Source organism: Macrococcus lamae, from assembly GCF_004359545.1.
Taxonomy (GTDB): Bacteria; Bacillota; Bacilli; order Staphylococcales; family Staphylococcaceae; genus Macrococcus; species Macrococcus lamae.
Window position 1 is genome coordinate 1 of sequence record NZ_SCWB01000007.1, and the last position, 102,971, is coordinate 102,971.

The following is a 102,971-nucleotide window of genomic DNA, read 5'->3' on the forward strand; positions in this document are numbered from 1 at the left end:
CCTTTGTATTGGATTTGGATGTGTATTACTACCTCCAACCATTATAAAGGACTTTTTTTGTACAGAAAATAAATTTTTAGAATATTCCATTTAAAACCGTAGGTTGAAATATTTTTATGCAACACTAGTGATCTCAAATATTTTTATGATTTTGTCACATATCCCTTATTTACAGATATATTTTTTTTATTTTAGTTGCTTTTTTATTAGTATATTTTATTTTATTTTTCGATCTGATGACTGTTGCTTGCAATTGAATTGATGTTAATAAAAAAACCTTAATCAGCATGGATCGATTATTGTTCACGCTTCCGTTCAACAATAATATAGATACCGCCGATTAAGGTAATGAGTAGAGCCGCTGCTACTGCATTGACGTCTAGCTTGCTGTCACTTGAACTAAGCGACAACAGATGTTTATTGTAGCTTACTTCTCGCGCGAAGCTGTACTGAGAGTCAAGCAGTAAGGTAATGGGTATGAAATAACAGCATGTCCATATGATTTTTTTCAGCAATGACTCACCTTCCAATTCTGAATTTTCTGATATTTAATTATATCATACTCTTATTATTTTTAATATACAATAGAAAAACACTTATCTGATAAAGGATAAGTGTTTAAACAAGCGATGATTTTCTTTAGTGATATGAGGAGATTTGAATGACTTGATTGTGTTTCTGACTCATATAAGCGTTGTCTTATGGGTCAGATAAGTGGCACGCAGTGCAAAGATTATACATAGCAAACAATTTTATTTTTGATGACAGGTCAGCTAATCTTCAGACATATTTTATTTTTTAAAATTAAATATTAAACGATATTTATATTCTGTCAGGTATTCTATCGTTACTTTTTAAACTGATAGATTTTAATGAACGGATGCAAATAGGCCGGATAATGTGCTTTAATGTCCTCTGCTGTTTGAGTTGTTATACCGACGATGCGGAAGTCGGGTTTGATATTGAATGTCGCATGAGTACATCCGATTGTTGCGGGTTGGTTGTTATGCTGGAACGGCAGATGGACGGTCTTTCCTATCACTGCACCTAGCAATGGTTTCAAGGCAGCCGGGTCAAGCTGGTCGATGTCATCAATAATGAGTGTATTATCATCTAGATGTTTGGTCAGCACTCCTGGATGAAACTTGATCTGTTCGTCTTCGACATACTGTCCGTAAAGCGTGCCTGCTGTCCATGTCTTATCAGCTATGTAGTAAGGTGTATCATGCTCTAGATTTAAATAGTTTTTAACGACTTCATATGGCTGAGTCATCTGTCCTGCCATGAAGAGATGAATGACTTTCGGCTGAGCTGGTTGTGTCTGTTCTTTTTGCTGTTGTTTCGGCTGCTCTTCATACTTCCTGCCGCTTGGTGTGACGAATGTCTTCTTTGAGGTGACGACGGGTTTTACGGGTCTGTTCGCCTGCTTGATCAGTTCGTGAAGATACGGTGTTGTCTTCAGTGGTTCTACACGTTCTTTGTCTTCCCCTGGTTCGAGCATCACTTCATACTGCACTTTCGTCAGCTCCGTCACTGATTCATTCCAGTTCTCAGTAAGGAAATACTGGGCGCGGAGCATGGGTTCACGGTCAAGGTCATAGATTGTCTTCATCGGAATGTCTCCTAAATACTTGATGGATACAGCGGTTGAATCCGTCCGTCCCTGGATGACCGGCAGTTTCCGCATGCCGGACGTCACTTCTGCGACGCCGTATATTCCGCGTTCTGGTGCGGTTCTATAGATGATGACACGGTCGCCTTGCTGCATTTCTTTATAATGTTTGAAGCCGTTTCGTTCGATGCCGTTCACTGTCCTGACGAAGATGGTATACTCCGTTCCTTTGACGAAGTTCTCCATCTCTTTCATCATGAAGTAGCGATTGATCTTTTCTTCTCCTCGGCCGACTGCTAATATTTGCGCGTAGTCGTCTTCACTGAGTGGATTGAGCAGCTGCTCCTTCATGCGGTACAGTGCCGTCTTCAGCTGTTCGCTCCGTTCCAGGTATTCTTTTTTGAACGGCTGAAGTTTCTCTTCCAGCTTGAAGTGGATGATGATTTTGCCGCGTCTCGGCTCCTCATATTTGACGACTGTTCCTGCGCCGAGCAGTCCGACTTTGTTCTGCACCTGATAGAAGATGACTTTGTCACCAAGGCGTGCTCTTTTGAATGCAGTGTAGCCTTCCGACGGGTTGAAATGAACAGATGAATCGAAGACAGAAATCTGACCGGTTAAATCTTCTAGATGGTTGAAGCGGTTATAGCCGCAGTTCAACCAAAAGTAATGTGGGCTCATAGGTGCCTCCTTAATTGTATATAGTGCCATTATACTGAAATTACATTTTACGTGCATAGCCATATCTGTGAAACAAGGTAAATTGTGTTAAAATAGTGGGGGAAAGGGGTGTCATATGACGAATTCAGAAGAGACGCATACGAAGAAGAGAACATGGTTGCTGCCGGTCATCACACTGGTCATTTTAATCTTACTGGGAGTGCTGCTCATGAACTTATTTGGTGGCAACGACAATGCTTTAAAGCCTCAGAAAAAAGTCATCGTCAATAATGATGCACCTGCTATTAAATCCGCAAAGAAAATATCGCTCGCTGATTTCGGTGCCAAGCCGGATGACGGTAAAGATGATACGGAAGCAATTGAAAAAGCGATTAAGGAAGCGACGACGGAAGCGATTGAACTTGAAATTCCCGCTGGAACTTATGAGACAAGCAGAACAATAGAAGTATCTGATATTAAAGGGCTTCATATTAAAGGAAATGGTGCAGTGATCAGGCCGAAAAACCCGATGACTAATCCACCAGAGTTCTATGCATTCCGACTGAACGGGATGGCAGATGATCTTATTGAAATGGAGATAGAAGGCATTACAATCGACGGCAGCCGTAACCCGCAGGACTTGTACTTTAAGATGAAGGACGAGAAGGACTTTTATAAAACACCGATGACTAAAGGATTCGCTGTGACGAATACGAAACAGCTGACCGTGCATGACGTGAAGTTTGAACATATGTACGGAGGCTATACGGTATTCGCGCAGGAATACAGAAATGTGGATATTCATGACGTGACGCTTGAGGACGTCGGTGGTGACGATATTACGGATAGTTTCGGAATGGCATTTTATTTAAGCGGTCATAAAGATGATGCAATCGTCAACATTGATAACGTCGTCTCGAATGCCAAGACATCGAAGCGGTCGAAGGAATATATGGGCTGGATCGGCGTCGTCTTTGAGAACGGTACGATTCAGGATGCCGACGAAGATAAATGGCTGAAAGACCAGAATACGACGTTCAATATTACAAATTCCGTATTCAATGATTACGAAACGACACTGCACGTTGAATCGACTTACGGCAATGTCTATATGAACAGCGACAACGTCAAAACGCGGGCGAAAAACTACTTTATCGCGGCCGGCGTGAACGGTGAGCTGAAAGAGCGCTCGAACAACGTCACAGTTGACCTGCTGCCATACGGCCGTAATGGCATCGTCCACGGTATCTACTATACAGAAGGCATGGACCCGAAGAAATACGAGCTGAACATGTATAACTCAACGGTCAACAACTTGAAGATTGACGGCAAACGCACACCGATTACAGCAGTATATGCCAACAATACGACAGCTACCTTCCATAACACGACATTCAGCGATGCCTCGGGACTGCTCGTTGCGAACGCGACGGGCACATTCATCGACAGTGTGATCAATCTATCAGATGATGCTAATCCGGATAAGCTGAGCGATTTCAGTGAGGATGGTCAGAAGATGAACCTTGGGAAATCAGTCGTCAATAAAGACGGCAAGACGAGCACAGCTAAGACAGGTGACGTCCCGCAGAAAGTCTTTGCGACAGGAAAAGCCGTGCCAAAACGTGATAATCCTTTAGCACCAGCAGATCTCGGTCGTGAAGCACAGCCGATTAAAGGTGAATAATTAACTATAGAGAAACCTGGGCCGCATTTGTTGTTTGCGGCCCAGGTTTTATTGATTTATTCAGTTTTAGATGAAACTTGACCTTCAGGAGCCGCTTGAAGGCCAGATCTCGAACCAAATTTAAAAATCTGCATAAACTTGACCTTCAGGAATAAAATCCACGACCATTATTCCGCTTCATTTTTCTGCAGTAAAATAGCGACAACTGCTAATACTATTGTAAAGATTAATTTTTTTCTCATATGATTCACCTACCATATTCCGAGTAGCTGTTGCATAATCAGCGCGGTCACGGTAACAACGAACCAGGTGATGGCACCAAGTAACACGGGCTGATAGCCGATTGCTCTAAATGACTTCAAGTTGACTGACAGTCCGATGCCTGCCAGTGCGATGGCGATCATCAATGTGGCGATGTGTTTGATGACGGTCACTAGTTCTTCCGGCAGCGGAACGATGCTTGCGAACACGCTTGCCATAAAAAAGTAAAGAATGAACCACGGAAATATCTTCTTGAGTGAAACTTTGCTTTCTTTCTGTTCACGCTTGACCTTTATCAGTACTAAAAGCAGACAGACCGGTACGATCATCAGTGCGCGGACGAGTTTGACGATGGTCGCTGTATCTCCAGCGTCCTTACTGAACGTGTAACCAGCTGCGACAACGCTGCTTGTATCATTGATCGCTGTACCTGCAAAGTAACCGAAGCCGGTCGATGTCATATGCAGCAAGTGACCGAGTGCCGGAAACAGGAATACTGCGATAATATTGAAGAGAAAGATGGTTGAAATAGAGAACGCAATCTCTTCGTCATCCGCTTCGACGATCGGACTTGCTGCTGCAATCGCTGATCCACCGCAGATGGCTGTGCCGACGCCGATCAATGTGCGGATGCGTTCCGGGATGCCCATCCACCGGCCGATGATATAGCTGCATAAAAGTGCTGCTGTGATTGTTGTCAGCGTAATCGGCAGTGACGACAATCCGAGGCTGACAGCTGTTCTGAAGCTCAACGTGAAGCCCATCAGTATGATCGCCCACTGCAGAATTTTCTTGCCGGAGAACTTGATGCCCGGTTCAAAGTCTTCCGGTATGCGGATAAACTGCCGGACGAGTATGCCGAGTATAATGCTGAACACTGCTGCTCCGATGAGCGGCACTGCATTTCCTAGTATCGTCGCAACTGCTGCCAGTACAGCTGTTAATAGTAATCCTTTAATTTTCATCAAGTCACCTCATCCCCTGTTATTCTATCATATTAATTAATGCTATAATGAATAAATATTTCGGAGGGATGTTATGAGAACTTACATAAAAATATTGCTGCTCACGCTTGCTGGTCTGCTCATGATGACGACAGCTGCTGAGGCAAAGAGAACACCGGTGACGTTCGACCGGGCGATAGACGGTGATACGTTATCCGTTAAGCAGAACGGCCGGAAGAAGACCATCCGATTGCTGCTGATCGATACACCTGAATCAAAGAAACCGAACACGCCAGTCCAGCCGTACAGTCTTGAAGCAGCTAAATATACCGAGTCACTTGTTAACACGTGCGACCTGTCCATTGAACATGATTCAAAAGGACGCTACGACCGCTATAAACGCGAACTTGTCTATTTGTACTGCGGCGATGATATGGTCAATGAACAGCTGGTCCGAAAAGGCTATGCCCGTGTCGGCTATATATACAGTCAGAAAGACTACTTATATGAACTGCAGGAAGCTGAGCGCTACGCCAAGCAGAAAAAGCTGAAGATCTGGTCATTGGAAGGTTACGTCAATGAAGACGGCGAAGGCTTCAACACAACGAAGGAAGAACGCGAAAAAGAAGTCGACATCGTCGAGAAAATTCGTCAGGCGCTCTACCGTATCGTCGACTCGGCGCTTGATACACTTGTGAAAGAACTGAAGAAAAACTTCTAGACTAAAAAAATCCATCCGCTGATGGATTTTTTTAGTACATTTCTTCTTTGATCAGCGGATGAACTTCAATTGCTTTCAGCTGATTGACATGCGAGTAATGATACACCGTCTCATACATGCGTTTTTCGTCTTTTTGCAGTCGTTCAACAGAAAACTGTTTCAACTTGTCATCTTCATCAAATATATACTCAATGCTGAATTCATCTACAGCTGAGCGATTCAAGTTCAATTCATCGAGCGCTTTGTCGTCTGTCAGCAGCTCGCGGTTTGAAGTGAAGACAATCTGATCTTTCTCTGTCGCTACATTGAAATAAGACCGGTAACGCTCAAGAAATTTCATCTGTTCCTCATATGTATTCTCATCGTTCAGCCGTTTGCGCTTAACGACCCTGTTTTGAGCAAGTATGTAGCGATCATCGCCTGTCATATATGTCACCGCTTTTTTTGTTGTCATCTGCATGCTGTTATCTTTATAATCCGCGGTCATAGTTGACTTCGAAAAACCCTCGCTGTCGTCACTCGTCATCTTCATATGATAGCTTGAGATACTGTCATTTGCGTTCAATACGCGTTCCATCTTCTTATCTTTCTCATCATCACTGCATGCTGCCATCAGCACCATCACCGCCAAAAATAGAAATAGTCTCTTCATATTAAATCCTCTCCATTAATTCTTATCTACCCCTTTAAAGTTAAGCATAACAAAAACACACCCTTAAACAAGGATGTGTTATTGAAGAATTAATGAATAAAGACGTATTGCGTCAGCTGGGCATGCGATAATGTTCTATAACCGACAACTCCAGCCGGTGTTAAGTAATTAGTTTCTGAGATCAGCACAGTACCATCTGCATTGACACGTTCAACGAACGCGACATGTCCTAAAGAACCTGCTGATGTTTGGGCGATCGCACCGACTTCAGGAAGATTGTTCACTGTATAGCCGTCTTTTCGCGCACCGTACGCCCAGTTGTTGGCATTCCACCAGTAAGTCGAGATGCCTTTACCGATTGCAGCGCGTTTGTTGAAAACGTACCATGTACATTGTCCGTAATCATACCAGTTAGGATGATTGAATACAGGAGATGTTGTTGTCTGTACAGGTGCTTTCTGCGCAGGCGGTGCTGTTTTAACTGGTTCAGTTGTCGTTACCGCACTCGATACGACCAGCTGCTGGTTCGGATAGATGATGTTAGATGTCAGTCCGTTCCATTGTTTCAGTTGTTCAACTGTGATACTGTACTGCACGGCAATTTTTGATAAGTAATCACCCGGCTGCACAACATACTTCGCCCCGCCGGAAGTTGTTGTTGATGTAGCTGGTGTCTTTGTGTGCGTTGTCGGTGTCTTGACAGGCGCTGAAGTGACTTGCCCGGAGATTTTCAGTTTCTGCCCCGGAAAGATCAGGTAAGACGATAGTCCGTTCAGTTCCATGATCTTCGTATAAGTCGTATCATACTTCATCGCAATCAATGATAAGCTTTCACCTGACTGCACGATGTGTGTACCAGCTGGTGAAGTCGTTGTTGTAGTCGTTGACGGCATCTGCTGTCTGACCGGCTTTTTCGCTGTTGGACGTGCTGTACCTGAAACAACTAGACTCTGATTCGGAAAGATCAGGTTTGAAGTCAAGTTGTTCAGTCTTTTTAACTCAGTCACAGAGGTGTTGTATTTGTTTGCAATTGCCCATAATGAATCATTGGCTTTAACTGTATAAGATGCGGCATCTGCCTGATGACTGTATGCCGCAGCTGCAGCTGTTGCTGTCGTAGCCATAATCAGTACTTTTTTCTTCAAACCAGGACCCTCCGTCTAGTGAAATTTTTAGATATGTCAACATTATGCCACATTTACCGACCTCATAACATTACAGTTTCCTTTCATTTCAAGGGATTCGAAGCTTTTGATCGCGACCTGGCACCCGAACACTCTAGATGAAAATGACTGCTAAAGTCTATCATATAGATGATTTTTCTGTTCGCCCCACTAAAATTTCCAATTCTTTCTATCATTACGGATATCAATGAAATGTAAAGATAAGGACGACATTCGAACCGCATGACATAAGTGTTCTACCTAATAAATTTTAAAAATATTTAAATTTTTTGACTAATGTAATATAATTGTAACATTTTCCGTCGTACAACCGGAAAATTGACTGAAACTATTATTAACATACGCTCATTACCATGCGATAATAGGTTAGAAAGGAGTCATTTGATGAATCAACTAAAAAAATTCGCTCGGCAGATGAAACGCCAAATGCTGACGTTATACTTTGCGGCGCAGCATAAAGATATGCCGTTTTTACTGAAAATTCTTGCCCTGCTCATAGTCAGTTATGCCATCAGTCCGATCGATCTGATCCCGGATTTTATACCGCTCATCGGAATCATCGACGACCTCATTCTACTGCCGGTCGGTATTTATATATGCTACAGATTGATACCGCCGCACGTCCTCAGAGAAGCTCGTGCGATGGACGGGGACATTGATATTAAGCATCAGTATGTCATCGCTCTTCTGATCATCAGCATCTGGGTGATTTTCATCTATTTCTTCGGTCGCGCTGCCTACAGCTATCTGCAGATTCATCTGTAACAAATTGATAGGCAGTTCGTGTTAAACTATCTATAGGTCAAATGAAAAGGTGATAACATGGAACAAGTCAATTACAACTTTAAAAATATACGTCAGCTGAAACTTGGAGAAGAGATCGGGAATTCGGTATCGCATGGTGTTCCGGCGTTATTCATACTGCTGACGCTCCCCTACTTTGCCGTAAAAAGCTATACGATGGGCGGTGCTGTATTTTCAGCAGGCATCTCCGTCTTTCTCATCAGTATCTTTCTGATGTTTCTGTCCTCGGCCATCTATCACTTGATGCCGCACAATTCCCCGCATAAATACGTGATGCGCATTATCGACCACAGTATGATCTACATTGCGATATCAGGAAGTTATACGCCTATCGCACTGAGCCTTGTCGGCGGCACATTCGGCTGGACGATCATGATTATTCAATGGGTCATTACAATCGGCGGGATTCTCTATAAAACATTGTCAGTTCATGTCAATCCGAAAGTGAGTCTTGCGATGTATCTCATCATGGGCTGGCTCGGTATTATTCTGTTTCCATTACTGTTCTCAAAAGTCAGTGCGACCTTTGTCATATTGATTGTAGCAGGCGGACTTGCCTACTCGGTCGGCACATGGTTTTACGCACAGAAATCACGACATTACTTTCATATGATCTGGCATTTCTTCATATTGATCGGTGCCGGATTCCATTTTGTCGCTCTATTGTACTATGCGCTGTAGCTTTGACTGACAGGCTGCACGTTATGTTTAAGGTATGCCATACGTGGTAAACATACACTATCAAATAAATGAAATGGAGTGATTGTTAATGGATTTCAACAAAGGTTTTGATGATTTGAAAGACAAAGGACAGCAGCATTTCGATGAAAATAAAGATGAATATACTGAAAAAGGTAAAGATTACGTCCAGGATAAGTTCGGCGGCGACAATGCAGATGCGGGGAAAGATATGGAAGCAGATGCAGATAGAGACGATACTTCAAGAGACGAAAAATAAGAACTGTGCACGTTGAGTGATCAACGTGCATTTTTTATAAGTGAGGGAACAATCATGAATTTTAACAGTGCGTTTGATGATGTCAATAATGAAGCCGGCATGAAAGAGACGTATCGTGACAGTAAAGAGCAGGATACGCCTTCTATCTCCTATCATGATCCAGAAGATAATAAAACCGATGACCCTGACTTTTTAGAACAGCTGATTGATGATTTATTTTTAGATGATGACAACAAAAGGAGTGAATGACATGGCTGAAGAACAATACGAAGGCTTAGAAACAGAACAAGACCAGCTGACTAATGAAACCATTACGAATGACCAGGAAGAAGCGGATTTAGTCAACGATTCATTAGATGTCGCACCTGATGCGGGTGTCCAGGAACTGGATCCCGATCCATTGATGGATAATGAGATGATTGCTGAGGACGACGAATAGTGCTTGAACTCTTTAATATTAGCGCGATGGAACTATTCATCGCGCTATTACCTCTGCTGATTCCAAGTTTACTGTTACTCGTAATGACTGGACTGCTGATCAAACAGCAGCGCAATCAGCAGCGTTTGATTCAGCAGAATGATGAAATCATCAGACTGCTGGTCAGACAGGACCGAAAAGATAACGACAGGAGGATTCACCATGACTGACAATAACGATAAGACGAAGCAATATGACAGCAGTATTGACGGTATCGACCCACCGGAAAGTGGTACAGCAGTACCTGACCAACTGACTAAAGATTATGATCAAAGCATTGACGGCATTGACGTTGACGGCAACGGGCTCGTAGAAGAACAAAAAGACCGCTTCACTGATAATGCGCACTATAAAGACGGCGTCGGAGAGTAAAAATAATATTTAACTATTAAATTTTCTACGAAAAGAAACACCTTGACGTCCAAGGTGTTTCTTTTCGTAATTGAACTATTTTATTTAACTTAGAGATCATTATATAGAATCGAGAAATATTATTGATTGTGCGCACCGAGATGTTCAACCGGCTGACGCCTGCGGGAACAGCGCGTGCGCGAGACCGTGGCTCGCGCCGTGCCCGCGGCAAGCATGCCGGTGAAACATCGAAGATAATAATGCTTACTCTGCTACTACTTCTTTTGAGTCAATGTATACTTTAAATGACTGCAGCAGGTTTTCGTGAGGAAGATTTCTGTCGATGGCCTGGATATGGTAGTAGGAACCTCCAGCATCTTCTTCAGGCTGTTCACTAGTGTAAGTGAACTTTACGTCTGCATCATCATTATAATCTTCCACAGCTTTTCTATATCGACTCTCTACAAGCTTTTGAGCTTCCTGTACAGTCATATTTGTCGCAGGTTTTTCCGTGGCTATTTGTTCTTCCTGCGATTCATTGGAATCTGTCCCCGCACATCCTGCGCAATCTGTTTGAGTCTCTTCTGTTGTCACAGCTTCTGTCGATGGTTGTTCGGTCGTTGTATTTTCACTTGTCGGGCTTTCACTCGTTGGAGCTTCACTTGCCGGCTGCTCAGTTGTCGCTGTTTCCTGATTGACTCGCTGCACTGACTTGTCGTTAAAGTCTGTGATGAGCATGGTCTTCTCCGCTTTGTCGTAACTTAAGTCAAAGACAGTGACCACTTCAGTCAGCTGCTCACCTGTTGCTTCAGATGACATGACGCGGGTAACGGTCGCTTTTGTCTTGCTCCCTTTAACTGTCACGTCTTTGATCGTAAACCGCTCTATGTAATAATGGTCGAACTGCCCGGATTTAATCGTTTTTTTAATATATTTTTCTGCTTCAGAATTCTTTTTGATATATTTGCTGATCTGCTTGTATTCTCTTTCATTGAATGCACGAGGCATCGCTTTTAAATACGCTGTCAGCTGCTTCTTCGTAAGCGTTCGGTAATTTACTTTCACTGGTTTTTTGACAGCCTGTTTGTCCTGCTCTACTTGTTCTTTCTTCGCTGCCCCTTCTTTGACCTGCTGTTGTTCTGACTGTCCTCCGCACGCACTTAGCAGTACAGACAGCATCAGTAATGCAGTTAACCGTTTCATAAGACTCCCTCACTCTCGATAGTTGTGTTAAATATTACGGTCAGTCATCACTTTTATAATAAGCAGGATGATAAACGCCGTTACGGCAATCAATGTCCATGGACTTAATAGTTTTTCCAAAGCGTCAGGCACGCTCATGTTATACCATGTGATGCGCAGAACCATGAGCAGCACTCTATGCAGCAGTATGAGTCCGACGAGCAGTGTCAACGTCAGTCCACGCCGCGCATAGTACAGCATGCCGATAATGAATAGAATGGTCAGCAGTAATTCCATCGTTATCAGTTCTGTCTGAAGACGTCAAAGTTGATGACTTTCTTCTCTTTTTCTTCTTCTTCGATTTTTTCGCGTTCAACAGCTGATTCTCTCACTTCTTCGACTGTCATACCACCGTATATCCATAGGCGTGTTGTTTCCAGTGCTTTAATGTACAAGGATTCGAACATTTCGAATTCCTGGTCGGTCAAGTCTTTAGCGAACATATTAATGAGCTCTTCCATCGTCGCATTGGCATCATTGCTTGCGACAATGAGAAATACAGCTGAATCCATCAATTCTGCGCGGTCTTCTTCCGGCAGTTCAGTTGTATGAGTCATGATGAACGCTAACAGATCCTTCATCTCCGCAGTATGCTGATGGTGCAAAGGACCGGAGAATTGACCGAGTTCTTCAAGTGTCGCTGGATGGTAGTAATAATTCGGAGAATAAGGCGGTGTCTCCTTACCGTCATATCCTTCGTAGATGGCCGGCATCATGATGACATCATTCAGTCGTTTCAGGCCAAGAATATCGATCCATTCATCAAGTTTTTCAACCGGCAGCTGTTCGCCGAAATACGTCTCATAGAGTTGCGCGATATGCTGCTCATGGACGTACCCGTATAGAAAGATAATGCCGGTGACAAATGTCTTTTCATTGTCCACTTGTGTCCGGCGCTCTGCAATCGCCTTGAAATCAAGTGTTTTGATCTCGTCGATTAAGTCAGACGGCACAGTCAGCCCTTTCTTACTTTCGAACATCATTAAAAACTGCAGTGTGAACGGCATACGTTCTCCCGGCAGCGGGATAAATTCATGACCGGCATTGACCGCGCGCATGTAAACTTCATACTCATCATCCGGCATGACCGTCAGCATATGAGACATGTAATCCTCAGTCAGTACTTCCTGGCGGATGGACTCAATCAGTTCAATCCTGTGAATATCATTGACATTCTCTTTTTCAAACAAGTGACTGTATATAAACTTTAAATCCTGATCGCTTAAATTCATCAGTGCTTCTCTATAATCCATTGCTATCATTCCCGTTATTATATTTTGTTTTCATTATATGTTAATTGAGCTTAAGAAACAAAGAAAGATTTAGAATATTTCGTATTTACTTTATCAGCGCTATCCAGTCATCTTGCTTGACGGTACTGTACTATCCGTCATACTGGAATTAACATAAGGAGGCTGCTATGCAGAAAAATATCACTCTTACTATTTTACTATCTATTATGTTCATCATTTTTCTCGGTATCGGACTTGTTATTCCAGTTCTTCCGTCTATTATGAATGAACTTCATATCAGCGGTGCGGTTGTCGGTTACTTAACCGCTTCGTTTGCATTGACCCAGCTGGTGATTTCACCGTTTGCCGGACGTGCTGTCGACCGCTTCGGCCGAAAGATCATGATCATCACAGGGCTGATCATCTTCAGTTTCTCTGAATTATTGTTCGGACTTGGTCGGACCACTGAATGGCTGTTTCTGTCACGTATACTCGGGGGGATGAGTGCCGCGCTTATCATGCCGGCAGTCACTGCCTTCATTGCTGATGTCACAAGTATTCAGGACCGCGCGAAAGCGATCGGCTATATGTCAGCTGCCATCAGTACAGGACTGATCATCGGACCAGGTATCGGCGGCTTTCTCGCAGGGTTCGGATCACGTGTTCCGTTCTTTGCTGCTGCAGCTATCGCACTACTCATCGCTGTCACCTCGTGGCTCATACTGAAAGAACCGAAACGTCAGACAATGTCCGGTGAAACTTTAATGCAGGAGAACAGCTTTAAGAAGCTGATGAAACCAGTCTTTCTCTTTGCCTTTATCGTACTGCTTATTTCGTCGTTCGGTCTTGCTGCCTTCGAAGCGTTTTTCAGTCTATATACTGATCACAAGTTCGGCTTCACTCCGTTCGATATCGCTGTAGCTATAACTGGTGGTGCAATTGTCGGTGCAGCAAGTCAGATTCTGCTGTTTGAGCGCCTGACACGGAAAATTGGTGAGATCAATATCGTCAGATGGTCAATTGTCATCTCTATCGTGCTCGTACTCATGATGACCATCGTGACGTCATACTGGATGATCATGCTCGTTACATTCACCGTCTTCATCGGTTTCGATCTGATTCGCCCGGCTATTACAACTTACTTGTCGCGCATCGCAGGAAACGAGCAGGGATTTGTCGGCGGCATGAACTCATTCTTCACGTCTCTTGCCAACGTGCTCGGACCGATTATCGGCGGCGTGCTCTTTGATATCAATTTGAATTATCCTTACTATTTCAGTGCTATCGTACTTGTCCTGTCACTCATTATTACGTTCTACTGGCGCACTGACAATCAAGTCACTGAACGGTGAAGCGATAAATCGTCGCTGACTGAAATGTCTCTGAACCGATGACCCGGACTTCACCAAGTTCGGGCTGATTGATGGCGTCCGGCAGCACTTGAGTTTCAAGCGCAATGCCATAGCCTTCCTGTACATGGAAACCATTGCTCGCAGTAAAGTCCACTCCTCCAGCTGAATACACGACAACTGCCGGGCGGTCTGTCTGGATTTGGAGCATGCGTCCTGATTCAGGATCATGCAGTCGGATTCTAGTGTCGTCCGGATTACCGCCCAGAACGTAAGGTGTGTCGAGACCTGAAATCACCTTACCCTCAATACTGTAGTCAGCATCAGGTGTGATCAGCTGACCTGTCGGGATCAGCTCATTATCTGTTTCCGCTATCTTCTTACTGTTGATGTATAACAGATGGTTCATCACATCTGACGTCATACCGTTTAAGTTAAAATAGCTGTGATTCGATGGATTGAACAATGTATCTTCATCCGTAATCGCCTGGTAATGCACTGTCCATTCATTATTATTATTGATTGTATGCGTAATCTGAACACGCATATTACCCGGGTAATAGTCTTCTTCAGACTTCAGTTCTGTCGTCATCATAAGCGCGATTTCGTTCCCACTCTCGTGCTCACTGACTGCTGTGTCATATTTACGATAACTCATCCCATGTGTACCACCGTGCAGGTGATGATTTCCCAGATTCTGTTCGACTTCATATATGCGACCGTTCAATTCGAATGAACCGTTCGCGATTCTCCCCGCTACTCTGCCGATCGTCATGCCGAAAAAGCCGCTGCTGTCGATATAATCCTGCACTGTATCAAATCCGATAACGACGTTCTCCTGTTTTCCTTCTTTGTCCGGCATCATCACACTGTGCAGTGCTGCACCAAAATCGATAAAAGAAAATATCATATCATCTGTCGCTATACTGTACTTCGTAATGTCTTCTCCGTTAAATGAATCAAAACGCTCAGTTGTTACTTTCATATTATCTCCTCCTAATCACCATATATAAGCCTTTACCCAATTTTAAGAAAATAAAGGGAATAAGTGATTCTTCAAAGAAAGACTCTGTCAATTAGCTATAGTAATATAAATAAAACTCTATTAATCAAACATGAGGAATGCTATAAAAACTCGTTAAATATCTCACTATTTAATTCGAAAAATTTTATATTATTATAGGGCTATTCGTGTTACTATTACTCACAAGGTTGAACACTTTTTTAAAAGAGGAGGTTGAGTCTTAATGGAAATGCAGCGTGAAATAGAAATATTTGATTATCTCGGCAATCGCTGGATATGCTCCATATATAACAACGAAGACTACAGAAATGCTCCTTCTTTCATGCGACTACGATCCCGTACATTAGGATTCGACAAAATACTTGAAACTTTGGATGATGATCACACACTGATGAGAGTGCTGAAGTTCATTACTTATTATCATTATACTGCCGTTAAAGAAGACGTAGATCCTATCAGGATGGATTCTGATACTCTTATACAGATCAGCAGCGAACCTGTGCTGTAATAAATAAGCCGCACGACCTCAAGATTCTGAGGTTGTGCGGCTTATTTGATTGGTGTTAAATTTAGTTATCTTAACCCGGGAAATATGAGGACAAGAACGAACAGCAGCAGCATAACGCCGATACTGATGAAACCGAACTGCTTATCAGCAGCAGTCAATGTAATCGGCTGCTGGTCTTTAACCTGTTTTCTGTACTTACTGTTTTTCATACGGTTGACGACAACTAATATCAGCAGCAGAATCATCAATCCCATCAGATAAGGCGATTCCCATCCTGCAATTTTCAATGATAGCACGAGAATCGTACTGATAATCAAAGCGATGATATTAGCATAGTCCAGTAGCGTTAAAAATTTCATTGTTTCACTCCATCAAACTGTCATATTGATTAGTATAAGCGATAATTACAGTGATTCCAAAGAAATCCTTGTTTTTGAAATCAATTCAAACAGATCAATCCGGTAATAATCACATAGTTCGAGCAGCGTGCTGAACGGCACTTCTGTCAAAGTCCCCTCTTCTATACTTGCCATCTCTTCAGGAGACACTTCGAGGTGAACAGCTGCTTCTGTCAAAGAAATATTCTGACTTATCCGTTCTTCTTTCAGCTGTTCTCCAAGCGCTGCTACAAATTCCCGGTCATCTTTAAACATCGATACACCTCTCATCTGTACTATGACATTTGACACTATACAAAATAACAAATAACCAATTGCTCCAGCCTTTCTTTCTATCCATTTTAATATAAAGTAATATGCATTAAAACATGAACAATATTCAAATTCCATCAAGCATCATTTTTTAATGGCAACGTCTGACACCATATGATTAAATTTACTTAATATGTTAGAGAGAAAGAGCGTGAGAGAATGAAGCATCCTAAACTGGCTAACTTAAAATACATCGTCAATATTTGTACGCTGATCGGTAAGTTGCGCATACTCGCGGGCTATTCAATTGTAGAAGCAGCAGACTACGCTGAACTGACCGTAAAAGAATTGAGCGATATCGAAGCAGGATTAAACCTTGCAGTCGATTTCAATCTCATCGTCTCGTTGTGCCATCTGTATGGTGTAGATGTCGAAAAACTCGTCGCATAAGAAAGGCTGACCTCAACTCCTGAGGTCAGCCTTTTATATTAACTTGAGTACAATATCATAAATAATACAAGGATAATGGCATCAAAGATGTGTCTGCCCTTATTTTCATTAAGACGGTTACGGTCCAGACTGTCCAGCATCCCGACGATAAGCAGTGCTGCTAAAGTCAGTATGATATACAAACTGATATTAAGCGGTGTAAACCATCGTGCCAAAATCATAATGATCACAGCAATGTTCAGAATCCGGTAAATGGTTCCCCACATCACTCTAGGTTTATTATTTGTTTCTCTGTTCATTTAAATCTCCTTCGTGTCACTGACCTTCTACATACTAGTGTACACGTATTTAAGGAGAAATATAAGAAAAGTGACTTGCCTTATGCTTCAAGATATTTCTCAATATCACCCTTTAACTTCTCAGGTTCTGTCTGCGGCGCATAACGCTGAACGACGTTCCCTTCCTTATCGACGAGAAATTTAGTGAAATTCCATTTAACAGCACTGCCGAGCAATCCTTTAGTCTCATTCTTCAAGTGCTTGAACAAAGGATGCGTGTTCTCACCATTGACATCAATTTTTTCGTGCATCGGGAACGTCACGCCGTAATTCAGACGACATGCTGCTTCCGCATCCTCCGCGCTACCCGGCTCCTGATTCGCAAACTGGTTGCACGGAAACCCGAGAATCATCAGCCCGCGGTCCTTATACTCCTGATACAATTTCTCAAGCCCGTCAAACTGCCCTGTCAAACCGCATTTACTTGCCGTATTGACGATCAGCAGAACTTGACCTCTATATTTTTCAAGCGGATACGTTTCGTGTTTACTGTCCGTTGCTTCAAACTGATATACTGACATTCAAATCACTCCTCTTATATGTTCTCCTCATTATAGCGTTCTAACGATAGAAAAAATAATATGTTGCTTAAGAGGGGAGTTGAGGTGGTCATTCCTGAAGGCCAGGTTTTTGCAGTTTTTTAAAATTGGGTCGTGTTCTGGCCTTCAAGCGGCTCCTGAAGGCCAGAACTTTGCGATTTAACTCATTTGCTTGAATGCCCCGATGCCAACTGCCAGATCATAATAGGAAGCACCGACAGATTTAAAAATAGTTATTGACTCTGCACGTTCTCTTTTAATTGAACCTGCTATTAACTCATATAACGCTATCGCTGTCTTCCAGTCGAATACTGCTCGTGATTCAGCTTCGATGAACTCGCCTGCTTCGTGTCTTGCTCCTTCGATATCATCTAATACTATTAGATCAGCAGTTGCAATGGTATCAATTGTGATTTCCCGCATCGACGGCAGATAAGATCCAAGACCATTGATATGAGTACCATCACGAACAGCTTGATGGTTAAATACAGCTGTTTCAGATTTAGTTGCACAGTTAATAATATCTGACTGTTTCGTCACAGAATCCACATCTTCTAGTACTTCAATGTCAGCTTTAACTCCTCTTTCCCGAAGCCTTGCTGCAAATTGCGTTGCTTTTTGTGCCGTACGGTTATACAGCAGTATCTTTTTGATATTTCTTACTTCAAGCACTCCTAAAAGTTGTTCAAATGCCATGGCTCCTGTCCCAATGACGCCGAGAACTTCAGCATCTTCTCTTGCTAGATAATCAGTAGCAATACCTGTTATGGCTCCTGTTCTAAGTCGGGTTAAGTAGCTGGAAGATAATGCAGCGAGATGTCTTCCGGTTTTAAGCTCAGATATAATAGATACGGCTTGTGAGGTGGGAAGCTCGGCCTGCGGATTTTCAGGAAAAATTGAAATAATTTTTATCAGTGAATAACCTTCCTTTAAATCTACACATGGCATATAAAGCATTGTATTACTCGATCCTGTTTCAATAACTGTTCGTTCATCTGTTTTAATTTCTTCATTACCTAAAGATACTAATGTATTTTTAACATCTTTAATGGCATGAGTCATGTGATAAGTATTCATGATCGCGTCTTCTGTAAACCACTTCATAATGTCACTCCTATTGATTAGTCGCTATCGTAAATCTTTCACTTTTTTAGTTTTAATAGCCGCTACAGCACAAATAGAAATCAAAGCAATCACAATGATATAGATAGCTACCGGAACCCAGGAACCATTGAAGCGATCCATTAAATAAGTCGCAATGAGTGGTGCTGTACCTCCGGCTAATGCAGCGCCTAGCTGATAACCTAACGTTACTCCAGTGTATCGTACTTCTTTTGAAAAAACTTCAGAAAACATTGTACCAAGTACTGCAGTGATAGGAGACCAGATGATACTCAGCCCTATAATAGTCGCAATCAGTAGCGGTAGCACGCCACCTTGGTTAATAAGCATGAAATATGGAAAAGCATATATGATCATGCCGAATGCACCTAACATATAGAGTTTCTTGCGTCCTACTTTATCACTTAATGCACCATAGAACGGAATTAACAGTGTCGTTAAAATCGCAGCTGTCATTACAATAAGCATGACAGAATCAAAAGGGACTTTAAGTACGTTAGTGGCATAACTCACGACAAAAGTTCCAAAAATGTAGAACGGCGCTGTCTCAATAAATTTTGCACCTGTTGTTATTAGTACTTCTTTCCAATGATATTTAAATGTGTCTACTAGAGGGACTCGTGGTACTTTGCCTGACTCAAGCGTTTTTTTGAACTCTGGTGTTTCATCTAATCCTTTACGAATCCATAATCCGAAAGCAACTAATATTCCACTGAAAATAAAAGGCAGACGCCAGCCGAAACTCGCAAACTGTTCCTCAGATAACAACGTTGTCATCAAGTAAAACGATAATGAACCTAATACCATCCCAATTGTTACACCCATCTGCGGCACACTGCCAAAAAACCCACGCTTTTCAGGAGGAGCATATTCAGTAGCAAGCAGTAATGCACCTCCCCATTCACCGCCAATTCCTAATCCCTGTACTAAGCGACATAATAATAGCAGCAAAGGTGCCCATATACCAATTTGTGCATAGTTCGGCAATAGACCGATGACTACTGTTGCTATCCCCATTAATGTTAAGGTCAATACTAATGTTTTCTTACGTCCTACTTTGTCACCGATATGTGCAAATATAATGCCTCCAAATGGACGAATGAAGAAGGACAATGCCAGACCGAAATAGGCAATCATCGTTGAAACAGCAGGATTATCATTTACGAAAAACTGCGTATTGAAAATAATACTCGCTACCGACGCATAAAGAAAAAAATCAAACCATTCAATTGAGGATCCCACCAAACTTGCAGTAAGTACTTTTCTTTGTAAACTTTTATCCATTTGAAACACCCCTTTTTTAAAATGAAATTTAAGTATTACTTAAATCATAATGTTGACTGAATTTTCTGTCAACGAAATTTTTATGATTCTGAAGTATTTGCTATTTGGTATAATAATCTTATTGTTTGAGGAGGTTGGAAGATGACTTTAGGAGAACGCATAAGGCTTTTAAGAAAAGAGAGAAAATTAACATTAAAATACGTTTCGAATGAGACAAATCTTTCAATAGCATTTTTGTCGCAACTGGAGACTAATAAATGTAATGCCACAATGGCAACTTTACGAAAAATTGCAGATGTACTGAATATACATCCCAGTCTGTTTTTTGAGTATGATGAACCACAAAACGAATTAACTTCGTCAACTGCAGATTTCGATTATTTAAACTTATCAAATAATGTCGATGCAATCTTTACACCACTGAAAGTTATTATTAAACCCGGCAGTAATATCAATGAAACAGTTACTCATTCTGGTCATGAATTTGTTTACTGCCTGTCAGGTATTTTGACGCTAATCGTCAGCGATCAGCAATATCAATTATCGCCAGGACAATCATATTTGTATGACGCTGAATTACCACACTACTGGTTTAACCATACAAATGAATTAGTCGAATTTTTAGTTGTGAATGAAACGAAGAAAAATTAGTTATTAAAATAAACTGGCCTTCAGATGTCTCCTGAAGGCCAGAACTTTATAATCGATCCACCAGCTTATTTTTTGAATCGGCTGACGTTCATGTTCTTTCTGCGTTTTTTCGTTTTCTTTCTCACTTGTTTGTTGATGACTCGTTTTTCCGCCGGCTGCACTTGTCGTTTTTCTGTTTCAGCGGCAGCGACTTCCATCATCTGATGACCGCCTAGATGCCAGTTGCGGATAGTTTTGAATGCTGCGATTAAATACAGTTCTGTCGGTTGCTGAGGTACGGAGGTTAATACGCCGTCCTCTACTAAGTCAGCAATGATGTTCATCAAGTGTTTCGGATGATCCAGCATTTTCATTGTAACTATCAGTGTATCCTCTAGATCTTTACGACGGACAGGGCTTGTCAAATAATCCTCAAGATACGTCAGTAGAGTCGTCAGTTCTTCTGTTGTCGGATGATATTCAAACGCAAAATATTTCTCGAATTCCTCCCATGTTTCCGGCAAAAAGTATGTTCTTTCCGGGTCAACATTTGCACCATTGAACATGCCTTCTGACATCAATGGATTTAGAATATATCCATCTTTCAATGTCGCTACACCAGAGAGTTCACTTTTCAGTTCTTCAAGCGACATCTCTATGTTCAAATATTTCTTCAGCACTGCCCTGTAATGCTCGAGCGAGAAATAGCCATACAGATTGACTGCGCTGACTAAAGCTTTCACTTCGTCATCCTGGCCTTCTGCACTGCTTCTCTCCACAACATATGCTCTTAAGTAATCTTTCACATCAGTCGGCATGAATGCATAGCCGTTTTCTGTGAAAATCAGATGATGCGGCGCTATATCTCCTTTGAATTCTTCAGCAAAATGATCTGAAATCAATAAGTGATTGAACACATTGTATTCTTCCACTGACATTTCGTGAAACATCTTATCCGCTGCTTCATTATCCTTGAACACAAAGTCGCTGATCATCGCGGCCATTGTCTCTTTATTTTTGCCGGAATAACCTTTAATTCCAAAGAATCTGCAGATTTCTTTTAAAGCATCATTTTTCTGTCTCGTTAAATAATAGACGAGTGGTTGTTCGAACTTACGAATCTGCTCACTTTCCATTTTCGCTACGTTTAATTCTTTATCAAACATAATACACCTCAACCAGCTTGTTAGTTATATAATCATTTCAGTATAAATGTATACTGTTATTTCGTATTCAGTTATTAATTGTAACATACACAAAAAGACGAAGTCACATTAACTTCGCCTTAGGGCTTATTTTGCAAATGCTTTTTCCACTTCTTTGATAGTATAAGCATCCCCATAACCAAAACCGGCAAATTCCCAAGTTCTGGCGTTCTTAGCATAAGTGAGAATGGTGTTACCATAAATATAGTTCATCATTCCTGCCTGCTTATAGCTGTATTCATACTTGCCTCAGTATTTTTTCATAGAAGTTATAGTGAAATGGCACTGTTCCTCGGGTCAGATGCCTCAAGTTTTGTGAATGGGCAGATCATAGCAGTTGATGGAGGCTGGACTACTTACTAACGGTTTGAGTTATGGCTCAAAACTTGTGCGAAATTGAGCCATATTTCAATTTATGGACCAAAACTCACGCAGAAATGGTCCACATTTCAATTTGTGGACCAAAACTCACACTAAAATGTCTGCTCTGCTATGACCCAGCGTTCCAGCAGGCGGCGGGTATAGGGCATCCACAACTGGATGAACGGTCCGAGCGTGAATGTGACGATGATGGTGCCGATGGATACGGGTCCGCCAAGCAGCCAGCCGACAATCAACACGACGACTTCCATAATTGTTCTCGCTGTCTTCAGATCGAGCTTCGTTCTTTCAATCAGCAGCAGCATAAATGTATCTCGTGGTCCTGCACCGAGCTGAGGCGTAATATATAACGCGACGCCGAACGTCATGATGATGACGCCAAGAGTATAAGTCAGTAGCTGCGCTGTAAACCCGTGAACATCAGGCAGTAAGTGATTAAATATATCGATAAATGTTCCGATGGTCAGCATGTTGACATAGACGCCGAGTCTCGGTGCTTCTTTCGTAAATAAGACAGTGATCAATACAACGACTATTCCCATGATGATACTCCATAGACCGATCGTTAAGCCGAAGTGTTTCCATAAACCGTAATGCAGTACATCCCAGCTGCCAAGTCCGAAGCGTTTTCCTCTCAGCATCAAGGCAATTCCAAGCCCAATGATAGTTAATCCCGCGACAAAAAATACCCATCTGATACGATATTGCCCCATATACATGATTTTTTCTCCTTCAAGTCATTCATGATTAAAAAAACTGCCTCTACAGGCAGTTTACTTTCTTCGTGCTGAAATAATCAACATCATCGGACGTCTGAGTTCATCTTTCATATCCGGATTTTCATCGATGAGGCGTTCTGATGGTATAGGTTCATCGATTCCTTTGATCACGAAGTTGTGCTCGATCAGCACGCTCAAATAATGAGCCATCGTCTTGTGATACTTTGTTACTGATTCTCCGAGGAAATTGGTCTGGCGTTCCCCTTCACGGTGGTAATTATCAACCGGCCAGCTCACTTTATTGCCAGCGTCATCGTATATCCAGTCCTGCGACCCATGCGCTGTAAATATCGGATGCTCAACGCTGAAGACAAATGTTCCATTGATGGTCAGCACTTGCTTCACTTCTTCGACGACCTCGCTGAAGCTTGGCAAATAATGCAGCGCAAGACTACTCATAACGACGTCAAATTCATGCGTTTCAAAGTTCAGCCCTTCAAGATCATCAAGACTGCCTTGTATATAAGTGATTTTATCTGCATTCGGCTGCTGCTTCGCACGTTCTATCATCTTCTCAGAAATATCCACACCGACCACATGCTCTGCTCCTTCGGCTACTGCATACTCACAGTGCCAGCCATAGCCGCAGCCGAGATCGAGTACATGAGCTCCCTTTAAGTCAGGAATCATTTTCTTGAATGCTTCCCATTCCCCCGCTGCTTCCAGTCCTTTTTGTGACCGCTGCATTTCACCGTATCTGTCAAAAATCGTCCTGTCATCATAGTAGTTGTTCGCCATCGCATAGTCTCCTTAAATCTCACTTAACACCTATATACCACAAAAAAACCTTTCCAATCAAGAAAGGTCTTTCTATCGCATTAACTCAGAAAACGGACGACTGTGTCGTTGAACCGTTCATATTCTTCAGCCAGTGGCGCATGGCCTGATTTATTGAACTCAAGCATATGACTTCGCTTGACCTTCTGTTCTATCGCTTCGCTTTCAAACGGCGGATTAAGTCCATCATGCTCACCAACAATTAAGAGTACTTCTTTGTCGATGAATTCCATACTATTTCTAAAATCAAAGTTAGCCATGCTTCTTGACGCAATCGCTTCTTCATCAGGAGTCATCGTCGCATAGTGACTGACGTTCTGCAGCCATTCTTCTACGATATCTTTGTTGTGATAAATATACGGTTTAAGCTTCTCCAGTACTTCATTCTTAGGTAACCCTTTAATTTCATGTCGATGTTTTGTCATCAACCGTGCATATGAACTCACTTCGCCGTGCCCTTTACCGCCGACCAGAATGAGCTTATGAAGATATTCCGGATAGTTGATCGCAAAGCCGAGACCGATATAGGCACCTAGTGAAAAGCCAAGTATATTCGCACGTTTAATGTTAAGGTGTATAATCAAACGGAAGCAGTCATCAATATGATCATTCATTGTGTAGTTAAGGGGTCTGTCCGATTTGCCATGACCTCTAAGATCGTATGTGATCACCTGATAGTACTTACTTAATTCCTCGACATTGTGATAGAACATTTCTAAGTTGCCGTTTATACCGTGGATAAGTATGAGAGGTTCTCCTTGACCTGTTACTTCATAAGCAATAGTTACAGACCCGTCAGATTTAAAAGTCACCATCATCTGAGTCCTCCTTTGTGTAACAGTACCCCGTTTTATAGTCTAATAATTAAATAATGGCTATTTAATTTTACTATTATTGTATCTCGCTGTTAAATATCCATAGAAGGTGACAAAAACATTTTGACGTCATTCACAAAGCGATCCCGTTCTTCTATCATCGGAGCGTGCCCGCTATTTTCAAATAGCATGTAACTGGAGTTAGTAATTTTTTCACTGAGCGTTTTCCCGTGGTCCGGCTGAATGAGATGGTCATGTGCTCCGCTGACTATCATCGTCGGTGCACTGATTAGATCTGACTGACTGAGAAGGTCAACACCGTCTGTCGAATGATCAACGGCTTTTCTTTCCAGATTCGTCATGCTCTCTTCTGTATCTTTCAAACCTTTCATCCAGCGGTTTACTTTTTTCAGATCATGGTACATATATCGTGATAATAACTTAGTCCGGTCATCGGGCTTCATTGTGCGTAGTAAATTTGCAAACTCCATACGGAATCGTTCCTGCGAATCATTGAACGGCTCATTGCCGACGCTGATTAATATGAGGCGCTGGATCAGTTCAGGATAACGGATGGCGATTGCCTGTGCAACCATGCCGCCAAGTCCGTAACCGATAAAGTTCGCCTGACGAATATAGAGTTCATTCATTACTGCCATAACATCAGTAATATAATCCTCCATATTGATATGAAGCGGTTTGTCGGAATAGCCATGCCCTCTCAAGTCAATCTTAATCAATTGAAAGTCATCTCTAAAGTCGCGCTCAAATGAATCGAACATCGTTGTATTCATATACTGCCCATGCAACAGCACAAGTGGATAACCCTTTCCTGTTATTTCGTAATAAATGGCAGTATCGCTGCCGCTGATTGTTATATTCATAAATTTCTCCTAGTCTCTGGATATTTTTCCGAGTTCATATACTTCTGACGATTCATCCAGATGGTAAGTATCTGTGTATTCCACTACTTTGATAATGCAGTTGCGTCCAATTCGGACCTGGTCGCCACGCACTAAGTCCGCGATGACGTTTTCGACATAAACATCACTGCCTTCTATCTCTTCAACGACAAGCTTAGCATCGTCATCTTTGAAAATCAGTCCTTCACGCATCGCTTTAATGGAAATATTGTTGGCATTGATAAACTTAATTGAACTGTCCGGACCCACTTTTATATGCAGGTCGTCAGCATTCAGTTCATCAATGTTCAACGTTCCAGTCGATTGGAACGTTGTCGTGTCGACAACGCCCGTACTTATACTTCCTTTCGACTGCAATGATTCTGCTCTTAAGCTGCGTCCTAGTTCCAGCGTTCCCTCATTATCGATAATCCGTGCACCGACGTGGTCTCCTGCTTTAATCACTGCATCAGGATGATTGGCGAGTTCTTCTGTCTCGATTGTATCCATAATGTCAAGCGTTCCTTTATTGCTGATATACGGAGCATTGAGCCGTCCTTCAACAAACACATCGCCGTCCGTTCCGATGGTCAGCTCGTGCGTTTCTACACTTGACGTAAAATCCGTTCTTACTTCGGCATTGATCTGCTCGAACACCCCGCCTTCAGCTACAAATGGCTCAGTAATATTTAATTTAGTCTCCATCAAACCAGCTCCTCTTCCAATATATCAAGTAACTCCGTCAAATGAGTAATACGGTAATCTATAATCTCCTCAGGCGGTGCTTCAAAATAACCATTATCCTTGAACACTGATACCATACCCAGTTCATGACTGGCTCTCACATCGTTGTCAGGATGATCACCGACAAACATACAGTTTTCAGGACGCTCACTCAACTGGTCCAGCATCATATGAAAAATCTGCGGAGCAGGCTTTCTGTAACCTGCCTGCTCGGAAATGACAAAGCTGGTTATACTCGTCTCAAGGCCTAGTACATCAATGATCATCGTCTGATGCTCTGTTGAGCCGTTTGTGATGATACCGAGCTTATATCCCCGCGCCTGCAGACGGCGGAGTGTATCCAGTGTATCGTCAAAGCCATAAGCAAACTGCGGATATCTGGCGTAAAAATCAGCAAGCAGATCATCCGGAGCGACGTAACTGATATCCAGCTGCCGGAACAACTGCTCATAGACTTCTTCTTTTGGAACATAGCCGTGATTGTCAAAATCGACGAAATAATTGATGAAATCCTGTTTCTGAACATTCAGCAGATAACTTTGATAGCGTTCGTACTGGTCTTCCAGAAACAATTTAAGCGATTTATCACGGTCCATCAGTGTGCCGTCCAGATCAAAGATAATAGCTTTAAGCATGATGACTCCTCCATATTTTTTATTTCTTTACCCGATTTGCTAAAATAGTAACAATACAGAGTCATCACATAGATGGAGGTTAGCATAGTGCGTAAAAATAAGATAAGCAGTGACGACTATAAAATCTTTACAGTTGAGACCATTGACCTTGAAATTAATAGCCAACGAGGAACTTTCTATCAAGTAGCAGCGCCTGACTGGGTGACAATCATCGCAGAAACAGACGGCTTATTCATTGTCGAATCTCAGTACCGGATCGGCACGGAAGAAGTGACGCTTGAATTCCCGGGAGGCGTCATCGAGCGGGATGAAGATGCGGTTCGCGCAGCTGTACGGGAACTCAAAGAAGAGACCGGCTACAGCGGCAGACCGCACGTCATCGGAACGATGCGTCCAAACCCTGCCTTTATGACCAATCGCTGCACAACGGTTTTTATCGAGCAGGCAGAACTGACAGACGCTCCTTCGCCTGACCGGTTCGAAGACATTACTGTCGACCTGATGTCGCTTCATGACATAGAGGAGGCTATTGCAGACGGACGGTTCCCGAATGCGCTCCATATTGCAGCATTATATCAATGGAAAGCACGCCGCTAAAAGAACTTCTTCTTGTTGTGTGTATCCAGCAAGTCTCCCATCCAGCCTTTTCCTTTCAAGTAGAAATAGACGGCGAAAGTGACACCGATAATCAACAGCATCGCCAGCAGATAACCGAGCTTCCAGTCGAGCTCCGGCATATGCTTAAAGTTCATGCCCCATATTGCACCGAGCAGTGTGCCTGGTGCAAATAGTGTCGTAAAAACTGTCAGCGTCTTCGTGATCTCATTGCCGCGATGTGATGATACAAGATCTTCAAAGTCCAGCAGTGCATCGATTTCTTGTTCATACGAGTCAATCAGAAACTTAGCGCGTTCCAGTCGAATACGCAACTGCTTGAAATATTTATTATCTTCAAGTTCACTGCAGAACGCCTCCTGAATGACCATGAAAATCTCAGTGACAGTCACGACTTGTGTCTTACAGAGCAGCAGCTGGTGATCCGCTTTGGCGATTGCATCAAGAATATTGATATTATTACGCTCTTTAACCTGCCAGAGAATGTCATGCAGAATCTCTTCAAACTGGTCAATCTGCTCCATATATGTTGTGGTCGTATTCTTTAAGATAACCATAAAGTTATCAATTGGCGTCCTTACACTGTGATCCGAGAGCAGCTGTTCGTCATCTGTACCGAGCAGCGTTGCGACATCAAGATCGATCAGAACGAGTTCGTCAGCCGATAAATAAAATCTAAAAGCTTGATTATCATGCTGTTCTTCTAAGTTCTGATAATAGACGTAATACCCCCACATATCACTGAAGTCCTCGACTGTCTCAATATTGACGACATTACCTTTGAAGGATACAAGATCATCAAGTCGCTCTGTCCACGTGTTCTCTCGCCGCTGTACTTGATCCGGCTCGATAAATAATTTATTCCAGCTGCCATTACTATAACGGTATACAGTCTCCATGAATTTTTCCTCACTTTATCATTGAAATTTCGTTCTTTGGTGTTAGTGATGCCTTAACTCAAACTTTGTCTGACTGTCCTTATTGTGATGACCAGCAACAACGGCAGACCGAGAAATGCCAGGACGACGCTGACCGGTATCTGGACAGGTGATAGTAATAGATTACCCAGGAAATCAGAAAATATGACAGCGAGACTGCCGGTTATGCCTGTCCAGAGTAATTTTATAGGGAATCGGTCATTCATATGAGCACATAGCTGCGGAATGATCAATCCGACAAAACCGATAATTCCGGTCATGCTGATCGTCACTGCTGTCATTACAGAGGCGGCAGTAAGGACACTATAGATGAGAGAAGTGGTATGAATTCCTAGACTCGCGGCGGTCGTGTCGCCTGCTCTCAGTATAGAGACCGCCCGTGCATTAGACAAAATAACGCCTGTACCGATGATCAGGACTGGCATTACAATCACAATATCATGCCATTCTACCGCGCCGACGCTGCCGAACAAATAACCGAGCAATGAACGTGACTTGTCAGAATTAAGCAGCACGAGTCCGTAAAGTGCACTTGAGAAAAAGAAGTTGATGAACATCCCGAACAGCACCATCCCTGTCTTCTCATGACGCTGAAACAGCTGGTGTGTCAGTACCATCACGAGCACAAGCGTCAATAAACTGAAGACGATACTTGAAACAGCAATCATACTGAAACTCAGACCCAGCACAACTGCAACCGCACTGCCAAAGCTCGCACCGCTAGCCAGACCTAGCGAGAACGAATCAGCAAGCGGATTGTTGAACACGGTCTGGAACACGGAACCAGACAACGCAAGGATAAACCCTGATACTAAGCCTAATATCAGCCGAGGCAGCCGAATGTCGAGCAGTATGGACCATTCGACTGAAGTACTCGGCATGCCAATGCCTTGCGATGTAATGAAGAGCTGCAGCACTGAACAGAGTACTACGAGAACAATAATCGCTGTTTTATTTGTCAGAAAGTATTTTGGCAAGTGCTTCAAGTCCTTTCGCTATTCGCGGACCAGGGCGCGAGATCCAGTCAGCGTTCAATGCGTAAATCCGGGAATCTCTGACTGCTGTCACTTCTTTGAAACCTCCGCGGTTCATTACTGTTTTATTGTAATCTTCTTCACTTTGACCGCTTGTCGTAATCATTACATCAGGATCTGTGCGGACGATGGCTTCTTTTGATACCGGCTGCCAGCCCTGAACCTCATGAAAGACATTCGTAGAACCGAGCTTTGTCAACATATCATCGTATAATGTCCCGCTGCCGCCTGTATATATCTCCGGTTCCGACGACACTTCCAAGAAGACGTTGTTGTGGCGAGCGTCCGGATAGTTTGTGATGACATCATCTATCTGTTTGTTCACGGCAGCAGAGAGAGTCTCCCCTTCTTCAGTACGACCTGCTGCTGCGGCAATCTGTCTGATGGTGTCGTCGATTTCCGACAGCCGGGTTGCGTCTGTCACATAGAGGACTTCGATGCCTTGCTGCTGCAGGTCACTTAAAATCTTATTCTGTGCTGCCTGGGCTGATTGATGAGCGACAATAAGCGTCGGCTGTGCCTTGAGCAATACTTCCTTATTGAGATTAAAACCGTCAAATCGGGCTTTTGTCGCTACGTCCTCTGGATAATCGTCCGCTGTAGATACGCCGATGATTTCGTTATCCAGTCCTAGTTCATATAAAATCTCTGTATTGCTCGGCATAAGACTAATAATGCGCATTGTTTTGTCATGCGACTGTTTTTCAGTTGACTGCTGACAGCCGGCGAGCAGCAATAAAGTGATGAGCAGAATTCTTTTCATGACGACCTCCTCTTAGCATTATTATAGCGAACAAGCGACGATGCAAAAACAGTTAGTATGAAAGAACTGAGTGGCGAACAAAAAAACTGCATCATAACTAAAGTTATGACACAGTATTGGTATTACATGCGTTCCGGTGCAGAGACACCGACTAAAGCGAGCGCGTTATGCAGCGTGATTCTGACCGCTTCAATCAAAGCGATATGAGCCTTCGATTTCTCGAGATCATCTGTCAGTACTTTTTCAGCGTTATAGAACTTATGGAAATGACTCGCAAGGTCCTGAATATAGTTCGTCATACGGTGCGGTGCGCGGTGTTCTGCCGCACTGTCAATCACACCTTCGAAATCAGCGACACGTTTCAATAATTCAAATGCTTTGTCATTAGTAATTAGAGAAAAGTCTAAATCCGGCTCTACTGTAATTCCCTGCTCGGCTGCTGTCCGAATGATTGAGCAAATACGTGCATGAGCATATTGTGCGTAATATACAGGGTTGTCGCTTGATTCACTCTTCGCAAGTTCCATGTCGAAATCAAAGTGTGTATCAGGGCTGCGCATTGTCAGGAAGTAACGCGCGGCATCGACACCGACTTCATCCATAATGTCACGCAGCGTAATCGCATTACCTGTTCGTTTGCTCATCTTCACTTCCTGGCCGTCCTGCAGCAGTCGTACCATCTGCATGACCTGTACTTCAAGACGATCTGATTCAACACTCAGCGTATCAAGCGATGCTTTCAGACGCGGGATATAACCATGATGGTCGGCACCGAATAAGTTGATCAGTACATCGTTACCACGCTGAATCTTGTCATAGTGATACGCGATGTCAGGTAAGAAATAAGTAAATGTGCCGTCTTTTTTGATCAGCACGCGGTCTTTATCATCACCGAAATCCGTCGTGCGAAGCCACGTAGCATCTTCTGCTTCATAAATATAGCCGTTAGTCTTCATCGTTTCCAGTGCACGGTCGATAGCCCCTGATTCGTACAACGATGTTTCACTGAACCAGTTGTCAAAGTGGACGTTGTAATCGGATAAATCCTGTTTCAGTTTTTTCATTTCGTATTCAAGACCGAGTTTGCGGAAATCTTTAATGCGCTCTTCTTTAGCGAGCTGCGCATAACCCGGTTGATCAGCCGCCAGATCTTCACCGATAGCGATGATATCTTTGCCGTGGTAGCCATCGGTCGGCAGCATGGCTTCCTGACCCAGCGCCTGGAGGTAACGTGCTTCAATAGAATAAGCGAGATTTTCAATCTGCTTGCCGGCATCATTGATATAGTATTCGCGTGTGACATCATAACCTGCTGCTGCCAAAATGTTGGCAAGTGTATCGCCGACAGCGGCATTACGTGCATGTCCGATATGAAGGTCACCTGTGGGATTAGCAGACACATATTCAAGCAGTATCGTTTCATGACGGTCGCCAGGATGATGACCAAACGTTTCTTTGTTAACGAGAGCTTCCTTGATGATATCTGTCAAATAGCTGTTGTCCATATAGAAGTTGATGAAACCAGGGCCTGCGATAGCCAGTTTTTCGACGTGGGCCTTGGAAGTATCCAGATTGTCAACGATCGCTTGTGCAATGTCACGCGGATTTTTTTTCGCAAGCTTAGTCAGTACCATGGCGATGTTCGTTGCGTAATCTCCGTTAGTCGTGTCCTTTGGTACTTCGATCTTAATGTCAGGCACTTCTGTCACCAGTTCAGCTTTCAAAATGGCAGCTTTAATTTCTTCTATTAAAGTATCCTTTAATTGATTGACGATATTCATATAGTGATCTCCTTATAGTCTAATTGATATTTGAATTGTCCGAGGTCTGCCCCGTGCTCACTCAACTTATAATGAATGACGAGTCGGCCGCCTGAATCCCATGCTTTATAATCAAGTTTTGTGGTAGTCACATCCATGACTGAACGTCCTGCAGGAGTCGTATAGACATTCTGCGTCGTTGTTCCGTAGACGAACAGAAAATCCATTCTAATTGCACCGTGCCGAGTAATACGGATTCCTTCAATGTCCATTTTTACGCGGACTTCCACTTGTTCTGCGTCCAGCACTTCTGTATAGGAAATGTAAGGGACACGCCGCTGTTTCAGTGTTCCTTCCACTTCGTTCCTATACGTCTTGACTTCATTGTTCTGATCGACTTTCTGTTCAGTTGTGACCCACACATTCATTATTATCACCTATTATGTATTATAGCAAAAAATTAAAGAAAGCAGGTACAGTGACCTGCTTTCTTTAGTGTCCTAGCTATTTTTATAGCTACCGTAATTTTACTGCTAGCTATATCAAATTACAAGTTAGTGAAATGATGTTCACAATTATGACACAAACAGCTGTTCTTTCAACGTTTCTGCTGAATTTTCCCACATTTCCGGATTGTGATTTTTCAGGAAATCCGCAAGCACCTGCTTATTGTTATCACCGATATGGTCAACAATGACGTGATGCTTCATCGACTTGTCCATCATATTGACATGTTCATGCATACGCTTGAATGCGCGTTTCTTCTCTTTGTTGACAAGCATATAGCACGCAGTGACACCAGCGTAATATGGACCGTCCTTACCGCGTTCTGTCGTCACCCAGACGAGCCAGTACGGCTTTGCTGCGTCGCCTTTCACTTCTTCCTCGTCATCAATCCACTTCACCCGTTTTTCGACTTCACTTCTCGCATGCATCGCACCGACGTCGATGAATGCGCGCTGTTCAAGTACGTCGATGAACACTGGAGCAACGTTATCGAGGCTGATAGACCCAATGTTCGTACCTTTATGACCGTCGAGCGGGTCGTTCTTTATAATATTGAATTGAAAATTACTCATGTGATCACTCCTAGTTCAATTCATTCAACAAATTAATGATTGCGCCTTTGACTTCAAGGTCTTTAATATTCAAAATCAATTCCTTCGGATAATACAGCTTATAATCCATCCGGTTGACACCTGTGATGCTGCTGATGATGACCGACTGCGTGCTGATTTCCTTAACGCGGCCTGAGCGCGTCAGTAAATGAATCGGTTTACGGTTATTGTTCGAGCCCGGTCTGTCGTAGTCATACGGCAGATCGCTGAACGAATCAGAGACGAAATAATATTCTGGATCTATGCCGGCACGTTCGAACAGTTCTGTCAGTTCACCGATTGTAATGATCGAACCATCAAAAGGCAAATATTTGAATAAATCCCGATTGACGAAACGACTTGATAAGTCACTTAAAATCGTATCGTCTTCTTCCATCCATTCCTGCAGGTAATAGAAGACCACTGTTTCATCGAGTCTCAAGTAATCTTTAACAGAGACATTCCCTGTAAAGAACGGCAGTAAATATGTCGGCAGCGATTTGAATTCATAGCCCGCTTCGTATAATACTTTCACGCGTTTAAAACAGCGATTAAGCAGCACTTCACCGCCGCGGCTCACTGGATGGAAATACACCTGCCAGTACATCTGATAACGGCTCATCAAATAATCCTCTACCGCATGCATACCGCTCTCCTTGATCATCACTTCGTTCTCCGTCGGCCGCATCAGACGAAGAATGCGTTCCATGTCGAAACTGCCGTAACTGACACCGGTGTAATAAGCATCGCGCTGCAGATAATCCATACGGTCCGCATCAATCTGAGATGAAATCATTGAGATGACCAGCTTATTCGGATGCGTCTTATTGATGACTTCAGCCACTTCTTCTGGAAAGTTCGGATGAACGCGTGACAGCACCGCATTGACTTCTGTATCCCCGGTGATGATTGCCTGCGTATATTCCTCGTGGTCCGTACCAAAGATTTTCTCGAAGCAATGCGAAAAAGGACCATGCCCCAGGTCATGCAGAAGCGCCGCGCATAGTGCGAGCGGGCGGTCTTCGTCGTTCCAGGCCGGTCTGCCATAGAACACTTCGTCTATCATCCGCCTTACAATTTCATAGACACCAAGAGAATGATTGAAGCGTGAATGCTCAGCCGAATGAAACGACAAATACAGCGTTCCAAGCTGCTTAATCCGGCGGAGACGCTGAAATTCCTTCGTCTTGATTAAATCCCATATCAATTGATCTCTGACATGAATATACCGATGTACAGGATCTTTAAACACTTTTTCCTCAGGCATTTTCTGAAATTGATAGGACATAGAGTTCTCCTTTGATGAATGTTAACTAAAGTTTACCACAAAAAAAGGAGACCTGAACATATGAGGTCTCAGAACGGTTTATGGACCAAAACTTAGGCGAAATTGGACCACAAATCAAAATGCGGACCAAAACTCACACGAAATTGAGCCACAAATCAAAATGTGGACCAAAACTCACGAAGTCTCTCACTCACTTGACGGTGAGAACAACATTTCCGACTGTTTCATAACGTGCTTCGTACTTACCGACTTCCATCGGTTTTGGCAGGATAAATGTCCCGGAAGAGACGAACATTCCGGGTTTCAGTGTCCGACCGTAGTGTGCAATTTCTTTAATGAGCCACTGCACCGCTTCTACCGGATGATTCAATACTTCTGTCGACCGCCCTTCTGCCAGCAGCTTGCCGTTAAAAAATAATTCTCCTTTAATATTTGCAATATCATCATAGGTCAGCGGCTTCCCTTCACCATAAATCACTCGTCCACTGACGGCACTGTCTGCGATGATTTCAGCAACTGTAAGATTCGGGAACCAGTTGGTAAACCGCGAATCCGGCACTTCTATCCCAGGTGCAATGAGACATTTACGCATGATGTCTTCTGCTGAATCGGTCAGCTTCAGCTCTTCCTGAACGATAAACACAAGTTCAAGCTCAAGCAGCGGTTCATTCAGATCACTACGGTTCACTGTATCTGTCAATACTGCACTGTCGCACATGGCTCCGTATAACGGCGATGTGCTCATGAACATATCCTGCGTCTGTCTGCTTGTCAGTGACACTTTATAGCCTTTAAGGGCTTCGGTCTCTTCCTTACGCTGCAGCACCATATCTTGAATATCGTAAGCACTGGACATATCAAGATGCTTCGGAAAATTTGCCCTGTTTGCTAATGTGCGGTTCTCATAAGCTTTGTACAATTCATTGACCCATGTCATATCTGCCATGCCGATCACTCCTTGTTCAATTGTTTTTTAAGCAGTCCTGTCACTACTGTTTCTCCGAATATCTCTTCCTCATATTCTCTGACGAGTTCAAAGCCATGTTTCTTGTAGAAATTCCGCGCACGCTGATTATCGCTCGCGACTTCCACAAATAACTCGTCATAGTCTTCAAAATGATTGATGCCTTGTTCCAGCAGCGCAGCTCCGATGTTATTGCGCTGAAATCCGGGCATGACGTAAATCGCTGCTAAATATAACTCACGGCCATTGATGAAATTCGCGAATGCGACGACTTCATCCTGCTCTTCAGCGACAAGGAACAACGAATCATTCAATCGTTTCTCAAGACGTTCTTCGCTGTATGCTGCTGTTAAAAACTGGGCGATTGTGTTTGCTGCCATAATATTCTGATAGGCATCATGCCATGCCATTGTTGCTGTCTTATTAATTGCGGGTATGTCATGCTGTTCTGCTGTTCTTACTTTAACCATTGCTTTCTCCCCTAATTCAATTTATATCCAAGTATTGATAGTGAATACTGTTCGCTGTCCATCTCGGCAATATCAGGCAGCCTGCCATATTCTGTGAAGCCATTGTTCTTAAAAAGTCGAAGCGCGCGGCTATTGTGTGAAAAGACAAAGGCAAGTAATGTAGTCACATCGAGTGTCGCTGCTATTTCTTTCATCTTCATCACAGCTTCCTGCCCGATACCCTGTCCTCTGAACTGCTCATCAAGATACAGACTGACTTCAACCGTTTTGTCGTATGCAGGTCTGCCGTAAAATGTCTCGAAACTCAGCCAGCCAATTGTTTCTCCGTCCTGTAAAAACAAAAAAATCGGACGTTTGTCTGAGTGGTTGTTAAACCAGGCAGTCCGACTCTCTACTGTGACAGGCTCGGTATCGGCAGTGACTTGGCGACTCGCTACAGTTGTATTATAAATCTCAACAATACGCGGCAGGTCTCGAAGCGCCGCTCGCCTTGTCTCTATCGACATGTCATCACCACCTGAAATAATATGTACATCATTATAACATTATTGTCAGAAAAATAAATATATTTACTTGAATTGCAAGTTTTTTAACAGTAAAGCGCCAAATGGTGTCACGATTTTAACAAATAATTGGTAAGCTGCCTTCTGTACGCCTCTTAAATGATTCGTATAAATCAGATGATATTCAAGCGCGGGTCGCGATCCGCGGGCAAGCTTATAATCTTTAGCGCCCGCACTATTATTGATCTTCAGTTGATTATCAATGGCATACTGATATAATAGTCCGCTCGTCATGAAATATAATCCTTTGACTGACTGATCCATGCCAAAATAAGCCGGAAACAGTGTATCGCCGACTTGCTGCACAGCCATAAACGAGATGATCTGGTCATCATCTTTTACGATAAACCATTTCAGCGTCATGTTGTGATATAAAAATCTGAAAAAGTCTGCAGTGTAATGCGGATTATGTATAGAATATTTCTCAAGATAGACCTGTTCATAGAGCGGCAGCAGCTGTCTGAATTCATTATCCGTGAGCTTATCAGTGACTGTATAACCGCTTTTCTTCAACCGTTTGATGTCTTTTCTGATGTCTTTACGTTCATTTTTGGAATGAGAATCTTTTGAATCGAACAAATAGACAGCGCGTGAAATAAGCGGATGATAACCCGCTGACTTAAATCTCGATATTTCCTCATGATGATGAATGTCGTTCAATGTCCTGAATACAATGGCATGACCCGGGAATCTCTTGGTCAGCTCTTCAGTGATAGCTGCGATATGCTGAAACTGACTGTCACAGTACATCGTCGTCGACATAAAGGACGGAAACACCGTAACAGTCTGCTCTTTCGTAAGACGCAGTATCATTCTCCCTATCTTCAGCAGCAGGAATACAGGCTGTTTAATACCTGGCTGCATAGACATCCGGTCAACTTCAGCGATCATCTCATCAATATACTGAGCAGTAAACGAATGAATCCAGCTGTCCTCGTGACTGCCGTCTTTAATGCTGATAGGAACGAGCTGACACTTGACAACCATGACGCTGACTTCTGCATGGACATTACGGATCCCTCTATCGATACCGCCCATCATGAAATTTAAATAATCAATGTTCACAGGAATATCTGTCAGCTGCTCGGTGTCCAGATCGTTCAATGTAGTATAAATCATCTGCTGTCCTCAATCATTCTATAGATTCACGATATCCTCATTCCACTCAATATCATATGTTGAAATCTTATTGACTGTAACTTTCTGCTGCCGGGCAGAAATCCACCACTGGGCACCGCTGATCAGCTGTTCGAAGAAAATGACCTTCTCACTCGGATGCCAAAACACATCTTTGCCATATTTCAACTTATCGAAATTATGTTTTTTCGGACGCATGAGCCAGTTGTAGAGCGAGACAAATATCAGCTGACGCGCCTCGTATTTCGGTTCGCAGACATTCAGATCCCACACATCAGCTTTCATAAACAAGGCACCATTTGTCGCACGGGGATTACATTCAATAAAATAATAATCACCGGTTGTATGGCATCTGATGACATCAAAAGCAATTTGATAAGACCAGTTCAGCTGACGAATGACCGATTCAATGATTGACTGCAGCTCTTCGTTCTTCTGAGAATGGAAATGAGTCGAGCAGTTATAGCTCTCATGAGCATTTGATAAATATAACGATGTCGATAAGGCTTTGCCATTGATAGCCACCGAATAAGAGCACCACTCGGTTCCTTTGATCAATGATTGAATCATAAAAGGAAACTCAATGAAATTGTCATTCTCCAGTTCCATCCGTGACAACTTACGGACCGACTGCCCGAAACGTCCGTAAGGCTGCTTGACGATATACTCATCACCCGAGAAATGCATCATAAATGCAGTCAGCTCTTCCTGCTCAGCAACATATGCTGTATCAGGAACTTTAAAGCCCATCGATTCTATCAGCCGTGTGAAATTGTACTTATTATGAACAGACAGCATTTTAGTTATGTCTTCGACCCAGACCGGCACGATGAGCTGATGCTTATATTGAGACAGGTAGAATGATTCTTCGTTCAACGGAATGATCACATCAATCTGATGCTTCCTGACTATGTCATTGATTTCGCGAATGTATTCCTCAGTGGAAAAACGTGGTGATGTCGTCACGATGAACTCTTCGATAAACTTAGAGTTCTTAATACTGACTTTTCTAGTGGAATCCGTCAAAAATACTTGCCGTCCAAGTTCGGCTTGCTGCTGGACAACTGCATACGAGATTGGTGCCCGGGCACCCGTAATCAACACACGTTCCATGTCAGATTGACACCCCTTATAGTGTTCATAGTCTATATCCAACTCAAATATAGCATCACTATATGAAGTTGATGTAAATTTACAATGAAGAAGTGTATAGCAATGTAAATTAAAAACACACAATCCACCAAGGACTGTGTGTTCACTCAATTATTTCATGCGTTTCGCTTTAAGTTTTGCATCAATCTCTTCCTGCCGGCGTTTGCGCTCTTCGTTACGTGCAGCAAGTCTCGCTTCTTCTTCAGGATCACGCTTTTGTGCCAGTCGTTTAGCGACTTTCTCCATCAGTTCATCTTCAGTGAGTGCAGCACATGGACGGTTGTTAACAAATGCGAATGTTTTCTTTCGTCCCGGGCCACAGTAGGATTGACATGCGATTTCCACTTCTGCATTTGGATCCATCTTCTCGAGCTTCGGCAGCAGTGTTCTGATATTGACTGCCTGACAGTCGTCACAGATCTGAAATTTATTGCGCATTGTTATTCACATCCTTCATATTTTTAACCATTTTATCATTGCGTTCTATCATCCGGTCGAAGTAGTCATTATACAATGCCCACACCTCGTCTGTCATCTCCAGCTGCTGGAGCTTTGCACCAAGCGATTGCATCGAGCCGAGTAATTTAAATAACACGTCTTCTACCGTCAGTTCCAGCCCTAATGACTCACTCAAGCTTGCCATATCTTCCGGGTGAATGTCAGGGTAGTTAAACTTCGTCTGCTGTCCTTGCAGTGCATGACTATAGAATTCGCGCATCAGTTCAGCACGTGCACTGCCGTTTCCTTCAACACATAGATAAATCTGGACAGCGACGCCACCGCGGACACGGCGCTGCGAGATGCCTGCAAACTTACGGTTATTAATGCTTAGATCATAGCTCCCCGGGCAGTACGAATGTTCAATTTCCTTTGCTTCAATCACAACGCCGTAATCCCTGAACATCTCTTTGATCAGTTCGTACATTAAATCATAACCCGCATCGATGGAAAAACTGCTGCCACCGTTAAAGATTAGCGAAATATTGAGGACACCGCTATCCAGCACAACGCCGAGTCCGCCGGAATTACGGACGATGGCACCATATCCTGCCTCGTTCAAATAGTCGATGCCTTCTTTCAAATGCGGAAGACGTGAATCATGAATACCGAGTATGACGACATGCTGGTGCACCCATGTTCTGATGACACTCTTCCAGCCGAGCATGCCGGTCAAGTGACAGAACGTGTCATCAAAACTGAAGGACTGCATCGGCTGCAGTCCTGAAGTGTGGTCAACATATTGCCACTTATCATGAAATAAATTCATTAAAGGGTCTGAGCTGCTGTGATGATTGATAATGAAACAACATCTTCTGTAGAACAGCCGCGTGATAGGTCGTTGACAGGTGAATTCAAGCCTTGCAGAATAGGTCCGACAGCGTCAAACCCACCTAAACGCTGAGCAATCTTGTAGCCGATGTTGCCAGCTTCAAGACTCGGGAAGACGAAGACATTCGCATCGCCCTGAATCGGAGAGTCAGGTGCTTTTTTAGCTGCGACAGAAGGAACGAATGCTGCATCAAACTGGAACTCACCATCGATGATCGTTCCTTCAAGAGCTTTTTCTTGAGATAGTTTCTCGTTAGCTAATCGCGTCGCTTCAACAACTTTTTCTGTCTCATCAGTTTTTGCAGAGCCTTTAGTAGAGAAGCTCAGCATCGCTACTTTTGGTTCCATGCCGAACGCCTTCGCAGTCTTCGCGCTCTCAATAGCAATTTCAGCTAAGTCAGTCGCTTCCAGTGTCGGATTGATGGCACAGTCACCCATGACATACTGTTCGTCGCCTCGGATCATGAAGAACACACCTGAAGTTTTCGCAACGCCTGGTTTCGTCTTGATGATCTGCAGTGCCGGACGTACTGTATCAGCTGTAGAATGTGCTGCCCCGGATACAAGTCCTGCTGCTTTCCCTGTATACACGAGCATCGTGCCGAAGTAGTTAGAGTCATTTAACATCTGTTCAGCTTGCTCCTCTGTCGCTTTACCTTTACGACGCTCAACAAATGCAGCAATCAACTCTTCTCGTAAATCGCTTGTTGCGGGATTGATCAGTTCAATCCCTTCGATAGAAACACTTAATTTGTCAGCAAGTGCTGTGACTTCTTCAGTGTCACCTAATACAATCGGTGATACGAAATCACTTTTGTTCAGTTCAACCGCCGCCTGAAGGACGCGCTCATCGTTCCCTTCCGGCAAAACGATTTTTATATTTCTGCCTTGCAGCTTATCTTTTAATACATCCAGTAAATTAGCCATAATAGCCTCCAATGCTTCTCTTGTCTTAATTCCTTATTCATTATATGACATTTCACGTCTTTTTTCACGTCATCAATTTGTAAAAGTATGAATGCGGAATTTTCAGTGGATTATGGTATATTATAGAGGACAAATCGTAAGGAGAGATGACGCAATGAACGAAGCAGCAATTACACTGGACGGCTGGTACAGCCTGCACTTATTCTATACAGTAGATTTCACGAGTTTGAAAGTGCTTGACCAGGCGGACCGGGAAGCAATGATCACTGAGCTTAAATCATTTATCGCGAAGCTGGATGACAACCACGCCGCGAAAGAAGGATCATATGCACTTTATAATATTACAGGTCAAAAAGCAGACTTAATGCTCTGGTTACTACGTCCTGAAATGAAAGACTTGAATGCTCTGGAAAACGAATTCAATAAACTGGCTATCACTGATTATTTGATTCCGACGTATTCCTATGTGTCGGTCATTGAGCTCAGCAACTACTTAGCGGGTGAATCAAACGAAGATCCTTATCAAAATCCGCATGTCAGAGCACGGCTTTACCCTGAAGTGCCGCGTTCAGAGTATGTCTGTTTCTACCCGATGGACAAACGCCGGACACCGGAAGACAACTGGTATATGCTTGACATGGACAGCCGTAAAGGTATGATGCGTTCGCACGGTATGATCGGCCGCAGCTATGCCGGTAAAGTCAAACAGTTCATCACAGGATCTGTCGGCTTTGACGACCACGAGTGGGGTGTGACACTATTTGCGGATGACGTCCTGCAGTTCAAAAAACTGATCTATGAAATGCGCTTTGATGAAGTATCAGCACGTTATGCAGAATTTGGAGAGTTCTTTGTCGGACATATTCTATCGACAGATACGCTCTCTGAGCTGTTTGAAGTATAACTATTAAAGAGTCCCGGAACATTCCAGTTCCGGGACTCTTTATTGTTTAAGTTATAGGATAATATATCTGGTAAGTGATTATTTGTAGCCTTTCTCTATTTCCTCAATCTGCTGCACTGTTGTCTTCACGCCGCCACCTGAGAAATACCAGAGATATGGATCAAGCTCAACTATGTTATCTTCTTTAACTGCATTGACATCTTTAATGACATCATTAGTCAACGCCTGCTTGCTTGATGACTTACCACCTACTGCGACTCCTCTATCCATCGCAAAAATAATATCAGGGTTTTTATCATTCAAATATTCAAAATTAATGACCTGACCATGACCTTCTGCTTTGATATCAGCATCCGCTTCTTTAACACCTAATACATCATGGATAAAGCCGAATCGTCCACCTTTACCGAATACAGATAATTCTCCTTCATTCGCAAGGACGAATAATCCTTTCTTATCTGAAGCTGCTGTCAGTTTTTTTACTTCTACGATTTTATCATCCAGCGCTTTAACGAGTTCTTCTGCCTGATTTTCTTTATCAAAGATTTTACCGAGATTTGCGGTGTTCTCTTTTACGCTGCCGATATAATCTTCTGCATCTGTTCCCATATAAAGGATTTTAGCATTTGGTGCTGCTTTCTTCATTTCATCCAGCACTTTACTTGAGGCTTGACGAGCGGAAATAATGATTACATCAGGATTTGTCTCAGCGAGTTTCTCAAAGTTAGCTTCCTTTAATGTTCCTAAGTTTGTATATTTGTCTTCTTTGAACCCTGCAAGAAACTCAGGTAATGAACGATTCCCTTCTCCTTTAGGCAGACCGACGACACTGTCCTCTACACCGAACTCCTGCAGCGTTGATAATGTACCGTAATCAAATACAGCCACTTTTTTAGTGTTTTTCGGCACTTCTACTGTTTCAGTCACTTCTTTAGCGTCACTGCCGTCTTCTTTCTCACCCATCACCTGATACGATGATTTAATCTTCACTGTCTCTGTTGACGCGCCTTCTGTTGACGTTTTGTCTTTCTCTGCTGATTGACCGCCGCATGCTGCAAGCGTCAGGATAACTACTAAAGTCAGTAATACTAATGATAATCTCTTCATTTTCTTCTCCTTTATGATGGTTTGATTTTTTCTGGATTGATTGCACGATGAACAAAGTTTTTAACTCAATTGTTTTTATTATACAAGCTGTACTTCTTCAATGAATTCGTCGACTGTTTTCGCGTCATCGAAATAGACGCAAATTTGCTGACCGAATATGCATTCGATATTAATGTCCATATCATAGACCGCTTTCAGCGCTTCTGTTGTAATCACATCATCTTTTCTGCCGTCAAGCAGCACTTCGCCTTCTTTCAGCGCTATGATATGGTCAGCGTAACATGAAGCAAAGTTGATATCATGGATGACGATGACGATTGTCTTCTGTTTTTCGCGAACAAGCTTTCGCAGCAGCTGCATCATCTGTACAGAATGTTTCATATCCAGATTATTCAGCGGCTCATCCAAAAAGATATAGTCCGTATCTTGTGCGAGCGTCATAGAAATGTAAGCTCGCTGACGTTGACCGCCTGACAGCTCATCCAGATATCGGTCCTGCATATCAGTAAGTGCCATATATTCCAGTGCTTCATCGACTAGTGCATGATCTGCTTTTGACAACCGCCCTTTGGAATACGGGAATCTGCCGAAGCTCACAAGCTCGCGCACAGTGATTTTCAGATTCGTATGGTTGCTCTGCTTCAGTACAGCTAACTTTTTAGCGACTGCATCACTTTTCATTTCAGTGATATTCTCATTATCCAGGTATACTGTGCCGGAATCCGAATCGATGAGGCGGGTCGCGGCATTCAGCAGCGTACTTTTACCGGCACCATTCGGTCCGATGATAGCAGTGATAGCACCTTCTTTAATATGCGTAGACACATTATTCAAAATAGCTTTCCTGCCGATATTGACTGATAGTTTTTCTATATTAATCATGAGCACCCTCCTTGAATAGCAGATAGATGAAATATAGACCGCCGGCAAAGTTGATCATGATGGTAATTTCAGTATTGCCATCAAATAAATATTGCGTGAGCATCTGACCGACTAACAGTGTAATAGCTGATATACAGATGATCGCCGGAATAAGCAGACGGTGTTCAAAAGTCTTCATAAACTGATAAGTGACATTACAGACAATGATACCGAGAAATGTAATCGGTCCGACAAGAGCTGTCGAGACACTGACGAGCACTGCGACGATTAAAAGCATCGAACCTGTCAGCCGGTCGATATCGATACCGAGGTTCGTCGCATGGATTTTGCCGAGACTAAGGACATCCAGTTCATGACTCTTCCTGTAAATGATGTAGAGCATCACCAGGATGACGACTGCACATATACCGAGCAGTGAAGTATTCACTGTATTGAAGCTTGCAAACATTCGGTCCTGCAGCATCAGAAAGTCATCCGGATTCATCACCATATGCATGAAACTTGAAAGGCTTTGAAAACAAGTTCCCATGACCATACCGAAGAGCAGAATGAAGTAGACAGACACATTTTTTTTGAATACCAGTTTGAACAGGCCGAGTGTAAACAAAATCATCAGCACGACTGAAATAAAAAAATTCACGTATGTATTAAACAGTACCGTACTGAATGTTCCGAACAAAAAGATGATGATTGTCTGAATAAATAAATAAACGGCGTCCAGTCCGATGACTGACGGGGTCAACAAGTTGTTTTCAGTAAGTGTCTGAAAGATGAGTGACGACACGCCGATAGCAGCACCGACAAGCAGAATAGCTGCTATTTTTTTCAACCGTGACGGCAGGACATAAGCCAGCACATTAAAGTTCAGCTGGATGACGATGAATAAACCGATTAATCCGAGAAGAACGAGAGACAACAGCCATATTTGATTATATTTTTTCTGCATAGTTCCCTCTCCTCAGCAGCAGCAATACCATGAATATGACACTTCCCAATATTCCAAGCGTCAGACCGATCGGTATTTCATAAGGGAAGATAATCAGACGGCTGAATATATCGGCGATCATGACCAGTATGGCACCGAACAGCGCTGTAAAAGGCAGTGTCTTCTGCAGATGATCTCCGACGAATAAGTTGACGATATTCGGAACAATAAGCCCGAGAAACGGCAGTACACCGATTGTCACAACTACAGTCGCCGAAACAATGGCTGCGATGACGATGCCGAGATTCATGATCTTATCGTATGAAATACCAAGGTTGCGGCTGAACGACTCTCCCATCCCTACTATCGTAAAGTGATGGGCAAAGAAATAAATCACAATGACCATCGGAATAATAATGATCAAAATTTCGTAGCGTCCTGTCGTTATCATTGAGAAATCACCGACAAAAAAATTGCCGATGCTCTGCATAGCATTGAATCTGAGTGCCATAAACGTTGCAAAACTGGAAACGATATTGCCGAGCATCAGACCGACCAGCGGAATAAAGATAGCATCCTTATATTTAATACGTCGGACAATACCCATGAAAACCATCGTGCCGATGATTGCGCTGATGATGGCAAACGACAATTTAATGAGAATATGAGCTTCGGTAAAGAAAATCATCGCAATGAGAATACCGAGTTTCGCGAAATCCATCGTTCCCGCAGTCGTCGGTGATACGAATTTATTGCGTGTCAACTGCTGCATCAATAGACCTGCTACACTTAAAGCGACTCCTGCTAGAATAATGGAGACTGTTCGTGGAATACGACTGTTCAGCAGGATGTTTTTATCGTTCTCTGATAACTTCATCAAACTTCCCGGTGTCACATTGACCACTCCTATGAAAATAGAAATGATTGACAGAATCAACAGGATTATAACAAAATAACGTAACTTCATGACAAACTCCTTCGCGAATGATAATCATTCTCATTCATCATAAGGAAAAATGACATAGAAATCAAGCGGTTTCAGAAAAAAATATACGTTACTTATGCATTTTGCTTTTCCTATAATGAACCATTAATCGTCAGAATATTATAATAAAAAAATGATATTCCAAAACGATGCTTCATGGTATATTTGAACCATTAAATGTATTAAAGGAGAACAGTTATGGAGAAAAAGTTACAGCAGACAATCGGTTTCTGGACTGCTATTACGATTGTGATCGGAACGATTATCGGTTCAGGAGTTTTTGTTAAACCTTCAGTCGTGCTGAATCATGCTGGTTCAAGCAACATGGCGATATGGGCATGGGTGGTCGGAGGTATTCTGACACTTGCGGCAGGTCTGACAATTGCTGAAGTCGGCGCACAGATTCCGAAGACCGGCGGATTGTACGCCTATATCCGTGATATTTACGGCAGCTTCTGGGGATTTCTGACTGGATGGGTGCAGACCGTTATTTACGGTCCTGCTATTATTGCATCACTGACTTTATTTTTCGGTATTCTTATTTCTAACTTTTTTAACTTGAATCAATCCACCGGTGTATGGATTGGTATCGCTGCATTGACATTCCTCGTACTGCTCAACATCGTCGGTACCTCGCTTGGCGGAGCGATGCAGAATATCACAACAATCGCGAAATTGATTCCTGTCTTCGCTATTATTGTGTTTGGTCTCCTCTGGGGTAAAGCACCTATTTTCAATCAGGATGTCTCGAACTTGATTGTCCAGAAAGACCAGATTAACTTCGGCCGCGCTGTACTTGCGACATTGTTTGCTTACGACGGCTGGATCATGCTGACGAACTTAACCGGTGAAATGAAAAACGCCAAGCGCAACTTGCCGCTTGCGATGCTCGTCGGTCTGTCTGTTGTGACACTTGCCTATGTGTTCATCAATATCGCCGTGTTTCATGTCATTCCTGCTGAAACATTGGTCGGTCTCGGCAACACAAGCTCTGCTGAAGCTGCTAAAGTACTGTTTGGGGATTTAGGGTCTAAATTTGTCAATATCGGTGTCATCATTTCGATATTTGGCTGTCTGAACGGTAAGATTATGACATTCCCGCGTGTGCCCTTTGCGATGGCTGATGATAAGCTCCTGCCATTATCAGGGCCGATCAGCTATATCAACCCTAAGACTAAGACGCCGGTTGGTGCTTTAGTTATCGTCTATATACTTGGCTTATTGCTGGTGCTGCTGACGCTGCTAATCCCATCTGTCGTCAACGCAGACTATTTATCGGAAATTTGTATTTTTATTATATATGTCTTCTATATTATGGCGTTCATTGGTCTATTCCTGCTGCGAAAACGCACTAAAGGCACTGCAAGAAGCTACTCTGTACCACTTTATCCTATTGTACCGCTTGTCGCGATTCTCGGTGGACTGTTCATTATCATCAGTACGCTGCAGAGTGATTTTCTAGGAGCCTTGTATTCCATTATCATTGTGCTGGTCGGTATACCATTCTACTTCATGCTTAAAAATAAGCAGCGTAATGTTTAAGTAACTTTAATTTCGGCTATATTCTTAAATAAATACATCGAAAAGAGGATATTAACTATGAGCAGATTTATTCGTTTACTAATCAAATTAAGCCCTATTTTATTACCTATTATTCAACGTCAATTGAACAAACGTTCAAATTCAAACCGTTATAACAAATAAAAAAAGTTCGGCAGCTGCCGAACTTTTTTTATTCCTTCTGATTAAGAATAAGATGGTCAAGTTCTGATGTCTTCATATTTTTAAGCTTTTTGTAACGAACAAAAAAGAATATAATGCCGAGTATCAACCAGGCAAACAGCGCAATGTAGCTCTCTATCGATAAAGACGCTGGCGACCCGGGAAATAATAGCAGTATAAGAAATATTAAACTGATAACCGCCCCGATAAGGGCAGATGTCTTGTAAAACGGATGATAATATTGATGTCTCTTACGATAACTGAACAGCTTGAACGCACTTAAGCAGGTCACTAAATAAGCGATAGATACACCTGTTGACGACATATCAACAATCCATATGAGGGCTGTGCGACCAAGCCATGGTGATATCAGTGCAAGACCGACAATAAAGATGATAGCTTTGTAAGGTGTATTATATTTATAATGCAGTTCCTTAAATGCATGTGGCATAACGCCTGAGCGTCCCATAGAAAAGAGCAGTCTGCTTGAACTCATCAAAAAGCCGTTAAGACCAGTAAATATACCCATTAAAATCGCTGTTGCCAGCACAGTAACACCTATCCAGCCGAACGCAGCTTCAATGACAGATCCTGTGACAAATAATTGACCGTCCAGTTTAAACTCATCTTTAAAGACCCAGCCGGTCACCAGCACCATGGCAATATAAGTTGCTGCGCCGGCAAGCAGACTGAAAACTATCAGTTTAAAAGATTTTTTCGGTGAAAAACTGAATTCTTCTGCTGTCTGAGGAATATTATCGAAACCAACGTATGCCCATGGCGCAACGGCGAGAATGATCAGTATAGACTGAAAAACGCCAAGCTCTTGATTAAAGGCAGGTTTCACATTGGTGAATGAAAACGTTGGTGTAAAAAACGAAGCAGCGAACATAAGAGCAACGACAACTGCAAGTACGACACAGCACATATACTGGATGTTCCCTGAGAAACTAGACCCTTTAATACTGATCCAGCCGAATATCAATAAAATCAATGAAGATAACACCACTTCTGTCGCATAGACATCTCAGCCTGCTATCGTATAAAGTCTGCCCTGTTCCATCAACCCGGGAAATAGAAATTTAAACAGCAGGCTGAATGCTGAGGCATTGAGTGCGACAATACAAATGTAACCGAATGTTAGAAACCAGCTTGAGAAAAAAGCAATATATTTACCAAATCCCATATAGCCGAATGCAAAGGCACCTCCAGACACCGGAAACTTCTCGACAAGCGCGCCGTAACTGATAGCGATGATAATCATCAATATCGCCCCGATCAATAGACCTATCGAGCTGCCCACTGGTCCGGCTGACTTTATCCAGTCGCCTGGCAGTACAAAAGCCCCCCACCCAATACTGGAACCGTAAGCAATTGCCCAAACAAATTTCTCTGATAAATTTTTATCAAGTGTCTGTCGCTTTTCACTGTTATTCTTCAAATTCCTCACCTCTTATAAGAAGTGGTTACCCTAAACGTATGAGGATTAAAGAAAATATTATAACTTCCATGCTGCAATAATCAATAACAGCCATGCCGCGATAAACAGCACGCCGCCGATCGGTGTAATAGCACCGAGCACTTTAATCTGTGTGACAGCGAGTATATAAAGCGATCCGCTGAAGAAGATGATCCCTGCTGTCATTAACCAGCCTGCTACGTTTAAGTTAAGAGTAGTTGTACCTGACAATACGCCGATGACGAGCAGTCCCAGCGCATGATACATCTGGTACTGTACAGCCTTCTCCCATATGCCGAGGTACTTATCAGAGAGCTTGTTCTCCAGTCCATGTGCCCCGAATGCTCCAAGAGCCACTGCTAACAGTGCATTGATCGCACCGATGATTAAAAATGTTTTCATATTCTATGTTTCCTCCTAAAAATCAAATAATGACTCGCCATTTCCATGACCGTCGTCTGTTACTGCTTTGTCTTTAATAGTGCCTCCCATCATCTTCAGCTCAGCCGCTGAGATGTCACCACTATTGATAGAAGACGGTGCTGGTTCAGATGACGCAGCGGGCATTGACGTGATGAGTGATGCCAGTGTCTGAATCGCGTACATATGTTTTTCGAATGCTGCTTGAGACACGGCGGATTTTGCAAGCGTCAGTTCCTGTTCAATCTGCTTAATCAGCTGTTGATTCATCCATGACAACCTCCTTACACCAATCAATCGGTTTGATACCATGAGATTTGAGATAATGATTCGTCTGACTGTAAGGTTTTGACCCGAAGAAGCCGCGCGATGCACTGAGCGGACTTGGATGAACGCTCTTCAGCACTTTATGCTTTGACTCATCGATCAATGACAGTTTCGCCTGCGCGGGTTTCCCCCATAAAATAAATACAACGTGTTCCTTATGGTTACTCACTGCCTGAATGACCTCGTCTGTAAACGCCTCCCAGCCGATCCCTTTATGAGAATGTGCCGCCCCATGTTCAACGGTCATCACGGTGTTCAACAGCAGTACACCTTCTTCGGCCCAGCCCGTCAGTTCGCCGGTCGAGCGCGTGCAGCCTGTGTCAGCTTCAAGTTCCTTATACATATTGCGGAGTGAAGGTGGAAACTTCGTGCCGTTTTTCACAGAAAATGCCAGTCCATGTGCCTGGTCAGGTCCGTGATAAGGATCCTGGCCGAGAATGACCACTTTCACTTGGTCGAACGGGGTATATTTGAAGGCATTGTATATATTTTTTCTGGCAGGATATATCGTTTTTGTTGTATAGGCTTTCTCCAAAAAATCGTCCATGTTCGTGAAATCATGCTTTTCTTTAATATCTTTAAAGATCGTCTCCCAGTTCATCTCATTCACCTCGTCATAAATTGTATCATATTATTCAAGCATTTTATTTTGTCATACCCTTATTTCTGATATGATATTAACAAATACAGAAGAATGGGGTATGTCAAAATGGCTTTAAAGAAAACATTAACAATCGCAGGTTCAGATACGAGTGCAGGAGCTGGTATGCAGGCTGACCTGAAAACTTTTCAGGAACATAATACGTACGGTATGGTGGCGCTCACTGCTGTCGTCACAATGGATCCTGAAACATGGAGTCACGACGTGACACCGCTGCCGATTGAACTGCTGGACAAACAGCTGAAAACAGCGTTGTCTATTCAGCCGGATGCCATCAAAACAGGGATGCTCGGTACAGAAGAAATCATCGGTCGTGCGGCACAGGCATTTAAAGATTCTAATGCCGAATACTTCGTTGTCGACCCGGTCATGGTGTGTAAAGGGGACGATGAAGTCCTTAACCCGGGAAATACTGATGCGATGATCAAAGAATTACTGCCGATTGCAACTGTTGTCACACCGAACTTATTTGAAGCGGGACAATTATCAGAACTCGGTAAACTGACTTCTGTTGAAGATATGAAAAAAGCCGCTCAAGTGATTTATGACCGCGGCGCGAAGCACGTTGTTATTAAAGGCGGCAAGGCATTGGAAGGCGCAGAAGCAGTTGATCTATACTACGACGGTGAAACATTTACGCAGTTGACGACCGATAAATTCCAGTCATCTTATAACCACGGCGCAGGCTGTACGTTCGCAGCAGCTGTAACAGCTAACTTAGCAAACGGCTTAACACCACGCGAAGCAGTCATCAATGCAAAAGCCTTTGTCGCTTCAGCAATTAAAAACGGCTGGAAAATGAACGACTTCGTCGGACCAGTTCAGCATGGTGCTTATAACAAAGTCGAAAAAATTGACGTGCAGACAACAGAAGTCTAAATCTATAGCAGTAACAGCGACACGGACATTCACGGCAGTTCAACCTGCTTAAGTAGATGTCCGTGTTTCTTTATTTTTTTAGTAGTTTTGTCTTAAAGAATTAAACGTAAGCTCAAACGGTATAATTTTTCATCAATTTCTAGTAAAATAGTAAGGTATAAATAATTGAAGGAGTCCTGACGATGGAATTAATTAACCAGGAAATCGTGCAGCAGCATTTAGATGAATTTACACATCAGCCTGTCTATCTGCACGTAGAAACAACGAACGGTGCCTATGCATCACATTTCGATGCACAAGTATTCAATGCAGGCACATTTTTAAGAAATATTCAGGTCACTTATATTCAGGCGAAGATTACAGGTGGCGGCAAAGAACCGTTCCGTGTCGGCTTGAAGCTTGATAGCGGCTGGATATATGTTCAAGGTTTAACGCATTATGAAATCACAGAAAACGGTGAATTCCTGCTGGCAGGACACAATTTCCAAGGTCAGCTGGCTGCTGCACTTGAAATCAGCAAAACACCGTTTCCGTTATAAGAGGTGTAATTATGGAAGAATCACAAGTATTAGTTATATTTCCTCATCCTGATGATGAGGCTTTTGGTGTGTCAGGGACACTCGCGAAGTTCATAAACAACGGCGTACCTGTTACGTATGCTTGTCTGACGCTCGGTCAGATGGGACGTAATCTCGGTAATCCACCGTTTGCTACACGTGAATCACTGCCTCATATTCGCGAGAAAGAACTGGATCTAGCTGCAGAAGCAATCGGTATAACTGATTTACGTAAGATGGGTTATCGCGATAAGACGCTTGAATTTGAAAAGTTAAGCGACCTTGCGGATATGGTCAGTTCGTTGATTGACGAACTTAAGCCTTCGCTTATCATTTCGTTTTACCCGGGTTACTCGGTCCATCCCGATCACGAGGCAACGGCTGATGCTGTAGTTGAGGCAGTGAGACGCCTTGCTGAAGCAGATCGTCCGAAAATGCATCTCGTTGCATTCAGCAATGATACAGCAGATGATTTAGGGGAACCTGATGTTGTTGTGGATATAGACGGGTTTGGTGAGAGAAAGCAGCGGGTGCTGGAGGCCCATGCTTCTCAGACCGGTCCGATGCTTGAGTCGCTCGCTGCTGATACACAGCAGGCGGAAGCAGCGCGTGATATGTGGTTTAAAATAGAACGATTCTATAGCTATCAGGTGATTGATTAGGAGATAAGAAATGGATAATAATTTAGCGACAAGAGAAGGTCGATGGAAACATTTCGGTTCGGTTGATCCTATTAAAGGGACAAAGCCGACAGAAAAAGAGCTCATGACTGACCTTCAAAATTCAAAAAAAGACTTTTTGTTTGAAATTGACCATGTCGGTATTAAAAATTTGACGTATCCAGTTAGAATCGGGGATTATCAGACAGCTGGAACGTTCAGTTTATCGACGCATCTAGCTCAAGACGAAAAAGGCATCAATATGAGCCGCATCCTCGAATCTGTGGAAGCACATTATGATAAAGGACTGCCGCTTGATTTTGATACATTGAAAACAGTACTCATCACGCTTCAGACCACTATGAAACAACGGAGTGCTTCGGTCGATGTCTCTGCGGTCTGGTTCTTCGATCGCTTCAGCCCAGTGACGAACTTAAAAGCAGTCGGTCATGCCGATGTGACGCTTTCTCAGACAGTTGAAGATGAGACAGTGACTGAGCAGACAGTGACGATTCAAGCTGCTGTCACTACACTCTGCCCTTGTTCCAAAGAAATCAGTGAATACTCTGCGCATAATCAGCGTGGTATCGTTACAGTTAAAGCCATGTTGACAGAAGCTGTACCTGATGACTTCAAGGAACAGCTTCTTGATGCGATGGAAGCAAACGCATCAAGCATGCTTTATCCGATTTTGAAGCGGACAGATGAAAAAGCAGTAACAGAACGTGCTTATGAGAATCCACGTTTTGTAGAAGACTTACTGCGGTTAATTGCAGCAGATTTAGTAGAACTGCCATTTGTCACTGGCTTTGAGATTGAATGCCGCAATGAGGAATCCATTCATCAGCACGATGCATTTGCACGCTTACACTATACAAAATAGGAGATCATCATGACTGAAAAAGAAAAGATGCTTGCAGGCGAACTATATAATCCACAGGATCCAGTGCTCGCCGGAGACCGTATCCAGGCAAAACTTGCAACGAGAAGCTATAATGCTACACCCGAAAATCTTAAAGAAGAACGCACAAAACGCATTAAAGAAATACTTGGATCAAGCGGCGACGCTATTTGGATTGAAAGCAATTTTAAAGTCGATTACGGTTACAATATTCATGTCGGTGAGAACTTCTATGCAAATTATGACTTGACGATACTGGATGTTGCCCGAGTTGATATCGGCGACAACTGCATGATTGCGCCAGGCGTGCATATCTATACAGCGACACATCCCGTTCAGGCAGCTGCACGAAACAGCGGTGTTGAATATGCAAAACCCGTCAAGATCGGACATAACTGCTGGATCGGCGGCCGTGCCGTCATCAATCCTGGCGTCACTATCGGCGATAATGTCGTCATCGCAAGTGGTGCCGTCGTTACAAAAGACGTTCCAGACAACGTCGTCGTCGCCGGAGTGCCTGCGAAAGTGATTCAAACCATCGAAAATTAAAAATAGCCCGCTTCCTGATATAGGGAGCGGGCATTGTTGTGTCTGTTCAAGGAATTGCATCAAACCACGACTTCATTTGAGTCAATTATCGTTAATTGCATCAAACCGCGAGTTCATTTGAGTCAATTATCGCTCTCTATCATAAATAGTATTTCGCACCTTTTGTATGACCATCTTTTTTAAAGTGCTGATTTAGTATTCTTGACACAGTAGCTCGTGATACTCCGTCACACCATTTTAATGTTTCTGACAAAGTAATCGGTTTGTTCTTTAAATAATATAGCTCTTTAACACTTGATGTAACTACTTCGTTCAACCAGTAGACTTTCCCGCATGTCGGACAGCTGACTTTCTTATGACTGCGTTCACTTAAATTCAACATCGCCATACACTGCTGACATTTTACGCCGGGCTGCATCAGACTAAAATCCGTCATAATCGGCTGGTTTAAATGAATAAATGGTTGATGATTATTCATTAAGTACTTGCCCATCTCAATATTATCCTCATAATTTCTATTAAAAGACTGATAACGTTTCAGATGATGAAGCAACTGACCTCGGAATAGCCACTTCTTCTCATTATAGATGCCTTTCAGATGAAAATCTGTATTGATATTGACGATATAGCTTTCCACTTCATAACCATGCCGCGCCGCGACTTCATTTAACAGATGATGTGCCTTATCAAGCTGAAGTTCAGGATTCGTAATGATGTTATCGTAATGCGAGAATAGCTGGCTATCTTTAAAATAATAATTCCCTTTGAAATTTTTAATATCATAATGACATATTTTGCGCTGATGAATCACCAGAACATCATACTGCGCACTGCTTTTAAATGACAATGTAATATCCCACAGCTTAACAGCATGACTGTATCCGGCAGTCATCTTAACAAACTGCTGTTCCCCGCTGTAGCCGTAGCGACTTGTACTGTAATCCCTGTCCTGCTGATCAGATAAACTATATCTTCCGTTCATCGCATCATAATAGGCCAACTTCAATGGATAATCAGCTTGTTTTAACAGCATTCTCGTCCCCCAATGTTATCGCGTAACGCCATTGACTTCCTGCAGATATTTGAAGATGGCTTTGCCGACGCCACTCTCTTGGTTGGTAGCTGTCACGTCTTTTGCGGCAGCCTTTGTTTCCGGCGCACCATTTCCCATAGCGACGGAATAATGCGCACGCTCGAGCATAGAGATGTCATTTAAATTATCGCCGAGCGTCATCGTTTCATCCATCGTTACGTTCAGTTGTTCAGCAATGGCTTCAAGCGCAATGCCTTTTTGCGCATCATTATGTGTGATTTCAATATTACCGCGCGATGATGCTGAGATAGCGAGGCTCTCGTAAGCTTGCAGTTCTGCTTTAGCGGCGTCAATTTTATCGAGATCTGCCGAGTATGCCAGAAACTTAAGCACCAGTTCGCCGTCATGCTCGTATATGTCCTCGTAGTTGTCGACTTGTTTAAGCGACCCTTGATCGATACGTTTCTGAATGCCTGCCTTAATTTTTTCGACATCTGGAACGTTACCTGCCTTAACTGCAATATCAATATAAATCTGCAGATCCTTATCCACATCTTCCGTATAAATCCCTGCATTCGTATAGACCTGGTAAAAGACATCATATTTACTCAGGATGCCAGTAATATTTTCAATCTGCTCATCGTTCAAGCTTGATGTATGCAGGATGTTGAATGCTTCGTCACGTACTTCCGCACCGTTCAGACAAATATATGGGACGACGAGTCCAGTCGACTTGACCGGTCCATTAGCCTCGTAAAATGCACGTCCAGTCGCAATCGCTACTGTCACACCGTTCTCTTGAGCAGCTTTAATGGCTGCAATATTTTCCTCAGATATTTCATGTGCTGAATTCAACAATGTTCCGTCCATATCAATGGCTATCAGTTTAATCATCTGCTCATCTCCTGTAAGTTTATACTTATTCATTACCCTTAAATAGAGTCGTTCTTATGATTCTTCTCGAGTAACTTTTTTTGTCTAAGTTCTCTGAAGAACGTCGTTAACAGCATACTACATTCATCGTGACATATACCACTGATAACAGTCGCCTGGTGATTGAAACGTGGTTCGTCCAAAAGATTCATCAGACTGCCGCTGCATCCACCTTTTGGATCATGCGCACCGTACACAACAACAGGGATTCGGCTCATAACAATCGCACCCGAACACATAACGCACGGCTCAAGCGTAGCGTACAACACACAATCTTCGAGCCGCCACGAACCCAGATGTCTGCTGGCTTCACTGATCGCCATCATCTCTGCATGATACGTTGGATTCTGTCCGGTCTCCCGCAGATTATGACCCCGTCCGATGACTTCGCCGTGATGAACAACCACTGCTCCAATTGGCACTTCCGCCATGTCACCTGCCTTGCGTGCTTCTTCAATCGCAAGCTTCATAAAAGTTTCATGATTCATAAGTCATCCACCTTCACTGTTTTGTGATACAATAACATATACATTTTATCACTACGGGAGAAAATCATGACAGTATATATTGCAATTGAAGGACCGATCGGTGTCGGCAAGAGTTCTCTCGCAAGAAAACTTGCTGACACTTTAAATATGGATACATTGTACGAAATTGTCGAAGAAAACCCTTTTCTGAGCGATTTTTATGATGATATCGATAAATGGAGTTTTCAGACAGAGATGTTTTTCCTATGCAACCGTTATAAGCAGATCAGTGACCTAGGTGATAAGAACATCGTCAGCGACTACCATATTATGAAAAATAAGATCTTCGCGCGTAATACATTGAATGACAAGGAATATGGTATGTTTGAAAAAATCTATGATGTCATGACATCTGAACTGCGTCAGCCGGATATTACCTTGTTTTTGACAGCAGATTTGCCAGTGCTAAAAAGACGCATTGCTATGCGGAACCGTGAATTTGAGGCATCAATCACAGATGATTACCTGTTGACATTGACAGATGATTATAACCGCATATGTGAACAGATGGCGGATGATAACAGCTTGTGCATCGACACGACCCACCTTGATTTCGTCCATAACGAAGCAGATTATATCCATATACTAAACCAAATAAACACAGTGATCGGAGAACAACATGTATAAAATACCAAACGATGCAGTCATCACCATTGCAGGAACCGTCGGAGTCGGCAAATCGTCACTGACAAAAGCTTTAGCAGAAAAACTAAGCTTCAGAACATCTTTTGAAAAAGTAGACAACAACCCGTATCTCGAAAAATTTTATAATGATTTTGACCGCTGGAGTTTCCATCTGCAGATCTATTTCCTTGCTGAACGTTTCAAGGAACAGAAACGCATGTTCGAATATGGCGGCGGCTTTATCCAGGACCGCTCTATTTACGAGGACGTTGATATTTTTGCGAAAATGCATGAAGAAGGCGGTACAATGTCTCCGGAAGATTTTGAGACATATCGACAGCTCTATGAAGCGATGGTTATGACGCCCTATTTCCCGAAACCAGACTGCCTGATTTATCTGGAGTGCGACTACGAAGCTGTGCTGCGGAGAATTACGGAGCGCGGACGTCAGATGGAGATTGAAACAGACGAACTATACTGGCGGGCATTATTTGAACGCTATGAAAAATGGATAGACGGCTTCAATGCCTGCCCCGTAATCAGAATTCATATCGATGAGTACGATGTATTTGAGAACATCGACACATTAGACCCAGTGATTGAGAAAATCGGTCGTGTCATCGAAGAACATAGAAAATCTCAGCAAAGATAATAAAAGTGGCGCGTAAACTGGATTTACGCGCCACTTCTTTTGATTACTCTTAATTACTCAAGTATCTCGTTGTCGATTAAATCTGCGACGCTGTCCAGCACGATATCAGCATCTCTTAAATCTTGTCTATCTCCAGAACCACTTAACACGCCGACCGTTTTATAGACGCTGCTGTTCCTGCCGAGCATGATATCCATCTCTGTATCACCGACCATGAGGGTTTCCTCACGCGTGACTTCAAGTTTCTCAAGTATCTCATCCATCAGACCTTTCTGTGGTTTCTGATGAACAGAGTTATCACTTGTGACAATCAAATCGAAATAATCACGCAGCTCATATTTATCAACAAACAGATCCATCGATAATGTATCATCCGCTGAAACGATGGCAAGCTTGTATCCACGTTCTTTCAACTGCTTTAGTGTTTCCGGTACGCCTGTAATGATTTCAATATCATCAACTTCATTATCTGTTGATAAATGCTCCATCTCACCGAGTGTCCAGTCAGCCATTTTATCACCGTTCGGCAGTACGCGCAATCGGTTAACAATGCTTTTAGCAGTGTTTGATTTCATCACCATATCAAGCTTATCATCGACCATTCCAAATGCATCTTTAATTTCTGACTTCGGGACATGGACATTCGATCTCGATGAAAATTCATTGATCAAGTCGTCCGCCAGCTTAACAATAACGCTGCCGAGCTCCATTAATGTGCCGTCTTTATCAAATACAATCAACTTTACCATGACTCCACCTCTTCTGTTTGAATACCACTATTGTACTGAGTCATTGATAAAAAAGAAAATAATACTATAAAATTTCCCGGGACATTAATTGACTTCCAGTGCAAGGTCCCCTGTTTTCACAAGTTTTGCTCTTCTTACGATAAGGAAATGTACAGCGAGTGTCACTAGCAGTGGTACAACCATTCCAGAGATGATATAGTTCAGGAACACGCCGCCGCCTTGTTCCGTCATAATCTGTATCGGTGCAATTAAGCCGCACAGTCCAAGACCTGCAATAGCAAAAGGAACGCCGAGGTTAAAGATAAGCACTGCAACTGGTCCGGCAACAGCGGCACCGACAAGCGGCGCTATTAATATATTTGGGTTTCTGACGATATTCGGGAACTGGACTTTCGGCGTACAGATAAACTGAGCGAGGAAGCCTCCTAAATCATTTTCCCGAAGACTAATAGCTGTGAAACCAACAAACTGTGCTGTAATACCAACAAGGGCTGCTGCGCTTGCATGAGGATCAAGCTGTAATGCGACTGCAAGTGCTGCGCTGGAAGCTGGTGTCATCACTAGAATCGCGAAGACCACTGCAATAACAACTGACGCGAGTAATGGATGTCCATCAACGGAAGATGTGATGGCTTTTGAGATGGCTACAAGTGCAGGAGCAATCACTTTTGATAAATAATAACCGGCTATTCCACCTGACAGTACAGCTGCGAGCGGGACTGCCATTAAGTCAAGGAATGTTCTTCCTGTGACTTTCTTACCTGCATAGGTCGCAATAATAGCGGCAAGTATTGCAGCGATCGGTTCTCCGGTCTTCAAAGTAAAGATTTCACCGGCAGACTCAACTGCGCTTGCACCGATAGTTGCTGCAATTATTGCAGAAACAACCGTCAGACCGTTAGCCCCTAAACTATGTGCAATAGCTCCACCAAGCGCGGGTGCCATCAGTAAAGTGGCTACTGTTCCGATAGTTACTAAAATGTCCAGTCCCACTAGTCCGCCAATTGATTTCAGCAGCAAACCAATTCCTAAAGAAACCAAGATGGCTGCTGAAATACCTGCTGCTCCTTTTTCCATTCTAGTAAATAAATATTCACGAGTTATCATTTTTTCTACCATAGGCATTACTCCTTTAAATTAAAGTTTTACACACCAGTCAAAGGGATCTTCTTCAGTTCCGTTCTGAATCGCAGTAAAATGATTGTACAAGTCGAGCGTAATCGGTCCCACTTTACTATCATTCACTTCAATCTCCTGGTCTCTGTACTTAATCGATCCAACAGGAGCGATGACTGCAGCAGTTCCCGAACCGAAAATTTCCTGTAATGTTCCTGAGGCTGATGCTTCAAACACGTCATCAATTGAAATACGACGTTCTTCAACGGTATATCCGAGATGCTGAGCTAACTCGATAATGGATTTCCGGGTAATACCCGGCAGGATACTGCCATTTAGTTCCGGTGTGACGACTGTACCGTCAATCACAAAGAAAATATTCATGCTGCCGACTTCTTCGACGTAACGCTGCTCTACTCCGTCAAGCCACAGCACCTGGTCGTAGCCCAGTTCTGTTGCCCGTGTCTGCGCCATCAAGCTTGCTGCATAATTGCCGGCAGCTTTCGCAAAACCAACGCCGCCACGGACCGCACGGACATATTCATCTTCCACATAAATCTTCGTCGCTGCCAAGTGATCACTGCCGTAATAAGCACCAACCGGAGATAGAATAATCATTAATTTGTAATGCGTTGCTGCACGTACCCCCAAATAGGCTTCAGTCGCTATGATGAACGGTCGGATATAGAGAGATTGCCCTTCACCTGTTGGAATCCATTCTTTTTCCAGTTTTACGAGCTGAGTAAGCGCATCTACCATAAAATCAACATCTACTTCCGGCATGTTTAACCGGGCGTTTGATTTGTTCATTCGTTTAAAGTTTTCATCTGGTCTGAACAGTCGGACGTTATCTCCAGTACGGTATGCTTTCATTCCTTCAAATACTGCTTGACCATAATGGAGTACCTGAGCAGCAGGTGACAACTCAATGTTCTGATAAGGTAATATGACTGCATCATGCCAGCCGAGTTCCGGGTCATAATCCATCGAAAACATATAATCAGTGAATAATGTACCGAAACCGAGTGTCGCAGGATCAGGTTTTTCCTGTAGTTGTTTTCTTTCAATTACTTTTAGTTGATGAGTCATATTCACACGTCCTTTAAAGGTTTAATGTATGTTAGTATAACATAATGAAAATGTGATGCAATAAATTGTTAGAAAATTTCAATTATTATATGCGCTATTTGATTTGAAAGACAAAAAAATAGACCACCGCGGTGGTCTATTATAATTATTTAGCTTTGATCGCTTCAAGCATAGTTTCTGTCATCGTATCAAGATCGAATTTCGGACTGAAGCCCCACTGTTCCTTCGCCTCTGTTGCATCGATGGAGTTCGGCCAGCTGTCGGCAATGGCTTGACGGACTGGATCAACGTCATAGCCAAGTTCAAAGTCAGGCATGAACTTCCGGATGCTCGCAGCGACTGCTTCCGGGTCAACACTCATCGCTGTGACGTTGAACGCATTACGTGTCAATAATTTATCAGCATCTGCTTCCATCAGCTGGATAATACAGTCAATCGCATCATCCATATACATCATATCCATGAATGTTCCTTTATCGATGTAGCTGTCATAACGGCCTTCGCGCACTGCTTTGAAGTAAATTTCAACCGCGTAGTCAGTCGTACCGCCGCCAGGTTCCTTGACATGTGAGATAAGACCAGGGAAACGGACTGAACGTGTATCGACTCCGAAACTGTGATAGTAATAGTCACATAATAATTCACCTGCGACTTTGTTGACACCGTACATTGTCGTCGGTCGTTGAATCGTCAGCTGTGGTGTGTTGTCTTTTGGTGTTGTCGGACCGAACGCACCGATTGAGCTTGGCGTAAAAAACTGCATCTTGTGTTTACGTGCAACTTCCAGTGCATTTAATAAACCACCCATGTTTAAATTCCAGGCAAATACAGGGTTTTTCTCTGCTGTCGCACTTAAAAGAGCAGCCATATGCATCATCGTATCAGGTTTGAATGTGTCAGCAATAGCTTCCATTCTCTCAGCATCCATCACGTTCAGCTCTTCAAATGGTCCTTGCAGGATGATGCTATCTTCTTCCGGACGACGTAAATCTGTTGCCAGTACATTGTCTGTTCCATAGATTTCGCGCAATTTCATTGTCAGCTCTGTGCCAATTTGGCCTAAAGCACCCGTTATCATAATTCTCTTCATACTTCATACTCCTTATAATGACATCTGTCTTCTGACAGTGTACATAATCATTGTTTTCACTATTATTTTAACGCTTTCATCAGCATTTGTACATCGTAAGAAAACACCGCCTCTAATATGCGGTGTTCATGATTACTTGATGATATTCAGTTCACGACCGACTTTAGCGTAAGCAGCAAGTGCTTCGTCGAGCATTTCTGTCGTATGCGCTGCTGTCGGCATATTTCTGACTCGTCCAGTTCCTTTTGGTACTGTCGGGAAGACGATTGATTTAGCGTAGACGCCCTCTTCCATCAGACGTTTAGAGAATTCCTGAGTTGTCTTCTCGTCACCGATAATACATGGTGTGATCGGTGTTTCTGAATGTCCAATATCAAAGCCAAGCTCTTTGAGACCTTTTTTCAAGTAGTCACCGTTCTCCCAGAGCTTATCGTGAAGTTCTGTTGATTCCATCAAGATATCAATGGCTTCAGTGATTGCTGCTGAATCTCCAGGTGTGAGTGATGTGGAGAATAAGAATGGACGTCCTGCTACTTTGAGCCAGTCGATGAGTTCCTGAGTACCTGCTACATAACCACCGACAACACCGATCGCTTTAGACAATGTGCCCATCTGGAAGTCAATTTTATCTTGCAGGCCGAAGTGTTTAACAGTTCCAGCACCTTTCCCCATGACGCCTGAGCCATGTGCATCATCGACATAGGTGATAAGGTTGAATTCTTCAGCAATTTTAGCGATTTCAGGTAATAACGCAACATCGCCGTCCATCGAGAAGACGCCGTCAGTGATATACATAATTTTTTTGTACTGTCCTGATTCTACTGCTTCTTGCGCTTTAGCGCGTAAATCTTCCATATCTGAGTGTTTCACGCGGATAATCTTCGCTTTAGACAAGCGGCAGCCATCAATGATTGATGCATGATTCAATTCGTCAGACAGAATCGCGTCTTCTTTGTTCATGACTGCGCTGATCGCTCCCATATTACAGTTGAAGCCTGATTGAAACGCAATAGCCGCTTCAGTTCCTTTAAATTCTGCGATCTTCTTTTCAAGTGCCATATGGACATCGAGCGTTCCGTTGATCGTACGAACAGCGCCCGCACCGACACCGTGAGAATCAATGGTCTCTTTCGCTGCTTTTTTCAGACGATCATTAGTCGCAAGTCCTAAATAGTTGTTAGAAGATAAGTTGATCAGTTCTTTGCCATCAATTTTGATTTTAGGACCGTTAGCACCCTGAACAACGTTGATTTCATTATATAGACCATTTTCCTTCAGTTCATTTAAATTAGCTGTTAAAAAATCATTCAATACTTTAGACATAATCAGGCTCCTTCTCCCTTTTTCTCTATCATAACATAAAAATCATCCTATTTAATTATACTGAAATGTCTGATAAAATCGAAGAATAAGTCGTATCAGGAGGGATTCAATGAATATTTCACAGCTCGCTTCAGCAGAACAGTCGTCACTTGTAGAACGCAGAAGATACTTACATATGCATCCTGAATTATCGTTCCACGAAACAGAGACATATCAATATATTCTCAGCCATTTAAAGTCACTACGTCACGTCCAAGTGCGTGAGGAGGTTGGAGGCAAAGGAATCGTCGCTAAAATTTCAGGCGGTACGGGCCCGACTATCGCTTTTCGAGCAGATTTTGATGCTTTGCCGATTCAGGATGAGAAAGAGGTGCCTTACAAGTCGACTGTCCCCGGTGTGATGCACGCCTGTGGTCACGACGGTCATACGTCAACGCTGCTCAGCCTCGCAACCATTCTCTCTCAGCACCATGATGAACTAGCCGGCAGTGTCGTGCTGCTCTTTCAATTCGCTGAAGAAATTGCTCCAGGAGGTGCCGCGCCAATGATCAGTGACGGGGCGCTTGAAGGCGTTGATGCAGTCTACGGCAATCATTTCTGGAGCCAGTTTGAGACGCATACCATCCACTCCGCCAAAGGTCCATTGATGGCAAGTCCTGATATGTTCGATGTCACAATTTACGGTCGTGGAGGTCACGGTGCAAAGCCTCACATGACGATTGATGCAGTGGTTGTTATGGCAGAGTTTATTATGAACATCCAGACGATTATTGCACGAAATGTCAATCCGATTGATGCCGGTGTCCTGACAATCGGTAAAGTAGAAGCCGGCAATACATTTAATGTCATCAGCGATCGTGCAACCTGCTCAGGAACAGTCCGTACATTTGAACCAGAAGTACAGAAACTTATCAGCACCGCACTTGAAAACGAACTCAAAGGTCTCGCAGTGTCTAAAGGTATCACCTATGACTTGAACTATGTGAAAGGCTATCCTGCAGTCATCAATCCTGAAGAGGGCTATGAAGTCATCAAACGTGCAGCTGCGCGTGCAGGTCTCGACTTTGCAGATGCACCGCCGATGATGATCGGTGAAGACTTCTCTTATTATTTACTCCAGAAACCGGGTGCTTTCTTCCTGACTGGTTCAGGTAATAAGGATAAGCAGACGACAGCTCCTCATCATCATCCAATGTTTGATTTGGACGAAGATGCAATGACTACAACACTTACGATGTTTCTCGCAATACTAGAAGAGGAAGGTGTCATCAATGCTCAGTAACTTAGCAGATTCGCTATACGAAGAACTGATTGACATCAGACGTCACCTCCATATGCATCCGGAACTGAGCTTTCAAGAAGAGAAGACACCTCAGTATATCGCCGACTATTTAACAGCGCTCGGCATTGAAGTAGAAACAGGTGTCGGTGGACGTGGAGTTGTCGGTCGTATGATTAAAGATCCCGATTTACCAACCCTTGCTATCCGTGCTGACTTTGATGCACTGCCGATTCAGGACGAAAAAGAAGTGCCTTATCAATCCACTGTTCCAGGTGTGATGCACGCCTGCGGACACGATGCACATACCGCTGTGCTGCTGATCACCGCTAAAATCCTAAGCGAACACCGCGAACAGTTGAACGGGAACGTCGTCTTCATTCATCAGCATGCCGAAGAAGTGGATCCAGGCGGCGCCATCCAGATGGTCGCAGATAACTGCTTACGAGGTGTCGATGCGATTATCGGTCAGCACGTCTCAAGCAGCATCCCAGTGGGTACAGTCGGTTACCGGTACGGCACTGTGACAGGAATTCCTGACGATTTCTGGATCACACTGCAAGGTAAAGGCGGTCATGCGGCACATCCAGATACAACACTAGACCCCGTTGCCGCTGGTATCCGTTTATGCAACGATCTTCAGTATATCGTTTCAAGAAAGACCAATCCGACGACTCCTGCCGTCTTGTCCATTACTATGTTCCAGGCAGGCGATCAGACAAACGTCATTCCCGATACTGCGAAAATCGGTGGCACCATCCGCACATTCGATACAGCAACCCAGCAGCATATGATTGACGAACTGAAGAAATGTCTGGACGGTCTTGTGACGACGACAGGTGTCACTTATGACTTGAAATATTTAAAAGGTTATCCGCCAGTAGTGAACACAAAAAATGAAACAGATTTAATTATCAGTGCTGCTGAAAAAATTGATAGTGTGGAATCATTAGTTGAGATTGAGCCGGCACTTGGCGGAGAAGATTTCTCCTATTACTTAGAACGTGTTCCTGGTGCTTTCTTCTATACAGGAACTAAGAATGAACATCTTAAAGCTGATTTTCCTCATCATCATCCGAAGTTCGATATTGATGAAAAAGGGATGCTGAATGCAGTGAAAATCTTTCTGCAGGCGACAGAAGATTTCTTTGAAGGAGGAGTACGATGAGCTGGTTAAATGAAGTCGAACAATACAAAGAAGAATTGATTCAGATCAGACGATTTCTGCATGAACATCCGGAATTATCATTTCAGGAGGAACAGACAAAGAACTATATCGCAGATTATTTAGAAGCACTCGATATACCTGTGAAACGCGATGTCGGAGGCAATGGTGTTCTCGGCTTTATCAACGGTGGGAAACCCGGACCGACTGTCGGTCTACGTGCAGACTTCGATGCACTGCCGATTCAGGACGAGAAGGATGTTCTTTACAAATCCAAAGTCCCTGGCGTCATGCATGCGTGTGGTCATGATGGTCACACAGCGATGCTTTTGATTACAGCTAAAATATTAAAGCAGCACGAAGAAGAACTGGCAGGAAACGTTGTACTCATTCATCAGCATGCTGAAGAAGTACTGCCGGGCGGTGCGAAGTCAATGATAGAAGCAGGTGCACTTGACGGAGTGGACTACGTCTTCGGAACACATACAGCGAGCTATATTCCAGTTGGAACCATTGGTTTTTGTCCGGGTCCCGCCTATGCCAATGCCGATGCATTTAAGATTCATATACAGGGAAAAGGCGGTCACGGGGCTGCACCTCACGAAACACGAGACGCCATTATTGCGGCGAGCAGCCTGATTACTCAGTTTCAGACCATCATCTCCCGGTCAACGAATCCGATGGACACAGCAGTTGTGACAGTCGGAGAATTTAAGTCCGGAACCGCATTCAATGTTATCGCAGACACGGCTTACTTATCTGGCACAATCAGAACATACCTGCCGGAAGTGAAAGCGATGATCAAAGAACGTATGAACGATTTGATTAGATCAGTTGAAATCGGCTATCATGTCTCAATCACGCTCGACTATACAGATGGCTATCCGGCGCTTTTCAACCCTGAACGTGAAACAAATTGGGCAAAGTCATTAGCAGAAGACATCGATGGTACAGAAGTCATTATTCAGCCGGCTTCACTCGGTGGAGAAGATTTCAGCTATTATCTACAGGAAAAGCCAGGCACTTATTTCTATACAGGCGTCAAGAACGAATCCATCGGTGCTCACTATTCTCACCATCATCCGAAGTTCGATCTGGATGAAGATGGCCTTATACATGGCGTAGAAATGTTTTTGAAGATTGTCCAGAATATCACTACACTGACAACTGACTGAATAAGTTATAAAAATATATAACAAAAAAACCTATGAGGCGTCCCTCATAGGTTTTTAAAATTCATTTAGTATGAATTATTTTTCGATTACAGATACAACACCTGATCCAACTGTACGTCCACCTTCACGGATAGAGAAACGAGTACCGTCTTCGATCGCGATTGGTGAGATTAATTCAACGTCCATTTCGATGTTATCGCCAGGCATTACCATTTCAGTACCTTCTGGTAAGTTAACTACGCCAGTTACGTCAGTTGTACGGAAGTAGAACTGTGGACGGTAGTTAGTGAAGAATGGAGTGTGACGTCCACCCTCTTCTTTTGATAATACGTAAACTTCAGCTTTGAATTTAGTATGTGGAGTGATAGTTCCTGGTTTAGCTAATACTTGACCACGTTGTACGTCTTCACGAGCAACCCCACGAAGTAACGCACCGATGTTGTCACCAGCTTCAGCGTAATCCAATAATTTACGGAACATTTCAACACCAGTTACAGTTGTTTTAGATGGTTCTTCAGTTAAACCAATGATTTCAACTTCTTCACCGACTTTAACTTGTCCACGCTCAACACGTCCTGTAGCTACTGTACCACGACCAGTGATTGAGAATACGTCCTCAACTGGCATCATGAATGGTTTTTCAGAATCACGTTCTGGAGTTGGGATGTACTCATCAACTGCGTTCATCAGTTCCATGATTTTATCTTCATATTCTTCAACGCCTTCTAATGCTTTTAAAGCAGATCCAGCGATTACAGGTACATCGTCGCCTGGGAAGTCATATTCAGATAATAAGTCACGAACTTCCATTTCTACTAATTCTAATAATTCTTCATCGTCAACCATGTCAACTTTGTTTAAGAATACTACTAATGCTGGAACACCAACGTTACGTGATAACAGGATGTGCTCACGAGTTTGTGGCATTGGGCCGTCAGCAGCAGATACTACTAAGATACCGCCGTCCATTTGAGCAGCACCAGTGATCATGTTTTTAACATAGTCAGCGTGTCCTGGGCAGTCTACGTGTGCGTAGTGACGTGCTTCAGTTTCGTACTCGATGTGTGAAGTATTGATCGTGATACCACGTTCTTTTTCTTCAGGAGCGTTATCGATTTGATCGTATGAACGCGCTTCCCCACCTAATTTTTTTGCTAATACAGTTGCGATAGCAGCTGTTAAAGTTGTTTTACCATGGTCAACGTGACCAATTGTGCCGATATTGGCATGAGTTTTCGAGCGGTCGAATTTTTCTTTAGCCATTTTGAAATCTCTCCTTAGAATATAAGTATATTAGATCTCATGAGAGATTCTCACCCTCATGAGGTAAAGCTATAACTCTGTTATAAAGCATTTCATTGGAAAAATCAATTAGAGTTGATTAAAGGAATTATTGTCCTTTATTTTTCTTGATGATTTCTTCAGAAATTGATTTTGGTACTTCTTCGTAATGATCGAATACCATTGAGTAAGTTCCGCGACCTTGTGTGTTAGAACGTAAGTTTGTTGCGTAACCGAACATTTCTGCAAGAGGAACGAATGCACGAACAACTTGAGCGTTACCACGAGCTTCCATACCTTCTACACGTCCACGACGGCTTGTTACGTCACCCATAATATCTCCCATGTATTCTTCAGGCATTACGATTTCTACCTTCATCATAGGTTCAAGGATGATTGGATCACATTTTTTAGCAGCTTCTTTAAGTGCAAGTGATGCTGCTACTTTAAAGGCCATCTCAGATGAATCGACATCATGATAAGAACCGTCGACTAAACGAGCTTTAACATCGATTAATGGATAGCCGGCAAGAACACCGTTTTCCATTGAGTCTTTAAGACCTGCTTCTACAGAAGGAATATATTCACGAGGAACTACCCCACCGACGATAGCGTTTTCGAATTCAAAACCGCCACCTACTTCGTTAGGTTCGAACTCAATGTGAACATCACCGTACTGACCACGACCACCTGATTGACGAGAGAATTTACCTTGAACGCGCGCAGCTGATTTGAACGTTTCACGGTAAGATACCATTGGCGCCCCAACTGTACATTCAACTTTAAATTCACGTTTCATACGGTCAACTAAAATGTCTAAGTGAAGCTCACCCATACCACCGATGATAACTTGTCCTGTTTCAGGATCAGTATGCGCATGGAATGTTGGATCTTCTTCTTGTAATTTTACAAGAGCGTTAGTCATTTTGTCTTGGTCAGCTTTAGACTTAGGTTCAACTGACAAGTGGATAACTGGCTCTGGGAATTCCATAGATTCAAGGATTACTTGAGTCTTTTCATCACAAAGTGTATCACCAGTCGTTGTATCTTTAAGACCTACTGCTGCTGCGATATCTCCAGAGTAAACTGAAGAGATCTCTTCACGAGAGTTAGCGTGCATCTGCAGGATACGTCCTACACGTTCACGTTTACCTTTCGTTGCGTTCTGTACGTATGAACCTGAGTTCAGAGTACCTGAGTAAACGCGGAAGAATGTTAATTTACCAACGAACGGATCAGTCATAACTTTAAATGCAAGTGCTGCAAATGGTTCTGAATCATCCGGTTTAGCTACGATTTCTTCTTCTTCATCATCTGCAGAATGTCCGACGATTGGTTTAACATCAAGTGGTGATGGTAAGTAATCAATTGCTGCATCAAGCATTAATTGAACACCTTTATTTTTGAAAGCAGTACCTGCTAACACTGGGAAGAATTCAACGTCACAAGTTGCTTGACGGATAGCCGCTTTCAGTTCAGCAGCACTGATTTCTTCACCACCAAGGTATTTTTCCATTAACTCTTCGTTAAAGTCTGCAACTGCTTCGATTAAAGCTTCACGCTTTGCTTCAGCATCTGCCAGGAATTCTTCAGGAACTTCAGTTACTTCAATGTCAGTACCTAAGTCATTTGTATACGTGTGAAGTTTCATTTCAACTAAATCAATGATTGCATTGAAGTCATCTTCAGCACCGATAGGCATTTGAATTGGGTGAGCATTAGCTTGTAATCTGTCGTGAAGTGTTCCAACAGAGTAATCGAAGTCTGCACCTGTTTTATCCATCTTGTTGATGAATACAATACGAGGTACGCCGTATGTTGTCGCCTGACGCCATACAGTTTCAGTCTGTGGTTCTACACCTGATTGAGCATCAAGTACAGTAACAGCACCATCAAGTACACGAAGTGAACGTTCAACTTCAACAGTGAAGTCTACGTGTCCTGGTGTATCGATGATGTTGATACGGTGACCATTCCACTGAGCTGTTGTTGCAGCTGAAGTGATCGTGATCCCACGTTCTTGCTCTTGCTCCATCCAGTCCATCTGTGAAGCACCTTCGTGCGTTTCACCGATCTTATGGATACGGCCAGTATAATAAAGAATACGTTCAGTAGTCGTCGTTTTACCAGCATCGATGTGAGCCATGATACCGATATTACGAGTGTTCTTCAAAGAGAATTCTCTTGTCATGGGTATTCTTTCTCCTTCCAGGAATTGTGTTTATATTTAGAAAGAGACCAATGGCATGCAGGAACCTAAGCCCCTGCTGCGATTGGTTACTTTCATCTTACCAACGGTAGTGAGCAAATGCTTTATTTGCTTCTGCCATTTTGTGAGTATCTTCACGCTTTTTAACAGCACCACCAGTGTTGTTAGCAGCATCCAGGATTTCATTAGCTAAACGCTCTTCCATAGTTTTTTCACCACGAAGACGTGAGTAGTTAACTAACCAGCGTAATCCTAAAGTTGTACGACGCTCAGCGCGTACTTCTACAGGTACTTGGTAGTTAGAACCACCGACACGGCGAGCTTTAACTTCTAATACAGGCATGATGTTATTGATAGCTTCTTCGAAAACTTCCATAGCATCACGACCTGAACGTTCTTGAACTAAATCGAACGCTGAATAAAGAATTTTTTGAGCAGTACCACGTTTACCATCGATCATAATTTTGTTGATTAATTTAGTAACCAATTTTGAGTTATGAATCGGATCCGGTAATACGTCTCTTTTTGCAACAGGTCCTTTACGAGGCATGAATAATATCCTCCTTCCACAGTATATTTGTTTGCTGATTTAGTGTCTAGCGGGACAGTAATATTTACATAAATGAAATATTATTTTTTAGCTTTAGGTTTTTTAGCACCGTATAATGAACGGCTTTGCATACGACCGTCAACACCTGAAGTATCTAACGCACCACGAACGATGTGGTAACGTACCCCTGGTAAATCTTTTACACGTCCACCACGAATAAGTACAACACTGTGTTCTTGTAAGTTGTGGCCGATACCAGGAATGTAAGCATTAACTTCGATATTATTTGATAAACGCACACGTGCATATTTACGTAACGCTGAGTTAGGTTTTTTAGGAGTCATTGTACCTACACGAGTACAAACACCACGTTTTTGTGGAGATGCAACATCTGTAGCTTTTTTCTTATGACTGTTGTAACCTTTGTTCAATGCAGGTGCAGTTGATTTTTTAATTTTTGAAGTACGAGGCTTCTTAACTAATTGGTTAATAGTAGGCATTTTAATTGTCCTCCTCTCTGGTCTTTAATTCCACACATCCAGGTGGTTCATTTTTTGGGTAAATAAAAATTTTGTAAGAATAATGGCTTACAAACCATCTTTCAAGTAAGCAGCGATCATCGCCTTCACTTGAATTCCGAACTGATTACCGAGCTCAAGACGAGACTCACTGAATGCAATTGGAACATGTTGCTCCTGTGCTAATAACAGCACATCGGTTAATAAGTGGATCTGAACATCCTTGGCAATCACAAGTGATGCAGCCTGATGATCTTTTAACGCCTTAAGGGTTTCCTTAAGACCCACTACATATTGATTAGAATGTACTTTTTCATTAGACATAAAATCCTCCAAAGCGCTTCTTCATCAACCTTAATTATTCTAACACCATTTAAGAGGCGTGTCAACAATATATGAATAAATAATAAGGACGGATCCAGCTAGGATCCGTCAATATCATTATTCTGTTACAAATGCTTCTTCCGGTTCAAATTCCGGCTTACCTTTTTCGTATTCAACGCCTGAATAGCGTCTCATACCAGTACCTGCTGGAATCAATTTACCGATAATAACGTTCTCTTTAAGTCCGAGTAAGTCATCACGTTTACCTTTAATCGCAGCATCCGTTAACACACGAGTTGTTTCCTGGAATGATGCAGCAGATAAGAAACTTTCTGTTTCAAGTGATGCTTTAGTAATACCCAGTAAGACTGGTTTCGCTGTCGCTGGACGTTTTCTGTTTTTGAATACTTCGCGGTTTGCATCTGTGAATACGTGAATATCAACAAGTGCACCCGGTAATAATTTCGTATCGCCTGCTTCAATGATGCGGACTTTACGTAACATCTGACGTACCATGACTTCAACGTGTTTATCAGAAATTTCTACCCCTTGCATACGGTAAACTTTCTGTACTTCTTTAAGCAGGTAGCTTTGAGTCGCATTCAGTCCTGCTACAGCAAGTAATTCTTTCGGTTCAATTGAACCTTCAGTCATGACTTCACCGCGGCTGACTTTCGTGCCGACTTCTACTTTCAGTCTAGCAGTTGCAGGTGCGAGGTACGGACGTACTTCGTTTTCACCTTTGACTTTGATTTCCTGCATGCGGTCTTTGACGATGTTGATTTCAATGACTTCACCATTGATTTCAGAGATGATCGCCTGACCTTTCGGATTACGCGCTTCGAATAGCTCCTGAATACGCGGTAAACCTTGTGTGATATCGGCTCCGGCTACCCCACCTGTATGGAATGTACGCATTGTAAGCTGTGTACCTGGTTCACCGATAGACTGAGCAGCGATTGTACCGACTGCTTCGCCGACTTCAACTTTTTCACCTGTTGCCAGGTTTTTACCGTAACATTTTTCACAGACACCATGACGTGTGTTACATGTGAATGCTGAACGGATGTGCATTTCTTCAATTCCTGCATCGACGATATTTTTAGCGATTTCAGCTGTGATCAGCTCGTTAGCACTCACTAAAATTTCTTTCGTTTCAGGATGACGCAATGTCTCGCGAGAGTAACGACCTTCAAGACGTTCAATGAACGGTTCAATCAGCTCTGAACCTTCTTTGATTGCAGAGACAGGTAACCCTCTATCTGTGCCACAGTCTGCTTCGCGGACGATGACATCCTGCGCCACGTCAACAAGACGACGAGTCAAGTAACCTGAGTCAGCTGTCTTAAGTGCTGTATCGGCAAGACCTTTACGCGCACCGTGAGTTGAGATGAAGTATTCAAGTACTGTCAGACCTTCACGGAATGAAGATTTGATCGGTAACTCGATGATACGACCAGCCGGGTTAGCCATCAGTCCACGCATACCCGCAAGCTGCGTAAAGTTAGATGCGTTACCACGGGCACCTGAGTCACTCATCATGAAGATCGGGTTCAAGTTATCAAGTGAGTTCATCAGTTTCGCCTGGATTTCGTCTTTCGCTTTCGTCCAGATATCGATGACTGCTGCATAACGTTCGCTTTCAGTAATCAGACCACGTGTGAACTGTTTCGTTACTTTATCAACTTTTTCTTCAGCTGCGCCGATAATTTCCTGTTTGTCAGGTAATACGACGATATCAGATACACCTACTGTGATACCTGCACGTGAAGAATATTTGAATCCTAAGTCTTTCATTCTATCAAGCATTGTTGATGTATCTGTAAAGTGGAACTTATTGAATACTTCAGCAATAACCTGTCCTAAGAACTTCTTGTTGAATGGTTTGACTAGGGGAGTATTTTCTAAATACTTCAGCAGTCCTTCTTCGGATAAATCAGTTGCTTTGATGAAGTAATGATCTGGTGTTTCTTCTTCAAGGTTTGATAATGTCGGCTCATTGATGTAAGGGAATGATTCCGGCATGATTTCATTGAAGATGACTTTACCGACCGTTGTCACAAGAAGTTTTGAATTCTGTTCTTCTGTGAACGTCGGGTTGTTGAACGCGCCTGCGCTCACTGCAATACGTGAATGCAGATGAACATAGCCATTTGTGTAAGCCATAATCACTTCGTTCGTATCTTTGAAAATCTTACCTTCTCCGATAGAACCTTTACGTTCAAGCGTTAAGTAATAGTTACCTAAGACCATATCTTGAGATGGTGTAACAACTGGTTTACCATCTTTAGGGTTCAGGATGTTCTGTGCAGCGAGCATCAGCATACGTGCTTCAGCCTGTGCTTCTTTAGATAATGGTACGTGAACGGCCATCTGGTCACCATCGAAATCGGCATTGTAAGCAGTTGTTACAAGCGGATGAAGACGGATTGCACGTCCTTCAACAAGTGTCGGTTCGAAGGCCTGAATACCTAATCTGTGAAGCGTCGGTGCACGGTTTAACAGAACCGGATGTTCACGGATAACGTCTTCTAGAACGTCCCATACTTCTGCATCCATACGTTCAATTTTACCTTTTGCGTTCTTGATGTTTGTTGCGATTTCACGTTCAACGAGTTCTTTCATAACGAACGGCTTGAAGAGTTCAAGCGCCATCTCTTTAGGAAGACCACATTGATACATTTTAAGGTTAGGACCTACGACGATAACTGAACGACCAGAGTAGTCAACACGTTTACCAAGTAAGTTCTGACGGAAACGACCTTGCTTACCTTTCAGCATATGAGACAGTGATTTCAAAGGACGGTTACCTGGTCCTGTTACCGGACGGCCACGACGACCATTATCAATGAGTGCATCAACTGCTTCCTGCAGCATACGTTTTTCATTCTGAACGATGATACCAGGAGCACCTAAGTCAAGTAAACGTTTCAGACGGTTGTTACGGTTGATGACACGACGATATAAATCGTTCAAGTCACTTGTCGCAAAACGTCCACCGTCAAGTTGAACCATCGGACGGATTTCCGGTGGAATAATCGGTAGAACATCTAAAATCATCCATGATGGATCATTTCCTGAGTTACGGAATGACTCAACCACTTCAAGACGTTTGATTGCTCTCGTTAAACGTTGTCCTGTTGCTGATTCTAATTCTTCACGAAGCGTTTTAAGTTCTGCATCAAGATCGATTGAAGTAAGAAGATCCTTGATAGCTTCAGCACCCATCTTCGCTGTGAACTGACCAGGGTATTTATCATAATACTCACGGTATTCGCGTTCAGATAGCAATGATTTCTTCTCAAGACCAGTCGGACCTGGATCTACAACAACATAAGATGCAAAGTAGATGACTTCTTCAAGAGAACGAGGAGAGATATCTAGCAATAAGCCCATACGGCTTGGAATGCCTTTGAAGTACCAGATATGAGATACAGGTGCTGCAAGTTCAATGTGGCCCATACGTTCACGACGTACTTTAGATTTAGTAACCTCTACGCCACAACGGTCACAGACCATTCCTTTATATCTGACACGTTTATATTTACCACAGCTACATTCCCAGTCTTTTGTAGGACCGAAAATCTTCTCACAGAATAAACCATCTCTTTCAGGTTTTAATGTACGGTAGTTAATTGTTTCCGGCTTTTTAACTTCACCAAAGCTCCATGAACGGATTTTTTCAGGTGAAGCGAGACCTATCTTCATGTAATGAAAGTTATTTACATCAATCAAAGCCCTACCTCCTCAAGTTTTATATTAATCAAGCCGGGCTGATATAATGCATCATCAGCCGGGCAATGTGTATCTTATTTAAGACAGTTATTATTCAGTGATTCGAGCTTCCTGCTGCTGATCAAGATTGATCTTATTATCGATGAAGTCGTCATCTTCCAGATCCCGCATTTCGATTTCTTCGTCTTTGTTATCCATGACTTTAACATCGAGTCCTAAACTTTGTAATTCTTTCATCAATACGCGGAATGATTCCGGAACACCAGGTTTAGGGATGTTTTCACCTTTAACAATCGCTTCGTATGTTTTCACACGTCCGACTGTATCATCTGATTTGTAAGTCAGGATTTCCTGTAATGTGTAAGCAGCACCGTAAGCTTCAAGTGCCCATACTTCCATCTCACCGAAACGCTGTCCACCGAACTGAGCTTTACCACCGAGCGGCTGCTGAGTAACAAGTGAGTAAGGACCTGTTGAACGCGCGTGAAGTTTATCGTCAACCATGTGCGCAAGTTTCAACATGTACATGACACCGACAGATACGCGGTTATCAAACGGCTCACCAGTACGACCATCATAAAGGACAGTCTTACCGTCACGAGCCATACCCGCTTCTTCGATTGTTGACCATACATCTTCATCGCTCGCTCCGTCAAAGACTGGAGAAGCAACGTGCAGACCTAAATACTTGGAAGCCATACCTAAGTGCAGCTCAAGAACCTGACCGATGTTCATACGTGATGGAACTCCAAGTGGGTTCAACATGATATCAATCGGTGTACCGTCTGGCATAAATGGCATATCTTCTTCAGGTAAAATACGTGAAATAACACCTTTGTTACCGTGACGACCACACATTTTATCTCCGACATGAATCTTACGTTTCTGTACGATGTAAACGCGGACTAACTGATTAACCCCTGGAGACAGCTCATCACCGTCTTCACGGTTGAAGACTTTGACGTCAAGAACAATACCACCGGCACCATGAGGAACACGCAGTGATGTATCGCGGACTTCACGGGCTTTTTCACCGAAGATTGCGTGCAGAAGACGTTCTTCAGCTGTCAGTTCAGTCACCCCTTTAGGTGTTACTTTACCGACCAGGATGTCGCCGTCTTTTACTTCAGCCCCGATGTAAACAATACCGCGGTCATCTAAGTTTTTAAGCGCGTTATCAGAGACGTTAGGAATATCACGAGTAATTTCCTCAGGTCCGAGTTTAGTATCACGGGCTTCTGATTCATATTCCTCAATATGAATAGAAGTATAGACGTCATCTTTGACAAGACGTTCGCTCATGATAACAGCATCCTCGTAGTTATAACCATCCCAAGTCATGAAACCGACAACGACGTTACGTCCAAGTGCCATCTCACCAAGTTCCATAGAAGGACCATCAGCTAAGATTTCACCTTTAGTGACAACGTCACCGACCGCAATGATTGGACGCTGGTTGTAACATGTTCCTGAGTTAGAACGTGTAAATTTAGATAATTTGTAAGTATCTAAATCAGTCTCGATTTCTTTGCCGTTTTCTTCAACAATACGGCGTACTTTGATTTGACGTGCTTCTACGTGCTCAACACGCCCTTTATATTTCGCAACAACTGCTGCACCTGAGTCACGGGCTGCAACGTGTTCCATACCTGTACCGACGAACGGTGCTTCAGGAATCATGAGCGGCACTGCTTGACGCTGCATGTTCGCACCCATCAGTGCACGGTTTGAGTCATCATTCTCTAGGAACGGGATACAAGCTGTAGCAGCAGATACGACCTGTTTCGGTGATACGTCCATATAGTCCATACGTTCACGTGCCATTGTCGTATTATCGCCACGGAAACGGCAGACGATTTCATCGTCAATGAAAGCACCGTTATCGTCAAGACGCGCATTTGCCTGTGCAACCACATAAGCATCTTCTTCGTCTGCTGTTAAGTAGTCGATCTGAGATGTCACTTGGTTCGTTTCAGGATCTACTTTACGGTAAGGTGTTTCGATGAATCCGAACTCATTGACACGCGCATAACTTGACAATGAGTTGATCAGACCGATGTTTGGTCCCTCTGGTGTTTCAATCGGACACATACGGCCATAGTGAGAGTAGTGAACGTCACGTACTTCCATGCCGGCACGCTCACGAGTCAGACCACCGGGTCCTAATGCAGATAGACGACGTTTATGCGTCAGCTCAGCGAGCGGATTTGCCTGGTCCATAAATTGAGATAACTGCGAGCTACCGAAGAATTCTTTAGTAGACGCAATGACTGGACGGATGTTGATCAGCTGCTGCGGTGTGATTGATTCTGTATCCTGGATACTCATACGTTCACGTACGACACGCTCCATACGAGACAATCCGATACGGAACTGGTTCTGTAACAGTTCACCGACTGAACGGAGACGACGATTACCTAAATGATCGATATCATCTGTATCGCCGACACCATGCAATAAATTGAAGAAATAGCTGATTGAAGCAACGATATCCGCTGGTGTGATGCATTTTACTTCATCATCAGGGAATGCATTACCAATGACTGTTGTTGTACGTTTTTCTTCATCACCAGGAATATAGACTTTAACAGACTGAATTTCTACAGGCTCGTCTAATAAACCGTTCTCAAGGTCATAGACTTTGCGGTTTGCGTTATTTTCAAGAACTTCCATAATGCTGTCAAGGTTACGACGGTCAAGAACTGTCCCTTCCTCAGCAACAATTTCACCGGACTCAACGTCAACAATCGGCTCAGCGAGTGTCTGATTGAACAGACGGTGTTTTAAATGGAGTTTTTTATTCATTTTATAACGACCGACGCTTGCTAAATCATAGCGTTTTGGGTCGAAGAAACGAGAATATAATAAGCTTCGGGCATTTTCCACTGTTGGCGGCTCGCCTGGACGTAAACGCTCATATATTTCGAGTAATGCTGTTTCTACTGAATCTGTGTTGTCTTTATCTAATGCATTACGCAAATATTCGCTCTCACCTAACAAATCAACGATTTCCTGATCGGATGAGAAACCTAGCGCACGTAACAGCACTGTGATCGGCAATTTACGCGTGCGGTCAATACGAACAAATACAACATCTTTTGCGTCTGTTTCATATTCCAGCCAAGCACCACGGTTAGGGATAACTGTTGCACCAAAACTTACTTTACCGTTCTTATCAACTTTGTCATTGAAATAGACGGACGGTGAACGCACTAATTGAGAAACAATGACACGTTCTGCCCCGTTGATCACGAAAGTACCAGTGTCTGTCATAATCGGGAAATCTCCCATGAAGACTTCTTGTTCTTTCACTTCACCAGTTTCCTTGATAATCAGTCGAACTTTGACACGGAGCGGCTTAGAATAAGTAGCATCATGATTTTTAGCTTCATCTAAATCATACTTGGGTTCACCCAATTTATAATCGACGAATTCTAAAGAAAGATTACCTGTGAAGTCCTCAATCGGAGAAATGTCACGGAACATTTCAAGAAGACCTTCTTTAAGGAACCATTCATAAGACTTAGTTTGAATCTCAATTAAGTTCGGTAGTTCTAAAATTTCGGAGATACGCGCGTAACTTCTACGTTTGCGGTGTCGTCCATACTGGATAAGTTGACCTGTCAACAGATTCACCCCTCAAAAATTGTGGTTACCTTACTCTCTGACAGACATAAGACAAAAAGAAAACGGAATCCAAACAAACCCCATTTTCGTTTTTTATAGACTTAGTTCTGCCAAATTTTAGCTAGAAAAGTACACACTTATTGAATTTAAATTTTTACATTCTATTACTATAACAGACTGACCCTGTCAGGTCAACCTTTCACACTCTTTAAAATATAATAACCTTTGTCTTTAGTGACGACTTCTACGTTGCCAAATAAACCAGCCATACGTTTCTTAGCAGACGGCATACCCTGCTTCTTCTGAATGACGACGAACAGTGCACCATTCTCGTTCAAGTGGTCAATGCTCTGATCAATAATTTTGTTCACCACATCTTTACCTGCACGGATCGGCGGGTTAGTAAGTATTGCATCGAAAGCATTCTGAACAGCATCAAGTGCATCACTTTTGTAAATCGCTACATTATCGATTTTATTAGTTTTCTGATTTTCTTCGGCCAGACTGAGTGCACGTGCATTGACATCAACCATCTCAACCGTACTCATCTGACTGGCTTTAGCAACCATCAGACCGATCGGCCCGTAACCGCAGCCGACATCGAGAACGCGAGTATAGTGACGGGAGTCCTTGAGGTACGCTCTGACCAGGACGTCAGATCCATAATCAATGCCTCCCTTAGAAAACACACCGCTATCTGTCTTCAGCTCCAGGTTGTAATCATCGTAGCGATAAGTGAACGAGGACGGATTTGATTCAACATCCTGTTCTTCACTGTAATAATGGCTCATCATTAACCTCCACAGATTAATTAATAAAAAAGAAACCCGTTATCAATAATAACGGGTTTTAAATGGAAGTGACAAATTATTTAACTTCTACTACTGCGCCAGCTTCTTCTAATTTAGCTTTTAATTCTTCAGCTTCGTCTTTAGAAACAGCTTCTTTAATAGTTTTTGGAGCGTTGTCTACTAAGTCTTTAGCGTCTTTCAAGCCAAGACCAGTTGCTTCTTTAACAGCTTTAACAACTTTGATTTTTGAAGCGCCAGCAGATACTAATTCTACGTTGAATTCAGTTTGCTCAGCTTCAGCAGCGCCGCCGCCAGCTGCACCAGCTGCTGCTACAGGAGCTGCTGCTGTTACACCAAATTCTTCTTCAATAGCTTTTACTAAGTCGTTTAATTCTAAAACTGACATTTCTTTGATTGCATCGATGATTTGTTCTTTAGTCATGATATTATTTCCTCCGTTTTTTAATAGTTTAGTTTATGCTTCTGGTGTTTCAGTTGTTTCTGCTGCAGGAGCTTCTGTTGCTTCTGCTGTTTCAGTTGCAGGAGTTTCAGCTGGTGCTGCTGCTTCTGTACCTGTATCTTTTTGTTCGCCGACTGCTTTAACCGCATAAGCGAAGTTTCTCATTGGTGCTTGTAATACTGAAAGAACCATTGAGATAAGACCTTCTTTTGAAGGAAGTGAAGCGATTGCTTTAACTTCTGCGTCTGTAGTTACTTTACCTTCGATGATACCTGCTTTAATTTCTAATTTCTCGTTTGTTTTCGCGAAATCAGCAATAATTTTAGCAGGTGCAACAACTTCCTCGTTAGAGAATGCGATAGCGTTAGGGCCTGTAAGGAATTCTTCAATTCCTTCAACACCTGCAGCTTGAGCCGCACGACGTACCATCGTATTTTTGTATACGTGGAATTCGATGCCTGCTTCACGAAGTTGTTTACGTAGTTCAGTTACTTGCGCAACTGTTAAACCACGATAGTCAACAATAATTGTAGATACTGAGTTTTTGAACTGCTCAGTGATCACTTCAGTTTTTTGTTGTTTAAGTTCAACTGCTTTAGACATTATGACACCTCCATTTAGATTTTCGTGCTTTTCTAATATGAATTAAAAAAGCACTTTTCACCCATGGTAAAAAGTGCTTGAAGATTCAAGTCAATTTTCACCTCGGCAGGATGATTAAGCTGACGCCCCTGCTGTCTTAGGTTATGAACACAAAGTACACTATAACGTGCAATTTGTAATCTGTCAATAAAAATTAGTTACGGATTTCGCTTGGGTCTACTTTAATACCAGGGCCCATCGTTGTTGAAACCGCGACTGTTTTGAAGTAAGTTCCTTTAGATGATGCTGGTTTAGCTTTAGCTAACACGTCTTTAAGAGTGTTGAAGTTTTCCACTAATTTAGCATCGTCAAATGATACTTTACCGATTGCTGCATGTACGATACCAGATTTCTCAGCACGGTATTCTACTTTACCAGCTTTGATTTCCTGAACCGCTTTAGTAACGTCCATTGTCACAGTACCAGTTTTAGGGTTTGGCATTAAACCTTTAGGTCCTAAGACACGTCCAAGTTTACCAACTTCACCCATCATGTCAGGTGTTGCAACGATAACATCGAAATCGAACCAGCCTTGGTTGATTTTGTTGATGTATTCAGTATCACCAGCGTAGTCAGCACCTGCTGCTTCAGCTTCTTTTAATTTTTCGCCTTTAGCGAATACTAATACGCGCTGAGTTTTACCAGTACCGTTTGGCAGTACTACTGCACCACGGATCTGCTGATCATTTTTACGAGTGTCGATTCCTAAACGGAATGCAACTTCAACTGAAGCGTCGAAGTTAACAGTGCTTGTTTCTTTTGCAAGTTTGATTGCTTCTTCTACTGAGTAGAAAGATGCGCGATCAACTTTTTGAGCGGCTTCTTGATACTTTTTACCTTTTTTAGCCATTGTTTATTTTCCTCCTTATAGTGGTTTTAGCGGAATTTCCTCCCACGTTTGCACTGCAGAACAATGCAAGAGCAGACGTCATGACGTCTGCTTTAAAAAACATTTATTATTTGATTTCGAATCCCATGCTGCGAGCTGTACCTGCGATTATACGCATTGCTGCTTCAACGCTTGCTGCGTTCAAGTCTTCCATTTTTTCTTCAGCAATTTGACGTACTTGGTCTTCAGATACTGTAGCAACTTTGTTTTTATTAGGTTCGCCTGAACCTTTTTCAACTTTAGCTGCTTTTTTAAGCAATACTGCTGCAGGTGGAGTTTTAGTGATAAATGTAAATGAACGGTCTTCAAATACAGAAATTTCAACTGGAATGATTAAACCTGCCTGCTCTTGTGTACGTGCGTTAAATTCTTTACAGAATCCCATGATGTTTACACCCGCTTGACCTAATGCTGGACCAACCGGTGGAGCTGGATTAGCTTTACCTGCAGGGATTTGCAATTTAACAACTTTGATTACTTTTTTAGCCACGATGTGCACCTCCTATAATATCGTGATGTGGTCACAGGGTATGATATTTACCCTCCCACTCAAACAACGTGCATAGCACGACCCTAAAATAATAGCATTTTTAAGAGTCGTTTGCAAGTGTATTTTTACTTTTAATTTTTAATTGATGATTATAATTTTTCGACTTGATCAAATTCTACTTCTACCGGTGTTTCACGGCCGAACATATCAACCAGTACAGTCAATTTGTATTTCTCAGCATCAAGTTCTTTTATTTCGCCGACCTGGTTAGTGAATGGTCCAGATGTCACACGCACCTGTTCACCGATTTCCAGTTCAACATCGATTGTTTTTTCAGCCATACCCATTGATTTCAGGATGAATCTTGCTTCATCCGGCAGTAATGGATTAGGTTTTGAACCTGCACCAGCAGACCCGACAAAGCCTGTCACACCTGGTGTATTACGTACAACGTACCATGATTCGTCTGTCATCACCAGTTCAACAAGCACGTAGCCTGGGAATGTCTTTTTAAGTGACGTTTTCTTTTTACCATCTTTAATCGTTGTTTCTTCTTCTTCAGGAATCACAACGCGGAAGATTTGGTCCTGCATGTTCATCGATTCCAGACGCTTCTCCAGATTGTCCTTCACTTTGTTTTCGTATCCGGAGTAGGTATGGACTGCATACCAATGTTTTGTAGTTTCTTCAGACATAATGTGCCTCCTAATTAATTAGCTTGATGAGTTCTGTAATTCCCATGTCGATTGCAAAGAAAAATAAAATAAAGAACAATACAGTCAATACAACGATCGTCGTATCACGTACTACTTCTTTGCCAGTCGGCCATGACGTCTTCTTCATTTCCGAGACAACGCCCTGGAAGAAGTTTTCTTTCTGCATGTTAAAGCCTCCTATAGAGATTCCTTATGAATCGTATGTGCATCGCATGTCTTGCAGTATTTCTTAAGTTCCATGCGAATGATTGAATCTTTTTTTGCCACCGTGTAATTGCGACTGCCGCAAACCGAACAATTTAATGCTGCTTTCTTCAATGAGGTTCACCTTAATCCTATTTAATATACAAAGTAAAGTTTCACTTGTCAACGCATCAAATGACTCAGTACCTTTTGTTTCAACCGTTGGTGCGCATTTCTGACGATGCGTTCTGCGCGGTCTTCCAGAATAGAAATTTCACTCAATGTCAGTCCTGCCAGCAGATGTTTTGCCATACGGTATTCCAATGGACTGAGACCAAGTGTCACGGGATTAATCTGTTCAGATAATTCCTTGTAAATACTGATGGACTCAGGAGAAGCCTGCGAATAATCACCCAGTTCTTCTTTAAGTGTCCGTCCTTCGTCTGCCGACAGCGGCGCATCCAGACTGACAACAGGAATCCGCGTTCTTTGCTTCTCTTTTCGGATCCAGTCGATAATCCGATACTGCAGCAATCTCAAGTAATACGGTTTAAATGTATCACACTTTGCGCTGTCATAGTCAATGGCGGCATGGTAGAGCAGAATGAGCGCTTCCTGATATAACTCATCTCCATCTATACGACTATGCCTGCTCAGATAAGTAAGAATTAACAGTCGCATGCGGACGACCAGCAGCTCAAATGACTGTTCACTGCCACATTTGATTTCCGCCACAAGTTCTTCATCTGTCTTAGTCTCGTACAGTTCTTCTGTCTCGAATAATATAAATGTCAGAGCTTTAAACAAAAGTTAACACCTCACAGTAGTATTAACTTGAGTTTACAACAGATTGTCAAATATCGACAAGTCCTTCTCATGAAATAATAAATTTACTCATCCAGACCGCGTCTTAATCGTTCTAGACGCAGTTTTGTTTCCTCATCGATATCAATTCTTGTTCTTGGCTTGAAAGTATTCATCTCTTTCATATCCTGTTCAAGAAGCTCTTTATCCTCATCCAGCTCTGTCAGGAATTCACGGGATGAGATGCGCAGCGCTCCTGTTCCAAAAATGGCATGCTGTTCAGACAAGTCACTTGTTACGACTGTAATACGTGTAATGTGCTTATCGTATAAATCATAGACGAGACGTTCAATAACTGAGTCAGCTGTTTCCTTTTCTCTTGAGTAGATGATTTTGACGCCATGAAACCATTCTGTTGATTCTGCCCGCTTCACATCATAGGCATCAAATACACAGATCAGTTCCCCCTGCTGTCTTGCATCATAGTTGACAAGGTCCAGCAGCAGCGCTTTACGAGCTTCCTCGAGTGATTCAAGTGCGAGCGCTTTTAAGTGCTCACTTTGTCCGATGACATTGTAACCATCTACTATGGTATAAAATTCTTTCATCAGTCGATGGTATTTCGCTTTCGATAGACTTCATACATCAACAGACCAGCAGCGACTGATGCATTTAAGCTATTGACATGACCAACCATCGGCAGATGTACAAGGAAGTCACACTTCTCTTTGACTAGCCTGCTCATTCCCTCTCCTTCAGAACCGATGACAATAGCAAGCGGCATATCCGCTTCCATTTTGCGGTAATCGACAGATTTCTTCGCATCAGTTCCGCAGACCCAGAACCCGTGCTCTTTCAGACGATCAATGGTCTGCGCAAGATTTGTCACACGCATTACCGGAACATGCTCGATCGCCCCTGTTGAGGCTTTTACTACTGTTGAGTTCAGCGTGACAGAACGGCGTTTAGGAATAATAATTCCATCCACTCCGATGGCATCTGCTGTCCGGATAATGGATCCCAGATTGTGCGGATCTTCCAACCCGTCCAGAATCATGACAGTAGCCGTTTTACCCTTTACCGCCTCTAAAAAATCTTCAAGCTCTGTATAATCGTATGGCGAAATCTGTGCAGCAATGCCTTGATGCGGAACATCGCTCATCTGATCAAGCTTGCTCTTTGGTACTTGCTGAACCATGATTTTACGGTCTTTCAGCAAGTCAAGAATCGGTTTAATCTGCTGCTTATTGATGCCCTCCTGAATAAACACTTTGTTGATTTCACGGTCAGAGGATACTGCGCTCTTCACTGCATGTCTGCCGACGATAATATCTTCGTTCATCTGCGTTCCCTCTCTTCGCACAGCGCCACTATTTTAATAAGTAGTTCTTGAAGACGCGCTTCTTCACCTGCGAGCTGCAGGTAGCCGATGACTGCTTCTAAACCAGTACTTTTCTTATATGTGACGACATCTGTATTTTTTGCTTTCGTATGACTCTTGGCATTGCGGCCGCGCATCAGTATGTCCTGTTCCTGCTCGTTGAAATACTGCTCTGCCAGCAGTGCATCGTATGTCTCTGCCTGACTTTTTGCTGAGACATAGAACGTTGCTGCACGATGCAGTGCATTAGGTTTCGCCTGCAGCTTCATGATGACGTGCTGTCTGACATGCAAGTCCAGTATCGCATCTCCTAGATAGGCAAGCGTCAGCGGATTATAGAGATTCGCTGCATTAACCACGACGGAATCTCACACCTTGCGCAGTATCTTCGAGGATGATGTTCTGCTCTTTCAATAAATCCCGGATTTCATCTGCACGTTTGAAGTCTTTACTCGCCCGCGCCTCCTGCCGTTCTTCAATCAGACGCTCAACCTCTTCGTCAAGAAGACCGTTGTCTTCCTGCAAATCAACTCCAAGTACTTCGCTCATTATGCCGAATACTTCAATGAACCGCTCAATGACTTTCAGATCAGTTGAAGTATTAGCGTTATAGACGTTGGCAAGCTTGGCCAGTTCATACCAGCTTGTTACCGCATTTGCAGTATTAAAGTCATCGTCCATTGCTTCTTCAAATCTGCCGAGGATCGCATCGATGTCAGCTATTATTTCCTGATGAGAGACCACATCAACAGAAATACGCTTTCGTTCTACAAGTGCCTGATAAGCATTTTGAATTCTTTCAAGTCCGGATTTAGCTGAGTTGACCAGTTCCATATTGTAATTAATCGGATTGCGGTAATGGACGCTGATCATAAAGAACCTGAGCACGTTCGGATTGATTTGTTTTATAATATCATGCACGAGAATGAAGTTACCGAGCGACTTACTCATCTTCTCATTGTCGATATTGATGAAGCCATTATGCAGCCAGTAATGGGCAAATGATGTATCGTTATGCGCCTCAGACTGAGCAATTTCATTTTCGTGGTGAGGGAACGTCAAATCGCTGCCCCCTGCATGTATGTCAATGGTATCGCCTAAATGTTTACGAGCCATCACTGAACACTCAATATGCCACCCTGGACGACCTTCTCCCCACGGGCTGTTCCATTTGATCTCGTCCGGTTTCGCTGCTTTCCATAGCGCAAAGTCGAGTGCATCTTCTTTCAGTTCTCCTTGCTGGATACGCGCACCGACTTTCAGCTCATCAATCGACTGCTGACTGAGTTTGCCGTAACCATCAAACTTGCGTGTTCTGAAATAGACATCGCCGCCATTTGCATAAGCATAACCTTTGTCAATCAGCACTTGAATGAAGTCGACAATGTCGTCCATGTGATCCATCACTCGCGGATGAACGGTCGCTGTCTTACAGTTCAGCGCATGGGTGTCCTCAAAATACGCCTTAATGAAGCGGTCCGCGACTTCCGGAACAGTTTCACCCAGTTCATTTGCTGTGCGAATCAGTTTATCATCCACATCCGTAAAGTTTGAGACATAATTGACATCATAACCTTTATATTCAAAGTAGCGGCGAACCACATCAAAGCTGATGGCAGGACGCGCATTACCGATATGAATATAGTTGTAGACTGTCGGTCCGCACACATACATGCTGACTTTTCCTTCTTCGATCGGAACAAAAGGCTCTTTTTTTCGCGTTAATGTGTTATATAACGTAATCATCTTTAATCTCTCCATTTCTAGTCGCTTCTATTTGGCGTTCCAGTTCTTTCAGTTTTTCGAATACCGGATCCGGAAGATCGGTATGCTCAAAGCTTTTTCCGACTTTTCTTCCGTCTTGTCTGACGATTCTTCCAGGGATGCCGACAACTGTCGTACAGTCAGGTACATTTTTTAGCACTACTGAATTTGAACCGATATTGACATTGTTTCCCACTTGAATGTTGCCGAGCACTTTCGCTCCGGCAGCAATGAGTACATTATCGCCGATATCAGGGTGGCGTTTCCCGCGTTCCTTGCCGGTACCACCGAGTGTCACTCCCTGATATATCGTCACGTTATTGCCAATTGTACACGTCTCACCGATGACTACACCCATACCATGATCGATGAATAGTCTTTTCCCGATAGTTGCTCCCGGATGGATTTCAATCCCTGTGAAGAAGCGGGATACTTGACTGATCACTCTTGATATAAAAAACAACCGCCTGTTAAAAAACCAGTGAGCAACAAGATGCCACCATACCGCATGCAGACCAGAGTATGTCAGAAAAACTTCCAGACCGCTGCGGGCAGCCGGATCCTGTTCAAATACCATGGCAACGTCATCTTTAATACGTCCTAACATCGCGTTCCTCTCTTTCCATGAAATATAAAAGACACCTCTGACATGTGTCAGAGGTGTCTAAATTAATAAACACGGTTCCACTCTTCATTAATGATTATTATCATTCACTCATTAAAGTTATGAAATTAAACAACGGAAGGTGCATTCAATTATGCCAGTACGCCCTTTCACCAGCCGGACGCTCTCTAAGTGTATGACACAATTTACTCTGTCTTCCTGATTAAGTTCTATTATAATGTGTTTTAATTAAATATCAAGCACTTAAGCACAATAAGGTGCGATTCGTGCCAGCACTTTGTCTTTGCCGAGTAGTTCAATCGTGTTCGGCAATTCAGGACCATGTGTCTGACCTGATACGGCGACACGGATCGGCATAAATAAATTTTTGCCTTTAATGCCCGTTTCCTTCTGCACAGCTTTAATCGCTGCTTTCACTGATGCGGCATCAAATGTTTCGAGTGCTTCTAGTCTCGCAGAGAGCGCTCGCATCAGTTCAGGAACCTGCTCCCCGTTCACCACTTCTGTCGCTTCTTCGCTCAATGTCAATTCTTCTTTGAAGAACAGTTCAGATAGCTCGACAATCTCACCGGCATAACTCATCTGCTGCTGATATAGTTCAACGAGACTCTTCGCCCACGTTAATTCATCAGGTGTCGGATGCTCCGGCACAAGACCGGCTTTTTTCATATGCGGCAGCGTCATGTCAAACACTGTGTCCAGATCTTTTTCCTTCATGTACTGGTTATTGATCCATGCGAGTTTCACTTTGTCGAAAAAGGCCGGTGATTTGCTCAGACGGTTTTCATCGAACATCTCAATGAACTGCTCTTTAGAGAAAATCTCATCTTCACCGACTGGAGACCAGCCGAGCAGCCCGATGAAGTTGAATAGTGCTTCCGGCAAATAACCGAGATCGTGATACTGCTCAATGAACTGGATGATAGAGCCGTCCCGTTTAGATAACTTTTTCCGTTCTTCATTAACGATCAGCGTCATATGGCCGAATACCGGGATATCATAGCCTAGCGCTTCATAGATCATCATTTGTTTTGGTGTGTTTGAAATATGATCATCGCCGCGGATGACGTGTGTGATAGCCATAAAGTGGTCATCGACCGCTACTGCAAAGTTATAAGTCGGGATGCCATCCTTTTTCAGAATCACCCAGTCACCGATGCCGTCAGATTCAAATGATACTTCACCTTTAACCATATCATTGAATGTATAGACTTTACCTTGTGGTACACGGAAACGGATACTCGGCTTGCGGCCTTCAGCGATAAAAGCATCTTCCTGGTCTTTCGTTAAATGCGCATGCTGACCACCGTATCTCGGCATTTCACCGTGGGCGATCTGCGCCTCGCGTTCTGCTTCCAGCTCTTCAGATGTCATATAGCAGCGGTACGCTTTATCTTCTGCCAGCAACTGCTCAATAATCGGATTATAGATGTCGCCGCGTTCAGACTGACGATAAGGACCATAACCACCGTCCTTATCAACTGACTCATCCCATTCAATACCCAGCCACTTTAAGTAGCGCAGCTGTGACTCTTCACCGCCTTCAACATTACGTGCCGTATCTGTATCTTCAATACGGACGATAAAATCGCCGCCATGATGTTTTGCAAATAAATAGTTGAATAACGCTGTACGCGCATTACCGATATGAAGGAAACCTGTAGGTGAAGGTGCATATCTCACTCTTACTTTATCCATGTTTGTCACTCCAATTTAATTATTCTTCGTTAATAATACCACAGCTTGTGCGGCAATTCCTTCTTCTCTTCCTAAAAAGCCCATCTTCTCAGAAGTCGTTGCTTTAATATTTACTTGATCAATATCGACTGCCAGAAGCTCACTGATGATACGGCGCATTTCATCGATATGTGGTCTGAATTTCGGACGTTCTGCCACAATGGTCGCATCTACGTTACCGATGATATAACCTTTAGCTGTTACTTCATTGTAAGATTCCTGCAAAAGAATTTTTGAATCAGCATCTTTGAACGCAGCATCTGTATCCGGGAACAATTTACCGATATCTCCGAGTGCCGCGGCACCGAGCATGGCATCAGTAATTGCATGCAGCAGTACATCTGCGTCACTATGTCCAAGCAGTCCCTGATCATGAGGAATTTCAAGACCGCCGATTATCAATTTTCTGTCATCAGCAAGCTGGTGGACATCGTAGCCAAAGCCTATTCTAAACATATTATCCCTCTCTTTTCCTGAGAATTGCTTCCGCAAAGTATAAATCTTCTGGTGTCGTCAGTTTGATGTTATCGTAGCTGCTTTCAACGACATGGACTGGCATTCCTGTACGCTCTACTAGAGACGCATCATCCGTCCCGAGATAAGCATCGTCTTCTGCCAGCCTGTACGCCGCCTGCAGCACGTTATATGTAAAAGCCTGTGGTGTCTGAACGAGCCACAGCGTCTGACGGTCAGGTGTACTTGCCACTTGATTGTCCGTCACTACTTTAATTGTATCTTTTGCAGGAACTGCTGCGATTGCTGCCTTGTGAGCGATAGCCGCCTCGTATAGTTCGTCCAATGTTTCATGTGAAATAAACGGACGTGCACCGTCGTGTACCATGACAATAGTTGTCTCAGGGATTTCCTTCAGCACATTGTAAATGCTATATTGCCGTTCACTGCCACCGACAATGATGTTCTTTACTTTCGGAATGTCACGCAGCAGATGTGACAGCTGCGTGATCTCCTGTTCTTTCGCTGCCAGATAAATCGCAGCACATTTATTATGTGACTGAAACGCTTCGACCGTTCTTCTGATAACAGGGATGCCGTCAACTTCAAGGAAAACTTTATTATGACCGCACCCCATTCTTCTGCCCTGCCCTGCTGCAGGGATGATCACTGTATACATTACTTATCGGCTACTTTCTTCGTGAATATAATGCGTCCTGATGACGTCTGAAGAATAGACTGGACTTCAACCAGTTTCTCCTGATTGATAAAGTTCTTACCGTGTTCTAATACAACCATCGTGCCGTCTTCTAAATACCCGACTCCTTGGTTTTCTTCCTTACCGGCTTTTGTAATCAGCAGCTTGAAGCGGTCTCCCTGCTGAACGACTGGTTTAATCGCCTCAGACAGATCATTGACGTTCAACACTTTGATTCCCTGAACTTGGCACACTTTGTTCAAGTTATAATCCGTCGTAATAACACTCGCATTAGATTCTGCTGCCATTTTTACGAGCAGCTGATCCACTTCCTTGATTTCCTTGTAACCAGGATGAAATTTAACAGGATGCCCTGTTTCTTTCAATTCATTTAAAATATCAAGGCCGCGCTGTCCTTTATCTCTCTTCAGACCATCCGTCGAATCCGCAATCAACTGCAGTTCATCAAGTACCCCTTGCGGCACAATGATCGTTCCGTCGATAAAACCGCACTTGACGATATTCAATATACGACCATCAATAATCGCTGATGTATCAAGCAGTTTCGTTGCGTCAGTCACTTTACGTTTACTGCCCTGAAATCTTTCAGGCAGTAAACTTTGAATCTCTTCACGTTTTTTGAGTCCTACCTGAAAACCGAGATAGCCAAGTATGACTGCCAGTACAACAGGAATTGTGTTCTTCAGCAATGTAAGACCAATGGTGTCAAAGATCAAACTGACCATAGACGCAATCATCAGCCCCATCATCATTCCGATAGTGGCAAAGATAAGTTCCATAAAACTACGTTTCAGCAGCAGCCCTTCTCCTCTTTCAATCAGTGCTACTACTTTATCAATCGCCCAGTAAAACAATAATAAGAAGACAATAATACCGATTGTCCCGTCCACATAGTTATTCAGGACAAGCGGGTGAACATTAAATCCGAACGCTTTGATGACCTCGGGAATCAAGAAGATACCGAGCGAAGCACCAATAATAGTAAATAGCAGAAGTACAAGTCTTCTAAGCATAGCGTCACCTCCTCAAGTTAATTAAATGCAAGCCTCAGAGCTTCAGAAATATTTGCGATACCGATGACTTCAATGCCCTCCGGGAAATCCCAGCCGCCGATATTGTTCTTCGGTATAATCGCGCGTTTAAAACCAAGCTTTGCCGCTTCCTGCACACGCTGTTCAATACGAGCAACCCGCCGTACTTCACCCGTCAGTCCGACTTCTCCGATAAAGCAGTCATCACCGCGCGTTGCCTTATCATTGAAACTTGAAGCAATACTGACGATGACACTTAAATCGACAGCCGGTTCATCAAGTTTAACACCGCCCGCTACTTTAATATACGCATCTTGCTGCTGCAGCAGTAATCCCTGCTTTTTCTCAAGGACTGCCATCAACAGACTCAGACGGTTATGATCAACACCTGTCGCCATTCGTCTTGGGTTATGGAAAGTTGTCGGTGTGACTAATGCCTGCACTTCAACAAGCAGCGGACGTGTGCCTTCCATCGTTGCTACAATGGTCGAACCAGCGACGTTTTTTGTACGTTCTTCCAGGAACATCTCAGATGGATTCAGCACTTCGTTCAGTCCTGTATTGCGCATTTCGAATATACCCATTTCATTCGTTGAGCCGAAGCGGTTCTTAACTGCCCGCAAAATACGGTAGCTGTGATGTGTATCTCCTTCGAAGTATAATACCGTATCCACCATATGTTCAAGCAATCGAGGTCCGGCAATCTGCCCTTCCTTCGTTACATGACCTACAATAAATGTCGCGATGTTCATATTCTTTGCCATACGCATCAATTCCTGCGTACATTCTCTGACTTGTGACACTGAACCCGGGGCTGAAGTCACTTCCGGATGGAAAATAGTCTGAATGGAGTCGATGACAAGAAATTTCGGATTTGTCTTCTTCACGGTCTCGTGAATGATCTGAAGATTAGTTTCAGCATAGACGCTCAGTTCTCCGGCATCTTCATTCAGACGGTCAGCACGCAGCTTAGTTTGTCTGACAGATTCCTCACCTGAAATATAAAGAACAGCGTTTTCTTTGGATAGTAAGGCACACACTTGAAGCAGCAGCGTTGATTTCCCGATACCAGGATCGCCGCCTATCAGAATAAGAGATCCCGGTACAATGCCGCCACCGAGAACACGGTCAAATTCGCGGATATATGTTGTTGAACGCGGAGTGCTTTCTTTCGTGATATTCTTAAGCTTTTCCACACGTTCAGTAGAAGATGATTCAGTGATTGCCGTTTTCGGTCCTTTGGCTTTATATTCTATAACTTCTTCCATCTGGTTCCAGGAACTGCAGTTCGGGCATTTGCCCATCCATTTAGGAGATTGATACCCGCAGGCCATACATTCAAACGTTGATTTCGTTTTCGCCAAGAAAGTTCCTCCTGTTTCAATATGGTATTATTGTAAACTGTTTCACGTCTCAATACAATTAAACCCTTAATGCCATTGCATTAAGGGTTTTGAATCAAGTGATAAAATATATGCTTTATAGACCATCAGAACTTGAGAGACGTCTATGCTTCTTCTGCTACTCTTTCTTTTTTCTCAACAGTGAACTCATCATCTTTAAAATCAATGACGATATCCTGTCCAGATAATGTTTCGCCACGCAGAAGTTCTTCAGACAGTTTATCTTCAATGTTCTTCTGAATTGCACGTGCAAGTGGTCTCGCACCATATTCAGGGTCATAACCTTCATCAGCGATTTTTTCTTTCGCTGCATCAGTTAATGTAATGAAGATATCCTGCTCTTTCAGACGTTTTGCCAATCCTTCGACCATCAATGACACAATTTCTTTCAAGTGTTCTTTTTCAAGTTTGTGGAAGACGATAATATCATCGACACGGTTTAAGAATTCAGGACGGAACTGATTTTTAAGTTCATCCATCATCGTTTTACGGATAGTTTCATAATCTGGACCGACATCACTTGCACCGAAGCCGACAAACTTATTATCTTTCAGTTCCTGTGCACCGACGTTTGAAGTCATAATGATCACCGTATTACGGAAATCGACTGTACGTCCCTGTGAGTCTGTCAGACGACCGTCATCCAGTACTTGCAGCAACATATTGAAGACATCCGGGTGAGCTTTCTCTATTTCATCAAATAGAATAACGGAATAAGGTTTACGGCGTACTTTCTCAGTCAACTGACCGCCTTCTTCATGACCGACATAACCTGGAGGTGAACCAACCAGCCGTGACACACTGTGTTTCTCCATAAATTCACTCATATCAACACGAATCATTGCGTCTTCTTCCCCGAACATTGCTTCTGCTAATGCTTTCGCAAGTTCTGTCTTACCGACGCCTGTCGGACCGAGGAAGATAAAGCTGCCGATCGGACGTTTTGGATCTTTCAGTCCCGCACGCGCACGACGAACCGCTTTAGAAATAGACTCAACAGCGTCAGACTGACCGATGACACGATCATGCAGAATTTCTTCTAAGTTAAGTAGTTTCGCTGATTCTGTTTCAGCGATTTTGTTAAGTGGTATTCCTGTCCACTGAGCAACTACAAGTGCGATGTCATCTGCAGTCACTGATGACTCTGACTGACCTTGTGCTTTCTTCCATTCTTTCTTCGTATCATCTAGTTGCTGTTCGAGCTTAGATTGTTTATCGCGAAGTGCTGCCGCCTGTTCGAACTCCTGAGAGTGAACTGCTGCATCTTTTTCTTTCTTCACCTGCTCAAGTTCAGCTTCAAGTTCTTTCAGGCTTGGTGGTGTTGTATGGTTACGTAGTCTGACTTTAGAACCTGCCTCGTCGATTAAATCGATTGCTTTATCTGGTAGGAATCGGTCAGAGATATAACGGTCACTCATCTTTACTGCCGCTTCCAGAGCTTCATCTGTAATAGTGATGCGGTGATGCGCCTCGTAGCGATCGCGCAGACCTTTGACAATTTCAATAGCATCTTCCACATTCGGTTCATTCACAGTCACCGGCTGGAATCGACGCTCAAGAGCTGCGTCTTTCTCAATATATTTACGGTATTCTTCAAGAGTAGTCGCACCGATACATTGCAGTTCTCCACGGGCAAGTGCCGGTTTCAGGATGTTCGATGCATCGATTGCACCTTCAGCACCGCCTGCACCAATCAATGTATGAAGTTCATCGATGAACAGAATGATGTTACCGGCAGAATGAATTTCCTCCATTACCTTTTTCAGGCGTTCTTCAAATTCGCCGCGGTATTTCGTCCCAGCTACAACGGTACCCATATCAAGGCTCGTCACGCGTTTACCTTTTAATGTTTCAGGTACTTCATTGTTAACGATAGCTTGTGCCAGTCCTTCAACAATTGCAGTTTTACCAACACCCGGTTCCCCGATTAAGACCGGATTGTTCTTTGTACGACGGCTCAATACTTCGATCACACGAGTGATTTCATTGCTGCGTCCGATAACCGGATCCAATGTGCCGTCTTTTGCGATGACTGTCAAGTCACGTGCCAGACCATCAAGCGTTGGTGTCGCCTGCGATTTTGCAGTCTGCGAATTTTTAGTGCTCATTTCAGGGCTGCCAAGTAATTTAACGACTTGTGCCCGTGCTTTCGTAATGTTCAGATCAAGGTTAGCAAGGACACGTGCTGCTACGCCTTCATTTTCACGAATCAGTCCGAGTAAAATATGTTCTGTTCCGACGAATGAATGGTTTAATTTGCGCGCTTCGTCTAATGATAATTCGATGACTTTTTTAGCTCGCGGTGTATATTGAATCGTTCCTGACATTTCAGAGCCATGACCGATTAACTGTTCTACTTCAGTAATAATTTTTTCTTCAGTGACATCAAATGTTGCAAGTACTTTAGCAGCAATGCCTTCTGGTTCTTTCACGAGACCGAGCAGCAAATGCTCTGTACCTATATTATTATGCTGTAATCTGATTGCTTCTTCCTGTGCATGTGCGAGAACTCGCTGCGCACGTTCTGTTAATTTTCCAAACACGATATATTTCCTCCTTTAGAGATGTTCTCTCAACATCTTTGCTCGTTTTTCATTGACGGGTATGTCTTCATCTATAGTCGCTAAAAACGGTGGCTGAATGGCTACCATCAACTCATTGAAGCGAAATGGAAGTTGTTCAACAATCCCCATATCGATACCCATTTTCAGTTCACTTAACCGTAAACTTGCTTCTTCAGCGGTGATCATTTGCGCGTATTTCAATATTCCAAGACTTCTATTGACACGGTCTTTAGTTTCAATGTAGTCATACTCTTTAAGGCGCTCACGCATGCCTTCTTCTTCAGTTATGATCTGATCCACAATCTGCTTCAGGTCTTCAATGATCGCTTCTTCCGTCTTACCGAGAGTCAGCTGATTGGATACTTGATACACATGGCCAAGCGCCTGCGTTCCCTCGCCATAAATACCGCGGATTGTATAGCCGAAACGGTTAATTGCCTGGGCAATACGGCCCATCCGGTTCATTATAGACAACCCCGGCAGATGCAGCATGACGCTTGCACGCAACCCTGTACCGATATTCGTCGGACATGTCGTCAAGTAACCAAGCGTCTCGTCAAATGATAAGGTCAGTTTCTCATCAATCAAGCTGTCTACTTCCTGTGCTCTGTTATATAGATCATCGAGTGATAGATCACGACCAAGTACTTGAATGCGGATATGATCTTCTTCATTAACCATAATACTTACTGATTCATCATCATTTAAAAAAACTGCACCATGGTCCTGACTAAGTAGTTCCTTGCTGACTAGATGTTTTATCACCAGCATTTGCCGCTCATTTTTATCAAGCTCGCTTAAGCGCACTTCTTCATAGTGAGGGTTCAGTACTGATGATACTTCTTCAAGTACTTCCAGAGCTGTACTTTCAGAATACATGAGCGGATGAACAAAATTCTCAAGATTTCTGGCAAGGCGGATACGTGAACTTAAGACGATTGGTTTCTCTATCTCCTGCTGCATCCAGTCGCTGAGCGTATGACTTAAATGTTTATCCAGCATTTATTCTGCCTCACTTTCCTTCAATGCTTTAATTTCATCTCTGACATGGACAGCCTGTTCAAAGTTCTGATTATCAACCAACTCTTTCAACTGCTGCTCAAGTGTTTCAATCTTTTTCTTGCGGGCAATCTTTTCAGCTGATTTCAGAGGAGCCTTGCCGACGTGCTTCTGATTACCTGCCTGTACTCTTTCGACAATACGCGGCAAATAAGCTTCAAACGTCTCATAACATGTGTTGCACCCAAATTTACCGATATGCAGTGATTCACGGAGTGTCAGTCCGCAGTTCGGACAAACTTCCTGACGGCCAGTCATCTCACCTGACGCAAGAAGATGCTTAAGCAGCTGATTCATTGTAAATTCATCTTCATTAAAGTTCATAGCGTTCTCTCCCTAAAGCTACTGGTATTGAAGTATTGTCAGTACATTCTGTAGAATATTGGCGCGAATACGATCTCGATATGGTACATCTACATATAATATATCACGATGAATCGTCACTAATAAAAGACGTTTCTCACGCAATGTAATCAGTTCATTCTGATACAAACCTTCTATAATATGTTCAGCATTCTGCTGCGTAATCTGACTACCTGTTAATTCTTTCAGATGATTGATAAAAGCAGACTGATTATTAGATTCAACTTTTGTGATTCGAATATAACCACCACCGCCTCGCTTACTCTCAATTGCGTAGCCATGCTCGTTTGTGAACCTCGTTTTAATGACATAATTTAATTGAGATGGCACGCAATCAAATTTTTCAGCGATATGTGCACGTTTAATTTCAACTACATCGCCACTTTGTTCAAGCAGCTGCTTCAAGTATTGCTCAATGATATCAGACATATTTTTCATGACTTCACCTCTTTTTGACCATCTTTGACTTTATTATATGACCAAATTTAATTGAGCGCAAATAATATGTTTTCATCTGGATTTACATTTTCTTAAAATTACATTTACAAATACTAAAAATTTTTATACCGCTTTCATTTTAAATGTAGTATGATATTAAAAGCGAAAAAATATAGATCTATACTATGAAAAAGAGGTGTCACTTTGAATTATATTATTGGTATTATCGGTTTAGCTGTCTTCTTACTGCTTGCCTGGGTCATCAGTTCAGATAAAAAAAATGTGAGATGGCCATACATCGCTATTATGATGGTCATTCAGTTTCTACTTGCATTCCTATTGCTTAAAACACCGTATGGTATTAAGTTTGTTGGATGGTTAGCAAAAGGTTTCAGTTATTTACTAGGTTACGCTGAGCAGGGCGTCAACTTTGTATTTGCGGGACTTGAAAATCCGGCTATCGGCAAAACACCTGCAGCTTCAACTTTCTTTATGGATGTCTTACTTCCTATTACATTCATCTCAGCTTTAATCGGTATTTTGCAATATCTTAAAGTATTACCATTCATCATTAAATATTTAGGATTAGTTATTTCTAAAGTTAACGGCATGGGGAAACTTGAATCTTACAACGCGGTTGCTTCAGCTATTCTCGGACAATCAGAAGTATTTATCTCATTGAAAAAACAATTACCTTATATTCCAAAACATCGTCTTTATACATTGACAGCATCAGCCATGTCTACAGTATCGCTGTCAATCGTCGGTGCTTACTTCACAATGATTAAACCAGAATACGTCGTAACAGCGATCGTGTTGAACTTATTCGGCGGATTCATCATCGCTTCAATCATCAATCCTTACCGTGTATCAGATGAAGAGGAAAACGAAGTGATTATGACTGAAGAAGGCGAAAAACAATCGTTCTTCGAAATGCTCGGTGAATACATCCTTGATGGTTTCAAAGTAGCAATCATCGTTGGTGCGATGCTGATCGGTTATATCGCATTGATCGCAATGCTGAACGGTATCGTTGATGCATTCACACCTGGCAAGATGAACTTCCAGACAATTCTAGGTTACGTCTTTGCACCGCTTGCATTCTTAACAGGAATTCCTTGGAGTGATGCAGTACGTGCCGGATCAATCATGGCAACAAAACTTGTATCTAACGAATTCGTCGCAATGCTTGATATCCAGAATATCGTCAATAACAAAACAGGTGAATTATCAGAACGTGCAATCGGTATCGTTTCTGTATTCCTAGTTTCATTCGCAAACTTCTCATCTATCGGTATCATCGCAGGTGCGATCAAGTCACTGAACGATAAACAAGGTGACGTTGTAGCAAGATTTGGTCTGAAATTGTTGTACGGTGCAACACTCGTATCATTCATTTCAGCGACAATCGCAGGATTCTTCTTATAACAACAAAAGACGGAGTGGCTTAAGCCATTCCATCTTTTTCTATTCGCCGATATTCCCGTCAGCGTTCCCATGATTAAACGATACGATCTCGTTCACTTCATGTCGGCTGCTGTCATGAGGGCTCTTTACGCCTTTACCTATAGCGATGAACATCACAGGGTTATAGCGTTCTTTATTGATGGACAAGGCATCCAGCACTTCATCCCGTTCGAATCCACCGATCGGATTCGTATCATATCCGTGGTCTTTTGCAACCAGCATCAGCTGCATAGCTGCCAAGTTCGCATCCATCATTCCTTGTACTTTAATATAGCTCTCAGGTGCCTGCGCGAGCGCTCCTTTAAGCGCTGCTACGTTTGTTGTCATTACTTCCTGCGGCATATAGCCGAGATCGACACTCTTGCCGTATACACGCTCGATATCCTGAATATGCGTATTATCCGACAGAACAAGAATAAAAGCAGCACTTGTTTCAAGCTGACGCGTGTTGAAACGCACTAAATCCTTGATGGCTGCCTTAGCTTCGTCTGATTCCACAATGACGAAACGCCACGGCTGCAGATTGACTGACGACGGCGCTTCTGATGCAAGTTCTATCATTTCCATCATTTCTGCACGAGGAATTTTGACGTTCGGGTCGAATTCTTTGACTGACTTTCTTGTTTTAATCGCTTCTGTGAGTGAAAGGCTCATCATTTAAAACTCCCTTTAATATAATGAAGAATTATAACATGTATAACAACCCGCCGCTATTAACCGGCTCACCAAAAACGCCGGCAGCAGCCGGCGTTCAGGTTATTGATTCTTCGCAACCATCTCTTCGATGAAATACTTCATGATTTTATAATCGTCTGTCAGTTCTGGATGGAACGAAATACCTAAGTATTTGTCCTGCTTCACTGCGACCATCTTGTTCTCCACTTCACTTAGTACTTCAACCTCGTCTTCTACCGACATGATATGCGGCGCGCGGATGAAGACGGCGTTCACCTGCTCTTCTATCCCCTTCACATCCAAGTCAGCTTCAAAGCTATCAACCTGGCGGCCGAAAGAGTTACGTTCTACTTTGATGTTCATCTTCTTCAGATGTCCTTCATCGTAACCTTCAATTTCGTCTGCCAGCAGAATGAGACCAGCACAAGTGCCATACATAGGAAGATCACTTTCTCTAAGAACCTCTGTAAAACCATACAGATCCATCAGCCTGCGCATCGTCGTTGATTCGCCGCCAGGGAGTACTAAGCCGTCAATGTCTGACAGCTCTTCCACACGCTTCACGGGTAAGCCTGTGTGGCCGCTCAATTCAATCTGCTTCAAGTGCTCACGGACCGCACCTTGCAGAGCGAGTACACCGATGTTCAGTTTACCAGCCACGTTCACTCATTCTTTCTTCAAGAGATAGCGAGTTGATATCGAGACCTTTCATCGCTGCGCCAAGCTCTTTAGAGAGTTCTCCGATGAGTTTATAATCCTGATAATGCGTTGTTGCCTGCACGATTGCTTTCGCGAATTTTTCAGGTGATTCTGACTTGAATATACCTGAACCAACGAATACACCATCAGCACCCAGTTCCATCATCAGTGCCGCGTCCGCCGGTGTTGCAACGCCGCCTGCAGCAAAGTTGACGACCGGTAATTTACCTAGCGCTTTGATTTCTTTAAGTACTTCATAAGGTGCACCAAGTAATTTTGCTTCCGTCATGATCTCATCATCATTCATCACAGAAAGCTTACGGACCTGTGCGTTCACTTTACGTAAGTGACGGACAGCTTCTACGATATTGCCTGTACCCGGCTCACCTTTTGTACGTAACATTGCAGCACCTTCACCGATACGACGGGCTGCTTCTCCTAAGTCACGACAGCCGCAGACGAACGGAACAGTGAATTCATCTTTCTTTAAGTGGAACTCCTCATCAGCCGGAGTCAGTACTTCTGATTCATCGATGTAATCCACGCCCATCGCTTCTAATACACGCGCTTCAGTAATGTGACCGATACGACCTTTCGCCATCACCGGGATAGAGACCGCGTTCATCACTTCCTCAACAATACGTGGATCCGCCATACGTGCGACGCCGCCTGCTTTACGAATATCGCTTGGCACACGTTCTAATGCCATGATCGCAACTGCACCCGCTGCTTCAGCTAACTTCGCCTGTTCCGCATTGACAACGTCCATGATGACGCCGCCTTTTTGCATTTCTGCCATACCACGTTTGACTTTGTCTGAACCTATAATTTTAGACATATGTACACTCCTTTAAATTCAATACATCTATAAATTTAACGAAGAAACTGATATTATAAAAGTGCCAGATATAACAAAAACTAAAGGGTCAGTGATTAGAATGGAAATGCTTACATATAAATTTACAGAAGATACGTTTCTCTACCAGCAGCTCTATCAGTTCATCAAGGACGATATCCTGTCAGGCAGACTGTCACATGATGAAAAACTGCCATCCAAAAGAAAACTGAGCCAGCACTTGAATCTCAGTCAGACGACAATCGAAATTGCTTACCAGCAACTGCAGGATGAAGGTTTTATTTATTCCAAGCCAAAAGTCGGTTATTTTGTTGAAGCCATTGAAACGTTAAATAAGGCTCCTGAAAACAAAATGAGTTTCACCTCACCGAAACCAGCAACAGCTAAACAGTCATTTAAAATAGAGGATAGCCATCATACGAGCTTTCCATACCATCTCTTCAGAAAGTATGCCAAAGAAGCTTTTGAGGCTGAGATGGACGGACTTCTCGAACGCGGACATATACAAGGAGATGATGCCCTCAGAGAACAGATACGTCGCTATCTCTATCACTCACGCGGGGTTAACTGTACAAATGAGCAGATTATCATCGGCAGCTCCACTGAACAGCTCTTCACGCTTGTAACACGTCTATTACATGACGCCACCTACCAGATAGAAGATCCGGGCTATCCGCTGATCCGTAAAGTACTGAATTATGAACAGAAACCTTACATTCCAATTGAAGTGGATGATGAGGGTATTGTGGTCAAGGCACTTCATCATCAAGCGAATGTCGTTCATGTTACTCCAAGTCATCAGTTTCCGACAGGTGCAGTCCTATCAGCAAGAAGAAGGACAGAACTGCTTAAATGGGCAATAGAAGAAGACCGCTACATCATTGAGGATGACTATGACAGTGAGTTCAGATACAAAGGACGCCCGCTAAAAGCGCTTCAAGGACTCGACTCCCACCAGAAAGTCATCTATATGAGTACTTTTTCGAAATCCATCTTTCCAAGTATAAGAGTTGCTTATCTCGTACTGCCTGACGCTTTGATGGATAAATATCATAAGCTCGATGATAAACCAAATATCACCGTACCTCGGCATATGCAGTATATGATTACGCAGTTCATGCAGTCAGGCGAATTTGAACGCAATATCAATCGAACCCGTAAACTCTATAAGAAAAAGCTCGATATTGTTTTAGATGCCTTAAAACCATTCGATGGTCAAATCTCTATCAGCGGCGAGCAGGCAGGAATGCATTGTGTGCTGTCTTTCAATGAGACAATCTCTAAACCAGAAGATATCGATATTAATCTCATCAGCGATTATGCAGAACAAAAACAACAAAAATACCACCATCAGCTCATTCTGGGCTACGGCGGTATAGAAGAGCATTTAATCAAAGAGAGTATCTACACTTTACTGAAAAAAATCATACAAAAAAAAGAGACCTGACAGGTCTCGGTGCGGCTCATCGCATATGTGTCTGCCCGGCAACGTCCTACTCTCGCGGGACGTCAGTCCAACTACCATCGGCGCTCGAGAGCTTAACTTCTGTGTTCGGTATGGGAACAGGTGTGACCTCTCTGCCATCGTCACCAGACAGGGTGGAGCGAAGGGATATACCCTCAAAACTAGATAAGCAGGAGGAAGAAGGGTCCTTACCAGCTCGCCGAGCTGAAAAATCTTTAAATTGATTAAGTCTTCGATCGATTAGTATCTGTCAGCTCCACACATCGCTGTGCTTCCACCTCAGACCTATTGACCTCATCATCTCTGAGGGATCTTATAACCGAAGTTGGGAAATCTCATCTTGAGGGGGGCTTCATGCTTAGATGCTTTCAGCACTTATCCCGTCCATACATAGCTACCCAGCTATGCCG

113 protein-coding genes, 2 rRNA genes, 3 pseudogenes and 1 other annotated feature are annotated in these 102,971 nt (G+C 43.1%); of the genes and pseudogenes, 29 read left to right on the forward strand and 89 right to left on the reverse strand.

Going from position 1 to position 102,971, the window contains the following annotated elements; all coding sequences use genetic code 11:
• Positions 1–296 precede the first annotated feature (296 nt).
• Both ERX29_RS04900 and ERX29_RS04905 read right to left on the reverse strand, forming a co-directional pair.
• The gene (locus ERX29_RS04900; protein WP_133443583.1) at positions 297–515 is read right to left on the reverse strand and encodes a hypothetical protein; all 219 of its coding nucleotides are present in this window, start codon (positions 513–515) and stop codon (positions 297–299) included.
• A gap of 332 nt (positions 516–847) precedes the next feature.
• Positions 848–2,293: an EVE domain-containing protein gene (locus ERX29_RS04905; protein ID WP_165981081.1), complete on the reverse strand. Its 1,446-nt coding sequence runs from the start codon at positions 2,291–2,293 to the stop codon at positions 848–850.
• A gap of 115 nt (positions 2,294–2,408) precedes the next feature.
• On the opposite strand from ERX29_RS04905, the gene ERX29_RS04910 reads away from it, so the two are divergent.
• On the forward strand, positions 2,409–3,956 hold the full coding sequence (locus tag ERX29_RS04910) for a glycosyl hydrolase family 28-related protein (RefSeq protein ID WP_133443585.1): 1,548 nt from the start codon (positions 2,409–2,411) through the stop codon (positions 3,954–3,956).
• Between the two features lie 251 nt (positions 3,957–4,207).
• On the opposite strand, the gene ERX29_RS04915 is transcribed toward ERX29_RS04910, so the two are convergent.
• Complete coding sequence (locus tag ERX29_RS04915; RefSeq protein ID WP_133443586.1) at positions 4,208–5,182, reverse strand: YeiH family protein; 975 nt, start codon at positions 5,180–5,182, stop codon at positions 4,208–4,210.
• A 73-nt stretch (positions 5,183–5,255) separates the two neighbouring features.
• On the opposite strand from ERX29_RS04915, the gene ERX29_RS04920 reads away from it, so the two are divergent.
• On the forward strand, positions 5,256–5,882 hold the full coding sequence (locus tag ERX29_RS04920; protein ID WP_133443587.1) for a thermonuclease family protein: 627 nt from the start codon (positions 5,256–5,258) through the stop codon (positions 5,880–5,882).
• Positions 5,883–5,913: 31 nt separating this feature from the next.
• On the opposite strand, the gene ERX29_RS04925 is transcribed toward ERX29_RS04920, so the two are convergent.
• Positions 5,914–6,534 carry a hypothetical protein gene (locus tag ERX29_RS04925; RefSeq protein ID WP_133443588.1) on the reverse strand — a complete coding sequence of 207 codons (621 nt, stop codon included), beginning with the start codon at positions 6,532–6,534 and terminating at the stop codon, positions 5,914–5,916.
• Between the two features lie 89 nt (positions 6,535–6,623).
• Positions 6,624–7,679, reverse strand: coding sequence for a LysM peptidoglycan-binding domain-containing protein (locus ERX29_RS04930; protein ID WP_133443589.1), 1,056 nt, complete (start codon positions 7,677–7,679; stop codon positions 6,624–6,626).
• A gap of 423 nt (positions 7,680–8,102) precedes the next feature.
• Here ERX29_RS04930 and ERX29_RS04935 point away from each other — a divergent pair, with 423 nt between their 5' ends.
• The 7 genes from ERX29_RS04935 (at position 8,103) to ERX29_RS04965 (ending at position 10,330) form a co-directional block, all read left to right on the forward strand.
• A complete protein-coding gene (locus ERX29_RS04935; protein ID WP_133443590.1) occupies positions 8,103–8,483 on the forward strand; it encodes a YkvA family protein in 381 nt (126 codons plus the stop codon).
• Positions 8,484–8,540: 57 nt separating this feature from the next.
• On the forward strand, positions 8,541–9,203 hold the full coding sequence (gene trhA / locus ERX29_RS04940; protein ID WP_133443591.1) for a PAQR family membrane homeostasis protein TrhA: 663 nt from the start codon (positions 8,541–8,543) through the stop codon (positions 9,201–9,203).
• Positions 9,204–9,291: 88 nt separating this feature from the next.
• Positions 9,292–9,480 (forward strand): hypothetical protein, encoded by a 189-nt coding sequence (locus tag ERX29_RS04945; protein ID WP_133443592.1) that lies wholly within the window; start codon positions 9,292–9,294, stop codon positions 9,478–9,480.
• A gap of 54 nt (positions 9,481–9,534) precedes the next feature.
• Positions 9,535–9,729 (forward strand): hypothetical protein, encoded by a 195-nt coding sequence (locus tag ERX29_RS04950; RefSeq protein ID WP_133443593.1) that lies wholly within the window; start codon positions 9,535–9,537, stop codon positions 9,727–9,729.
• A 1-nt stretch (position 9,730) separates the two neighbouring features.
• The gene (locus ERX29_RS04955) at positions 9,731–9,919 is read left to right on the forward strand and encodes a hypothetical protein (RefSeq protein ID WP_133443594.1); all 189 of its coding nucleotides are present in this window, start codon (positions 9,731–9,733) and stop codon (positions 9,917–9,919) included.
• Positions 9,919–10,128, forward strand: a complete 210-nt coding sequence (locus tag ERX29_RS04960; protein WP_133443595.1) for a hypothetical protein — start codon at positions 9,919–9,921, stop codon at positions 10,126–10,128. Before ERX29_RS04955 ends, ERX29_RS04960 begins: the two co-directional genes overlap by 1 nt.
• Positions 10,121–10,330, forward strand: a complete 210-nt coding sequence (locus ERX29_RS04965) for a hypothetical protein (RefSeq protein ID WP_133443596.1) — start codon at positions 10,121–10,123, stop codon at positions 10,328–10,330. The genes ERX29_RS04960 and ERX29_RS04965 overlap by 8 nt, the downstream gene beginning before the upstream one ends.
• Before the next feature lie 243 nt (positions 10,331–10,573).
• Here the strand turns inward: ERX29_RS04965 and ERX29_RS04970 are convergent, their stop codons facing one another.
• From ERX29_RS04970 to ERX29_RS04980, 3 genes are read right to left on the reverse strand one after another with little or no spacing between them, the layout of a single operon-like run.
• The gene (locus tag ERX29_RS04970) at positions 10,574–11,512 is read right to left on the reverse strand and encodes a TcaA NTF2-like domain-containing protein (protein ID WP_133443597.1); all 939 of its coding nucleotides are present in this window, start codon (positions 11,510–11,512) and stop codon (positions 10,574–10,576) included.
• Between the two features lie 27 nt (positions 11,513–11,539).
• Positions 11,540–11,788 carry a hypothetical protein gene (locus ERX29_RS04975; RefSeq protein WP_133443598.1) on the reverse strand — a complete coding sequence of 83 codons (249 nt, stop codon included), beginning with the start codon at positions 11,786–11,788 and terminating at the stop codon, positions 11,540–11,542.
• A 5-nt stretch (positions 11,789–11,793) separates the two neighbouring features.
• Positions 11,794–12,804 carry a hypothetical protein gene (locus tag ERX29_RS04980; protein WP_133443599.1) on the reverse strand — a complete coding sequence of 337 codons (1,011 nt, stop codon included), beginning with the start codon at positions 12,802–12,804 and terminating at the stop codon, positions 11,794–11,796.
• Between the two features lie 167 nt (positions 12,805–12,971).
• On the opposite strand from ERX29_RS04980, the gene ERX29_RS04985 reads away from it, so the two are divergent.
• Positions 12,972–14,135, forward strand: a complete 1,164-nt coding sequence (locus ERX29_RS04985) for an MFS transporter (RefSeq protein ID WP_133443600.1) — start codon at positions 12,972–12,974, stop codon at positions 14,133–14,135.
• Here the strand turns inward: ERX29_RS04985 and ERX29_RS04990 are convergent.
• Entirely contained in the window at positions 14,122–15,117 is a 996-nt protein-coding gene (locus ERX29_RS04990) for an aldose epimerase family protein (RefSeq protein WP_133443601.1), read from the reverse strand. The genes ERX29_RS04985 and ERX29_RS04990 overlap by 14 nt on opposite strands.
• A 262-nt stretch (positions 15,118–15,379) precedes the next feature.
• Here ERX29_RS04990 and ERX29_RS04995 point away from each other — a divergent pair, with 262 nt between their 5' ends.
• Positions 15,380–15,664, forward strand: a complete 285-nt coding sequence (locus ERX29_RS04995) for a hypothetical protein (RefSeq protein WP_133443602.1) — start codon at positions 15,380–15,382, stop codon at positions 15,662–15,664.
• 65 nt (positions 15,665–15,729) lie between these two features.
• On the opposite strand, the gene ERX29_RS05000 is transcribed toward ERX29_RS04995, so the two are convergent.
• Together ERX29_RS05000 and ERX29_RS05005 are read right to left on the reverse strand one after the other, a co-directional pair.
• The gene (locus ERX29_RS05000) at positions 15,730–16,023 is read right to left on the reverse strand and encodes a hypothetical protein (protein WP_133443603.1); all 294 of its coding nucleotides are present in this window, start codon (positions 16,021–16,023) and stop codon (positions 15,730–15,732) included.
• Between the two features lie 45 nt (positions 16,024–16,068).
• Positions 16,069–16,452 (reverse strand): helix-turn-helix domain-containing protein, encoded by a 384-nt coding sequence (locus ERX29_RS05005; RefSeq protein WP_133443604.1) that lies wholly within the window; start codon positions 16,450–16,452, stop codon positions 16,069–16,071.
• An 81-nt stretch (positions 16,453–16,533) separates the two neighbouring features.
• On the opposite strand from ERX29_RS05005, the gene ERX29_RS05010 reads away from it, so the two are divergent.
• On the forward strand, positions 16,534–16,764 hold the full coding sequence (locus ERX29_RS05010) for a helix-turn-helix domain-containing protein (RefSeq protein WP_133443605.1): 231 nt from the start codon (positions 16,534–16,536) through the stop codon (positions 16,762–16,764).
• A 38-nt stretch (positions 16,765–16,802) separates the two neighbouring features.
• On the opposite strand, the gene ERX29_RS05015 is transcribed toward ERX29_RS05010, so the two are convergent.
• The 4 genes from ERX29_RS05015 to ERX29_RS05030 form a co-directional block, all read right to left on the reverse strand.
• Positions 16,803–17,063 (reverse strand): hypothetical protein, encoded by a 261-nt coding sequence (locus tag ERX29_RS05015; protein ID WP_133443606.1) that lies wholly within the window; start codon positions 17,061–17,063, stop codon positions 16,803–16,805.
• Between the two features lie 80 nt (positions 17,064–17,143).
• Complete coding sequence (locus ERX29_RS05020; protein ID WP_133443607.1) at positions 17,144–17,623, reverse strand: glutathione peroxidase; 480 nt, start codon at positions 17,621–17,623, stop codon at positions 17,144–17,146.
• A 177-nt stretch (positions 17,624–17,800) separates the two neighbouring features.
• A complete protein-coding gene (locus ERX29_RS05025) occupies positions 17,801–18,745 on the reverse strand; it encodes an ornithine cyclodeaminase family protein (RefSeq protein ID WP_133443608.1) in 945 nt (314 codons plus the stop codon).
• A gap of 24 nt (positions 18,746–18,769) precedes the next feature.
• Positions 18,770–20,047: an MFS transporter gene (locus ERX29_RS05030; RefSeq protein ID WP_133443609.1), complete on the reverse strand. Its 1,278-nt coding sequence runs from the start codon at positions 20,045–20,047 to the stop codon at positions 18,770–18,772.
• Positions 20,048–20,188: 141 nt separating this feature from the next.
• Between ERX29_RS05030 and ERX29_RS05035 the strand changes: the two genes are divergently transcribed.
• The gene (locus ERX29_RS05035) at positions 20,189–20,698 is read left to right on the forward strand and encodes a helix-turn-helix domain-containing protein (protein WP_133443610.1); all 510 of its coding nucleotides are present in this window, start codon (positions 20,189–20,191) and stop codon (positions 20,696–20,698) included.
• A gap of 65 nt (positions 20,699–20,763) precedes the next feature.
• Here ERX29_RS05035 and ERX29_RS05040 read toward each other — a convergent pair whose 3' ends face one another.
• Both ERX29_RS05040 and ERX29_RS11105 read right to left on the reverse strand, forming a co-directional pair.
• On the reverse strand, positions 20,764–21,843 hold the full coding sequence (locus ERX29_RS05040) for a hypothetical protein (protein WP_133443611.1): 1,080 nt from the start codon (positions 21,841–21,843) through the stop codon (positions 20,764–20,766).
• A 126-nt stretch (positions 21,844–21,969) separates the two neighbouring features.
• A complete protein-coding gene (locus ERX29_RS11105; RefSeq protein ID WP_279433910.1) occupies positions 21,970–22,098 on the reverse strand; it encodes a hypothetical protein in 129 nt (42 codons plus the stop codon).
• Positions 22,099–22,155: 57 nt separating this feature from the next.
• On the opposite strand from ERX29_RS11105, the pseudogene ERX29_RS05045 reads away from it, so the two are divergent.
• Positions 22,156–22,245: pseudogene (locus ERX29_RS05045) on the forward strand (SDR family oxidoreductase); the annotation flags it as partial.
• A gap of 110 nt (positions 22,246–22,355) precedes the next feature.
• On the opposite strand, the gene ERX29_RS05050 reads toward ERX29_RS05045, so the two are convergent.
• From ERX29_RS05050 to ERX29_RS05075, 6 genes are all read right to left on the reverse strand, one after another.
• A complete protein-coding gene (locus ERX29_RS05050; RefSeq protein WP_243719982.1) occupies positions 22,356–22,982 on the reverse strand; it encodes a YczE/YyaS/YitT family protein in 627 nt (208 codons plus the stop codon).
• Between the two features lie 54 nt (positions 22,983–23,036).
• On the reverse strand, positions 23,037–23,780 hold the full coding sequence (locus ERX29_RS05055) for a class I SAM-dependent methyltransferase (protein WP_133443612.1): 744 nt from the start codon (positions 23,778–23,780) through the stop codon (positions 23,037–23,039).
• An 80-nt stretch (positions 23,781–23,860) separates the two neighbouring features.
• The gene (locus ERX29_RS05060; protein WP_133443613.1) at positions 23,861–24,637 is read right to left on the reverse strand and encodes an alpha/beta fold hydrolase; all 777 of its coding nucleotides are present in this window, start codon (positions 24,635–24,637) and stop codon (positions 23,861–23,863) included.
• Between the two features lie 89 nt (positions 24,638–24,726).
• A complete protein-coding gene (locus ERX29_RS05065) occupies positions 24,727–25,518 on the reverse strand; it encodes an alpha/beta fold hydrolase (protein WP_133443614.1) in 792 nt (263 codons plus the stop codon).
• A 9-nt stretch (positions 25,519–25,527) separates the two neighbouring features.
• Positions 25,528–26,241: a hypothetical protein gene (locus ERX29_RS05070; RefSeq protein WP_133443615.1), complete on the reverse strand. Its 714-nt coding sequence runs from the start codon at positions 26,239–26,241 to the stop codon at positions 25,528–25,530.
• The gene (locus ERX29_RS05075) at positions 26,241–26,915 is read right to left on the reverse strand and encodes an HAD family hydrolase (protein WP_133443616.1); all 675 of its coding nucleotides are present in this window, start codon (positions 26,913–26,915) and stop codon (positions 26,241–26,243) included. Before ERX29_RS05075 ends, ERX29_RS05070 begins: the two co-directional genes overlap by 1 nt.
• An 87-nt stretch (positions 26,916–27,002) precedes the next feature.
• Here ERX29_RS05075 and ERX29_RS05080 point away from each other — a divergent pair, with 87 nt between their 5' ends.
• Positions 27,003–27,512 (forward strand): NUDIX hydrolase, encoded by a 510-nt coding sequence (locus tag ERX29_RS05080; RefSeq protein WP_165981082.1) that lies wholly within the window; start codon positions 27,003–27,005, stop codon positions 27,510–27,512.
• Here ERX29_RS05080 and ERX29_RS05085 read toward each other — a convergent pair.
• The 15 genes from ERX29_RS05085 to pta all read right to left on the reverse strand — a co-directional run bounded on the left by ERX29_RS05085 (position 27,509) and on the right by pta (position 40,952).
• Positions 27,509–28,429 carry a magnesium transporter CorA family protein gene (locus tag ERX29_RS05085; protein ID WP_133443618.1) on the reverse strand — a complete coding sequence of 307 codons (921 nt, stop codon included), beginning with the start codon at positions 28,427–28,429 and terminating at the stop codon, positions 27,509–27,511. The two genes, ERX29_RS05080 and ERX29_RS05085, sit on opposite strands and share 4 nt — an antisense overlap.
• A 53-nt stretch (positions 28,430–28,482) precedes the next feature.
• The gene (locus ERX29_RS05090) at positions 28,483–29,445 is read right to left on the reverse strand and encodes a FecCD family ABC transporter permease (RefSeq protein ID WP_133443619.1); all 963 of its coding nucleotides are present in this window, start codon (positions 29,443–29,445) and stop codon (positions 28,483–28,485) included.
• Entirely contained in the window at positions 29,420–30,265 is an 846-nt protein-coding gene (locus ERX29_RS05095; RefSeq protein ID WP_133443620.1) for an ABC transporter substrate-binding protein, read from the reverse strand. Before ERX29_RS05095 ends, ERX29_RS05090 begins: the two co-directional genes overlap by 26 nt.
• Before the next feature lie 122 nt (positions 30,266–30,387).
• Positions 30,388–32,046, reverse strand: coding sequence for an arginine--tRNA ligase (gene argS / locus ERX29_RS05100; protein WP_133443621.1), 1,659 nt, complete (start codon positions 32,044–32,046; stop codon positions 30,388–30,390).
• Positions 32,043–32,453, reverse strand: coding sequence for a YwiB family protein (locus tag ERX29_RS05105; RefSeq protein WP_133443622.1), 411 nt, complete (start codon positions 32,451–32,453; stop codon positions 32,043–32,045). The genes argS and ERX29_RS05105 overlap by 4 nt, the downstream gene beginning before the upstream one ends.
• A 147-nt stretch (positions 32,454–32,600) precedes the next feature.
• A complete protein-coding gene (locus ERX29_RS05110) occupies positions 32,601–33,104 on the reverse strand; it encodes a YwhD family protein (RefSeq protein ID WP_133443623.1) in 504 nt (167 codons plus the stop codon).
• A 10-nt stretch (positions 33,105–33,114) separates the two neighbouring features.
• Entirely contained in the window at positions 33,115–34,410 is a 1,296-nt protein-coding gene (locus ERX29_RS05115; protein WP_133443624.1) for an HD domain-containing protein, read from the reverse strand.
• Positions 34,411–34,600: 190 nt separating this feature from the next.
• Positions 34,601–35,356 carry a 2-keto-4-pentenoate hydratase gene (locus tag ERX29_RS05120; RefSeq protein ID WP_133443625.1) on the reverse strand — a complete coding sequence of 252 codons (756 nt, stop codon included), beginning with the start codon at positions 35,354–35,356 and terminating at the stop codon, positions 34,601–34,603.
• A 5-nt stretch (positions 35,357–35,361) separates the two neighbouring features.
• Positions 35,362–35,844: a GNAT family N-acetyltransferase gene (locus ERX29_RS05125; RefSeq protein ID WP_133443626.1), complete on the reverse strand. Its 483-nt coding sequence runs from the start codon at positions 35,842–35,844 to the stop codon at positions 35,362–35,364.
• Between the two features lie 11 nt (positions 35,845–35,855).
• The gene (locus tag ERX29_RS05130; RefSeq protein ID WP_133443627.1) at positions 35,856–36,350 is read right to left on the reverse strand and encodes a GNAT family N-acetyltransferase; all 495 of its coding nucleotides are present in this window, start codon (positions 36,348–36,350) and stop codon (positions 35,856–35,858) included.
• A 63-nt stretch (positions 36,351–36,413) separates the two neighbouring features.
• Complete coding sequence (locus ERX29_RS05135) at positions 36,414–37,526, reverse strand: GNAT family N-acetyltransferase (RefSeq protein ID WP_133443628.1); 1,113 nt, start codon at positions 37,524–37,526, stop codon at positions 36,414–36,416.
• A gap of 18 nt (positions 37,527–37,544) precedes the next feature.
• Entirely contained in the window at positions 37,545–38,657 is a 1,113-nt protein-coding gene (locus tag ERX29_RS05140) for an ATP-grasp domain-containing protein (RefSeq protein ID WP_133443629.1), read from the reverse strand.
• Positions 38,658–38,807: 150 nt separating this feature from the next.
• Positions 38,808–39,134 (reverse strand): YuzB family protein, encoded by a 327-nt coding sequence (locus ERX29_RS05145; RefSeq protein WP_133443630.1) that lies wholly within the window; start codon positions 39,132–39,134, stop codon positions 38,808–38,810.
• Complete coding sequence (locus tag ERX29_RS05150; RefSeq protein WP_207999167.1) at positions 39,124–39,963, reverse strand: lipoate--protein ligase family protein; 840 nt, start codon at positions 39,961–39,963, stop codon at positions 39,124–39,126. Before ERX29_RS05150 ends, ERX29_RS05145 begins: the two co-directional genes overlap by 11 nt.
• On the reverse strand, positions 39,963–40,952 hold the full coding sequence (pta, locus tag ERX29_RS05155) for a phosphate acetyltransferase (RefSeq protein ID WP_133443631.1): 990 nt from the start codon (positions 40,950–40,952) through the stop codon (positions 39,963–39,965). The genes ERX29_RS05150 and pta overlap by 1 nt, the downstream gene beginning before the upstream one ends.
• A gap of 154 nt (positions 40,953–41,106) precedes the next feature.
• Here pta and hemQ point away from each other — a divergent pair, with 154 nt between their 5' ends.
• Entirely contained in the window at positions 41,107–41,856 is a 750-nt protein-coding gene (gene hemQ / locus ERX29_RS05160) for a hydrogen peroxide-dependent heme synthase (protein WP_133443632.1), read from the forward strand.
• A 78-nt stretch (positions 41,857–41,934) separates the two neighbouring features.
• Here the strand turns inward: hemQ and ERX29_RS05165 are convergent, their stop codons facing one another.
• The 4 genes from ERX29_RS05165 to ERX29_RS05180 form a co-directional block, all read right to left on the reverse strand.
• Entirely contained in the window at positions 41,935–42,963 is a 1,029-nt protein-coding gene (locus ERX29_RS05165; RefSeq protein ID WP_133443633.1) for a ferrated catecholamine ABC transporter substrate-binding lipoprotein SstD, read from the reverse strand.
• 78 nt (positions 42,964–43,041) lie between these two features.
• Positions 43,042–43,845 (reverse strand): iron ABC transporter ATP-binding protein, encoded by an 804-nt coding sequence (locus ERX29_RS05170; protein ID WP_133443634.1) that lies wholly within the window; start codon positions 43,843–43,845, stop codon positions 43,042–43,044.
• The gene (locus ERX29_RS05175) at positions 43,838–44,791 is read right to left on the reverse strand and encodes an iron chelate uptake ABC transporter family permease subunit (RefSeq protein WP_133443635.1); all 954 of its coding nucleotides are present in this window, start codon (positions 44,789–44,791) and stop codon (positions 43,838–43,840) included. Before ERX29_RS05175 ends, ERX29_RS05170 begins: the two co-directional genes overlap by 8 nt.
• Positions 44,775–45,737, reverse strand: a complete 963-nt coding sequence (locus tag ERX29_RS05180; RefSeq protein ID WP_133443636.1) for an ABC transporter permease — start codon at positions 45,735–45,737, stop codon at positions 44,775–44,777. Before ERX29_RS05180 ends, ERX29_RS05175 begins: the two co-directional genes overlap by 17 nt.
• Positions 45,738–45,953: 216 nt before the next feature.
• On the opposite strand from ERX29_RS05180, the gene ERX29_RS05185 reads away from it, so the two are divergent.
• Positions 45,954–47,297: an APC family permease gene (locus tag ERX29_RS05185; protein ID WP_133443637.1), complete on the forward strand. Its 1,344-nt coding sequence runs from the start codon at positions 45,954–45,956 to the stop codon at positions 47,295–47,297.
• 190 nt (positions 47,298–47,487) lie between these two features.
• Here the strand turns inward: ERX29_RS05185 and ERX29_RS05190 are convergent.
• The 4 genes and pseudogenes from ERX29_RS05190 to ERX29_RS05205 all read right to left on the reverse strand — a co-directional run bounded on the left by ERX29_RS05190 (position 47,488) and on the right by ERX29_RS05205 (position 50,284).
• Positions 47,488–48,927: pseudogene (locus ERX29_RS05190) on the reverse strand (APC family permease).
• A gap of 48 nt (positions 48,928–48,975) precedes the next feature.
• Complete coding sequence (locus ERX29_RS05195) at positions 48,976–49,338, reverse strand: DUF423 domain-containing protein (protein ID WP_133443638.1); 363 nt, start codon at positions 49,336–49,338, stop codon at positions 48,976–48,978.
• 15 nt (positions 49,339–49,353) lie between these two features.
• A complete protein-coding gene (locus ERX29_RS05200) occupies positions 49,354–49,626 on the reverse strand; it encodes a DUF5327 family protein (protein ID WP_133443639.1) in 273 nt (90 codons plus the stop codon).
• On the reverse strand, positions 49,607–50,284 hold the full coding sequence (locus ERX29_RS05205; protein WP_133443640.1) for a uracil-DNA glycosylase: 678 nt from the start codon (positions 50,282–50,284) through the stop codon (positions 49,607–49,609). Before ERX29_RS05205 ends, ERX29_RS05200 begins: the two co-directional genes overlap by 20 nt.
• A 108-nt stretch (positions 50,285–50,392) precedes the next feature.
• On the opposite strand from ERX29_RS05205, the gene thiD reads away from it, so the two are divergent.
• The 5 genes from thiD (at position 50,393) to ERX29_RS05230 (ending at position 53,889) form a co-directional block, all read left to right on the forward strand.
• A complete protein-coding gene (thiD, locus tag ERX29_RS05210) occupies positions 50,393–51,223 on the forward strand; it encodes a bifunctional hydroxymethylpyrimidine kinase/phosphomethylpyrimidine kinase (protein WP_133443641.1) in 831 nt (276 codons plus the stop codon).
• A 182-nt stretch (positions 51,224–51,405) separates the two neighbouring features.
• Positions 51,406–51,762 (forward strand): YojF family protein, encoded by a 357-nt coding sequence (locus ERX29_RS05215; RefSeq protein ID WP_133443642.1) that lies wholly within the window; start codon positions 51,406–51,408, stop codon positions 51,760–51,762.
• A gap of 8 nt (positions 51,763–51,770) precedes the next feature.
• Positions 51,771–52,442, forward strand: a complete 672-nt coding sequence (bshB2, locus tag ERX29_RS05220; RefSeq protein WP_133443643.1) for a bacillithiol biosynthesis deacetylase BshB2 — start codon at positions 51,771–51,773, stop codon at positions 52,440–52,442.
• Positions 52,443–52,452: 10 nt separating this feature from the next.
• Complete coding sequence (folE2, locus tag ERX29_RS05225) at positions 52,453–53,322, forward strand: GTP cyclohydrolase FolE2 (RefSeq protein ID WP_133443644.1); 870 nt, start codon at positions 52,453–52,455, stop codon at positions 53,320–53,322.
• A gap of 6 nt (positions 53,323–53,328) precedes the next feature.
• Positions 53,329–53,889, forward strand: a complete 561-nt coding sequence (locus ERX29_RS05230; RefSeq protein WP_133443645.1) for a sugar O-acetyltransferase — start codon at positions 53,329–53,331, stop codon at positions 53,887–53,889.
• Between the two features lie 139 nt (positions 53,890–54,028).
• On the opposite strand, the gene ERX29_RS05235 is transcribed toward ERX29_RS05230, so the two are convergent.
• From ERX29_RS05235 to tadA, 3 genes are read right to left on the reverse strand one after another with little or no spacing between them, the layout of a single operon-like run.
• Positions 54,029–54,922: a nuclease-related domain-containing protein gene (locus tag ERX29_RS05235; protein ID WP_133443646.1), complete on the reverse strand. Its 894-nt coding sequence runs from the start codon at positions 54,920–54,922 to the stop codon at positions 54,029–54,031.
• Positions 54,923–54,937: 15 nt separating this feature from the next.
• A complete protein-coding gene (locus tag ERX29_RS05240; protein ID WP_133443647.1) occupies positions 54,938–55,816 on the reverse strand; it encodes a Cof-type HAD-IIB family hydrolase in 879 nt (292 codons plus the stop codon).
• A gap of 38 nt (positions 55,817–55,854) precedes the next feature.
• Entirely contained in the window at positions 55,855–56,343 is a 489-nt protein-coding gene (gene tadA / locus ERX29_RS05245; RefSeq protein ID WP_133443648.1) for a tRNA adenosine(34) deaminase TadA, read from the reverse strand.
• A 66-nt stretch (positions 56,344–56,409) separates the two neighbouring features.
• Here tadA and ERX29_RS05250 point away from each other — a divergent pair, with 66 nt between their 5' ends.
• Together ERX29_RS05250 and ERX29_RS05255 are read left to right on the forward strand one after the other, a co-directional pair.
• Entirely contained in the window at positions 56,410–57,009 is a 600-nt protein-coding gene (locus tag ERX29_RS05250) for a deoxynucleoside kinase (protein WP_424960625.1), read from the forward strand.
• Positions 57,002–57,658, forward strand: coding sequence for a deoxynucleoside kinase (locus tag ERX29_RS05255; RefSeq protein ID WP_133443650.1), 657 nt, complete (start codon positions 57,002–57,004; stop codon positions 57,656–57,658). Before ERX29_RS05250 ends, ERX29_RS05255 begins: the two co-directional genes overlap by 8 nt.
• A 53-nt stretch (positions 57,659–57,711) precedes the next feature.
• Here ERX29_RS05255 and ERX29_RS05260 read toward each other — a convergent pair whose 3' ends face one another.
• The 5 genes from ERX29_RS05260 to ERX29_RS05280 form a co-directional block, all read right to left on the reverse strand.
• Complete coding sequence (locus ERX29_RS05260) at positions 57,712–58,407, reverse strand: HAD family hydrolase (protein WP_133443651.1); 696 nt, start codon at positions 58,405–58,407, stop codon at positions 57,712–57,714.
• 84 nt (positions 58,408–58,491) lie between these two features.
• A complete protein-coding gene (locus ERX29_RS05265) occupies positions 58,492–59,526 on the reverse strand; it encodes a PTS sugar transporter subunit IIC (RefSeq protein WP_243719984.1) in 1,035 nt (344 codons plus the stop codon).
• A gap of 18 nt (positions 59,527–59,544) precedes the next feature.
• Positions 59,545–60,612 (reverse strand): branched-chain amino acid aminotransferase, encoded by a 1,068-nt coding sequence (locus ERX29_RS05270; protein ID WP_133443653.1) that lies wholly within the window; start codon positions 60,610–60,612, stop codon positions 59,545–59,547.
• A gap of 145 nt (positions 60,613–60,757) precedes the next feature.
• A complete protein-coding gene (locus ERX29_RS05275) occupies positions 60,758–61,702 on the reverse strand; it encodes an L-threonine 3-dehydrogenase (protein WP_133443654.1) in 945 nt (314 codons plus the stop codon).
• Positions 61,703–61,834: 132 nt separating this feature from the next.
• On the reverse strand, positions 61,835–63,025 hold the full coding sequence (locus tag ERX29_RS05280; protein ID WP_133443655.1) for a glycine C-acetyltransferase: 1,191 nt from the start codon (positions 63,023–63,025) through the stop codon (positions 61,835–61,837).
• A gap of 109 nt (positions 63,026–63,134) precedes the next feature.
• On the opposite strand from ERX29_RS05280, the gene ERX29_RS05285 reads away from it, so the two are divergent.
• Genes ERX29_RS05285 through ERX29_RS05295 form a run of 3 tightly spaced genes read left to right on the forward strand, consistent with a single transcriptional unit; the run spans position 63,135 to position 66,644 of the window.
• Positions 63,135–64,307, forward strand: coding sequence for an amidohydrolase (locus ERX29_RS05285; protein ID WP_133443656.1), 1,173 nt, complete (start codon positions 63,135–63,137; stop codon positions 64,305–64,307).
• Positions 64,297–65,472 carry an amidohydrolase gene (locus ERX29_RS05290; RefSeq protein WP_133443657.1) on the forward strand — a complete coding sequence of 392 codons (1,176 nt, stop codon included), beginning with the start codon at positions 64,297–64,299 and terminating at the stop codon, positions 65,470–65,472. Before ERX29_RS05285 ends, ERX29_RS05290 begins: the two co-directional genes overlap by 11 nt.
• The gene (locus ERX29_RS05295) at positions 65,469–66,644 is read left to right on the forward strand and encodes an amidohydrolase (protein ID WP_133443658.1); all 1,176 of its coding nucleotides are present in this window, start codon (positions 65,469–65,471) and stop codon (positions 66,642–66,644) included. The genes ERX29_RS05290 and ERX29_RS05295 overlap by 4 nt, the downstream gene beginning before the upstream one ends.
• 75 nt (positions 66,645–66,719) lie before the next feature.
• Here ERX29_RS05295 and tuf read toward each other — a convergent pair whose 3' ends face one another.
• The 30 genes and pseudogenes from tuf to ERX29_RS05445 all read right to left on the reverse strand — a co-directional run bounded on the left by tuf (position 66,720) and on the right by ERX29_RS05445 (position 97,399).
• Positions 66,720–67,907 (reverse strand): elongation factor Tu, encoded by a 1,188-nt coding sequence (tuf, locus tag ERX29_RS05300; protein ID WP_133443659.1) that lies wholly within the window; start codon positions 67,905–67,907, stop codon positions 66,720–66,722.
• A gap of 127 nt (positions 67,908–68,034) precedes the next feature.
• Positions 68,035–70,116, reverse strand: a complete 2,082-nt coding sequence (gene fusA / locus ERX29_RS05305; RefSeq protein ID WP_133443660.1) for an elongation factor G — start codon at positions 70,114–70,116, stop codon at positions 68,035–68,037.
• Positions 70,117–70,213: 97 nt separating this feature from the next.
• Positions 70,214–70,684 (reverse strand): 30S ribosomal protein S7, encoded by a 471-nt coding sequence (gene rpsG, locus ERX29_RS05310; RefSeq protein ID WP_133443661.1) that lies wholly within the window; start codon positions 70,682–70,684, stop codon positions 70,214–70,216.
• A gap of 80 nt (positions 70,685–70,764) precedes the next feature.
• Positions 70,765–71,184 carry a 30S ribosomal protein S12 gene (rpsL, locus tag ERX29_RS05315; protein ID WP_133418110.1) on the reverse strand — a complete coding sequence of 140 codons (420 nt, stop codon included), beginning with the start codon at positions 71,182–71,184 and terminating at the stop codon, positions 70,765–70,767.
• Positions 71,185–71,271: 87 nt separating this feature from the next.
• On the reverse strand, positions 71,272–71,526 hold the full coding sequence (locus tag ERX29_RS05320; protein WP_133443662.1) for a ribosomal L7Ae/L30e/S12e/Gadd45 family protein: 255 nt from the start codon (positions 71,524–71,526) through the stop codon (positions 71,272–71,274).
• 117 nt (positions 71,527–71,643) lie between these two features.
• Complete coding sequence (rpoC, locus tag ERX29_RS05325; protein ID WP_133443663.1) at positions 71,644–75,261, reverse strand: DNA-directed RNA polymerase subunit beta'; 3,618 nt, start codon at positions 75,259–75,261, stop codon at positions 71,644–71,646.
• A gap of 90 nt (positions 75,262–75,351) precedes the next feature.
• Entirely contained in the window at positions 75,352–78,888 is a 3,537-nt protein-coding gene (rpoB, locus tag ERX29_RS05330) for a DNA-directed RNA polymerase subunit beta (RefSeq protein WP_133443664.1), read from the reverse strand.
• A 191-nt stretch (positions 78,889–79,079) separates the two neighbouring features.
• Positions 79,080–79,679 (reverse strand): class I SAM-dependent methyltransferase, encoded by a 600-nt coding sequence (locus tag ERX29_RS05335; protein ID WP_133443665.1) that lies wholly within the window; start codon positions 79,677–79,679, stop codon positions 79,080–79,082.
• Between the two features lie 76 nt (positions 79,680–79,755).
• Positions 79,756–80,124, reverse strand: a complete 369-nt coding sequence (rplL, locus tag ERX29_RS05340; RefSeq protein WP_243719985.1) for a 50S ribosomal protein L7/L12 — start codon at positions 80,122–80,124, stop codon at positions 79,756–79,758.
• Positions 80,125–80,256: 132 nt separating this feature from the next.
• Positions 80,257–80,742 (reverse strand): annotated as a pseudogene (gene rplJ / locus ERX29_RS05345) (50S ribosomal protein L10); the annotation flags it as partial.
• Between the two features lie 35 nt (positions 80,743–80,777).
• Positions 80,778–80,901 (reverse strand) — a sequence feature (ribosomal protein L10 leader region).
• A gap of 34 nt (positions 80,902–80,935) precedes the next feature.
• Positions 80,936–81,631, reverse strand: coding sequence for a 50S ribosomal protein L1 (gene rplA / locus ERX29_RS05350; RefSeq protein ID WP_133443668.1), 696 nt, complete (start codon positions 81,629–81,631; stop codon positions 80,936–80,938).
• Between the two features lie 106 nt (positions 81,632–81,737).
• A complete protein-coding gene (rplK, locus tag ERX29_RS05355) occupies positions 81,738–82,160 on the reverse strand; it encodes a 50S ribosomal protein L11 (RefSeq protein ID WP_133430571.1) in 423 nt (140 codons plus the stop codon).
• A 149-nt stretch (positions 82,161–82,309) separates the two neighbouring features.
• Entirely contained in the window at positions 82,310–82,855 is a 546-nt protein-coding gene (gene nusG, locus ERX29_RS05360) for a transcription termination/antitermination protein NusG (RefSeq protein ID WP_133443669.1), read from the reverse strand.
• 10 nt (positions 82,856–82,865) lie between these two features.
• Complete coding sequence (gene secE, locus ERX29_RS05365) at positions 82,866–83,042, reverse strand: preprotein translocase subunit SecE (RefSeq protein WP_133443670.1); 177 nt, start codon at positions 83,040–83,042, stop codon at positions 82,866–82,868.
• An 11-nt stretch (positions 83,043–83,053) separates the two neighbouring features.
• Complete coding sequence (gene rpmG / locus ERX29_RS05370; RefSeq protein ID WP_133443671.1) at positions 83,054–83,194, reverse strand: 50S ribosomal protein L33; 141 nt, start codon at positions 83,192–83,194, stop codon at positions 83,054–83,056.
• Between the two features lie 48 nt (positions 83,195–83,242).
• On the reverse strand, positions 83,243–83,866 hold the full coding sequence (locus tag ERX29_RS05375) for a sigma-70 family RNA polymerase sigma factor (RefSeq protein ID WP_133443672.1): 624 nt from the start codon (positions 83,864–83,866) through the stop codon (positions 83,243–83,245).
• An 83-nt stretch (positions 83,867–83,949) separates the two neighbouring features.
• Positions 83,950–84,471, reverse strand: coding sequence for an NYN domain-containing protein (locus tag ERX29_RS05380; RefSeq protein WP_133443673.1), 522 nt, complete (start codon positions 84,469–84,471; stop codon positions 83,950–83,952).
• Complete coding sequence (gene rlmB / locus ERX29_RS05385; RefSeq protein WP_133443674.1) at positions 84,471–85,205, reverse strand: 23S rRNA (guanosine(2251)-2'-O)-methyltransferase RlmB; 735 nt, start codon at positions 85,203–85,205, stop codon at positions 84,471–84,473. The genes ERX29_RS05380 and rlmB overlap by 1 nt, the downstream gene beginning before the upstream one ends.
• The gene (locus ERX29_RS05390; RefSeq protein ID WP_133443675.1) at positions 85,202–85,603 is read right to left on the reverse strand and encodes a Mini-ribonuclease 3; all 402 of its coding nucleotides are present in this window, start codon (positions 85,601–85,603) and stop codon (positions 85,202–85,204) included. Before ERX29_RS05390 ends, rlmB begins: the two co-directional genes overlap by 4 nt.
• Positions 85,596–86,990 (reverse strand): cysteine--tRNA ligase, encoded by a 1,395-nt coding sequence (gene cysS / locus ERX29_RS05395; RefSeq protein ID WP_133443676.1) that lies wholly within the window; start codon positions 86,988–86,990, stop codon positions 85,596–85,598. The genes ERX29_RS05390 and cysS overlap by 8 nt, the downstream gene beginning before the upstream one ends.
• Complete coding sequence (cysE, locus tag ERX29_RS05400; protein WP_133443677.1) at positions 86,974–87,615, reverse strand: serine O-acetyltransferase; 642 nt, start codon at positions 87,613–87,615, stop codon at positions 86,974–86,976. The genes cysS and cysE overlap by 17 nt, the downstream gene beginning before the upstream one ends.
• Before the next feature lie 261 nt (positions 87,616–87,876).
• Entirely contained in the window at positions 87,877–89,331 is a 1,455-nt protein-coding gene (gene gltX / locus ERX29_RS05405) for a glutamate--tRNA ligase (RefSeq protein ID WP_133443678.1), read from the reverse strand.
• Between the two features lie 15 nt (positions 89,332–89,346).
• Complete coding sequence (gene ispF, locus ERX29_RS05410) at positions 89,347–89,826, reverse strand: 2-C-methyl-D-erythritol 2,4-cyclodiphosphate synthase (RefSeq protein ID WP_133443679.1); 480 nt, start codon at positions 89,824–89,826, stop codon at positions 89,347–89,349.
• A gap of 1 nt (position 89,827) precedes the next feature.
• Complete coding sequence (ispD, locus tag ERX29_RS05415; protein WP_133443680.1) at positions 89,828–90,502, reverse strand: 2-C-methyl-D-erythritol 4-phosphate cytidylyltransferase; 675 nt, start codon at positions 90,500–90,502, stop codon at positions 89,828–89,830.
• Positions 90,502–91,554, reverse strand: a complete 1,053-nt coding sequence (locus tag ERX29_RS05420) for a PIN/TRAM domain-containing protein (RefSeq protein WP_133443681.1) — start codon at positions 91,552–91,554, stop codon at positions 90,502–90,504. The genes ispD and ERX29_RS05420 overlap by 1 nt, the downstream gene beginning before the upstream one ends.
• A gap of 17 nt (positions 91,555–91,571) precedes the next feature.
• Entirely contained in the window at positions 91,572–92,936 is a 1,365-nt protein-coding gene (gene radA / locus ERX29_RS05425) for a DNA repair protein RadA (RefSeq protein ID WP_133443682.1), read from the reverse strand.
• A 143-nt stretch (positions 92,937–93,079) separates the two neighbouring features.
• Positions 93,080–95,521, reverse strand: coding sequence for an ATP-dependent Clp protease ATP-binding subunit (locus tag ERX29_RS05430; protein WP_133443683.1), 2,442 nt, complete (start codon positions 95,519–95,521; stop codon positions 93,080–93,082).
• 12 nt (positions 95,522–95,533) lie between these two features.
• Positions 95,534–96,541 carry a protein arginine kinase gene (locus ERX29_RS05435; RefSeq protein ID WP_133443684.1) on the reverse strand — a complete coding sequence of 336 codons (1,008 nt, stop codon included), beginning with the start codon at positions 96,539–96,541 and terminating at the stop codon, positions 95,534–95,536.
• Positions 96,542–96,922: a UvrB/UvrC motif-containing protein gene (locus tag ERX29_RS05440; RefSeq protein ID WP_133443685.1), complete on the reverse strand. Its 381-nt coding sequence runs from the start codon at positions 96,920–96,922 to the stop codon at positions 96,542–96,544.
• Positions 96,923–96,940: 18 nt separating this feature from the next.
• Positions 96,941–97,399: a CtsR family transcriptional regulator gene (locus tag ERX29_RS05445; protein WP_133443686.1), complete on the reverse strand. Its 459-nt coding sequence runs from the start codon at positions 97,397–97,399 to the stop codon at positions 96,941–96,943.
• Positions 97,400–97,603: 204 nt separating this feature from the next.
• Between ERX29_RS05445 and ERX29_RS05450 the strand changes: the two genes are divergently transcribed.
• A complete protein-coding gene (locus ERX29_RS05450) occupies positions 97,604–98,827 on the forward strand; it encodes a NupC/NupG family nucleoside CNT transporter (protein WP_133443687.1) in 1,224 nt (407 codons plus the stop codon).
• 39 nt (positions 98,828–98,866) lie between these two features.
• On the opposite strand, the gene ERX29_RS05455 is transcribed toward ERX29_RS05450, so the two are convergent.
• The 3 genes from ERX29_RS05455 to pdxS all read right to left on the reverse strand — a co-directional run bounded on the left by ERX29_RS05455 (position 98,867) and on the right by pdxS (position 101,078).
• Complete coding sequence (locus tag ERX29_RS05455) at positions 98,867–99,520, reverse strand: nitroreductase family protein (RefSeq protein WP_133443688.1); 654 nt, start codon at positions 99,518–99,520, stop codon at positions 98,867–98,869.
• 102 nt (positions 99,521–99,622) lie between these two features.
• Positions 99,623–100,189, reverse strand: coding sequence for a pyridoxal 5'-phosphate synthase glutaminase subunit PdxT (pdxT, locus tag ERX29_RS05460; RefSeq protein WP_133443693.1), 567 nt, complete (start codon positions 100,187–100,189; stop codon positions 99,623–99,625).
• Between the two features lies 1 nt (position 100,190).
• Positions 100,191–101,078 (reverse strand): pyridoxal 5'-phosphate synthase lyase subunit PdxS, encoded by an 888-nt coding sequence (gene pdxS, locus ERX29_RS05465; RefSeq protein ID WP_133443689.1) that lies wholly within the window; start codon positions 101,076–101,078, stop codon positions 100,191–100,193.
• 106 nt (positions 101,079–101,184) lie between these two features.
• Here pdxS and pdxR point away from each other — a divergent pair, with 106 nt between their 5' ends.
• Complete coding sequence (gene pdxR / locus ERX29_RS05470; RefSeq protein WP_133443694.1) at positions 101,185–102,543, forward strand: MocR-like pyridoxine biosynthesis transcription factor PdxR; 1,359 nt, start codon at positions 101,185–101,187, stop codon at positions 102,541–102,543.
• Positions 102,544–102,576: 33 nt separating this feature from the next.
• On the opposite strand, the gene rrf is transcribed toward pdxR, so the two are convergent.
• Together rrf and ERX29_RS05480 are read right to left on the reverse strand one after the other, a co-directional pair.
• A 5S ribosomal RNA gene (rrf, locus tag ERX29_RS05475) occupies positions 102,577–102,691 on the reverse strand.
• A gap of 90 nt (positions 102,692–102,781) precedes the next feature.
• Positions 102,782–102,971 (reverse strand): 23S ribosomal RNA (locus ERX29_RS05480); the annotation flags it as partial.

Coding starts and splice junctions, on each gene's coding strand:
- ERX29_RS05095 (WP_133443620.1), bottom strand. CDS start 30,265: ATGAAAAGAATTCTGCTCATCACTTTATTGCTGCTCGCCGGCTGTCAG.
- ERX29_RS05260 (WP_133443651.1), bottom strand. CDS start 58,407: ATGGTAAAGTTGATTGTATTTGATAAAGACGGCACATTAATGGAGCTC.
- ERX29_RS05420 (WP_133443681.1), bottom strand. CDS start 91,554: ATGCTTAGAAGACTTGTACTTCTGCTATTTACTATTATTGGTGCTTCG.
- ERX29_RS04965 (WP_133443596.1), top strand. CDS start 10,121: ATGACTGACAATAACGATAAGACGAAGCAATATGACAGCAGTATTGAC.
- fusA (WP_133443660.1), bottom strand. CDS start 70,116: ATGACAAGAGAATTCTCTTTGAAGAACACTCGTAATATCGGTATCATG.
- ispD (WP_133443680.1), bottom strand. CDS start 90,502: ATGTATACAGTGATCATCCCTGCAGCAGGGCAGGGCAGAAGAATGGGG.
- ERX29_RS05075 (WP_133443616.1), bottom strand. CDS start 26,915: ATGCTTAAAGCTATTATCTTTGATCTGGACGGCACACTGATGGACCGT.
- ERX29_RS05145 (WP_133443630.1), bottom strand. CDS start 39,134: ATGCGCAATAAATTTCAGATCTGTGACGACTGTCAGGCAGTCAATATC.
- ERX29_RS05125 (WP_133443626.1), bottom strand. CDS start 35,844: ATGGTTAAAGTAAGAACAGCAGAACAGCATGACATACCCGCAATTAAT.
- folE2 (WP_133443644.1), top strand. CDS start 52,453: ATGGATAATAATTTAGCGACAAGAGAAGGTCGATGGAAACATTTCGGT.
- ERX29_RS05120 (WP_133443625.1), bottom strand. CDS start 35,356: ATGGCAGATATGACATGGGTCAATGAATTGTACAAAGCTTATGAGAAC.
- ERX29_RS05205 (WP_133443640.1), bottom strand. CDS start 50,284: ATGAACTGGGAGACGATCTTTAAAGATATTAAAGAAAAGCATGATTTC.
- ERX29_RS04935 (WP_133443590.1), top strand. CDS start 8,103: ATGAATCAACTAAAAAAATTCGCTCGGCAGATGAAACGCCAAATGCTG.
- ERX29_RS05320 (WP_133443662.1), bottom strand. CDS start 71,526: ATGTCTAATGAAAAAGTACATTCTAATCAATATGTAGTGGGTCTTAAG.
- ERX29_RS04985 (WP_133443600.1), top strand. CDS start 12,972: ATGCAGAAAAATATCACTCTTACTATTTTACTATCTATTATGTTCATC.
- ispF (WP_133443679.1), bottom strand. CDS start 89,826: ATGTTTAGAATAGGCTTTGGCTACGATGTCCACCAGCTTGCTGATGAC.
- ERX29_RS04995 (WP_133443602.1), top strand. CDS start 15,380: ATGGAAATGCAGCGTGAAATAGAAATATTTGATTATCTCGGCAATCGC.
- rlmB (WP_133443674.1), bottom strand. CDS start 85,205: ATGAACGAAGATATTATCGTCGGCAGACATGCAGTGAAGAGCGCAGTA.
- ERX29_RS05255 (WP_133443650.1), top strand. CDS start 57,002: ATGTATAAAATACCAAACGATGCAGTCATCACCATTGCAGGAACCGTC.
- ERX29_RS04925 (WP_133443588.1), bottom strand. CDS start 6,534: ATGAAGAGACTATTTCTATTTTTGGCGGTGATGGTGCTGATGGCAGCA.
- ERX29_RS05110 (WP_133443623.1), bottom strand. CDS start 33,104: ATGAGTAATTTTCAATTCAATATTATAAAGAACGACCCGCTCGACGGT.
- pdxR (WP_133443694.1), top strand. CDS start 101,185: ATGCTTACATATAAATTTACAGAAGATACGTTTCTCTACCAGCAGCTC.
- rpsL (WP_133418110.1), bottom strand. CDS start 71,184: ATGCCTACTATTAACCAATTAGTTAAGAAGCCTCGTACTTCAAAAATT.
- ERX29_RS05150 (WP_207999167.1), bottom strand. CDS start 39,963: ATGAATTTATTTCATGATAAGTGGCAATATGTTGACCACACTTCAGGA.
- ERX29_RS04970 (WP_133443597.1), bottom strand. CDS start 11,512: ATGAAACGGTTAACTGCATTACTGATGCTGTCTGTACTGCTAAGTGCG.
- ERX29_RS04910 (WP_133443585.1), top strand. CDS start 2,409: ATGACGAATTCAGAAGAGACGCATACGAAGAAGAGAACATGGTTGCTG.
- ERX29_RS05065 (WP_133443614.1), bottom strand. CDS start 25,518: ATGAATATAACAATCAGCGGCAGCGATACTGCCATTTATTACGAAATA.
- tuf (WP_133443659.1), bottom strand. CDS start 67,907: ATGGCTAAAGAAAAATTCGACCGCTCGAAAACTCATGCCAATATCGGC.
- ERX29_RS05130 (WP_133443627.1), bottom strand. CDS start 36,350: ATGTCGATAGAGACAAGGCGAGCGGCGCTTCGAGACCTGCCGCGTATT.
- ERX29_RS04990 (WP_133443601.1), bottom strand. CDS start 15,117: ATGAAAGTAACAACTGAGCGTTTTGATTCATTTAACGGAGAAGACATT.
- ERX29_RS04955 (WP_133443594.1), top strand. CDS start 9,731: ATGGCTGAAGAACAATACGAAGGCTTAGAAACAGAACAAGACCAGCTG.
- ERX29_RS05020 (WP_133443607.1), bottom strand. CDS start 17,623: ATGTCAGTATATCAGTTTGAAGCAACGGACAGTAAACACGAAACGTAT.
- secE (WP_133443670.1), bottom strand. CDS start 83,042: ATGCAGAAAGAAAACTTCTTCCAGGGCGTTGTCTCGGAAATGAAGAAG.
- ERX29_RS05055 (WP_133443612.1), bottom strand. CDS start 23,780: ATGGCGAACAACTACTATGATGACAGGACGATTTTTGACAGATACGGT.
- trhA (WP_133443591.1), top strand. CDS start 8,541: ATGGAACAAGTCAATTACAACTTTAAAAATATACGTCAGCTGAAACTT.
- nusG (WP_133443669.1), bottom strand. CDS start 82,855: ATGTCTGAAGAAACTACAAAACATTGGTATGCAGTCCATACCTACTCC.
- ERX29_RS05135 (WP_133443628.1), bottom strand. CDS start 37,526: ATGATTTATACTACATTGAACGATCTGGACACCGAGCAGCTGACAGAT.
- cysS (WP_133443676.1), bottom strand. CDS start 86,990: ATGATTACGTTATATAACACATTAACGCGAAAAAAAGAGCCTTTTGTT.
- ERX29_RS05250 (WP_424960625.1), top strand. CDS start 56,410: ATGACAGTATATATTGCAATTGAAGGACCGATCGGTGTCGGCAAGAGT.
- ERX29_RS05455 (WP_133443688.1), bottom strand. CDS start 99,520: ATGAGCCTTTCACTCACAGAAGCGATTAAAACAAGAAAGTCAGTCAAA.
- ERX29_RS05040 (WP_133443611.1), bottom strand. CDS start 21,843: ATGTTTGATAAAGAATTAAACGTAGCGAAAATGGAAAGTGAGCAGATT.
- pdxS (WP_133443689.1), bottom strand. CDS start 101,078: ATGTCTAAAATTATAGGTTCAGACAAAGTCAAACGTGGTATGGCAGAA.
- ERX29_RS05165 (WP_133443633.1), bottom strand. CDS start 42,963: ATGAAGAGATTATCATTAGTATTACTGACTTTAGTAGTTATCCTGACG.
- ERX29_RS11105 (WP_279433910.1), bottom strand. CDS start 22,098: ATGATGAACTATATTTATGGTAACACCATTCTCACTTATGCTAAGAAC.
- ERX29_RS05030 (WP_133443609.1), bottom strand. CDS start 20,047: ATGGATAAAAGTTTACAAAGAAAAGTACTTACTGCAAGTTTGGTGGGA.
- ERX29_RS05275 (WP_133443654.1), bottom strand. CDS start 61,702: ATGAAGAGAATTATGATAACGGGTGCTTTAGGCCAAATTGGCACAGAG.
- hemQ (WP_133443632.1), top strand. CDS start 41,107: ATGAACGAAGCAGCAATTACACTGGACGGCTGGTACAGCCTGCACTTA.
- ERX29_RS05185 (WP_133443637.1), top strand. CDS start 45,954: ATGGAGAAAAAGTTACAGCAGACAATCGGTTTCTGGACTGCTATTACG.
- rplA (WP_133443668.1), bottom strand. CDS start 81,631: ATGGCTAAAAAAGGTAAAAAGTATCAAGAAGCCGCTCAAAAAGTTGAT.
- thiD (WP_133443641.1), top strand. CDS start 50,393: ATGGCTTTAAAGAAAACATTAACAATCGCAGGTTCAGATACGAGTGCA.
- ERX29_RS05000 (WP_133443603.1), bottom strand. CDS start 16,023: ATGAAATTTTTAACGCTACTGGACTATGCTAATATCATCGCTTTGATT.
- ERX29_RS05015 (WP_133443606.1), bottom strand. CDS start 17,063: ATGAACAGAGAAACAAATAATAAACCTAGAGTGATGTGGGGAACCATT.
- ERX29_RS05070 (WP_133443615.1), bottom strand. CDS start 26,241: ATGGAGACTAAATTAAATATTACTGAGCCATTTGTAGCTGAAGGCGGG.
- ERX29_RS05380 (WP_133443673.1), bottom strand. CDS start 84,471: ATGAAAGAATTTTATACCATAGTAGATGGTTACAATGTCATCGGACAA.
- ERX29_RS05240 (WP_133443647.1), bottom strand. CDS start 55,816: ATGATTAAACTGATAGCCATTGATATGGACGGAACATTGTTGAATTCA.
- ERX29_RS05060 (WP_133443613.1), bottom strand. CDS start 24,637: ATGATGGTGACTTTTAAATCTGACGGGTCTGTAACTATTGCTTATGAA.
- ERX29_RS05010 (WP_133443605.1), top strand. CDS start 16,534: ATGAAGCATCCTAAACTGGCTAACTTAAAATACATCGTCAATATTTGT.
- ERX29_RS05280 (WP_133443655.1), bottom strand. CDS start 63,025: ATGTCTAAAGTATTGAATGATTTTTTAACAGCTAATTTAAATGAACTG.
- ERX29_RS05050 (WP_243719982.1), bottom strand. CDS start 22,982: ATGTATATGGGGCAATATCGTATCAGATGGGTATTTTTTGTCGCGGGA.
- ERX29_RS05035 (WP_133443610.1), top strand. CDS start 20,189: ATGACTTTAGGAGAACGCATAAGGCTTTTAAGAAAAGAGAGAAAATTA.
- ERX29_RS05115 (WP_133443624.1), bottom strand. CDS start 34,410: ATGTCCTATCAATTTCAGAAAATGCCTGAGGAAAAAGTGTTTAAAGAT.
- ERX29_RS05140 (WP_133443629.1), bottom strand. CDS start 38,657: ATGGAACGTGTGTTGATTACGGGTGCCCGGGCACCAATCTCGTATGCA.
- ERX29_RS05085 (WP_133443618.1), bottom strand. CDS start 28,429: ATGGAGACTGTATACCGTTATAGTAATGGCAGCTGGAATAAATTATTT.
- ERX29_RS05005 (WP_133443604.1), bottom strand. CDS start 16,452: ATGGAATTTGAATATTGTTCATGTTTTAATGCATATTACTTTATATTA.
- ERX29_RS05200 (WP_133443639.1), bottom strand. CDS start 49,626: ATGAATCAACAGCTGATTAAGCAGATTGAACAGGAACTGACGCTTGCA.
- ERX29_RS04915 (WP_133443586.1), bottom strand. CDS start 5,182: ATGAAAATTAAAGGATTACTATTAACAGCTGTACTGGCAGCAGTTGCG.
- ERX29_RS05235 (WP_133443646.1), bottom strand. CDS start 54,922: ATGCTGTTAAAACAAGCTGATTATCCATTGAAGTTGGCCTATTATGAT.
- ERX29_RS04905 (WP_165981081.1), bottom strand. CDS start 2,293: ATGAGCCCACATTACTTTTGGTTGAACTGCGGCTATAACCGCTTCAAC.
- ERX29_RS05105 (WP_133443622.1), bottom strand. CDS start 32,453: ATGAATGTGTGGGTCACAACTGAACAGAAAGTCGATCAGAACAATGAA.
- ERX29_RS05285 (WP_133443656.1), top strand. CDS start 63,135: ATGAATATTTCACAGCTCGCTTCAGCAGAACAGTCGTCACTTGTAGAA.
- ERX29_RS05180 (WP_133443636.1), bottom strand. CDS start 45,737: ATGAAGTTACGTTATTTTGTTATAATCCTGTTGATTCTGTCAATCATT.
- ERX29_RS05290 (WP_133443657.1), top strand. CDS start 64,297: ATGCTCAGTAACTTAGCAGATTCGCTATACGAAGAACTGATTGACATC.
- ERX29_RS05195 (WP_133443638.1), bottom strand. CDS start 49,338: ATGAAAACATTTTTAATCATCGGTGCGATCAATGCACTGTTAGCAGTG.
- argS (WP_133443621.1), bottom strand. CDS start 32,046: ATGAATATCGTCAATCAATTAAAGGATACTTTAATAGAAGAAATTAAA.
- ERX29_RS05265 (WP_243719984.1), bottom strand. CDS start 59,526: ATGGTAGAAAAAATGATAACTCGTGAATATTTATTTACTAGAATGGAA.
- tadA (WP_133443648.1), bottom strand. CDS start 56,343: ATGAATCATGAAACTTTTATGAAGCTTGCGATTGAAGAAGCACGCAAG.
- pta (WP_133443631.1), bottom strand. CDS start 40,952: ATGGCTAATTTACTGGATGTATTAAAAGATAAGCTGCAAGGCAGAAAT.
- ERX29_RS04950 (WP_133443593.1), top strand. CDS start 9,535: ATGAATTTTAACAGTGCGTTTGATGATGTCAATAATGAAGCCGGCATG.
- ERX29_RS05440 (WP_133443685.1), bottom strand. CDS start 96,922: ATGAACTTTAATGAAGATGAATTTACAATGAATCAGCTGCTTAAGCAT.
- ERX29_RS05215 (WP_133443642.1), top strand. CDS start 51,406: ATGGAATTAATTAACCAGGAAATCGTGCAGCAGCATTTAGATGAATTT.
- ERX29_RS04980 (WP_133443599.1), bottom strand. CDS start 12,804: ATGGATTATAGAGAAGCACTGATGAATTTAAGCGATCAGGATTTAAAG.
- rpsG (WP_133443661.1), bottom strand. CDS start 70,684: ATGCCTCGTAAAGGACCTGTTGCAAAAAGAGACGTATTACCGGATCCG.
- ERX29_RS04975 (WP_133443598.1), bottom strand. CDS start 11,788: ATGGAATTACTGCTGACCATTCTATTCATTATCGGCATGCTGTACTAT.
- ERX29_RS05175 (WP_133443635.1), bottom strand. CDS start 44,791: ATGCAGAAAAAATATAATCAAATATGGCTGTTGTCTCTCGTTCTTCTC.
- ERX29_RS04920 (WP_133443587.1), top strand. CDS start 5,256: ATGAGAACTTACATAAAAATATTGCTGCTCACGCTTGCTGGTCTGCTC.
- gltX (WP_133443678.1), bottom strand. CDS start 89,331: ATGGATAAAGTAAGAGTGAGATATGCACCTTCACCTACAGGTTTCCTT.
- cysE (WP_133443677.1), bottom strand. CDS start 87,615: ATGTTAGGACGTATTAAAGATGACGTTGCCATGGTATTTGAACAGGAT.
- ERX29_RS05445 (WP_133443686.1), bottom strand. CDS start 97,399: ATGAAAAATATGTCTGATATCATTGAGCAATACTTGAAGCAGCTGCTT.
- ERX29_RS05295 (WP_133443658.1), top strand. CDS start 65,469: ATGAGCTGGTTAAATGAAGTCGAACAATACAAAGAAGAATTGATTCAG.
- ERX29_RS05270 (WP_133443653.1), bottom strand. CDS start 60,612: ATGACTCATCAACTAAAAGTAATTGAAAGAAAACAACTACAGGAAAAA.
- ERX29_RS05025 (WP_133443608.1), bottom strand. CDS start 18,745: ATGAAGTGGTTTACAGAAGACGCGATCATGAATACTTATCACATGACT.
- ERX29_RS05435 (WP_133443684.1), bottom strand. CDS start 96,541: ATGCTGGATAAACATTTAAGTCATACGCTCAGCGACTGGATGCAGCAG.
- ERX29_RS05335 (WP_133443665.1), bottom strand. CDS start 79,679: ATGAGCCATTATTACAGTGAAGAACAGGATGTTGAATCAAATCCGTCC.
- ERX29_RS05170 (WP_133443634.1), bottom strand. CDS start 43,845: ATGATTAATATAGAAAAACTATCAGTCAATATCGGCAGGAAAGCTATT.
- ERX29_RS04945 (WP_133443592.1), top strand. CDS start 9,292: ATGGATTTCAACAAAGGTTTTGATGATTTGAAAGACAAAGGACAGCAG.